A 115,343-nucleotide genomic window follows, 5' to 3' on the forward strand; every position below is an offset into this window, starting at 1 on the left:
CCGGCCTCAGACCTTGATCAGGCGCGCGGCAAAGAAGCCGTCCATGCCGCCAAGTTCGCTCCACAGGCCCGGATGGGTGCGGAACATCCCGTCCCATGTCCGGGCAACGGCCATATCGGCCAGTTCCGCTTCCGAAAACGGATCGAACTTCCAGCCACCACGCGCAATCGCTGCCTTGATCCGCTCCGGACCTTCCTCGTCCTGAAGCGAGCAGACTGCATAAAGCAGCACGCCACCCGGCTTGAGCATTTCATGCGCGGCATCAATCAGCGCATCCTGACCTTCCGCCAGCGCCGTCACGTCACGCGGGCGCTTGATCCACAACACGTCTGGATGACGGCGCAGCGTACCCGTCGCTGAACACGGCGCATCGAGCAGAACCATGTCCACCGGAACGTCCGGACGCCATGTGGCAGCATCCGCCACAACCGTCTTCGCCGACAGCTTCAGCCGTGCGATATTTTCTTCAAGCCGCTGCGCCCGCACTTCCTCACGCTCGACCGCCACGACCTGCGCGCCCGCCGTTGCAAGCTGGGCCGTCTTGCCGCCCGGTGCCGCACACAGATCCACAACGGTCTTGCCCGACACATCGCCCATCAGCTTCACCGGCATCGTGGCCGCCACGTCCTGCGCCCAAAACGCGCCGTCCTCGAAGCCTTCCAGCGTCGTGATGCGCGTCCCGGCCGGATAACGGACGGACCCTGTCGGCAGGACCTCGCCACCTTCCGGTGCGATTGCTCCTGGACGCAATGTCAGATCCAGCGGCGCCTCACGATGCAGGCCGCGCGAAATCGCCCGCGCCCGTTTACCCCACGCACTCCACAACCAGGGCGGCACATCCAGCCGGTCCACGTCCAGACCATCCAAAAGCTCCTGTCCCTCACGCGAAACACGTCGCAGCACGGCATTGGCCAGCCCCGCGAACGGCGCCAGACCGCGACGGCGCAACAGATCCACGATCGTCCCGACCGCCGCATGGGGCGGCGTTTCGAGATGCAGCAACTGCGCCACGCCCATCAGCAGCGCACAACGCACCGGCTCGGGCGGTTCGCGGCGCAATAGCGGCTGAAGCAGTTCGGTCATACTGCCCAGATGACGCAATGTCGTCGCCGCCAGACGATGGGCCGAGGCGCGATCCCGCGGGTCCAGTCCTTGTCCCGCACGATCCAGCGTTGTCTCCAGCATCCGGCGATGCTCGACCACCCCACAGACAATATCGAAGGCAAGATCGCGCGTCGGGTCCGGCGCAGGACGACGCTGCGGCGTACGGCCACCCTGTGACGACCCTTGCGGGCGGCGGGGCGCACCATTCCGGGTTCCGGAAGCCGGATTGCGGGGAGGCTTGTTGGATGGGGGCTGGGTCATGACAGGCTATCGATCTCTCGCATCCTGCCGAAATCGCATCTTGCGGCCACGGACGCAATGGCGTCTTCTCCCGACATGTCCGATCTTATTGCCCAAAACCTCGCCGCCATCCGTCATCGTATCGCTCAGGCCTGCGAAAAAGCCGGGCGCGCAGAGGCGGACGTGTCTCTCGTGGCCGTCAGCAAGTTCCACCCGATCGAGAGCGTCGAAGCCGCACTGAAAGCCGGTCAGCGCCTGTTCGGGGAAAACCGTGTGCAGGAAGCCGCCTCCAAATTTCCGCAGCTTCGCGAATATTTCCCGGATCTGCGCCTGCACATCATCGGCGGCCTTCAGACCAACAAGGCCCTCGAAGCCTGCCAGATCGCGGACGTGATCGAGAGCCTCGACCGTCCGTCCCTGTCGGACGCCATTGAAAAGGCCGCGCAGAAAGCCGGGCGTCTCCCCGACCTTCTCGTTCAGGTCAATACGGGCAACGAACCGCAGAAATCCGGCATTCCGCGCAACGAAGCCGATGCGTTCATCGAAGCCTCCCTTGAAAAATTCGGCCCGAAAATCCGGGGGCTGATGTGCATCCCCCCCGAGGATGAAGACCCTGCGCCCCATTTCCACTTCCTGCGCAGAACCGCCAAACGGCATGGACTGCCGGTGCTCTCGATGGGGATGTCCGCGGATTTTGAAACCGCCATTGCCGAAAACGCAACGCTCGTCCGGGTAGGAACCGCCATTTTCGGAAGCCGTCCCGCGCCACAATCCTGACGCACGGCTTGCGTCCGTCGCAGAAATCTTGTCATGAGGGGAAGTTGCCGTGATGTGGAGCACGCTTGACGAGTGCTGCGACAGGAGATGACGGCACTCTACTGACGCCCGTAAATGGAACCAGCAATGCCTGAACATGACGGTGACCGCGCCTCCAACTCTCCTCATGGCGTAGGGACTCCCAACGACTCCGGCGACGTCGTCCAGACGATCGAGCAGGCCCGTTCGGAAGGCCATACCCACGAGATCGGTGGCGAAGATGACGGTTCCAGCCACAAGCGCCCCGCCGGCATGGGCGCGCTGCTTACGGTTCTGGGCGTGGTTTACGGCGATATCGGCACAAGCCCACTCTATGCGCTGCAATCCTCCGTCAGCATTGTCAGTTCCCCCAAGATGCCCGCCCAACCTTGGGAAATCATGGGGCTTGCGAGCCTGACGTTCTGGGCGCTGATGCTCATCGTCACCATCAAATACGTCATCCTCATCATGCGGGCCGACCATGACGGCGAAGGCGGCATCATCGCCCTCATGTCCCTCGCCCAGCGCGTCTGCAAGTCGCAGCATTTCCGATGGCTGTTCGGCCTTGTGGGCATTGCTGGCACCTGCCTGTTCTTCGGCGACAGTATCATCACCCCGGCTATTTCAGTGCTTTCGGCCGTGGAAGGCATCGAAACCTCCGTGCCCTCGGCGAGTCACATCATCATTCCACTGGCCATCATCGTGCTGATCGGACTGTTCTCGGTTCAGGTTCTGGGAACGGGCAAAATCGGCAAAGCTTTCGGCCCGATCATGGTGATCTGGTTTGCGGTTCTCGCCATTCTCGGCATCAAGGGGATCTTTCTCTACCCCCATATTCTGCTCGCCCTGTCGCCGACCTTCGCGCTCGAATTCATCATTATGCACGGCTATCTGTCGTTCATCGCTCTCGGTTCGGTCGTGCTGTCCGTCACGGGTGCAGAGGCGCTGTACGCCGATATGGGCCATTTCGGACGCGCCCCGATCCGCAAGGCGTGGCTGTTCTTCGTCCTGCCATCGCTGACGCTGAACTATTTCGGACAGGCCGCCCTGCTGATCCATAATCCGCATGCCCTGTCCAACCCGTTCTATCTTCTGGTGCCGCACTGGGCGCAGATCCCGATGCTGATCCTTGCGACCTTCGCAACCGTGATCGCCTCGCAGGCCGGTATCTCGGGCAGCTTCTCGCTATGCCGTCAGCTCATTCAGCTCGGCTACCTGCCCCGCACCCGCATCATGCACACCAATGCATCGGAAGAAGCGCAGATCTATCTGCCGTCGCTGAACTGGATTCTGGCCTTTGGCGCGCTGGTTCTGGTGCTGTCGTTCCGCACGTCCTCGGCCCTCGCCGCCGCTTACGGCATTGCTGTGACAGGGACGTTCCTGTGCACCTGCGTGCTGGCAATGGTGGTGTTCCGCCGCGTCTTCAAATGGAAGACCGCCACGGTCGCGATCGTTTTCGGCTTCTTCTTCATCGTGGACAGCATTTTCTTCTCGGCAAACGTGCTCAAGATCCCCGATGGCGGCTGGGTCCCGCTGGCGATCGGCATCATCAGCACCATCATCATGACCACCTGGAAGCGCGGACGCAGCCTCATCGCCGCCCGTCAACAGGCGGATTCCATGCCGATGGGCTCTTTCCTCGCGCGTCTGCCGCAGTCCCGCACGATCCGTGTTCCCGGTCTGGCCGTCTTCCTGACTGCCAATCCCGATATCGTGCCGAACTCGCTGCTGCATAACCTCAAGCACAACAAGGTCCTGCACGATCACATCCTGTTCGTGACGGTCCAGAACCTCGACCAGCCGGAAGCCGAGCGCGGCCACCGCGCCATTGTTCAGGAACTGGCCCCCAACATTCACCGCGTCATCGTCCGCTACGGCTTCATGGAGATGCCCAATCTCCCCCGCGCCCTGCTGGAACTGAACGCGCTCGGCGTGGCGTTCGACGCCATTCAGGCCTCCTATTTCACATCGCATGAACTCGTCGTCCGCTCCCGCGTGCCGAAGATGCAACTCTGGCGCATGTGGATCTTCCTCCTGCTCCAGCGCAATGCGGCCTCCACGACCGAGTTCCTGCGCATCCCGCCTGACCGCGTGGTGGAATTCGGCGTCCGGATCGCCATTTGACCTCCCGTCCTTTGGCCGAGCCGCTTTCCCTCTACATCCACTGGCCGTTCTGTCTGGCGAAGTGCCCCTACTGCGATTTCAACTCCCATGTCCGGGAGGTGATCCCGCAGCAGCGCTTCGCCACAGCCCTGCGCCGCGAACTCGCCCATGATGCCGCTCGCCTGACCCGCGATGGCGTCAAACGCCCCCTGCGTTCGATCTTTTTCGGCGGTGGCACGCCCTCGCTGATGGCCCCCGAGACCGTTGCAGCCCTGATTGAAGACGCACACCGCCTGTTCGACGCCGAAAACGATCTGGAAATCACGCTCGAAGCCAATCCGACCAGCGTCGAGGCCGGAAAATTCGCGGCATTCCGCCAGGCCGGGGTCAACCGCGTCTCGCTCGGCGTGCAAAGCCTGCGGGACGATGCGCTGCACAAGCTCGGCCGCGAACATTCCGCCACACAGGCCATCCGCGCGCTCGAAACCGCCCGAACCCTGTTCCCGCGCATTTCCTTCGACCTGATCTACGCCCGCCCCGGCCAGAGCGACGCCGACTGGACGGACGAACTGACCACAGCGCTCGACCTCGTGGCCGATCACCTGTCGCTGTACCAGCTCACCATCGAACCCGGCACCAAGTTCGAAGCCATGCACCGGCGCGGCGAACTCACCCTGCCCGATGAAGACACTGCCGCACGCCTTTATGACCTGACGGGCGACATCGCTGCCCGTCACGGCCTGCTGCCCTATGAAGTTTCGAACTATGCCCGCCCCGGTGCCGAGAGCCGCCATAACCTGACCTACTGGCGCTATGCGGACTATATCGGCATCGGCCCCGGCGCTCATGGGCGCCTGACGCTGGACGGCGAATTGTATGCCACCCGCCGTCACCGCGCGCCCGAACCCTGGGCCGAACGGGTTGAAAAGACCGGCTCCGGCAGTACCGAAGAAACCCTTCTCACGCCGGAAGAAAAAGGCCGCGAAGCCCTGTTGATGAGCCTGCGCCTGTCTGAAGGCATCGACGAGGCGGCCTTCGCCGCCCGCACGGGCCGCGCCCTTCTGGGTTGCGTGGACCCTGCCCTGCTTGACGCCTGCATCGAGGAAAACTACCTCGAACGGGACAGCGGTATCCTGCGCGCGACGGGCGAAGGACGGCTTCGTCTTGAAGCGATACTGGCGCGCCTCGTCACTTGAGGGCATGATCCGGTCTTAATCTATCTGGAAGAGACCATGCGCCGATCCATTCTCTCTGCCCTTCTGGCTACCTGCACCATACTCGCCCCGCTTTCTGCTGCGACGGCCGCTCCCGCTCCGAATTACGTCGTACTCGACAACGACTTCCTCGGTCCGGGCGGCTCCAACATCCAGTCCATCATTCCCTTGCTCAACCGCCCCGGCGTGACACTGCTCGGCCTGACGTCCGTCGTCGGCGATGACTGGGAAAACGCGGGCACGGCGCATGCCCTGCGCTTTCTGGAAATCGCCCGCCAGACACAGATCCCTGTCGCCGATGGCGCGACCACACCACTGGTCAACACCGTCGCTGAGACGAAACTGCGTGAACAGCAGTTCGGCATTATTCCGTGGAAGGGCGCATGGGGTGGCCTTGGCTCCATCGAACACGTCCCGGCCACACAGCCGCCCGTCCGCAAGCTGACTGAAGGCGCCCCCCATACCACCGCCGACGCGCTTCCGGCCGCCATATTCCTGATCCGTGAGGTCCACGCCCATCCGCATCAAGTTACGATCATCGCCGCAGGTCCGCTGACGAACCTCGCCCTCGCCATCCGGATCGACCCGACTTTCGCCGAAACCGCCAAACAGCTCGTCTTCATGGGCGGCCTGCTCGATGCCAGCATGATGTCCGTCACCGGCAACGCCGATTTCGCCTCCGACTTCAACCTGATCATGGACCCCGAAGCCGCCCAGATCGCCCTGACGGCGCCATGGCCCGCCATCACCTGCGTCGGCAACGTCTCGAACGACATCATGATGACGCCCGAACTGGCAAACCGCATCGACGCAAAGCACAACGCCGTCACGGATTATCTGAAAAAGTATCAGGCGCCCTTGCCGCTGTGGGATGAACTGACCTCCGCCGTCGCCGTTGATCCGACACTGATCACGAAATCCGTCACGGCCATCATGAACGTCAATATCGACCACGGGATGGATTACGGACACGCCCATATCTGGCCGGATTCAACCGCTCCGAAAGGTATGGGTCTGCGGAAGGTGAAGATCGTGCAGTCGATCGACAAGACGCGCTTCATCAACGAGTTCGTCTCGCAGTCCCAGAACGCCCCCGGTACACACTGACCAAGCACGCACTAAGAGCTTGAAGGAGGGCATCCGACACCTATGCTGAACATCATCAAACTGGCCGTCGGCTGCCCGAGCATCGAAGTCCTGCGCGAGCGGCTGAACCACTACCGCCTCAACGGCCACGCCACCGTCCAGACCCGCACCATGCCCAAACGGGCCGAGGAGGTTCTGGACGGCGGCTCCCTGTATCGCGTGATGGATGGCATGGTCCTGTGCCGCCAGCCCATCATCGGTCTGGAAAGCGCCCAGCACGCGGACGGCAGCACAGGCACGCTGATCGTCGTGTCCGACGAAATCATCCCGGTCCAGCCACGTCCGATGCGGCCCTTTCAGGGCTGGCGCTATCTGGACCCCAAGGACGCGCCCCCCGATCTGGGCAGCAGCCTTGGTCATGACGGTATTGCCGATCTCCCGCCACAGCTTCGGAAGGAGCTGGCCGAACTCGCCCTGATCTGACCCTCCAAGATCTGGCCCTCAGGGCCTCGCCACATTTTTGCTGCATTCCGGGAACGGAATGGGACGTGAAACGTCATGCCTTTATTGCAGGGAGCCACAGGATGCTCCCCTCCGGCCTGCCGATCGTCCCGAAGACGCACCGTGCAGATCAGAACAGAAGGAGTGCCGCCTTTGCCGCCCTTTTCCCGCCTTTCCCGAACAGGCACGGTCGCCGTCACGCTGTCAGCAGCCCTCACTCTCAGTATCAGCCTGACAGCTTTCGCTTCCGATGCGCTTGCACAGACAGCCAACACTGCTGAAACGCCAGCCGCGCTCTCAAAAACCCTGCCCGGCAAGATCGTCTACACACAGCTCACAACGCCCGATCTGCCCAAAGCCAAGGCCTTTTATGGCGCGCTTCTGGGTTGGAATTTTCAGGACCGCCCCGTCTCGCGCGGCCATTATGCCGAGGCGTTGGTCAATGGCCATGTCGTAGCCGGACTGGTCGAACGTCCCCTCCCCGATACGAATAACCCGCCCCAGCCGCTCTGGCTTCCGTTCATTTCGGCACTCGACGTCCCGACAGTGGCCAAGGAATCGCTCCAGTGGGGCGGAAAAATCCTGTACCGCCCGACCGTTGTTCCGGGCCGTGGCGAGCAGGCCATCATCGCCGACCCGCAAGGCGCGCTTTTCGCCGCTCTGCACACCCCTCACGGCGACCGTGACGATACGGACGACACGGTTCAGGGCGACTGGATCTGGCATGCAATTCTGACCCCAGCTCCCGCAGCCAGCGCAGGATTCTACCAGAAACTCTTCGGCTATCAGGTTGAAGACGCGCCTCCGCCCGACACGCACCAGCACTATATTCTGGACTCACAGTCCATCGCCCGTGCGACCGTCAATCCCCTCCCGGCGCGCCTGCCTGCGGATGCGAGTGCGCGCTGGATCGGCTTCGTTCAGGTGGACAGCGTCGGAAGTGCCGCCGAAAAAGCCGTGCAGCTTGGAGGGCGTGTTCTCGTGCAACCCCATCCCGATCATCAGAACAGCATGATCGCCGTCCTCGCCGACCCGAGCGGCGCCGTTTTTGGCGTCATGGAATGGCATGATCCCAGCGCGGCAGGAGATGCGAAATGACCCGTTGGACAACAAAAACCTTCCTGCGCCTTGGCAGTACGCTCTGCCTTCTGGGAATGCTGTCGGGCTGCGGTGACTATGAATATGGCGGCCCCGGCCAATACGGTTCCTATTATGGCGGCGGGGGCTATTACAGCAGCACCTATAATCGCGGCTGGGGCAGCACATGGGGCCCAGGATGGGGCTGGGGACCGGGTTATTACGTTGGCCCCTATCCCGGACGCGGTCCGGGGCGGCCTCCCGGCGTACGTCCCGGCCCCCGGCCTGGAGGACCCGGCCATGGTCCGGGTGGACAGGGTAGACCCAACGGCAGGCCCGAAGGTGCCCCCGGACAGGGACCTGGTGGCGGAAGACCCGGAGGCGGTCAGGGACCGGGAAGGCCAGGCGGCGGAGGAATGGGCGTTGGTAACCATGGCGGTGGCCAGGGCGGTCGTGGACCCGGTGGCGGTCATGGCCCCGGTGGGCGCCGCTGAACCCTATCATATCTGCTCATGAAAACCGGAGGCGCTGATCCGCCTCCGGGATCAGACATCTTACGTCCCGCACGCTCCAGAGCGGCGATCTCGGCCATGACGTCTCCATTCTCGATCTTCTGGGCAATGTCTGCGAAGGGTGCGCCCGCCTCAAGCGCCGCAGCCGTAGCACTCCAGTGCTCCCCGGCCTGCGCATCGCCCTCACATAACCCAGCCGAAATATCGAACCGCAGCAACGTCGCCTCCCCGCTCAGACGACGTAGCGCCCGCAACAGGGCATGAGCCTGCGTCGCGCGTTCTCCCACTGCCGAAACCCCGCCCAGAACGGGAAGTGAGCCACGAGCAAACTCGGCCCGTGTGGTATCGATCCCGGCCTGACGTTGGACGCGATCTGTTGTCACGGGATCTTCCCGCTTCAACACAGCCGAAACATACCGTAGATTGCCGATCACTGCCGCCTGCAACAGGCCATCCATGTCCTGCCCCCGTCGCTGCGGGCAGACCATGAACGCACACAGCAGTCCGATGACACTGCCGAGCGTATTATCCAGCACCCGCATCCACGCAATGCCTTGCGACGGCATGAGCATTTCTGTCACGACAATGAACTGCGCGCTGATGAACACGACCAGCATCGTATAATTGACAGCGCGCATCGCGATCGCCCCGATCACGAAGAGCGCCACCGCCGCCAGCATCTGCGCAGAACCCGGTAGAAACGGCGTCAGCAACAGCGCAAGTACGCCTCCACCCAGCGTCCCCAGAACACGCTCCAACGCCCGCACCAGCGTTGTCTGACCGGAAGGCTGGATCACCAGAAGCACTGCGACCAGCGCCCAGAAACCATAATCCAGATTCAGCCACCAGCTCGTCAGATAGGTCGCCAGCAGACCCACCACGAGACGCAGCGCATGTTGCCAGATCGTCGGAGTCAGCCGCGCCGCATGGCGTGGCAACTCCCCATCGAACGGTAGTCGCGCCTTCTGCGCCAGTCCTTCGGCCAGTGTTCCCAATGTCCGCGCACTGGTCGCCACAAGCTCGCCAACCGGTCCCGCCGTGGCAGGAATAGTCCCCGCCAGCGCCAGCCCTTCAGCGGCCAGATGTTCAAGATCAGGCGAAGGTTCGAGCGCCGCGTCGCTCGCGTGCTGACACAGGGCCGAAAAAGCCGCCAGCGTACCCCGCGCTTCAAAGTCCAGCCCACGGGTCTCGACAAGATGTTCGACGGCCAACATGGCGGTAAACAGACGCTCAGCCCCGGCCAGCGAAGCCATCAGCCGCCCGCGCATACCGTAACTCGCATGTCCGGCATCGATCTGAAGCGCCAGCCCCCGGGCCCGCTCGATGGCCGTACGCACATTCTGCCGGTGTACGGTTTCCTGAAGTCGCCCCGCTGCGATCTCGCCCGCCATGACCGACAGCAGCCGGTAACAGGCTCCAACAGCCCGCCGCGCAGGGGCGTAAGGATGCTGAGGCCAGACCACGAGGCACAGAAATGCCGCCCAGAGTCCCCCGCTCCCAAACGCAAGAGCAACGACGAGAGCGTCCTGAAATCTATGTGCCGGAAACCCGGTGCCCGCCAGCATGACGCAACTCAGCAGCGCACAGAGCAACGCAATAGACGGCGACAGCGCCCTGGCCAGACCCGCCATCAGGCCGGTCAGCACAAGCCAGGGCAGCACACCCCAGAGCGGATACACCGCAATTAGCGACGTCACGCCCCCAAGGATCGTGCCGCACGCCGTAAAAAGTCCAAGAATACGAAACTGCTCGCGCGCCGTGCCCCCCGGCTCGATCAGACAGCTCCAGAAGGCGGCAAAGCCAGCCCAGGCCAGAACGGCCTGATGTTCATAAATCGCAGGAAGCAGCGCCACGACCGTCGCCACCGCCGCCCGGGTTCCTTCTGCCGGAGCAATCTGCTCCGGGCTTACGGGAACCGAATGACGCGCCAGAAACTGCTTCAGAAAATCAAACGGTCTCTCCCGCCCCTGTGAGGCGCGGGAGGAAGGCGTCTGGCGGAGAAGCGGCGGGTCAGAGGCCATCAGAGACCGGTCAGAATACGCTCCACGAGCTGGCTGACCGTCGGGACAAAGCCGTTCGCGTAGAACGGGTCAGTTCCGAAACGCCACGCATTCGTGCCGCCGAACATAAGGTTATGGTCGACCACATTATCCTCATCCGCGCCGGGCGGAATATGGGAAATGGTCTGGAGCGTCTTCTGAATGCAGAAAGAGCGCGGATCCGCCTTCTGGCCGTTGGTATACGGCTCGCGCTGCATCCAGTTGGAGAAGCGGCACTGCGAAAGGCATCCCATGCAGGCCGTCTGGTCGGCAAGGATTTCGCGCGCGCTTTCGGGCGTCACGAAGATCAGCGTATCGTCCGGCGTCCGCAGAGCCTCGGTGAAGCCCGCGGCTTCCCACTCTGCAATCCGCGGACGATCGGCGGCAGGAACGAAAACCTCACGCTTGCGGGCTCCAACGCCGTAGGACGCGTCATAGCCGTCGCCAGCTTCCTGACTGTACGGCACCTGACGCTCCGAGCGGTCGCACAGATCCTGCATGAAGCTGTTGCGAACGGCCGAAGAATAGAAACCGGTCGGGGAGAAGCGGTTGAGATACACATCCCCCTTCTTCAACGTCAGCAGACGGCGCTTCCAGCCTTCGGGAATCGGGCTTTCCTGCGTCAGAAGCGGTCGGGTTCCGAACTGGAATACAATCGGCCCCAGCTCTGGGTTTCCGATCCAGTCCTGCCAGTCTTCAAGATGCCAGACGCCACCGGCCATGATGATCGGCGTCTCGCCCAGACCATAATTCCGCATGACACGGCGCAGTTCGAGAACGCGCGGATACGGATCTTCCGGCGAAAAGGGATTTTCCGTGTTGGACAGACCATTATGGCCACCCGCACGCCACGGATCTTCGTAAACAACGCCACCCAGCAGTTCGGGCGCCTTGCTGTACGCACGCCGCCACAGAGCGTTGAACGCCCGTCCCGAAGAGACGATCGGATAATAGGGAATGCCGAAGCGAACCGCGATGTCGGACAAACGATACGGCATGCCCGCACCACAGGTCACGCCATGCACCAGCCCCGGAGCGCCTTCGAGAATCCCGGTGATGACCTCTTCAGCCCCGCCCATTTCCCAAAGGATATTGACGTTGATCCGGCCTCTGCCGCCCGAAATCTCGTGAGCGATCTTCGCCTGCGCGATACCGCCATCAATCGCGTAGCGGATCAGTTCCTGCTGGCGCTCGCGGCGCGTGCGACCATGATAGACCTGCGGAACCGGATGACCGTCCTGATCGTAGCTGTCCGCATTGACAGCCGAAATGGTGCCAATCCCGCCCGCAGCGGCCCAGTGTCCGGCCGAGACGCCCGTAGAGACGGAGACACCTTTGCCCCCTTCGATCAGAGGCAGCACGTCCTGACCACCAAAACGGAGGGTATCAATAGATTTCATGGGGACTGGCTGTCTCCGAAACTCAGAAAAAAAAGGGCGGGGCCTTGTGAGCCCCGCCCCAACACTCACTCGGCGTCGCGACGGGGCGGACGGGCCGGTCGGGCCCCCACGCTCTCCGTGATATCGGCACCCGTGGCCTGATCGACAACCCTCATGGAGAGCTTGACCTTGCCACGATCATCGAACCCGATAACCTTGACCTTTACGGCATCGCCCTGCTTGACGACATCGGACGTCTTCGCAACGCGGCCTTCAGCCAGTTCGGAAATGTGAACCAGACCGTCACGCGGGCCAAGGAAGTTCACGAACGCACCGAAATCGGCGGTCTTGACGACCTTACCGTCATAGATGCGGCCGATTTCCGGCTCGGCGACAATGCCTTCGATCCGGGAGATGGCCTTCTGGGCCTGCTCGTCGTTCGCAGCGGCGATCGTCACGGTGCCATCGTCGCCGATATCGACCTTTGCACCCGAATATTCGACGATCTCGCGGATCACCTTGCCACCGGAACCGATCACGTCGCGGATCTTTTCCTTCGGCACGGAAATCGTCGTGATCTTCGGGGCATTTCCCGAAACATCCGAACGGCCTTCCGTCAGCGCCTTGGACATTTCGCCAAGGATATGGATCCGGCCTTCACGGGCCTGCTCCAGCGCGATCTTCATGATTTCAGGCGTGATGGACGTGATCTTGATGTCCATCTGAAGCGCGGTCACGCCGTCAGCCGTACCGGCCACCTTGAAGTCCATGTCGCCGAGGTGATCTTCGTCACCAAGGATGTCGGACAGAACGGCGTAGCCACGGTCTTCCTTGATCAGACCCATGGCAATGCCAGCCACCGGACGCGGCAGCGGAACGCCCGCATCCATCAGCGCAAGCGAAGAGCCGCAAACAGTCGCCATGGAGGACGAACCGTTGCTTTCCGTGATCTCGGAGACAACGCGCATCGTGTACGGGAAGGCTTCCTTGGTCGGCAGCAGCGGATGAATCGCGCGCCATGCCAGCTTGCCGTGACCGATCTCACGACGCCCCGGGGAGCCCATGCGACCGCACTCACCAACCGAATACGGCGGGAAGTTGTAGTGCAGCATGAAGTTGGAACGGTATTCCCCTTCCAGCGCGTCGATGATCTGCTCGTCCTGACCCGTGCCGAGCGTTGCAACCACAAGGGCCTGCGTCTCACCACGCGTGAACAGGGACGATCCATGAGCGCGCGGCAGGATGCCGACTTCGGCAAGGATCGGACGGACCGTCTTCAGGTCACGGCCATCAATGCGGATGCCCGTCTTAAGGATGGAGCCGCGAACGACCTGCGCCTCAAGCTCCTTGAGCATCGGCTTGGCGAGTTCGACGTCCAGACCTTCCTCGGTCAGGATCTCGTTGATCCGGTCCTTGGCTTCGGCAACCTTCTTGTAACGGGCCTGCTTCTGACGCTCCTTGTAAGCGTCCGCCATCAGCTTGTTGCCGACCTTCTCGACGCGCTTGCGAAGAGCGATTTCTTCCTTCGTCAGCGACGGCAGATCCCACGGAGCTTTTGCAGCGTGCTCGGCCAGCGCGATGATGGCATCGATGACCGGCTGGAAGGACGTGTGTCCCAGCGTGACGGCTTCAAGCATCGTCTCTTCCGAAAGCTCGCTGGCTTCGGATTCGACCATCAGCACGCCTTCGGCCGTACCGGCGACCATCAGGTCGAGCGTGCTGTCCTTGAGTTCGTCATGAACCGGGTTCACGACCAGCTTGCCATCGATGCGGCCGATACGGGCGCAGGCAACCGGGCCGAAGAACGGAATACCGGAAAGCGTCAGAGCAGCCGAGCAACCGATCAGCGACACGAGAGCCGGATCGTTCTCGTTGTCGTAGCTCAGAACCGTTGCGGTGATCTGGACTTCGTTGCGGAAGTTTTCCGGGAACAGCGGACGGATCGGACGATCGATCAGACGGGCGTTCAGGACTTCAGCTTCGGACGGACGGCCTTCACGCTTGAAGAACCCACCCGGGATCTTGCCGGCAGCGTAAGCCTTTTCCTGATAGTTGACCGTCAGCGGGAAGAAGTCCTGTCCCGGCTTGACGCTCTTGGCGCCAACGGCGGTGCAGAGCACAACCGTATCGCCATAAGTGATCATGACGGCGCCGTCTGCCTGGCGTGCGACCTTGCCGGTCTCCAGGATCAGGGGGCGTCCGGCCCATTCGATTTCCTTGCGGAAATAATCAAACATGCATGTTTTCCCAAATTAAGGGTGAAACCATCTCCGGGTATCCGGCAGGTGGCGGAGCAGCGTTTCGGACGGCATGGCGGTGATGGCGGGAAGTCCCCGGCACGACACCATGTGGCCTGAAACGCCGGTCGCGCACCCGCACCGCCGGACAGGCGATGGCGGGAGTGTCCGGGAGCGTGCTCCCGGACAGATCAACTCAGCGACGCAGGCCGAGACGCTCGATCAGGCTCTGGTAACGGGCCTGGTCCTTGCGCTTCAGATAGTCCAGCAGGCTACGACGCTGGCCGACCATCATCAGAAGACCACGACGGGAGTGGAAGTCCTTCTTGTGGGTCTTGAGGTGCTCGGTCAGGTTGACGATACGCTCGGACAGGATGGCAACCTGTACTTCCGGCGAACCCGTATCCGTCTCGCTCTGCTTGTACTCAGAAATCAGTGCCGTGCGGCGTTCTGCGGTAATCGACATCGTGTTCTCCAAAAAACTCGTGGTTTTCCAGCATCCGCGCTGCCCTGAGCCGCCCATGACGGACATGACACAGACCCAGCACGTGCTCTCCGATCATCGCGCGCCACAGATGGTCTTCCCCCTGTGACGATGCCGGCAGAGGATGCACGAGGTCCGAAGGGTCTATCGACTGCCCCCAGACAAGCATCCTTCCCTCCGCATCGGTGACGGCCAGCGCCGGGATGTCGACCAGCGCGGTCGCCGCATCCAGCAGAGGAGCCGGAAGAGCATCGGCGTTGTCCACAGTTTGAGTCGATTTGTCCAGTGATATCTGATCGATCGTCAGGGCGTGGCTCAGATCGAACGGTCCGCACTTCGTCCGCCGCAGCACCGAAATATGCCCGACCGTTCCACAGGCCAGCGCAATGTCCCGCGCCAGCGAGCGCATATAGACGCCTTTGCCCGACTGCACGTCAAAAACGGCCGTATCCGCATCCGGACGTTCCACCAGCGTTATCGAATCGATCCGCGCCGGACGGGGCGGAAGCTCGGGCGGACGACCTGCGCGCGCCATATCATAGGCCCGCTCTCCCCCGACCCGAAGCGCCGAAAACACGGGAGGCACCTGCATGACATTACCTGTCAACGCGGGCAGAACGGCAAGAATCTGCTCATCGGTCGGACGGTTCGGCGACGTCGCCAGAACCTCGCCCTCAAGATCGTCCGTCGTGCGGCTTTCCCCAAAGGTCAGCGTGAAACGATAACGCTTTGTCGCATCCATGATGTAAGGAATGGTCCGCGTCGCCTTGCCGAACGCAATCGGCAGGACACCGGAGGCTAGTGGATCGAGAGTCCCGCCATGCCCGGCTTTTTTTGCATCAAACGCCCAACGGAGTTTATTGACCATATCCGTGGAGGTCGGACCCAGCGGCTTGTCCAGAATCAGCCACCCGTCGATATCGCGTCCACGTTTCCTGCCCATACATCCCGTCCTTGCTCGTGAAGGCCGCTGATAGACCAGCAAGGGGGCAGAATGCAAAAAACGCCCCTCACCGGACGGGAGGAGCGTTTTTAAAAAATTATTCCGGATCTTTTTCCAGATCCCGCCGGACTTCCGGAGACCGCATGATCTCGTCGAGTTCCATGGCGTTATCAAGCGCCGTATCGGGCTGGAAGTGGATTTCCGGAACCGTCCGGAGATTGAGGGCTTTGGACAGCCCCGTTCTCAGGAACGGTGCTACCCGCTTCAGGGCAGGCAGCAAAACCTCCACATCGCTCCGCCCCAGACGCGTCACGAAAGCCGTGGCGTGTCTGAAATCCGGAGAGATACGGACTTCCGTAACCGTGATCCGCACGTCCAGAAGTTCCGGATCACGGAACTCCGTCCGGGCGAACAGCTCCGCCAGAACACGGCGAACCTCTTCGGCGACCCGGAGCTGGCGGGTGCTGGGCCCCTGAGCAGTGACGCCAGCGGGGCCCTTCAGGTCATGTTTGGAACGCGAACTCAAGCTGGGATCACTTCCATTTCGTAGCACTCGACGACGTCGCCTTCGCGCAGGTCATTGTAACCCGCAAACGACAGGCCACACTCGTAACCGCGCGCCACTTCCTTGACGTCATCCTTGAAGCGCTTGAGCTGGCTCAGCTCGCCTTCATGAATAACCACGTTGTCACGCAGCAGACGCACGCCACAGCCGCGCTTGACGAGGCCTTCCGTGACATAGCAACCCGCGACCTTGCCGGTCTTGGTGATGTTGAAGACCTGGCGGATCTCGGCGTATCCTAGGAACTTCTCGCGATGCTTGGGTGCAACCTTGCCCTTGACCAGCTGCTCCACATCGTCCGCCACCTGATAGATGATCGAGTAGTAGCGGATATCCACGCCCTCACGCTGGGCCAGTTCACGGGCCTGCGTGGTAGCACGGACATTGAACGCCACGATGATGGCGTCCGAAGCCTTGGCAAGCTGGATGTCGCTTTCCGTGATCTGACCGACACTGGCGTTCAGAACGCGAATCGCAACTTCCTCATGGGCCAGCTTCTGTACCGTCGCGGAAATCGCTTCCGCAGAACCCTGAACGTCTGCCTTGACGAGGAGAGCAACCTCCTTCTGCACACCAGCCTGAATTCGGGCCAGCATCTGATCGAGGGTACCACGGGCGGCAACCTGCGAAGCTGCTTCCTTGTCCTTGATCTTCCGCTGACGGAACTCGCTGATCTCACGGGCCCGGGCATCGTTTTCGACAACGACGAACGGCTCACCCGCACCCGGAACACCCGTCAGGCCGAGAACTTCGACCGGCATGGACGGACCGGCATCCTTGAGCTGACGCCCACGGTCATCAAGCACCGCACGGACACGACCCCATTCAGAGCCAGCCACTAGAATGTCGCCCCGACGCAGCGTGCCCTTCTGGACGAGAACGGAAGCCACAGGGCCACGTCCACGATCCAGACGGCTTTCGATCACCACACCTTCGGCAACGCGGTCCGGATTGGCTCGCAGATCCAGCATCTCGGACTGAAGCAGAATGCACTCTTCCAGCTTGTCCAATCCGGTCCGCTTGAGAGCCGAAACCTCGACGTCCTGGGTGTCGCCGCCCATTTCCTCGACCACGATCTCGTGGCTCAGCAGTTCCTGACGGACACGGTTCGGATTGGCACCCGGCTTGTCGATCTTGTTGATCGCCACGATGATCGGAGCATTAGCCGCCTTGGCATGCTTGATGGCTTCGATCGTCTGCGGCATCACACCATCATCGGCTGCCACGACCAGCACCACGATATCGGTGACGGACGCACCGCGGGCACGCATGGAGGTGAAGGCCTCATGACCCGGCGTGTCGATGAAGGTGATTTTCTTCCCCGACGGAGCCGTGATCTGATACGCGCCGATATGCTGCGTGATGCCACCGGCCTCGCTCGCCGCCACATCCGTGGTGCGGAGCGCATCGAGCAGGGAGGTCTTGCCGTGATCGACATGACCCATGACCGTCACGACCGGAGCGCGCGGCAGCAGTTCGTCGGCGCTGTCTTCCACGCCTTCGATACCGATTTCGACGTCGCTCTCGGAAACACGCTTGATGCGATGGCCGAATTCCTCAACCACCAGCTCCGCCGTGTCGCCATCGATGCTCTGCGCAGCCGTCGCCATGACGCCCATTTTCATGAGTGCCTTAATGACTTCACCTTGACGGGACGCCATGCGGTTGGCCAGTTCTGCCACCGTGATGGTTTCCGGCACGATGACATCACGCACGACGCGGACCTGATCGGAACGCAGACGCTCCAGTTCGGCCTGACGACGCTCGCGATCGCGCTGACGGCGGACCGAAGCCAGCGAACGCGTCTTGTCGTCATCACCTTCGATCGCAGCGCGGACGTCGATACGTCCCGAGCGACGATCGCTGCCACCGGCCTTGCGGGACGGTGCCGACGGACGACGTGCCGGTGCAGGAGGCGCCCCCGGACCCGTACGACGGGGTGCAGGACGACGCTCGTCCTCACCACCAGCGGCGGCTGCGCCGGAACGCAGATGAAGTGTCTCGTTATTGCGGGCAGCAGGCGCAGCAGAGGGTGCAGGACGCGACGGCTGAACCGGACGCGGCGGCATGATGGCGCGCTCGGCCAGCGGACGCAGACGCTGAACCGGAGCGGCAAGCTGCACACCACCGGTCGAATGCGTACGAGGGTCCAGCGGAGCCGAACGCTCGGCTTCCTCTGCTTCGCGCGCGGCAGCTTCAGCAGCAGCCTGTTCCGCAGCACGTGCAGCAGCTTCGGCAGCAGCCTGTTCCCGCGCAGCCTGCTGTTCGCTTTCCTTCAGAGCAGCGATTTCCGCCGCTTTCTGTTCGGCAATCAGACGCTCTTCCTCAGCGGCGCGACGCGCAGCCTCGGCGGCAGACATGATCTGAATCTTCTCTTCTTCGCGCCGTGCCGCTTCTTCAGCCGCAGCCTGACGCTGCCCTTCCAGAGCGCGCTGGCGCGTTGCCAGTTCGGCTGCCGTTAGGGCGCGGCCACCTGCGCGACCACCACGGGCTGCTGCACCGGCACCTGGGCCAGTAGCATTGCGCTTGGGTTTACGCACCTCAACCTGCACGACCTTAGAACGGCCATGACTGAAGCTCTGACGCACAGAGCCAGCATCCACCGTACGCCCGACCTCCGGTCGTCCAGCGGGGCGAAGCGACAGGCGGCTGCTTCTGGTCTGTTCGCCGCCCTGCGATGGGGTGTTGTTTCCGTCCTGGTTGCGCTCGTTGCCGTCGCTCATAGTTCCGCCTGTTCCTTACTGACCCCTTCAGGGTCTGGGAGCGGACGTCCTGCCACTCCCGAAAATCTCTCATGTTCGGCGATCAGGCGCTGTGCCAGCGCACCGGGCGCCATCACCGCATAGACCGCCCGGTCCCGGCTGAACGCCGATTCCAGGACCCGATCGGGAACTGTCACAACCGGCAGAGAACGCCGGCCCGACACCAGTCTGGAAAATTCGTCCGGACTTGCACTTTCCGAACGGATCACCACCCCTACCCTGCCGGAGGTAAGCCACTCCCGGCATTTCTGAAACCCACAGACCGTCTGACCGGCTCTCCGGGCCAGACTGACTGCATCCAGCATCCGCTGCACCAGAGCCCCGCCAACAAGATCGGCAAGGTTTTCCGGTACGGACACCTGAGCCTTTGCCGCTCTGGCGAAAGCCTGTCGTGTTCGGGCGCTATCTAACACATCCCGGCTGGCACTCAACCACATTCCCCGGCCCGGAAGTTTTCCGGCGAGGTCGGGGACAACCCGGTTATCGGGGCTGACCACGAAGCGGATCATGCTTTCGGGCGGCTTCAGCTCTCGCGTTACGAGGCATCGCCGCTCCGAGCCGCGACGCCCTAGAGCACCACGAACGGGACCATTATCAGTATCAGAAAGATCAGACGTCGGTCGACTCCCCGTCATCGTTTTCCGTTTTTACCGAGTCGGCTTCTTCGCCATCGAACCAGTGCGCACGGGCTGCCATGATGATCTCATTGGCGGCATCCTCGTCGATAGCCTCGTCACCGAGGATCTCCACCAGTTCGTCACCTGCGAGATCCGCCAGATCGTCGAGCGTCTTCACGCCTTTCTCACCCAGCGTCACCAGCATCTGGTTCGTAAAGGTGCCCAGCTCGGCCACGTCGTCCGTAACGCCCAGCGCCTTGCGCTGATCGTCCAGAGCCTGCTCCTTGCTGGCAAGATAGTCATTGGCGCGATGCATGAGCTCTTCAGCCACGCTCTCGTCAAAGCCTTCGATATCGTTCAACTCACCTGGATCCGTGTAGGCCAGCTCCTCGATGGAGTGGAAGCCTTCTGTCACCAGCAGACCCGCAATCACGTCATCGACATCCAGCGCCTCGACGAACTGCGAGGAGCGCTTGCGGAATTCTTCCTGACGACGCTCCGATTCCTCGGCCTCCGTCAGAATGTCGATGTCCCAGCGGGTCAGCTGACTGGCCAGACGCACGTTTTGTCCACGACGACCGATGGCCAGCGAAAGCTGCTCATCCGGCACCACGACTTCAACGCGGCCAGCTTCCTCATCCATCACCACCTTGCTGACTTCAGCAGGCGCCAGCGCATTAACGACGAACGTCGCGGCCTGCGGGCTCCAGGGAATGATGTCGATTTTCTCGCCCTGCAGTTCGGCCACGACGGCCTGAACGCGGGAGCCACGCATACCCACGCAGGCACCCACCGGATCAATCGCGGCATCGCGCGAAATCACGGCCATCTTGGCGCGCGACCCCGGATCACGGGACACAGCCTTGATTTCGATGATCCCGTCATAGATTTCCGGAACTTCCTGCGCAAACAGCTTAGCAAGGAAGGCCGGATGCGTCCGGGACAGGAAAATCTGCGGGCCACGCGGCTCGTCACGCACGTCATAAATATAGGCGCGGATGCGATCAGAGTTGCGGAAGGATTCGCGGGGGATCAGCTCATCACGACGCAGCAGGGCTTCGGTATGACCGATTTCCACCATGAGATTGCCGTACTCGGTCCGCTTGACGGTCCCGTTGACGATCTCGCCTACGCGGTCCTTGAACTCATTATACTGGCGCTTGCGCTCATATTCGCGCACGCGCTGTACGATGACCTGCTTGGCCGTCTGTGCGGCAATACGCCCAAAATCAATCGGCGGCAGCGGATCGACCAGATGTTCGCCAGCCTTGATTTCCGGCTGGAACTTCCGGGCGATATGCAGCGGGATCTGCGTGTCTTCGTTCTCGACCTGCTCGACCGCCTCGGTCCAGCGGCTCAGACGGACTTCACCGCTCTTGCGATCAATCGTCGCGCGGATGTCCTTTTCATGCCCGTACTTTGCGCGGCCAGCCTTCTGGATGGCCTGCTCCATCGCTTCGAGCACTTCCTCCCGGTCGATATTCTTCTCGCGGGAGACTGCATCAGCAACCAGCAGCAGTTCGGGACGTGTAACAGACGTGTCCATCAGATCGGACCTCCAGCCAGCATGAGACGGGTCATCACTTCTTTCCCGGCTTTTTCGGATTCAGTTTGGGCGCCTGGCGCGCTTCGCCGCCATCTTCCCCTTCAGGATTGAGCCCTGCAAGAGCAGCGCTCGCCTCGATCAACGCATCGGTCAGGACCAGACGGGCCTTGCGGATATCCGTCAGCGGCAGAACCGCCTCGGTTCCGTCATCCAGACGGATGAGGGCATTGCCATCCCGCGCGCCCATAACAGTCCCCGAGAAGCGGCGACGGCCATTGAGCGGCACGTCCAGTTCCGCCTTCGCCAGATGCCCTGCGAATCGTTCCCAGTCCTTGGCGCGCGTCAGCGGACGATCGATCCCGGAGGACGACACTTCCAGCATCCATGCACCGGGGATCGGATCGTCAACGTCCAGAATGGCGCCGACGGCGTGACTGATCTGTTCGCAGTCTTCCACCGAAATCAGGGAGCCGTTCGCACGGTCCGCCATGATCTGGATCGTCGGAGTATCGCGCCCCAGCACCGAAAGACGCACGAGTTCGTAGCCCAGATCGGCCAGGGTCGGCGCGATCCGTTCCGCGATACGGGCTTCCAGCCCCGTAAGGTGAGGCAGTTCGATGTCGGAAGAGGCGTGCTGCTGAGACAAGACAAAAAAGGCGGCCCGTCAGGGCCACCCCCCAAATGAGCGGAAGATGAATGGAATGTGCCTTATGTAAGTCACCTCCCCTCAAGACGCAAGAGGAAGGCAAATCCCTTTATTCCTGAACAGCTTGTCCATTCGGCGAGTCGAAAGATTTGTTTACATTCCGATGCCTCGAAAGCCCTTGTCTTCGGACGCTGTCAGGAGTGAGATAGTTTCGAAATGACCGTCCAGCCCGATCCCCGTCCAGAACCGCGCCCGCAGCCTCTGCCCGCAGATCCCGCTTCCCGGAGCCGGGCTCTGTGGGGTGGAGGTGGCCTGATCGCGGCCCTGACAGTCGGGGCCGGCGCTTTTTTCTACACGCATAATACGGCCACACCCCTTGCCCCCGCTGTGGCCCCACCGTCCCAGAACGTGCCAGCCGTCCCCGCGGCCCAGACCGCCGCGGTTCAGCTCTCGATGTTACCGCCCGCAAAGGCCCCTGCCGCGCTGGCCAAGAGCGGTTTCAGCCCGGCTGACCGCGCCCGTATCCTGGCAGCCGTAAAAGATGGCAAGATGCGCCTCGTAGAAATGCCGGTTCTGGACGCTTCCGGTGCTGTCGGTCAGACCATTGACGTCACCGTTTCAGGCCTGACACAACGCGTGATCCTGAACGGCAGGTTCCAGCGTCTCATTATTCCGATTGTCGAAGCCGGACAGATCCTCATCGCCCCGGTCAGTATCCCGCATGCGCCTGCCCTGATCGTTGGCGCCCTCACAGCCCTTGGCCCCGAAGCCCTGCCTGCCCTGACGACGCTCGACCAGCGCGTCCTGCTCAATGTGATCGTCCAGTAAGGAACTGCCCGGTGTTCAAGTCTCTCGTGCCCATGCTCAACCGGGCCATGCCGCTGATGATGGCCGCCTTCCTTATTCTGGCGGTGATTCAGGTCGCGGTCATGCTACACCTGTCGCTGAACGGGCTGTGGGCCGCCATCGAATGGGGACGGCGTTTTTATCTTCCGCTGGCAGGCGTCAGCGCCCTTCTGGCAGTCACGGGGCTGGCGTATGAAACATCAGCCGAAAAACTGGCGCGTCGCGGACTGCGCCGCAGGAAAGGTCTCATCATGGATGTTCTCAGCCGTCTGACGAACCGCGGAGCCCTTGAAGAGCTCATGGCCCGCGAACAGCGCGAAACCGTTCTCGACGCCGACGAACTGGCCGCGTCCCTTCGCGCCCGCGTCATCGGACAGGATCAGGTCTGCGAGGATATCGCCCAGCAGATGCGCCGCCGTCTGGCCCTTCAGGTCCGTGGCAAGCCCGTGGGGATTTTCCTGCTCGCCGGCCCTCCGGGTACCGGCAAGACCTATCTCGCCAAACAGATGGCGAAACAGATGGAACGCCCCCTGCTGCATTTCGACATGACGCAGATGTCCAGCGCCCATGCCGCAACGCAGCTTTTCGGCTCGCCCAAGGGCTATGTCGGCTCCGACACGTTCGGCAAACTCACCGGCGGCCTCAAAGACCATCCGGACGCCGTGGTCCTGCTCGACGAAATCGAAAAGGCCCATCCAGACGTCTTCAAGAAGTTCCTGACCGCATGGAATGATGGCCACGTCACGGAGGCCTCCACCGGCGAGCAGGTCTCGACCACGCGCGCGATCTTCATGCTGACATCCAATATCGCCACCGAAGCCCTGACCGAAATCTCTGATCGCCTCGCCAACGAGCCTGAGAAAATGCGCGCCGAATCGGTCGAAGCTCTGCGCAAATCCGGCTTCGCGCCCGAGGTTCTCAACCGTCTGGACCGGATTTTTATTTTCCGTGCCCTGCGTGGTCTGGATCTCGCCCGCGTCGCCGCACTGGAAATCGAAGCCATGATCGAGGGTTACGGTCTGCATGTAGAAACCGGCGGTATCGACGCTGGTGTCCTGTTCCAGGTCATGATGAAACAGAAGAACCTCGGCACCGGCGCCAGTGCGCGCGATCTTGTCCGCTCCATCGAGGACATGGTCAGCGAGAGCCTGATCGTCGCGCGTCAGCAGGGCGCCAAGCGCGTCCGCCTCGTCACGCAGGACGACGGCACCGTCATTACGGAAATCGCCAGTGATACCGAAGTCCAGCTTGGTCGGGTGAGTCACTGATCCATGACGGCATTCGGACGGCTCTGGCGGCGCGCGCCACTCTGGCGCACCAGCGTGATCGTAACGGTCGGCGCGCTTGGCATGGCGGCCTTCTACCCCACCCCGGCGCTCAAGAAAGCCATGCCGTGGCTTCCGGGCCATCTGCCGGGCGCGGCACCCGATAACGTCGCTTCCGGCGCATCACAGCCGGACGCGCAGGGGACGCAGCCCAATGGCGCGCCCGGCCTCGGTGACCAGATCGGCGTTCCCGATCCGGGCATCACCGAACACGGCAGCCTCACCATCGCCGGACGTATCGTCCCGCTCCCGGCCGGAGACTGGCATCCAATCCTGACCGCACGAAGCGGCGCACATGGTGAGCTTTCCCAGCAGGTTCTGGCACGAACCGATCGGGGCGTCGTCTCAGGCGTCATCGTCGTGCGCGCCACGCAGCAGCCCGTCCCGGCCGATCTGGCCGAACAGCTCGAAACCCCCTGCCATGACGACCGTGACTACGCCGCGCATATTTCAGACAAACCCGGCGTCTCGCAGGAATGCAGCTACACCAGCAACGCCGTCCTCGAGAACCAGAGTGTCAGCAGTGACCCATTCATCACGGCTGCGTTTAACCGGATGCACACACTCGGCTTTCCGGTTCCGAGTCTGATGATCAATGTCGGCTGGTATTATGCCGCAGCCGCAGGCAAGGGCACCGCTCACATCGAAACAGTCGAGACGCTCGTTGCCCCCATCGAACGCGGGTCACGTCAGCTTCTGGCGCCCCCGCAATACTGGAACAAAGCCTCGGTTCACAAAAACCCAGAGGCTTCCCAGTTCATTGACGCGCTGGACCGATGGATGATCGGCTGGTCACGGGTTCTGCGTCAGGGCTTTGACGGAACGCTGAATACGGCGACGCTTGTGCCGCCCCTCATCAACGATCCATCCGCGCCCCAGCCGTCCTGAACAGAGCCGGGCACCCGACTTTAGTGGTGCCCGGCTCCCGAGAAGCCCCGACCCAACCGCCGCTCCGCCATACGCGCCAGCCGCACGAACGGCAGTCCGAGCAGCAGATACGCCATGCCGACCATGATCCCCGTTCCGAAATAATCGTAATAGGTCGAGGACAGCCGCACATAGGTTTGGCTCAGCTCCGTCAATGTAATAACGGAGACGAGCGAACTGTCTTTAAGCAGCGAAATGAAGTCGTTGGTCATGACCGGCACGACAGTGCGGAACGCCTGCGGCACGATCACGAGCCGCAGCGCCTGCCAGTGGGTCATGTTCAGCGCAATCGCTGCTTCCATCTGCCCCCGCGGGACGGATAGAAGCCCAGCGCGATAGTTTTCCGCTTCATAGGCTGCATAGTTCAGACCCAGCGAAATCACACCCGCCACGAAAGGCGACAGCCGGATCCCGAATGCCGGCAGCCCATAGAAAATGAACAGCACCTGAATCAGAAGCGGCGTCCCGCGCACGACCTCGACATAAATGCCCGCAACAAAACGCAGCGGAGCCGCGCCATAATGCCGCGCCAGCGCGAGCAGAAGGCCGAGCGCCACAGCCAGAACCATGGCCAGCGCCGAAACCGCGAGCGTCATCAGCGCCGCCTGCCCGATCAGCGGCAGGAAACTGACATAGCGCCGCATCAGAACACGCCAGCCGCTGCCGGTCGTGTTCGCCATGGCCTCCTGATAACGGTTCCACTCCGTCGGTGCGATATCAGGCTGGCTGTTGTCGCCCGTGTAGTTCGCCATCAGCGGCGTCCACAGGTTCCAGCGCGCCAGAATGCGATGCAGCGTCCCGTCCTTGATGATCTCGCCGAGCGCCGCATCCACCTGGTCGCGCAACTCCCGGTTTTCGGGCGAGAACGCAATCCCGTATTCCATGCTGCCGATCGGCTCGCCCACCAGCTTCATGTCCGGCGAGATACTGCCATAATACAGCGCGATCGGCGCATCGAGCAGGATCGCATCCAGGCGCCCGTTCCGCAGATCCGAGAACGCATTCGTCTCTTCTTCATAGGACCGGACGTTTGAGCCACCCTGCCGGCGCAACATCCGCTCTGCCGTCGTGTCCTTGATCGTCCCGACCGTATGACCCTTGAGGGCCTCCATCGTGTCCAGCCCGGTCTGGTCATGCCGGACGATAATCCGCTCGCTCGTCACATAATACGGACGTGAGAACAGGACGGCCGCCTTGTGCTCCGGCGTCATTTCGATGCCGTCCAGCACCATGCCGTACAGCCCGCGCGACAGGCCGGGGATCAGACCGTCCCAGTCGTTCTGAACAAACTTGGCCTTGCGATGCAGACGCTCGGCAATCGCGTCGGCCAGTTCATATTCAAAGCCGGTCATCCGCGATTCATGGGCCGGATCGTGGAAAACGTAAGGCACATTCGCCTCACCGTCCGACGCCCAGAGCAGATTCTGCGACGCGGCAGCAGGCGCATCGGCCAGCGCGGCAGAAACGGGGCTGACCGCAAGAGCCAGCACAAGCGCAAGAATTTTCTTCATCACAGCAGCGTCCGCAGGAACTGGCGCGTGCGTCCCTCTCTGGGGTTGGCAAACATCAGGTCCGGATCACCGCTCTCAACGATTTCCCCGCCTTCGACAAACAGAACACGGTCCGAAGCCGCACGCGCAAAACGCATGTCGTGCGTTACGACAAGCTGCGTCATGCCATCATCATCCAGCGCCCGCATCACGGACAGGACTTCCTCTGAAAGCTCGGGGTCCAGCGCAGAGGTCGGCTCGTCATACAGCATGACGGAGGGCTTCATCGCGAGCGCGCGCGCAATGGCCGCGCGCTGTTTCTGACCACCCGAAAGACTGTCCGGATAGCGGTCCTTGGTCGCGGCAAGACCGACCTTTTCCAGCAGTTCGCACGCAATGGACTGCGCCTCGTCCCGGGACATTTTCTTGACCTGGATCGGCGCCATCATGACGTTATCGAGCACCGTGCGATGGGGAAACAGGTTGAAGGCCTGAAACACCATGCCGACATGCGCGCGCAGCTTATGGGCCTCGGCCTCGTTGGCGCGGCTCCAGTGCTTGCCCGTACATGCAACCGTCACATCCTCGATGCGGACAGAGCCCGCATCCGGATGTTCCAGAAAGTTGAGGCAGCGCAGAAACGTGGACTTGCCACATCCCGAAGGCCCGATCATCGAGATCAGTTCGCCGCGCTCCACATCGAGCGACAGGCCCTTCAGAACCTCGTTCCCACCAAAAGATTTGGCGATACCACTCGCCTGCAGCACCAGATCAGCCAGTTCCGGAAACCCTTGAAAAAAGACGCACGATCACACGACCGTGCAGCCCTCATAACGGACCTGAGCACGGGTATCGAGACCTTAATGCAGCGCGCGGCACAATTCATGCGATCATCACATTCCGCCCTCCCCACGCACTGACGCCACACCAGCCCTTGCGAAGGACGCCCGCAGGGTCTCTAAAACAGAAAGACACACACCGGGACAGAACCGAACCCCGCGCATGAGACCTTCCGATGACCACCCCGTCTGATTTTCCGCCACCTCCTACGCCCGGACGCCTACTCGATGTCGAGGACGTCACGGTATTCCGTGGGGACCGGCTGGTGCTAGACGGCGTGTCCCTGACGCTGGACGCCGGGGACGCCATGATCCTCACAGGGCCGAACGGGGCCGGGAAATCCACTCTTCTGCGTACGATCTCCGGCCTGCGCCGTCCCGATTCAGGCGAGGTTATCCGTTATGGCGCCCTTGCCTGGCTCGGCCATCAGGATGCCCTTAAGCCGGGCCTGACGCTGGCGCAGAACCTTGCTCTGGCTGAAAAGCTCGGAACAACCCGTCTGCCCGACGCGCTTGACGCCCTTGATCTTACCCATCTGACCGATCTTCCCGCGCGCCTGCTGTCCTCCGGGCAGAAGCGCCGCGCCGCTTTCGCCCGCGTCATGCTGTCCGGCGCCCCGCTCTGGCTGCTCGACGAGCCAACGGTCGGGCTGGATGTCGCCAGCATCGAACGCCTCGGCGCCGTCATGGCCGCCCATCGCGCTAGAGGCGGTGCGATGATCGTCACGACGCATGTGCCCCTTCCCCTCGACAACACCCGCTCGCACGAACTGCCCTCGCTCGCGCATGCGGACTCCTTCTGGCTGTCATGACCGCTTTTCTCGCCCTGATCGACCGTGACCTACGCCTGGCGTTCCGCTTCGGCGCCGACACGCTGGCCTCGCTGCTCTTCTTTATATTATGTGGCAGCCTGTTTCCCCTTGCCCTCGGCCCCTCGCCCGACCTTCTGCGACATATGGGGCCGGGTATCATCTGGGTCTGCGCGCTGCTGGCCTGCCTTCTGCCGCTGGACCGCCTGTTCGGAGCCGAACTCGAAGACGGCTCTCTCGATCTGCTGATGCTGACCGGTCCGGCCCCTGCCGCTGTGGCCTTCGCCAAAATGGCCGCGCACTGGCTGACGACGGGCCTGCCTCTGCTGATCGCGAGCATCCCGCTCGGTATCATGCTGGGCGTCAAAGGCTCCGAACTGCCGCTCCTGCTGGCCGGTCTTGCGATGGGCACGATGTCCCTCTCACTTCTCGGCGGCATGGCAGCCTCAATCGTACTTGGCGCGCGGCGTGGTGGCGTTCTGCTCCCGCTGCTCGTTCTGCCGCTGGCAACGCCCGTTCTGATTTTTGGCGCGGCCTCGTCCTATGCAGGACAGTTGGCCACATCCCCCGCCGCCAGTCTGGATCTGCTGGGAGCATGCCTTTTCGCCTGCCTGCCGCTGTGCCCCCTCGCCGCCGGGCAGGGCCTCAAGGCCGCCGTAGGTTGAGAGAAATGTTATATCTTAACAGGATGTCATCGGAGGGCCTTTGACGCGATGACACCTTTATGAAACGACTGGACCATATTCGTTTCATATCGAGATCATCGCCATGCCCCAACGTCCCTCGCTCAGAAACTCCCTCCTGTCCTGCGCAGCCCTGATGGGGCTGGGGTTCAGCGTCGCGCAGGCCGAGCCGGGCTATCTGCGTGAACCCTCGATTTCCGGCCAGACTGTCCTGTTCAACGCCGAGCAGTCCGTCTGGAGCGTTCCCCTCGCGGGCGGGCAGGCCCAGCGCCTGACGACCGTGCCGCAGGGTGCGAACGCCATCGACCCGCATCCCGTCATTTCCCCGGACGGCACCCAGATCGCCTTCGCCGCCAATTTCGACGGCCCGACCGAAATCTACATCATGCCCCGCAGCGGCGGCACGCCGCATCGCCTGACCTTCGAGAACGTCGCGCGTCTGAAGATCATCGGCTGGGACGCGCATGCCGGGGTGCTCTATGCCAGCCCTGCCGCAACCGGCCCCTATTACAGCCAGACCGTCTCGGCCATTGATCCGAAAACCGGCGCAACGCGCGTCTTCCCGCTTTCCGGCGCGAACGATGCCGCGCTCAGCCCGGACGGACGCTGGCTTTATGCTGTCCGCTTCGGCCTCGCCACGACCGGCGATCACATGCGCGCCTATCGCGGCGGCGCCCTGTCCCAGCTCTGGCGCTTCGACCTTCAGAACGGCAAGGAAGCCGAGCGCATCGGCACGCGTGACGCTAACCTGATCCGCCCGATGCCTTGGCGCGACCGCCTGATCGTCATTTCCGACGAAAACGGCCGCTACAATCTGTGGAGCCTCGCCACCGACGGCTCGGACGCGAAACAGCTCACCCATTTCACGGATTACAGCGTCCTCGAGGCCGCCATTTCCGGCGATCATATCGTCTTCCGTAAAGGCGCGGACCTGTTCGATTTCAATCTGGCCAGCGGTGAGACCACGCCCGTCAAGGTGGACCTGACCTCCGACAACCTGCCCCGCAGCCCGTACTGGCTGGAAAAGCCAACGCGCTTCATGACGTCCTCGACCATCTCCCCCAAGGGCGATGCCGCTGCTTTCACCATGCGCGGTCATGTCGTGGTCGCCGGCGCTTCACCCCGCCGCGTCGTCGTTCTCGCCACACCCGATAACGTCCGCCTGCGTCTCGCCCAGATCACGCCGGACGGCCAATCCGTCCTTGCCTTCAGCGATGCAGGCGGCGATTCTGCCCTGTGGCGCTTTGCAGCCGACGGCAGCGGCAAGGGCGAGGCCATCACCCAGCCCTCCTCCACCGAGCCCGTGGCGCTGTCTCTTTCCCCGGATGGCAAATACGCCGCCCATACCGACCTTCTGGGCCACCTCTGGCTGACGGACCTGTCCACCAAGGCCGACAAACTGGTCGATAACGCCACGCTGGACGGCACCAACGTTTTTGATTCCGTATCCTGGTCCCCGGATGGACATGTTCTGGCCTATGTCCGCACACGCGGCACGAACCTGCGTCGCCAGATCGCCCTTTACGTCCCCGCCACGGGCCAGTCGAACTGGGTGACGGACGGGCGCTATGAATCCTATACGCCCAGCTTCTCCCCGGACGGCAAATGGCTGTGGTTCCTGTCGGACCGCACGTTCTCGCTCGCCAACGGCTCGCCCTGGGGAGACCGCAATATCGGACCGGCCTTCCCGAAGCGGACCGGACTTTATGCCCTCGCCCTCCAGTCCGGCGAACGCTTCCCGTTCCAGCCCGCAACCGAACTGGACCCGACGGACAAGAAGCCCGACGCTGATAAAAAGGACGACAAGAAGAAAGACGGCGACAAGAAAAAATCCCTTCCCGCCATCGAATGGGCCGGGATCGCCACACGTCTCTATCAGGCCCCGGTTCCGGCCGGAGACTATGAAGGCCTCGGCGTTTCGGACGACTATCTGTTCACGATCGACAATTCCGGCTCAGGCGACGGTCCGGGCGATCTGAAGTCGATCCACATCGACAATAACGAACACAAGATTGAAACCTACGCGGCCAAGATTTCGGATTTCGACATCACCCCGGACGGCAAGACCCTTCTGACCCTCAGCCGTCGCGGCAAAAACGCGCCGGAACTGCTCCTGACGCCCGCTGGCGAGAAGCAGCCCAAAGAACTGGACGGCAAGAAGATCGACCTCGACCATCTGCGTCTGCGGATCGACCCCGGACAGGAATGGGCGGACGAATTCGTGGACGCCTGGCGCCTGCACCGCGACCACTATTATGACCGCGACCTGCACGGCGTGGACTGGAAAGCCGTACGCGCCCATTTCGCCCCGCTCGTGGACCGTCTCGGCGATCGTGCGGATCTCGATGATCTGCTCGGCCAGATGGTGGCGGAAATCGGCGCCATGCACTCCCAGCTCCACGCGCCCACGACCTTCGACCAACCCGCTTCCAGCCTCATTGCCGGCCTCGGCGCGCATCTGACGCATGAGGACAAGGGCTTCCGGATCGACCACATCTATCAGGGCGACCGCGACCTGCCCGACCAGCAGTCCCCGCTGGCCGCGCCCGGCGTGGACGCCCGGAACGGCGATCTCATCATCGCAATCAACGGTCAGCCGACCGCAGGCCAGCCCGATCTCGGCTCGTTGCTTGCCGATCAGGCCGGAAAGCAGGTTCTGCTGACGCTCTCGCGCGGCGGAAAGGACCACAAGATCATCGTGACGCCCGTGTCTTATATGAAAGAGCGTGACCTGCGCGCACGCGACTGGGAAGTCAGCCGTGCTGATGTTGTCGACCGGGCCAGCCATGGTCGCATCGGCTATCTGCACCTGCAATCCATGGTCAGCGACGACATGGAAGCGTTTGCCCGCGAGTTCTATGCCAATATCGATAAGGACGGCCTGATCGTGGACGTCCGTGGCAACACGGGCGGCAATATCGACAGCTGGGTTCTCACACAGCTCATGCGTCGCCCGTGGATGTTCTGGGGCCGCTACGGCAACGCGCCGTCGGTGGATATGCAGCAGTCCTTTCAGGGGCGTCTGATCGTCCTGTCCGATGAAATGACCTATTCGGACGGCGAGACCTTCTCGCAGGGCATCAAGTCCCTGCATATCGCCCCGCTGTTGGGCGAGCGGACCGCAGGCGCGGGCGTCTGGCTCTCGGACGGAGACCGCCTTATCGACAACGGCAATGCCCGTACAGCCGAAAATCCTTATTTCGACCTGAACGGACAATGGCTGGTCGAGAACAAGGGCGTCTCTCCGGACATTGAAGTCGAGAACATGCCGGTTGCCACCTTCAATGGACAGGACCAGCAGCTCGACGCAGCCCTCACATGGCTGCGCAAGGATATGGCCGACCATCCGCGTCCAACCCTGAAACCCGCTCCCTTCCCGGCCCAGCAGCCCGCCGCCCCGAAATAAACCGGAGCGTCTCTCCACAAAAAAAAACCTGTCCGATCACTCGGACAGGGGCTTTTTCATGACATGCCGGTCTTCAGAGCATCCGGTCCATAACCGTATCCCTGCGACCATAACGATGCAGCAGAGCTGCAATGCCATGCCCGGCAATCAATACCCCCAGAATCCATGACGAAAACTGGTGCAACACATTCACCAGCGGCACAAACACAGGCGCCTTGTGGGCCAATGGCGGCAGATCGACGATCCACATCATAGGGATCGGCAACCCATGGACAGAACTCCGAAACCATCCCGTCAGCGGCACCACCAGCATCATCGCGTAAAGCGCAAAATGCCCGACCTGCACCGCCAGACGCTCTTCTTCAGGAATATCCGATGACATCGCAGGCGGCCGATGCGTTACCCGCCAGACGAGCCGCAGAACCGTCAGGATGATGATGAACGGCCCGATTTCCTTATGGATCAGCAGAAGAAGCGCCTTCTGGGGCGTTGCCGCATGCGGCATGATCCGCCCCACATAAAACCCCAGCAGCCACAGCGGAATAATGATGGCCGCCATGCCCCAGTGAAACAGTCTGGCGACAAGGGAATAACGCTGAAACGGCGCAGGGGTGTTGTCCATGAAACGGCACTACTCCGGAAGAACGGTTCCACGTCCTATAGCCGTTCGTTTGCCGAAACACATGTTGCACAGAGTTACGGATTTGCAAGCTCCCGCAGGCCGGGTAGGACAGTACGGACGTTCTTACAGGAAGATCAGACCACCATGCTGACACTGCTCTACACCCGCATCACCGAACTGGCCGCCTCGCCGCGTGCCGTCTGGTGGCTGATTGTTGTCGCCGTGGCGGAATCTTCCGTGTTTCCACTGCCCGTGGACCTGATGCTCGTGCCTATGCTGCTCGCCAATCGTGAGCGGGCGTGGTTTCTGGCTTTTGTCTGCACGACCGCCAGCGTCGTGGGTGGACTGATCGGCTGGGTCCTCGGGGCGTTCCTGATGAAACATATCGGCATGCCGATCGCGCATTTCTATCACGCGGATCAGCGCATCCTGAACCTGGAAGCCCTGTTCCGCCGCTATGGCGTCTGGATCATCCTCGCCAAGGGCCTGACCCCACTGCCCTACAAATTCGTCACGCTGGCGGCAGGGGCGGCGCATTTCCCACTGCTCCCGTTCATTGCCGCAAGCGTCGTCACCCGGGGCGCACGCTTCTTCCTCGAAGCCGCCCTGCTCCGCGCTTTCGGAGAGCCCATCCGCGATTTCATCGAAAAACGTCTGGCGCTCGTTCTGTTCGGCGCCCTGATCCTGATCGCAGGCGGCATCGCCCTGATCGAATTTCTTTAAGGACCTTAGTTCAGGGCCATGCGCTCATGCGCCATGGCCTGCTCTTCACCAAAAGACGGCCATTCCGAACGCGTCAATGCCTTCAGGGACGGAGACGGCAGACCCATGCGGTGCGCATACAGCCACGTATAGGTCAGGGCGCGATGAACATAATCGCGCGTCTCGTTATTCGGCAGCGTTTCCATGAAGAACAGCGGGTCATGCATGTCCGCCTTCTGCGCGCCTTCCCAGCGCGCAATCGCTCCCGGCCCGGCGTTATAGGACGCCAGAACCCGAACCAGATCGCCACCTTCAGGCGGCGTCACCGTCGCAACACGGCTCGACTGGTTCGCGAGATACAGCACATAAAGCTGTCCGATCTCCAGATTGGAAGACGGATTGTGCAGACGGCTGACCATATCGGGGGCCACCGGAATCACCGCCACGCCATGCGAATCATACGTCATATGCGACGTGGTAACGAAACTCGCCGTCACCGGGCGGATCTGCATCAGACCATGCGCCCCGGCCCCTGACGTCGCCGACGGATCGAAGTTGGATTCCACCCGCGTCAGCGCATAGACCAGCGCTGGATTCATCCGAAAACCATGGCTGGGCTTCAGGGCGGGCAGAGGCAGCGGCGTCGGTGGCGTCACCTCAGATTCCCGATGCATGACCAGAGAGGCAAGCTGCTCGGACAGATCCTCATAGCCCGCCGCCTGAGCGACCAGCTGAAGTGACCGCGACCGCGCGCTGTCGGAGGCGACATCAACCCACATACGCCGGATCAGGTTTTCGGCCCGCATCCGTTCGCCGATCTGAAGCAGTGCGAAAAGCTGACGCCCCTGCGGCAGAGCGCCCACAGCCTCGACGTCAATTTCGGCAAGCACAGGCACCGGATCATGCAGCGTGACCTCAATCCGCCCACCGGGCAGGCGCGCATGGCCATGACGCCCAAGTTCCAGCGTCTGGGAAGCCAGCATGCCATAGAAGGTTTCGTGATGCGTGGCAGCGCGATGCAGCCACTTCACATAACCCGCCATGTCATGACGCCGTCCCTCAGCCCGTGCTGCCCAGAACGCAGCAGCCGCGCGGATTTCCAGTGCCGTGACAGGCGCATTGGCCGCAGATTGGAACAGGTCATAGGCCGCCTCGACATGCCCTTCGCGCCACGCAGCAAGCCCGGCAACATAAGCGGGCAGCCCAACCTGATGATCCCCACGGCCAAATCCAGCACTCGCATTCCGCAACGCCGCAAGGGTTTCCCCCTGTGACAGCAGACCCAGTGCAATCTCGCCGTAAAGCTGCGCCGCGTAAGAGGCGCTCATCCCCGGCGTGATGTCCACGAGATGCAACGCACTTTCCGCACCCCGCACACCCGTCAGAACCCGTTCCTGAACCGTCCGGTCCAGCAGCGGATTGCGGGCGAATGCATGCATCAGCGGATCGACGGGAGAGGCCGTGCCCTTCATATCGTCAGCCCGCGCATCAGCAGCAAGCGGACGGACGAAAGACTGCATCTGCACCGTTCCCGGCAACGCGATTTTCAAAAGAAGAGCCTGAATGTTCGATGCATCGGGCTGGGACGCATAGTCATGCAGCCATTCCCGAAGCTGTTCGGCCGCAGGATGCGCGCCCGGTGCGAGATAACGCTCAGCCAGCACATCAGGCAGCAGGACATGGTCAGTCAGCAGACGCATCTGCTCCTGAACAACGCGGAAATTGCCTTGGCGCTGCGCCTGAAAGATCAATCGATACCGGCTAGCCATGGCCGCCGTCAGCGGATGGGGCAGCGAAACAACGCCATCCCCGCCCAGAGACGGCCGGGCTTCGGCAAACGCAGTCTCGTCCCCGGCCGGTTCCGGCTGGGGAGTGAGGTTGCGTGTGCTGTCCGCACGCGCCGGAGACAGTGAGCCACCGGCCAGAATCAGTACGCTGACGAGCAAAGCCCGGGCACTACTGCCTGAAATGAAAGGGGGTGTCCTTCGCATAGCAGCGGGTTGCTACCCGCTTTGCAGGGCCTTGGCAAGAACTTGTTAAGTTCTACACACCCTTGGACTGGGCAATGATATAACCCAACCCTAAAACAATCCAGTGGCAAACACCTGTCATCGCGCGTTTTTTTACGTTTTTCCGAAGTTTTTTAATGGTAGCATTTGTACCCATTTAGTCCTCATTCTTCTGGAGAGAGTTTCTCCATCAGAATCAGCAGATCCTGCCAGGCATTCCGCCGCGCAGCCGCACTTGCACGCAGTTGCAGAGGGTGCCGCATCGGCAGAAGTGGCACCGGAGTCGCAAGCCCCGGAACCGATACGTCCGTCCACCGCCCCCGCATCCGCCCGACAGCAGCATCCGGCCCCACCAGCATCTTGAGCGGCGTCACCCCCATCGTCACCAGAAACCCCGGTCGACACAGGGCAATGGTCCGCAACAGAAGCGGAAGACAGGCCTGCATTTCCGCATCGCTCGGCGTTCGCCCGCCGGGCGGCCGCCAAGGCAAGGCGGGCGCCATCGAAATCCCTCCGCGCTCCAGTCCCGCAGACCGCAGCATTTTCTCCAACAATGCCCCACCCTCGCCCGCAAACAACGTGCCGGAACGGTCCTCATCCGCATCAGGCGCCTCGCCGATCAGCATGAACGGCGCCCCCTCGACGAAAACCGGCTCCAACCGATGCGTGGCAGTTCGGGCCAGAAACAGGTCGCCCGGCGCTTCGGTCAGGCGCATCAGTGTCGGCAGATCCGGCGCTTCTTCCACCGCCCGCGCGGACAGCCCGCTCGCCGACGCACCAGCCGCCCTCGCAGGTATCCGGCGCGCTCCGTCGCCTCCCGAAAGAGCCTCGGGCAAATGTTGCGCAAAATCCTGCCGCTCCGTCCCGACACGCGGCGGCAGTTGCGGTGTCGCCTCGGCCAGACGATCCACCGGCATTTCACACAGGGCCTCGTCCACACCCCAGTCATACTGGAGTTGAAGCGCGGCCAGCAGATCGGCACGGCTCAGAACTGCCGACACATCACTGACTGGGGGCGTCATGGTTGATCCGTCCTGATGGCCTCTCACTCCGTCGCCACACAGACCCTAAAGGGATGCCGGTTGGCGTGGAGCCTCAAGAGGGCTAGAGTTTCTTCCATTATGCAGATCACACGCGGCTGGCCCAGATCATTCGAGGAATTTTCCCGCCCGCTCCGTCTGGTGCTTCCCGCTCTCGCGCTGGGCAGCAGCCTGACAGGGAGCGCGCTGGCCGCCCTGCCTCCGGCCATCAAGCCGACCGTTAATCCGGAAAATTCCCTGACCGGCTGGATGCTGGCAGCAACAGTCATGATGGAGCGCGGAGACGTTCCCGCCGCCAATCTGGCTCTCTCCCACGCCCTGCCGCTCGCCCCGCATAATCTCCAGCTACAACACGACGCCCTGCGTTATGCCGCTATGGCCGGTCATCAGACCGAAGCCGTCAAACTTGCCAATGCCCTGCCCGATCAGGCCGCCGGCAGCGATATCGGCACACTCATTCTCGCGCAGGACGCCTTCGCCCGGCAGGACTGGGCCGCGATGCGCCGCATCCTCACCCGCAGCTCCCATCACGGTCCGCTCGTCACAATCGCAGCGCCCGTTCTCATGGGCTGGAGCCTCGCCGCCGAGGGCCATCCCGACAAGGCTCTGAACCTGCTGGCGGAAGCCGCAGGCCAGCCCGCGACCCGGAGACTCTATCTTCTGCACGCGGCCATGGTGGCGGAATACCTCCCGACACCCCTGCTCGCCGGACAGCTCTATCACCGCACAGGAAACGCGTCCGGAGATCCGCTGACGCTCCAGATCCTCTATGCGCAGCTCTATGGCGGCTGGCTCGAACGACATGGTCACCACAAGGAGGCCAGCGACGCTGTCGCCGCTCTGGGCGTAACCTCTCCGCTGGCCGCCCTCGTCATCGGCCCGTTCCAGCAGGATCTTCCAAACCTTAAAAAACCGACGCCAGTACTCGGCGGGGCCATCCTCAATCTCCAAATGGCCCTCATGATTACGGACGCCATCCAACAAGATGGTATTCCACGCGATCCCGCCATCATCGCCCTGCAACAGGCCATTTTCCTTGATCCCGGCCTGACACTCGCGCGAATCTTTCTGGCTGATACCTTCCGCGAGGCCAACCAGATCTCCAGCGGCCTCGCCGAACTAAACAGCATTTCGCCGTCCGATCCGCTTGCCGCCCTGGCCGCACAGGAACGCATCAACCTTGCCCTGCGCTCAGGAGACCTCGAACAGGAAGCCGATGCCCTGCACCGCGCTCTCGCCCTGCGCCCCGAGAACCCGGAATTCCTGATCCAGCTTGCCGAAGTCGAAGACCAGCGCGGTCATCATACAAACGCCATCGCACTCTATACCCGCGCGCTCAAGGCTTCCCCGCCCCGAAAAGAAATCCTCTGGCCCATCCTGCTGGGCCGCGCGATGGCCGCTCAGGAAAGCGGCAACTGGCCGATGGTGCAGGATGACATGAAACATGCGCTGGAACTCGCCCCGGACCAGCCCGAAGCCCTGAACTTCGTCGGCTATGCCAATATCGAGCATAACACCGATCAGGCGCAGTCTCTCGCCATGCTGAAAAAAGCCGTTGATCTCCAACCCGCGGATGCGTCCATTCAGGACAGCTACGCCTGGGCCCTTCTCAAATATCGCGCAGACCTCAAAACCGCGCTTCCCATGCTGGTTCAGGCCGCCGAGCACGCGCCCGGCGATGCCGAAATCGGCTATCATCTCGGCGTCGCCTACTGGTATCTCGGACGGCACACCGAGGCGCAGGACCAGTGGAACCAGTCCCTCGACGACAACCCCCAGCCGCAGGATCGCGCCCTTCTCCTTCAGGCGCTCCAGAACGGCGGACCCCATCTCGCAGCCTTCGAACAGAAACAATGACCTTCCCAGACGCCCCCCAAGCTACCGCACACGCCAAAATCAACCTGTTCCTGCACATCACCGGCCGACGCGACGACGGGTACCACCTGCTCGACAGTCTCGCGGTTTTTGCCGGCGCCGCAGACCGCATCACGCTTGAAGGCCCCGGCGATACGATGTCGCTGACGATCGACGGCCCCTTCGGCCAAGGGCTGGAAGCGGACGACCAGAACCTCGTGCTGCGCGCGGCCCGTGCCCTTCAGACCAAGGCTGGCACAGCGTTTAATGGCCTGACCGAGTCCTTTCGCCTGAAACTGGAAAAGAACCTTCCTGTTGCTTCGGGGATCGGTGGCGGTTCCGCCGATGCCGCAGCAACGTTGCGCCTGCTGGCCCGTGAATGGGACGCGGATCAGGCCATACTCTTTCCGATCGCCGAGAAACTGGGCGCAGACGTTCCCGTCTGTATCGCGCAGCGGCCGGCTCGGATGCAGGGGATTGGAGAAATCCTCGCCCCAGCCCCGGTCCTGCCCGATGCGGGCCTCTTGCTCGTCAATCCCGGCGTCGGCGTTTCGACACCGGAAGTCTTCCGGGCCTTTGCCGCAGGCGGCGGCATTACGGAGCGGCCTGAAGCCTTCCTCCCCACCCGCTGGGACAGCGCAGAAGCCATGGTCGCCGATCTGAACGCCACAACCAACGACCTTCAGGCCCCGGCCCTATCACAATGCCCGGTGATCGGCACTGTTCTGGCGTCCATCGGCAGCCTTCCCGAGTGTCTTCTCGCGCGTATGAGCGGTTCAGGTGCCACATGCTTCGGCATTTTCCCCAATCCCGACAGCGCTAAGAATGCCGCCCAGGTGCTGAACGAACAAAGCGCACGTCTGGGTTGGTGGACATGGGCCGGAGGCTTCCACCACACTGGCTCTTCAATCTGATCACACCACAACCGGGTAGGGAGCCGAACATCATGACAGCCCCACGCATGCAGGTCACACGTTCAGAAGATGGCACAACGGCCGTCCTGTCCTTTCTCGAAGGCAGCGGCGTTTCAGGTAGCCTTTCTCTCGACGAGACCCAGTTGTCCCAATTGATCACAAGCCTTGGTCTGGCCCATGCGGCCCTGATTGAAAAACGCCCACCGGCACCGATTGCAGGCGCGCGCTTCACGCCCGTCTACACCACGAACTGGGCTCTTCAGATCGACGCCCTGACCGAAGGATCAATGCTGGCGTTCCAGCATCCGGCTTACGGTCCAGTCGGTGTCGTTTTCGGCCCGCAGGACGTCGAACAAATCATTCGCGGCCTGCAAAAACAGCGCACCATGATCCGCTCCAACCCTCAGGATGCCACCAAACCAAGCTGATCTCTCAGAAAAGTTCGACATCTCCTGAACTCACTGACGTATGGGGGTTTTCTGCCAGCAAGCGCTGGCGGATTTCTCCCATCGTCAAACGATCTACAACACTCCGCTGGACCTGTACCGCCTCCACTCCAGGCTCCCGACTGAGCCCTTCACAGCAGCTCGCTACCTGATCCAGAACCTGCGCGATCCGGTCGAAATCCTGCAACTCCAGAGGATTTTCTCCCAGTAGAGCCTTCAAACAGACTGCCTCCAGTCTTCTCAGTTCCTGAAGACTGACAGCAAGCTGCTCTCCAAGCCCCTCGAGAACCTGCGGCAACGGAACCCCAACCACCTCACGCACCGCTGATTGGCCCGAATACAGCCTCAATGCGGGACTTAAGCGAACTGGCGGTAAAAGGCTTTGCCAGAAAATTATTCACACCTTCTGCAATAGCCTGCTGCACCAGTTCCTTGCTGGCCTGCCCGGTCAACATGATAAAACCCGTTTTCGCAGTCCGGGCATTGCTTCTGACGGCCTTGAGAAGCTCAAGCCCGTCCATATCAGGCATGTTAAAGTCCGAAATGATAAGATGAACCGAATTGCTCTTCAGATGCTCCAGAGCCTCAACCCCGTTGCGGACGCCGGCAATCTGCACAAAACCGATCTGGGCAAGCGTATTGCGCAGGATCGAACGGATAGAGGTCTGGTCGTCCACGAGGAGTACGGACATGGAAGAAGCGGAAATCATGGATACGTCTCCAGAGAACGGCGTTCACAAAGATTGAGAATAGCGGGGCCAATGGCGGACAGCGGAAGTTGCGTGTCCACCGCGCCCAGTTCATAAGCAGCACGTGGCATGCCATAAATGACAGAACTTGCCCGGTCCTGACCGATCGTACAGGCGCCGGCATGACGCATGGCCAGAAGACCCTGCGCGCCATCGCACTCCATTCCGGTCAGGATAACGCCCACAGCGTTTTTCCCCACTGTGGCGGCAAGAGAATAAAACAGCTCGTCCACGGATGGCCGATGCCCATTAACGGGGGGCGCCGTTACCAGTTGGCAGACATACTCACCAGTGCGCGCGCCTCCCCTGATACGAAGATGACGCTCTCCACCAGGCGCGACATACACAATACCCGGCTTCAGCACATCACCCTCTTCCGCCAGCCTGACGTCAGGTTTCACAACCCTGCCCAGACGGCGTGCAAAGCTCTCGGAAAACTGCTTCGGCATATGCTGAACAATGACCGTCGCCGGGCAATCCTTTGGAAAATGCTCAAGTACATCCGTCAAAGCTTCCACGCCGCCCGTCGATGCACCGATGCCGACGACAGTGCCAGTTTTCGTGGTAGCCATCACTCTGGCTCTCAAACTCCCCCCTTCCGATACGAGAGGTTTATTTTTTGTTGCAGCGGCCCGAACGATCGCGTCTCCCAGACCGACAAAAGGCTCCTCCCCGCTGCCAAGCACCATTTTCGAATACCACTCGGCAGCCCCCATCCGGAGCGCCTGCTCTACCAGCCCTTGATGACTGGAGAGACGACCCGACACCATCACCACAGGCATTGGACGCAACCGCATGATCTTCTCAAGAAACTGCAATCCATTCATGGATGGCATTTCAAAATCCAGCGTCAGCACATCCGGGTTCAGCCGCACGATCAGATCACGCGCTTCGAAGGGCGTTCCAGCAGTACCAACGACCTTGATCCGGGGGTCACGCTTCAGCGCCGCCGCAATCAACGCCCGCGTCGTCAAGGAATCATCAACAACAACGGTCGTCAAAGGTTTTAAATAGCTCACGGAGAATTCTCCCCAGACGAGACCTTGCGATACGCATTATACCCAATGCTTTCCATTCCAAAGCGTTCGGGATGAGCAATACGTTCCGAATGTCCTAGGTAAAGCTCGCCACCTGGAAAAATGCGCGCCGAGAGATTGCCCCAAAGCCTGTCCTGAGTTTCCCGGTCAAAATAAATCGCAACATTCCTGCAGAAAATGGCGTGAAACCGTGATGAAAAAGGCCACGGCTCCACCAAATTGAGGCGACGAAACCGGATCATGTCCCGAATTTTTTCAGACATGACGACCCGATTTCTTTCGAGCCGACAGAACGATAGCACGCCGGCCTCAAACAAGGCTTCCGCTTCCACGGAATTATAACTACCCAACTTGGCCTGACCGAGGATGTCAGCATCAATATCTGTTGCCAAAATCTTTGACTTCAGTCCCGAAACAGCGGACAGACACTTCATAACTGTCATAGCGATGGAATAGGCTTCTTCACCGCTCGAACACGCCGCCGACCAGATCCTGAGTTCCTCGCCACGTTCAACACGTGAGTATAATTTCTGGCGCAATAAATGCTCCAGATACGCAAAATGATGCTTTTCCCGATAAAAACTAGTGACATTTGTCGTCAGCGCCGAAACAAGGTGATTTCTTTCATCAACTCCAGCACCGCTTACTAGGAAATCACAATACTCATCAAAAGAGCCAAACCCTTCCTGCCGGACACGGCGTGAAATTCTCGAATAAACAAGGCTTTTCTTCTTGTCAGATAAAGAAATTCCAGCAGACGTTTTGGCAATCCCTGCAATAATCCGAAAATTTTCGTCCGATATCTCCTGTTGATCCTGAAGCTCCATCACTGTCATTGCAAACTTCCTTCAAACAGCGAGGACACATTCACAGAAAAAACCAGACGCCCTCCCAAGGACAGAATGCCGTTTGAATAGTATTTGAGATTATCGCTGGAAAGCTCTGGAAGGGGTCGGAAGTCTTCTTCGTCAATATCCGAGATATCCGTCACATTCGAAACCGAAAAACCAATAATCTTCTTGTCGTCTTTCAGAAAAATAATGGCCTTTTTTTCATCGTTATCATCAGAAAGCCCCATCATCTGGGCCATGTTCACAAGCGGGATCACGGAACCGCGGACATTGACCGCTCCCTCCACAAAAGCCGGAGCTGCCGGAAAAGGCGTCGCTTTCGCCCATTCCTTGATTTCCTTCACGGCAGAAATCTGAACAGAAAATTCCTGGCTCCCCAAGGAAAAGACCAGAGCTTTTTCCATGATCATACCCTTTCCTCCAACGAACCTTCCCGTTTTTTCAGAAGCTCACCAAAGAGAAATTCAACGTCCAGAATAAATGCCACGTTCCCATCCCCAAGAATGGTCGCCGTCGAAAAACAGGCGATTTTTCTGTAGTTATCTTCAAGATTTTTGACTACGAATCTTGAATGATCAATGATTTTATCAACAATAAATGCAAGTTTTTCTTCGTTTTCATTTTCTACAACAAAGCATATTTTCTGATTTACTCCATCAGAAGACGTTCCAATAATATCAGAGGCATAAATAACGGATAAATAACCGTCTCGATAAGGATATCCGTATTTCCCTTCTCCAACATGAAACGCTTTTTTTGCATCGAATATGATTGTCTCAAGGACATTATTGACCGGAATTACAAAATCCTGCCCTTCAGCCTTGAAAATAATTCCTTCAATCACTGATAACGTAAACGGCAGTGAAATCGAAAACGTCGTCCCCTTTCCTTTAGCTGAACTAATAAAAATCCTCCCGTTGATCTGCTGAAGACTCTGCTTAACCACGTCCATTCCCACGCCGCGCCCCGAAACATCGGTGACTTCCGCGACAGTGGAGAAACCCGGCTCAAAAATCAGGGAATAAATTTCTTCCAGATCCAGTCTTTGACCTCTTTCAATAATCTTTTTTTCAACCGCTTTTTCGTAAATCCTGTCGGCATCCAGACCAGCGCCATCATCCTGAATTTCCACAATGATCCGCCCCGATCGCTGAAACGCCCGAAGTCTGAGCAGCCCTTCCGGATCCTTGCCAGCCAGCGATCTGGCCTGGGGACTTTCGATACCATGATCAATCGCATTACGGAGCATATGCGTCAGAGGGTCGGACAGCTTTTCGAGAATGGAACGATCCACCTCGGTGTCTTCTCCCTCCAGCACAAGCCGAACCTGCTTTTCCGTAAGCCTTGCCGTCTCTCGGACAACCCGGCCCAGCTTCTGGAAAACGGTTTTGATCGGATAGGCCCGCATGGTGATGACGTTTTCCTGAAGCTCGTGAATAAGCTGCTCTTGTGCCGTCACGACATTTCCCAGAACAGAATCTCCATGAACCTTGTTACGCCTCATCTGTGATTGAATGGCGCCCTGATTGATCACCAGCTCCCCAATCAGATCGACCAGCTTGTCGATCCGCTGTATGTCGACACGGACAGTCGCAGACTCCTTGCGCTCAGTAGGCTTCTTGATTTGAAGGTCTATTTTTTCTTCGACCGCCACAGGCAGAGACGCGGGACCGTCAGTAACATTGTCAGCTATGAGCGTAACCGTCGCTTGAAGATCGTCTCCGGACCATTCGAAAATTTCCTCGACGTCACCACGCGACTTCTGCGTTGCCAGCAGGAGATTCCACGTCAGATAACTCCGTTCAGGTGAAATATCGCCAATCAGTGGAACCGCGTCAGTATTCACCTCAATCTGAAGCGTCCCCAGTTCCTTCAATGCGATCAGAATATTCCGGACATCATCGCCGCGTTCGTAAAACTCAGTCGTTACTCTCAGGGAAATTGAAAACTGCTGGTCGACCAGTGCCTCGATTTTAATTTGGACTGGCGCAAATGCCATCCCGAAGATGTCATCCATCTCCACATCCTTGGGGGACGGCTCCGGTTCGGGCGCCCCTGAATGAGGATATCGCTCCAGTTCAGCCACTATATCGGGGCCAACCTCACAGGCCGCCCCTTCATTTTTAAAAGCTGCAACGATATCGCACAGAACATCCTTACACTTTAAAAACGTCGCGATGCTCTCAGTTGTGACGGACAAGGCCCCTGACCGAAACAGGTCAAGCACACTCTCAAAAAGATGGGAGAATTTTACCAGTTCCTCCATCCCAAAGGCCGCTGCTCCGCCTTTGATGGAATGAACGCACCGGAAGATCGTGTTGATCTTTTCTTTGTCTTCCGGTTCATCACTCAGCGTCGTCAGTTCTTCTTCAAGCAGAGCGAGCTGTTCGTCGCACTCGTCAAAGAAAATCTGTCGGATGGCATCCATATCATCCGTAAACTCTGTCGCACTCATGCGCTGACCCGCCTGACTGCTGCAAGCAGTTTAGAACCGTCAAACGGTTTGACGATCCATCCTGTCGCTCCGGCCTCGCGTGCAGCGCGCCGGAGCTCGTCACCGGATTCCGTCGTCAGAAAAATGATCGGAACAAACTTCGTTTCATCCTGAGTACGCAGGGTCTGGGTCAATTCCAGCCCGTTCATACGCGGCATGTTCAGATCCGTGATGATAACGGCAGGTGAAAATCCCTTGATCTTTTCCAGAGCATTCACGCCGTCTTCGGCCGTTTCGACGTCGTATCCGCCTCCGCGAAGCTCACGACTGACCAGATCCCGCATGGTTCTGGAATCATCGACAACCAGAATATTCATGCTGTGCCTTCCCCTTTGAGAAGAAAATCTCCGCCAAGCAGGGCGAGGTTTTCTTTCATTTCATCGGAGACGTTTCTGATTTCAAAAGACGTGCCCAGCGTCTGCGCAGTCGCAAACGCGGAGACCAGCAATTGAAAGCAGAGTCCCCCAACACGCTGCACACTCTCTCCATCCAAAAGAAAAGCACCCTCCTGTTTTTTCAGAAGTTCTGAAAACGGAACCGCATATCTGGTATCCAATATTTCAGGAAGAATGAGGGCTTCCATTACCGGAATTCCTCCCAGCCTTCGTCAGACGTCTGAAAAGGACTTTCTCCCCACTGCGTGGTGGCAGATGGCAGAATGGAGTCTTCTTTTGCCAAGCCAAACGGATCATCACCATAATCCTGCAAGTGAAACCGCTGGAGGCTTCCTACGAGCTCCTTGGCTTCCGCGCTCAGATTATGACTGGCAGCCGTGGCTTCTTCGACCATGGCCGCATTCTGTTGGGTATTCTGATCCATCTGACTGACAGCAACGCTGATTTCAGAAAGATCATTCGCCTGACTCCGTGCCGCCGTAGCAATTTCCCCGATCAGAACACTGATCTCACTGACATTTTCCACAATGGATTTCATCGCGACACCCGTCTCCTCCACCAGAGAACTGCCGCGACTGACCTGCTGTGTGCTGGAGGTAATCAGCCCTTTGATTTCCTTGGCCGCATCCGCTGATCGTTGCGCCAACGCACGAACCTCAGCCGCGACGACCGCAAATCCCTTGCCCGCATCCCCCGCTCTGGCAGCCTCGACGCCAGCATTCAGAGCCAGAAGGTTTGTCTGAAAAGCAATATCGTCGATCAACCCGAGAATCTGTGCGATGTGGATGGATGATTTCTGGATGTCCTGCATGGCAGCCGTAGCCGCCATCATCACTTCTCCCGACCTTTCTGCACGATCACGCGTCTGACTGGCGACTTCGCTCGCATGAATCGAGGCCGCAGCCGTCTTGCGAACGGTTTCCGTTACGTTTCCAACAGAAATTGTCGTTTCTTCAAGACGCGCAACCTGAAGTTCCGTACGACGCGCCAGATCATCTGCCGCTGATGCAATTTCGGCAGACCCCGATGAAATCGTCGAAATGCTGTCGTTCAGCGAAACCATCACTTTCTGAAGGCTTAACGCCGTTTCGTTAAAGTCCTGTCGCAGCCGGTCGTAACGGGCAGGCAATGCCTCTTCGAGGCGAAATCCCAGTTCGCCATCACGCAGATTCGCCATGGCGTTTCCAAGAACCTCAATCACCCGCTCATGCTCGGCAGCCTCCTGCTTGGCTGACTGACGTGCGTCTTCAGCTTCGATCCGAACGGCTGCAAGAGCAGACTGCGCCTGCGATGCCAGAACCTCACTTTTCTCAGAATTCGTGCGCGCCTCACCCAGCATGACCTGCAACCGGACCAAACTGCCCTCACTCGCATCTTGAGGCAGAGTTCCTTGTGCGGCCAGTTGCCGGATAGCCTCAGTCAGGGCATCGCCGCGCGCACCAACCCAAAAGAACGCAACCATTCCTGAGACGGCAAACAGTCCAAGAAGCGCAATTTCAGGAAAAACCAACTGCCTGACAGAAACAGTGTTCGCCTGCAGTTCCCAAATCAGCCCGCAGATCCCGACGGCCACCGGAATGGCAAATGCCAGAAGCAACCGCCGACGAAGCAGGAAACTTCCTTGCATGGGAAAAGAGCGTATGTCGGACATGCGAGGCTGCCTCCAGAAACACAGATCACACCACATCGACCACAAGCAGCCGACCAGATGCTCTCCTTCCTAGAGAACAGTTGATTGAAACTCCGTTAATGCCTCTTCAGACAATCTCATTGAGGGGAAGCAGGAATGTCGACATCGTGCTGCACGAACATCCTGTTGCCATACCGAGGAATCCAGATCCGGTAATGCTTCAGAACATCCGCACCAAGAAGTGCATCCGTATCGGACAGTCCTTCCCCCACCTTTAGAGAAACATCCCGAAAAATGATATCGCCCACCTTAAGGCTGTCAAAATGATGAAGATAATTTTTCACCGGGTCCCGTGTCAGCCCATATCCAACTGAAACAGGGTCTTTTTCCAGCATGGCACGCGTCACACCCGCCGCCCGGGCCGCATCCAGACTGACGAAGGTTGTTGCGGCTCCTGTATCCAGTGTCGCATCGGTTGGGTGACCGTTCAGGTTGATTTCCAGAGTGGCCTTATGCCCCTCATTGTAGATGTGACTGATCGGAACGCTATGGACACGCCCCTCCCATCCAGGCGTGGGGGTATCACAGTCTTGGGTTTCGACCAGCCGCACCCGGTGTGAAGGCATATCTACGATCGTATCGTAACGCCCGAGGAAATCACGTCCGAACAGCCCCACGACTGGAAGCCCCGCAACCTTTCCGACAAACTTTCCCGCACCAGCGACCGCGATGTTGGTCGCTTTGGAACTCCCCATGTCCAGCGTGTCGATCATCACAACGCGCCCATAGTCCTGGCCTCCGACACCACGAACCACTATCGTTGTTCCTGTCTCGTTCAGACCGAGGGGTTCGACAAAACTCTGTCCAACCGTCGTAGAGAAAGCCCCCGTATCAACGATAAGAGCGACGGGATGCCCATTGATCGCCGCGCGTACGACAGGGCTACCCCACTCATTCAGAACCAACATATCCCCGCTCGTAATCAGCTTGCATTGTCGCGGTCCTGTTTCGCAACCAGCCAGAGCGCCCGCCAATAGCAGCAATGCACCCAGTCGTCCCAACGCCATGAGGCCCTCCCGCCTGTATCGTTCCGTTACACAGGACACGTCCCCTCATTGCCCGGCAAGGCAGTTTTTTGATCCAAAAGGCTTTTTTTTGAAAAAACCCTCTTGTCACCCCACAGGCAGGCTGATACATCACCGCCACCGACCAAGAGGAAGCCAAACAGCTTCCAGACGGAAGGTCCCAAGACACTGAAAAGTGTCTCTGCGGGTGTAGCTCAGTTGGTTAGAGCGCCGGCCTGTCACGCCGGAGGTCGCGGGTTCGAGCCCCGTCACTCGCGCCACTCCTCTTATGGAGTTGGCCGCATTCTCCAAAAAAACTCTGAAGAAGCCACTGCCCGATTTTAGGGAAGACTATGCTGTTCTTCATTCTGAAATGCCTGATTTCAGGGCTCCTGATCGCCGCCGCCTCCAGCATTGCGCGGCGCTATCCCGGCTTTGGTGCGCTGATTGCGTCCCTGCCGCTCGTATCGGTCCTGGGCATGATCTGGCTCTGGCTGGAAAAGCCGGACCGCATCGTCATGAGCCGTCATGCGGAAGCGACATTCTGGTATGTACTTCCCTCGCTACCCATGTTTCTGCTGATTCCGCGACTGCTCCGGGCAGGGCTGCCGTTCTGGTTCGCCCTATTGGCAGGATGCGCGCTGACGATCGTTCTGTATCTCTGTACGACATGGGCGCTCACCCGGTTCGGTACAGGCGGCTGAGACGGGTCCTCAGCCCGCCTCTTCCAGATAAACGTCCAGAACCTCGTCTGGTGTGCCGTCCATGCGGATATGTCCGTTCTCAAGCCAGATGACGCGCGTACACCATTGCCGCATGATCTTGGGCTGGTGCGTGGACAACACAAGGATTTCTGCCTGTTGGACGAGTTCCTCAAGGCGCGCCTTGGCCTTGTTCATGAACACCCCGTCTCCCGCGAGAAACCATTCATCCATCAGCAGGATCTGCGGAGAAGACGCTGTTGCCAGACCAAAGGCCAGCCGGACACTCATGCCCGCACTATAAACCTTCATCGGCATATCCATATAAGGGCCGAGTTCGGCAAAATCCTGCACGTCCTGCTCGATCCGCTCAATCTGCTGGCGTGAGAGCCCCTCATAGCGTCCCTTGAGGCGAATGTTTTCACGCCCCGTCAGTTCGGGATTCATGCCCAGACTGCTGTCCAGCAGCGTCCGCATCGTTCCATCAAGCTGTACGCGTCCCGCAACAGGTTCGTAAATGCCCGCAAGCGCACGCAACAATGTGGTTTTTCCGGCACCGTTACTGCCGATCAACCCCAGCCGCTCGCCAGAATTCAGCGTGAAACTGATCTCCCGCAGCACGCTCACGATCGTGCGCTCCCGCAGATCATGCATCAGATGAGCCGAGGGGGATGATGGCGCAAACCGGGCCAGCGTTTTGCCGACCTGCCGCTTCAGGGAGCGGCTCTGCCCATGATACAGCGGAAAATCGATACAGAGGCGATCAACAACAATCCCGGGCATCAGATCAGATCCAGTAAGGAATGCGCGAGCGCATCCGGCAGAACAGAATGGCCGCCAGAAGCCACAGAAGCACACTGTGCCCGAGAGCCGCTTCCCAGACGATGGACTCCACCGTCTGGCCCAGAAGCGGCGCACGCACGATTTCAAGCAGCGGATAAAACGGATCAAGCAACAGATAGTGCCGTCCGGTCGTGATCAGTTCCGGCTTCCAGATCACCGGCGTCACGAAAAAGAAAATCTGCATCAGAGACGCCACGATGGGCGCAATGTCCCGAAACCGCGCGCCCAACATCCCGATCAACAGAATGACGCAGAAACTGTCCACGATCCAGAGCGGCAGACTGAACAGCAGGCTCCAGATCTGCTGCGGCCAGACACGGAAGGCCGCAAACACGATGACGACGACGACCATGTTGTGAAGCAGGATCAGAAAATTCCTGACAATCACCTGCATCACCGGCAGACTGGCCGGAATCCGCATCGCATGAAACAGGGACGTGTTTTGCGTAAAGACAGTCCCTGCGTCGTTGACAACAGTCCCGCCATATCCCCACAGCACGATCGAAAGTGACAAAAACGGCAGATAGGCTTTCAGATCCATATGAAAGAGATAGCCGTACACCACGCCCATCGCGCCGATCATGACAGCCGTAGACAGCGTCAGCCACAGCGGCCCCAGAATGGAGCCGCGATATCGCATCTTGATATCCAGCCAGCCGAGCGTCACGGCCAGCGGCAACAGCCGCAGGCCCGCCTGCAGATCGCTCCACGCGGCGCGGACGAGCCCCCAGCCCCGCAGGGGCTCAAGGGTCAGAACAGGAGAACGGGCATTCATGTCTTCCATGCGCCTTCCCTACCATGAAAGCAGGCGCTGCCCATCCCCCTTGCCCGCGAAACATCCCACTTCGCAGAACACCTTCAGCCCGACATGATGATTTCCCTTGCATCCTGCGCCATCCTCGCCGACATGCTGCGGTCATGTCTTATGCTGTGAAGGAAATGTTCGTGACCCTCCAGGGCGAGGGTGCACAGACAGGCCGTGCCTCGGTGTTCTGCCGGTTCGCGGGCTGCAACCTGTGGTCGGGCCGCGAACAGGATCGCGCCACGGCCGCCTGTACGTTCTGCGATACCGATTTCATCGGGACGAATGGCGAAGGCGGTGGCCGCTTCGACACCGCCGAGGCTCTGGCCGCCACCATCGCGGCCTGCTGGACCGGCACAGCCGATGACAGCGGTCGCCGCTATGTCGTTTTCACCGGCGGCGAACCTCTGCTCCAGCTTGATGATTCGCTGATCGCCGCCGTGAAGGCTCAGGGTTTTGAAATCGCCGTGGAAACCAACGGCACGATCGCAGCCCCTGCCGGAATCGACTGGGTCTGCGTCAGCCCCAAGCCGAACAGCACGCTCATCCAGACCGAAGGCGCGGAACTCAAGCTGATCTACCCCCAGCCGGAGCTGCCGCCCGAACTGTTCGAACATCTCTCCTTTCGCCATTTCTGGCTTCAGCCCATGGACGGCCCCGACCGCATCGCCAACACACAGGCCGCCGTCGCCTACTGTCTGCGCCACCCGCGCTGGCGCCTGTCGCTCCAGACACACAAGCTGATCGGAATCCCCTGACCATGAGCACGAACACGGCTATCAGCAGCAACACCGCGCTCGTCCTGTTCTCCGGCGGGCAGGATTCCGCAACCTGCCTCGCCTGGGCCCTCTCCCGTTTCGACCGCGTCGAGACGGTCGGATACGCCTACGGACAGCGCCACGCCATCGAACTCGAATGCCGCGACACCCTGCGCGAGCAAATGGCCGCGTTTTCGCCGGAATGGAAAGCACGCCTCGGCGACGATCACACGATCGACCTCGCCTCCCTCGGTGCGCTGTCCGAAACGGCCCTGACCCGTGAAGCCGAGATCGGACTGAGCGAAAACGGTCTGCCCAACACGTTCGTGCCGGGCCGCAACATCATTTTCCTGACCTTCGCCGCCGCCCTCGCCGTCCGCCGCAATGCGCGCCACATCGTCACCGGCGTCTGCGAAACCGACTATTCCGGCTACCCAGACTGCCGCGACGACACAATCAAGGCCCTTCAGGTCGCCCTGAACCTCGGCATGGACCAGCGTTTCGTGCTGCACACGCCGCTGATGTGGATCGACAAAGCCCAGACATGGGACCTGACCGAGCAACTCGGCGGCCAGCCCCTCGTGGACCTGATCAACCGGGACAGCCATTCCTGCTACATGGGCGACCGCACCCATCAGCATGACTGGGGCTATGGCTGCGGCACCTGCCCGGCCTGCAATCTGCGGGCCGACGGATGGCGCCGCTACCAGCAGAGCCGCCACGGAGGCGCCGTATGACCGCCGAACTCGTCTTCACCCGACGTTTCTGTATGGGACACCGGCTCATTGCCGGATCAAGCGAACGCTGCGCCATCCCGCATGGCCATAACGAATATGTCCGCGTCACGCTCCGCCCGGCCAAACAGACCCGGCTGGACGGCCACGCGAACATGATCCTGCCCTTCGCCGAAGCCAAGACACGCTGGCACCATTTCGTGGACAACAACCTTGATCACGCGCTCCAGCTTTCGGAAACAGACCCGCTGCTCGCATGGTTCCGCGCCAATGAACCCGAACGCGCCAGCCGGATCGTCGTCACGCCCGGCGACCCGACAACGGAACTGATGGCAGCCCTCATGCTCGCCAAGCTGACCGCCATTCTCGCGGATCAGGGCGACATCCTGCGCGTTCATGAAATCGAACTGGAAGAAACTCCCACCAACACCGTACGCCTCGGCGGCAACCCACAGCATTACCTGCCCGCCGTCTCAAGGCCCCCGGAACAGTGCTGGTGGAATAAAGCGGACGCCAGCATTTCCTGACGTCCGAACCAAGCTTCAGGCCTTATGGACCGAAGCGTCATAAATTTCCCCGATCACCTCTCCGAGCGCCACATCGAACTGTGCATCATCCATCTGATGCCGCAGATCACCGATCAGCGCGCGGGAGAAGCTCGCAATCATCCGGTGATTGTGCCGCAGCTTCTCGCAGGCCTGATCCAGCGGATAGCCCCCTGACAGCGCCACAACCCGCACCATCCGCGGATCACGCGCAATATCGTCATAGAGATCCGCAATTTCCGGGATCGTGACCTTCAGCATGATCCGGGCGTCTTCGGGCAGCTTTTGCAGCTCTTCGAGGACGTAATCATGCAAAAGCTGCTCACAAGCTGCCTTGTCCGGGCTCTTGATGAGCACTTCCGGCTCCAGAATGGGCACCAGCCCATGTTTACGAACCTGCTCCGCCACCGCGAACTGCTGGCGGACAATGGCCCGGATGCCGCTTTCGGAGGGCAGGCGAATCGTTGAACGTTCTTTCGTTCCATAAACGCCCAGCTTGGCCGCACGCGCCAGCAGGGCGTCCAGATCGGGCATCGGCTTCATAAGCTGAACGCCGTCCGCTTCCGCCTCCAGCCCCTTGTCGATCTTCACAAACGGCACAACGCCCCGTTCGCGCCACAGATAGGCCGGAACAGGTTCACCGTTCACGTCGCCGTCCATCGTGCGCTCGAACAGAATGGCCCCGATCACCTTGTCGCCCGTAAAGGAAGGCGCCGTGATGATCCGGACCCGCATGTCGTGCATAAGCGCGAACATCTGGCTTTCGTCCGAATATTCGCTCTCGGCAATGCCATACTGCTTCAGCGCGCCCGGCGTGGAACCGCCACTCTGATCCAGAGCGGCAATAAACCCGCCTTTGTCGGCCATCTGTGACATCATCTTGTCTGCGGTGCTCATCAAGATCCCCTTCGATACAGGAAAACCGTCACCGCTCCCGAAGGACCCCACGGATCACCCCGCCTCGCAGTACGTTTCCCGACACAGTCCAATCGCGCCGATGCCCGGAATGGTTCCTGCCCGACAGCTGCGGAAAGTCATAGCGCACCCCCGACACCCGATGAAGCGGCCCGCCGCTCACCAAATCAGGATCAGCCGTCTTCAGAGCCGTTCTGACCATTTTCATAAAGCGCCAAAAACGCCTCGATATCGTCGCTCATCAGCGCTCCGCAGCGCTCTTTCACCAGAGTTTCCGGCCATTCCCACCAGGCCAGCGCCAGAAGCCGCGCAATGATGCTTTCGGGAAACCGGTATCGGATCACTTTTGCCGGATTACCCCCCACAATCGCATAAGGCGGCACCGATTTCGTCACGAGCGCTTGCGCGGCAATCACGGCACCGTCACCAATCGTCACGCCAGACATGACCGTAGCCTGCGCTCCAATCCAGACGTCATTGCCGATCGCGACCTCTCCCTTGCTGGAGTGATCGTATTGCCCCTCTTCGGCAGCAGGCCAGAAATGCGAGAGCGTTTTGAACGGATAGGTGCTGACCAGATCGGCCCGGTGATTCCCCAGAATGATCGTGACACCGGGGCCGATCGAACAGTAGTCGCCAATCCGCAGCCCGGCCTCTCCGGCTTCCAGAACAGTGGGGACGCCATAAGTGTGTGGGCCGATCTCCCAGCCCCACTCATCCTGCTGATACGCCAGCGCATAACGTGTCAGGGCCTGAAAGGCACGATTTCCAAACGACATGGGCTCATTCCTTCATGCTGATGCCTGTGGAAAAGCCGAAGCAATGCACAAAGAGCCACGGCCGGGAGACCAGCATGCCTCTGCCGCACCGGAAGTCCATGCGCCTCGAGAAAACGTGATGTCAGACGTTCAACCAAGGCACTCTCGCTGGCTCAAGTCCGAGAAGCGCCTTCGCCTTACGATTACAGGCCCCGCTCAGACTGTTCTGATAATAGACGCTCTCTTCTCCGCCATGCCTGACAGTATCGGCCTCATCCACATGCGGCGGAGCATCGGCCCCAACCCACGCCGCATAGGCTGGCAACCATCGAGACAGCGCGGTCGGCTGATTATCAACCACGTTATAGACCCCGGCAGGTGCCTTCAGAGCCGCAACCGTCGCCTGCGCCGCATCGTCCACATGGATAAACGAAAACACGCCCCGCCCGACTCCAATCACAGGCACCTCACCCTTGCGGACATGCAGGCTGAACGCACCATCCGGCCAGTACCAGGTGCGTGGCCCATAGAAAAACCCGTATCTAAGCGCGACACCTTCCATGACGCCATCGCCCAGAACGCGCTGTTCCAGCGCTTCATACATCCGCGCACTCTCCCCGATCCCGCCGGGAGCATCCGTTCTCAACCGCGAATCTTCAGTCGCAAGCGCTCCCTCACCATTCAGGTAAAACCCGCAGGACTGCTGCACATAACGTCGTACACCCACAGCCCGGGCAGCATCATGAAGATTGCCCCCGCCCTCCAGACGCAGCACCCGATCCGCAGGCAACCTCTGCGCCAGATCGAACGGGCTGGACGGCAGGGACGTCAACTGATCGATCACAGCCTCCGGCCGTACCCGCTCCAGAAGAGCGAACATCTCCGCCCGATCCAGCGCATTCCCCACCACCGGCCGTGCGCCAAGCTCCTGAAGGACAGGAGCATTTTCAGCCCGACGCACCATCCCCCAGACCTCATGCCCCGCTTTCACCAGACGCGCGATCAGAGGACACCCCACAGCACCGCTTGCCCCAGCTAGCAGAATTTTCATGATCCGTTTCCTTCAGACATTACTTCGCGGGCAAGACGAACGGCGCAGCCTTGTCCTTGACGAAAAACGCAAGAAAACGGGCAGGCTCGGTCTGGCTGGCATTGCGTCCGACGAGATGCACATCATCCGGTCCCTCAAAGAACGTCTGCCCCGGATGCAGGGTCACAGGCTTCCCGCCCCTGACCTGCATAACGACACTGCCCTGCAACACATAAACGAACACCGAAGCGCCATGCCGGTGAATCGGGTCGGACCCGCCGGGCGGATAATCGACGGTCAGCATGGCCCCTTCTTTTCCCGGTATGCCCGGCAGATCATGCGCCAGAAGCGGCGTGACCTTCGTCGCGGCATGAAGGGAAGACGTGCAGACGCACAAAGCCAAGGCTCCAAGCGCAATAAAACGACGCATCATTCTGTATCCGCAGACCGTCGCTGCCGGACTTTACTGGTCCGGCGTGTCTGGGAGCGGTTCTCAAGCCATCCCTGCGCCTTTCCCAGAAACGCAGAGGGCGCCTTGTCCCGAACAGAGGACGCCAGATCGGCCAGAGACGTCCGCGCCAGTTCCTCACGCATGATCTGCTCGGCCCGCAGCATGGCCGCATGAATGCTGCACACGCCCTTCGTGGCCCATTGCGGCGGCGTGGCGTCGAAGAGGACGCAACGCCCGCGAATTTCCTGACAGTTAAAAAGGCTCTTCCGGCCCTCAGCCGCGTCCACAACGTCCAGCACGCTGATCTGCGTCGGAGGGCGGGCCAGCCTGTAGCCACCCCTCAGCCCTTCGGAGGCCGCAAGAATCCCGGCTTTCTCCAGCTTCGGAAGCTGCTTGGCGACAAATGCCGCCGGAATGTCCTGAAGTTCCGCCAGATCCAGACTGCTGACTGGTTCGGGATGCTCCACGAGCCACAACAGACTGTGCAGGACGTATTCGGTGCTTGCGCCATAAAGTGACATACGCAGACCATATAAGTCCGCGTTTTGATTCGCAAGCCATCCACGCGCAGAAACGCAGGCTTCAAAAGCCCTGAAGAATCATCCGTTTTTCAGATTGCCCCGAAACGCCCGGCGCGGATTACCCGCGCAGAAGCGACATAATCTCCATCCGGGCCGCATTGTCGTGCTGCCAGCTTCCGCGTGCGATGGACGTCACGGTCGTGGAACCGGGCGAACGCACACCGCGCATGCTCATGCACATATGCTCGGCTTCAATCACGACCAGCACGGCTTCCGGCGCCAGAACATCTTCCATGCCCTGCGCGATCTGATCCGTCAGACGCTCCTGAAGCTGCGGCCGACGCGCAAACCCTTCCACCAGCCGCGCAATCTTGCTCAGGCCCGTCAGACGGCCACCTGCCGGGAGGTAAGCCACATGCGCCTTGCCATAAACCGGCAGAAGATGATGCTCACACATCGAATGGAAGCGGATATCCTTGACGATCACCGCACCATGATGCCGGTCCGCCGAGAACTGCGTCTTCAGATGATCCCGCGGGTCCTGATGCAGCCCGCTGAACACTTCCAGATACATCTTCGCAACACGCTGTGGCGTATCGAGCAGCCCCTCGCGATCCGGGTTTTCACCCAGCGCCTCAAGAATTTCCCGCACAGCCCCCGCAATCCGCACTTCCGCATCCGCAGGCAGCGGCAACGCTCCCATCGGACGACGCTCCTCGGACGAGAGGCTCTCCTGATTGTCCGACAGATAGGCCGATGCAGTGGCTACGGTCGTGGCGTTCAGGTTGGTCATGCGGGTTCAGGCTCCTCTATGCCCCGACGGCCCGTGCCATCAGGGACGCGCCGGGTCACATCCCCCGGGCTCCGCGGCAGGACTGCTAGCGCGTCGCGCACGCGACGTCCACTAATGACATGATCTGGATCAATTTCCGCCAGCGGTTCCAGCACGAAAGCCCGCTCGAACAGACAGGCATGCGGCAGCCTCAGAACCCGGTCCCGAACATCCCGCGCGCCATAATAAAGAACATCAATATCCACGGCCCGCGCGCCCCAGCGCACGCCCGGCACACGTCCCAGCTCCGTCTCGATCGCCTTGCACTCCCGCAGAAGCGCATGAGGCGCCAGAGTCGTCCGTCCGGTCACACAGAGATTCACAAACGTCGGCTGCTCTACCCCGCCCCAAGGCGCACTGTCATACAGCGACGACACCTTCACGATCTCCAGCCCGTCCACAAGCGACAGCCGATCCACTGCCGCCGCTAGAACAGCCTCCCTCTCTCCAAGATTACTGCCCAGCGAGAGCGCAACCTCGTGAACCCGGGCTTGTTCCACTAGCACAGCCGTCCCCGACACCACATACGGCACCGGCGCGGACGGTTTACGGACTTCAACCCGAACCCACTCCACACGCTCAAGCCGTGCCAAGACCGCTTCCGCAATCCGCCCGGCGACCGTCTCGATGAGCTGAAGCGGCTTTCCAGTCACGATGTCCGACGCGATATCGCATAGCGTCCCGTAACAGACGGCCTGTTCGTAATCATCGCCCGCAATCGCATCCGACAGGTCCGCACGGATCTCGATATCCACCACGAAACGCTGCCCAATCCGCGTCTCTTCAGGCAGCACGCCATGATAGCCAAACAGACACAGATCCCGCACGAAAACGGACGTCAGGGCAGGCACAATCATCGGACATCCTTCAGAATCTGGCGAATTTTCAACGCATCCACATGCTCGCGCACGTCATGCACCCTCAGGATCGCAGCGCCCTGCTCCACCCCATACAAATGGGTCGCCAGCGTTCCCGCCAACCGCTCGGACGCCACACACCCCAGAAAATGCCCGAACATGGATTTGCGCGACACCCCTAGCAGAACCGGCAGCCCATACTCGGCCCGCAGATCGCCCAGTCGCGCCACGGCCTCCACATTCTGCGCCTGCGTCTTGCCGAACCCTACACCCGGGTCCAGCACGATCCGGTCGCGCATAATCCCGGCCTTTTCCGCCAGTTCCAGCGACCGATCGAAGAAACGCCGCCAGTCCGCGCGCAGATCCAGCGCCTCGTCCACGTCATGACGGTTATGCATCACAACCACCGTCGCGTCCGAATCCGCCACCACCGAGGCCATGTCCGGGTCCGCCTGCAATCCCCAGACATCGTTGATGACCGCGACACCGACTTCGAGCGCCCTTTTCGCGACAAACGCCTTGGTCGTATCCACCGAAACGGTCACCCCGTCCTCGACCAACTGCCCCACGACCGGTGCAAGACGCGCCCATTCTTCTTCCGCCGCAACCGGCACGAAACCCGGCCGCGTGGACTCAGCCCCCACATCCAGCAGGTCCGCCCCGTCCGCCACGAGCGTCCGACCATGGGCCAGAGCTGCTTCAGGCCGAAAAAAGCGTCCCCCGTCAGAAAAAGAATCCGGCGTGACGTTCACAATCCCCATGACCGCCACCTGCCCATTTCCAAACCGGTTCATGCTGCCGTTCCCATCCACAGTCTCCACATATCTTTCAGGACAGGTCCGCCACCCGACGCCCCCAGAAGAGCGGCACGTCTTCCTCCGGAACCGGGCGCCCCAGATAGAACCCCTGAACTTCCGTACAGCCCTGCTCCTGCAAATGGCGGCAATGCTCCGGCGATGACACGCCCTCTGCCGTCACCGCGACGCCTAGATCCCGCCCCAGCGCAATCACATTCCGCACCACCGCCGCACTGCGCGCATCCTGCAACATGTCCTGAATAAAGGCCGCATCCAGCTTGATCTTGGAAAACGGAAACTGCCGCAGATACATCAGCGTCGAAAATCCCTTGCCGAAATCATCCAGCGCAATGCGTACGCCCCAGGCCTCCAGTTCGCGAAAAGCATGGTGCACACGGGGTCCGACCTCAAGCGCCTGCGTCTCCGTCACTTCGATCTGCAACCGGTGCGCCTCCAGCCCTGTATTCGCCAAAACCTGGAAAATACGCCCTGCAATATCGGGAAGGGAAAAATGCGTCGCCGTCATATTGACCGAAATCCATAATGGAACCGGCCAGCGCCGCGCTACCCGACATGCTGTCTCCAGAACCCAGAAATCGAACTCCAGCCCGCTCCCAGTCTCGACAATCGTATCGATAACCTTTTCGATCGACAGATGTTTGTGCGCTGCCCCCTTCCATCGGGACAGCGCCTCAAACCCGATCACCAATCCGGTCTGGGCATTCACGATCGGCTGATACACCAACACAAACGCTTTTTGCTCCAAAGCCTGTCGCACATCCCGAAACAGTCGTTGCTGACGACTGCCCGCCATTTCCTCGCACGGATCGAAAATGCTGTAGCGTCCGACACGCTCGCCCCGCGCATCCCGCAGAGCCGTCTCGACGGCCTCCACCAAAACCTCACCGTCACCGGTCGTCGAGACCGCCATGCCAATCGCAGGCTCCACATCGATGACATCCCCGGCCACATCTTCAGCCACACTCACAGGCCCACTCAACGCTGACAGGATCTCCAGAGCCAGAGTCTCCATGAAATGACGCTTCCGTTCGACCGGAATTCCCGTCACAACCGCCAGATCCATCACGCCGTACCGCGCCACAAAACAGCCATCCGTTCCGTTCAGATCTTTGGGCACATTTCGGGCAAGACAGGCATTCAGACGCGGCAGACTCTTCTGAAGAATCTCCGCTCCCTCGTCCGTCGTCACCACACGCCGCCGCCCGAGACTGGAGACATCCAGCGAGATAAGAACGACCACGAACGCCTGTGCGCCACGCATCGTCTCCAGAAGGCTTTTCTGAAGATGCTCCTGACAGGCCAGCCGGTTCGGCAGCCGGGTCAGTGCATCATGCCGCACGCGATGAAAATGCCGCTCCCGCACACGCTGGAGAGCCGTTACATCCGCGCCCACCCCCAGATATCCCCGAAACACTCCCTCCCGAAAGACCGGTTCTCCTGTCAACATCCACCATCGTGCGTCTGGCACGGCCACAGCTCGAACAACCAGTTCCCGAAACGCCAGTCGATGCGTCAGGCAATGCGCCAGATGCCGTTCTGGAGAAATCGCCCCCGATGGCTCGGCGCCCGACACTGGAATCTCCAAAAGACTACCCAAAGTCCGGCCCGCAATCTGCGTTTCATCCCGTCCCAGGATACGACAAAGCCCAGCCGAGGGGTTGCGCAGAACGCCCGCTTCATCTGTCTCCCACAGCCAGCGTCCAGTCGGCGCCGCAGACTGACGCGTGAGCAGAGACAGGATATCCGCCTGTTCACGCTGCTTCAGACACGCCATCTGCATCCGCCACAGCAGAATACCCACCAGTCGGCTGATCCCCAGAACAAATAGTCCGCAGACCGTAGCCATGAGAAAAAACGATGCCGTAAACAGAAGAGACCAATCAAAGCACCCTTCAAGCAGCGCCCCGTAAACCCCTGCAATGATCGGCACCATCATGGCTTCGACTGCTCCGCTCACCGGCGCACAGAGCAGAAGTGGCGCCATCAGCCCGAAGCCCACACCAAGCGTCAGCAGATGGATGTCTTCACAACGCAGTCGAAAAACCAGAATGATGAAAACGAACCAGACAAGCCCCAGAACCCCGTTCAACACCCGCAACGCTCGTCGGATCGACACGTAGTCCGCAAAGCTCCTCATGCCTCTGACGTTTGGCTGAACCCGGGAAAACCAAAGCAGCAGGGTGCCTTCAATCCCCACAAGCAGCAGGAGAGCCAACCAGCGGCTCGACGACCAGACACCGAGCGCCACCACTGGCGCACTGATCGCCTGCGCCAGAAGATGAAGCGGAAGAAGCAGTCTCAGGGCTCGCAACTGTCCCCGGTTGAACGAAGTCTGAAAATACGCCGGAACCTGCGTCGCCTGGAAAAACAGAAATTTCCTCACATCGGAGGTGCGACTGCGATTGAAAACACGAAAGACGGCCCATCGCATGAACAGCGATCGCCGGAACCACCCTTTCAGGTGCATTCTCCCAGCGCCCTGCCCGTCAGGCTCTTCAGCATGGGCTCCATCCTGACACTCAGCCGTGTCAGAAGCCCCGGATCCTCGTCCACCGCCAGTGCTGCTCCCCGCACTGGGTTGTCTGTCGTCTGTCATACACCATCATACCAGTGGAGCACGTCAAAGGTCCGAAACGACATCTCTGGATCAGAAGAACGCCGTCTCATGAAAACCGGAAAACCATAACGGCAAACACGCGCATGCCAAGCCCCGGGAAACCGGTTCCACGCGAGTTCCTTTAACGTTCACGAAATCTTCCTCCGCGAACCCCGACAATACCAGCCGTTTTCAGTTTTTCAGAACGCTCTCTAACACCCCGATCCTCAGGCTTTACGCGCACGCTCCAGAAAAGCATCCATCTGATCTGCTTCAAGCGCTCCCGGCGCGACAGCCGCCGTGCCAAAAATGAAGGTCGGCGTCCCATCCAGACCAACCGCGCGTCCCTGATCCAGATTGGTCGTGATCAGCGCCACGGTTTGGGGCGAGCTCATATCCGCCGTCAGCTTCTTCGCATCCAGACCATTGGCCTGCGCCAGAGCAACGATCCGCTCCATGCTGGGCTTGCTGGTATCTTCCATCAGCGCCTTGCGCATGACGTCATATTTGCCCTGCGCACTGGCCGCGAAAATGGCCCGCGTGTCCAGAACGCTGTTGCTTCCCAGAACCGGCACGACTTTCTCAACAAGCCGCACGTCTGGATGACGGCTCAGGAAACGGTCCACCTCGCCCATCATGGAGCGGCAGTACGAACAGCGCGGATCGTAGAACTCCACAACCGTGACCTTCCCATGCGGATTGCCACGAATGGCAAAGTCAGGTGCGCTCTGAAGCTCGGACTGATGCGCCTTCACAGCTGCAAGCGTCGAATCCTGCTTCTGCTCCTCAGCCTTTTCACGGATCGAGCGAATAGCATCCGTCAGGATGCTTGGGTCATTCTGCAATGCGTCGCGCATGATGCCGACAATCTCGGCGCGCTGGGCTGGCGTGAAAGACGTGGCCGGAGCCGCCAGAGCCTGTCCGCCCACAAGAAAGGCCATTCCGGCAACAACAGCAGACGCCGTGGCAAGCAGATGGTGTTTCAATGGAAAGCTCCGGATCAGCTGAAAGAAAAACAGGACGTCTGATCCATACGCCATAAAGAACGTCCACCGCAAAGAGAAGACACCAACTCGCCCCTCCCACAAACAGCAGATAACCGTTATGAGGGAACAAGAGCCGGAACCGGACCCACGGCGCAGACCCGTCTGCCCGCGCCCGTCCTCCGCAAAGGCCACGAGGCCGGACAGTCGTGACCAGACATTGGAGAAACGCCAGGTGGCGCATCGTCAGCACCAGATTTCCACCCCGGACGCCACACAGACCCGTCGCATCGCGTCCCGTCTCCCGGCCTCACTGATGGCCTCGGTGGCCTCGGGCCTCCTTCTGGGCGCCTGCTCGTGGATCCCGGGCTCCCACCTCGTGGGCATCAACGAAACAGCCGCCCCCGCAGGCGGCAGCATCGGCACGGTCGTCGCCGACGAGCCCCAGGCCGCGCTGGTCGGCCATGACGTGCTGGCCCGCGGCGGCAACGCCGCCGATGCCGCAACCGCCACGGCCCTCGCCCTCGGCGTTACCCTGCCCTCCCGCGCTTCCTATGGCGGCGGCGGAGCGTGCCTGATCAGCCGCCCCGGCGAAGCGGCGCAGTCCATTTCCTTCCTGCCCCGCCCCGGCACCAGCAAAGGCGCCGACCGCCCGGCCGGCACACCTGCCAGCTTCCGTGGCCTGTATCTGATGCAGCTCCATTACGGGACGGTGGAGTTCAACGATCTGATCGCCCCGGCCCTGAATCTCGCCAGCAGCGGCATCACCGTTAGCCGCGCTCTGGCGACCGATCTGGCTGCTGTCCGCACGGCCCTTCTCGCGGATGAAAGTGCGCGCACGATTTTCGGACGCGGCGAAGCCAACACGCTCGCCGCCGGCGACAGTCTAGCCCAGCCCCGCCTCGCAGGCTTCTTAGAGCGCATCCGCGTCGCAGGCGTCGGCGACCTCTATAACGGCGCCCTCGCCGACGTTTACGTCACTGCCGCCCAGAAAGCGGGCGGCGGCCTGAACGACGACGACATGCGACAGACCCTCCCCGTCCAGACGGACGCCCTGACGACCCATCAGGGCGGCATAAACGCCGCGTTCCTCGCCCCGCCCGCCGATGGCGGCCTCGGCGCGGCAATCCGATACACGACGGGCGCCTCCGCACAGGGCGCTGTCGCCGCATGGCGCGCCTCGGGTAACACGACCCTCGCCGCCGCTCAGGCAGCCCTCGACAGCGGCCGTTCCGGCAACGGCAGCCTGCCGTCCCTTCCGGCTTCGACGTCCTTCGTCGTGACGGACCATTCGGGCATGGCGGTCGCCTGCGCCCTGAGTGAAAATAACCTGTTCGGAACAGGTCGTATCGCTGGCAGCACCGGCGTTGTCCTCAGCGCTTCCCCGGCTCGCACACCACAGCCCCTGCTCTCCGCTGCAATCCTGCGTGACCAGCGCAGTCTGCGTGCCGTCATCGCCGCTTCGGGGCAGAATGAAGCCGCGGATGCCGTCGGAGACGCAGCCCGCGCCGCCGCCCATGACGCCCCGATCCCCCATGAAGGCGCCGGTCGCATCAACGCGATTGTCTGCCACGGCGACGATTCGTGCCGCGGCGTCACCGATCCCCGCGCCGCAGGCCTTGCGGCAGGCACGACAAACGACAGCACCCACTAACAAAAAAGCCCCGCCGTTTTGTGAAACGGCGGGGCTTTTTCATCTCTGGACCCTATCCGGTAAAACTTCGCACCAGACTTCCCGCCACCAGTGACCATCCGTCAACAACCACGAAAAAGATCAGCTTGAACGGAAGCGACACGGTACTCGGCGGCAGCATCATCATGCCAAGGCTCATCAACACGCTGGACACCACCAGATCGATGACCAGAAACGGCAGATAGAGCAGAAATCCCATCTCAAAACCGCGCCGCAACTCCCCGATCATGAAGGCCGGCACCAACACACGCCAAGGCGTATCGCCAATCTTCGCAGGCGGCTTTTCATGCGCAATATTGAGGAACGTCGCCACATCCGCAGGCCGCGCCGTCACCGCCATGAAGTCATGAAACGGCTGGGCCGCAGCCGTCAGCCCCTCCATTTCCCCAACACGCCCCGCCATCATCGGCTCGATCCCGGCATCCCACGACTTCTGAAGCGTCGGCTGCATCACGAACAGCGTCAGAAACAGCGACAGCCCGATCAAAACCGTATTGGGCGGCGTTCCCTGCGCGCCAAGCGCACTGCGCAACAGCGACAGAACAATCACGATCCGTGTAAACGCCGTAATCATCACCAGCAGGCTCGGCGCCAGAGAGAGAACCGTAATCAGCGCCGTAAGCTGCACCAGACGACTGGTCGTCCCAGCCCCCCCGTTCGCTCCGTTCTGCCCCAGATCAATGCTCACGGCCTGCGCATGCGCCAGAGACGGCACACACACACACGTCAGCAGCATCACAAACGGCAAAAAGGCTCCAAACCGCATCAGAGCCTGCCTCATGCCACGTCCTCCACAGCGGAGTCATCCAGCGCCGAGGCAAACGTCTCCCGCTCCGTCCAGTCCATCAGGATGTCCTGATTGCCCCCCGTCAGAACCAGAATTTCCCGCGTGCCATACCGCACAACCGAAAGACGCCGCGTCCGGTCGAGCGCCATCTGCCCCACCAGCGACAACCCAGCCTGCCCACCCCGCGCACCGCTCTTTTTCTGCTCCAGAAACCGCAACAGGGGCCGGCTACAGAAAATCAGCACAACAATGAAAATCAACGCGGCAATCGCGTTCGCACATTCATGCAGGGTCATAGGTCAGTCATCCTCATTCCCCAGCATGATGCCCAAGATCGGTTAATGACCGCTTAATTGACGACGAATTTCACGCAGGCGGCGGACGGCACTCCCCAAAACAGGCGATGCATATCGGTCGCCCACTCCCGAATCTGCGGCTCAGGCAACCATTTATTAAAGATTTCACGCCATCATGCCCCTCGCCGGCATTTTCCCGGTTCCTGCATGACGGAGACTGTCGCGATGCGTAACATCGACTCAACAAGCGCAGGCGGCACCGATCTCTTTTCTCTGGGCCGTGACCGCATGAACTGGCTTCAGGCCCGTCAGCAGGTGCTGGCTGGCAACATCGCCAATTCTGACACACCGGACTATCAGGCCAAAGACGTCTCCCCGTTCGAAGCCGCTCTGGGCGAATTCGACATCACACCCACCGTCACGCAGCCCAATCATATCGGATACACCGCCTCCGGCGCGCACGTCATTGAAACGTCGTCGGAACAGTCTCTGGACGGAAACCAGATCTCTCTGGACCAGCAGATGGAACAGGTCGCGGATGTGAACGACCAGCAGCACCTCGCTGTAAACGTCTATTCCAAATATCTGAGCATGTTCCAGACAGCGCTCGGCAAATAAAGGACGCTGACGGATGAACCTGTCCACCACCATTGGTATTTCCGCAAGCGGCATGGACGCACAGTCCCAGCGCCTGCGTATTGTTGCGGAAAACCTCGCTAACCAGGATACGACCGGCTCCCAGCCGGGCGCTGATCCCTATCGTCGCAAAACCATCACCTTTGCCGAACAGGTGGACAACGAAAGCGGTGCCTCGACCGTCGGCATCCAGAATGTCGGTCAGGACATGTCGGATTTCGACACCCGTTACGACCCGTCCCATCCCGCCGCCGACGAGCGCGGCTACGTCAAGGTTTCCAACGTGGATTCCATGACCGAGATGATGGACATGCGCGAAGCCGAGCGCTCTTACGAAGCCAACCTGAACGCCATGCAGAGCAGCCGGACCATGCTGTCCCGCACGCTCGACCTGCTGAAGTAACCCAGATGCTCACCTCCCTTTCCCACGCCCATAACGCCTACGCCGTCCAGAGCCTCCAGAGCCGCCTCGAAAGCGTTACGGACGATATCGCAGACGGCATTCAGAGTGCCTCCGCAACAGGCAGCAGCAGTTCGGGCACAGATTTTGGGTCTGTCCTGTCCCAGTCCGTCAACAGCGTGATCGACAGCGGTCATGATGCTGAAGCCAAGGCCGCTCAGGGCCTCACAGGCGGTGGCGACATGACCCAGATCGTCACCGCCATTTCAAACGCGCAGCTTGCCCTGCAGACCACGACTGTGATCCGTGACCGCATGGTGCAGGCGTATCAGGACGTGATGAAAATGACGATCTGACCATGCAAGCCATCGATCTCGGTGCCATTCTTGAGCAGACGTTCATTGTTGCTCTCAAACTGAGCGCCCCTGCCCTGCTGACCGCACTCGGCGTTGGTCTTCTGGTCTCCCTCATACAGGCCGTGACCCAACTCAACGAAGCCACGCTGTCCTTTGTTCCAAAGGTTCTCGCCATCGGGGCCGTCATGGTGATGGCAGGGTCCTTCATGACCGCGACCCTCATCGGCTTTGCCCGGCACCTTTTCGATCAGCTCATTCTTGTCGGCACGACCTGAGCTTGCCGCCCTTCAGACCCGGATTTGACTGACATGCGTGCGCTCAAAGAAACCGTCCTGTGAACATGGGTCTTGTCGATACAGCAGCCCCTATAGCGCTTCAGGGTCTTGATCTCAGCGGCCCGGTTCTGAGCGTCTGGGCCCTCGCCTTCGTACTGGTTCTCTCCCGTACTGGCGGGGTCGTCATGCTCATGCCGGGCGTTGGCGAACAGTCCATGCCGATGATGGTCCGCGCCGGATGCGCCATCACGCTGACGGTCCTGCTCCTTCCGCTCGTCGCCCCCTTACTCATGCAGACACATCTGGACGCCCTCGCGCCCATCGGCCTGTGCGGTATGATTGCCGTCGAACTTTTCGCGGGGGTTCTGATCGGCTGGATGGCCCGACTGATCTGCATGGCCCTGCCAATTGCCGGTCAGATCATCGCAGTCTGCATGGGAATTTCCAGCGTCCTTCAGCCCGATCCGGATCTGGGCTCCGGCAGTTCCGCTCCCGCCCGTTTCCTCAACCTGCTGGCGCCGCTCGTACTGCTCGTAACGGGGGCCTATATTCTGCCCATCCGCGCCATCCTCGGCAGCTATACCCTCATTCCTCCCGGTGGCACGCTTCTCCTTGCCAATACACATGCACACGGGAACCTGCTGGACGACTCCGCACAGGGCATCATCCAGCTCACAGAGCACAGCTTCGCTCTGGGACTAGAACTCAGCGCCCCTTTCCTGATCCTGTCCCTCGTCTGGCAGGGCATGCTGGGCATCATGACGCGCCTGCTGCCGACGCTACAGATCTACAACGCCGCCAGCCCCCTGCAACTTCTGGGCGGCATCGCCCTTCTCGGCCTCACCCTCCGCACCATGATCGCCATCTGGCAGGGACAGGCCTTCGACGTCCTCCGGGCTCTTCCGGGTCTCTGAACCATGGCTGATTCCGACGACAAAACAGAAGCCCCGTCAGCCCAGCGCCTTCAGAAAGCGCGCGAGGACGGCCAGATCGTCATGTCCCGCGAGGCCATGAGTTTTATGGCTCTTCTGGGAGGATTTGCGGGGATCTTCATGATCCTGCCCCATCTCGTGACGGATTTCGTCCACAGCATGAAGGCCCTCATGGCCAATGCAGGCACCGTCCCGATGGCGCAGGGCGGTTTGCTGAACAGTACAGATCACGCCATTGAAGCGGGCCTGTCTCTGGCCGTGCCAATGGCTGCCACCGTTGCTGCCCTCTGCCTCGCTGCCGGATTTCTGCAAACAGGTTTCCTCATCCACCCCGGTTCATTGTTACCAAAATTCGAACGGGTCTCTCCCCTCGCTGGCTTCAAGCGCATCGCGGGCGGCGGAACCCTGCCGGACACGTTCAAGGCTCTCGCAAAATTCGCCATCTTCGCCGCGGTTCTTTGGCACATTAGTAAAAACGCCATTCCAACCGCGTCACGAATGGTCGGGCTGGAACCCGGCCCCCTCCTGAAAATGATGACGGATCTCGGTTTCAGTGCTGCCGCCTCCATGATCGGCGCACAACTGCTGATCGCGGGCTTCGATATTTTCTGGATGCGCTTTCGCCATATGTCCAAACTGAAAATGAGCCGCGAGGACCTCAAGGACGAGTATCGGAACACGGAAGGCGACCCCCATGTCAAAGGCCGCCAGAAGGCCCTGCGCGCCAAAGCCGCCAGACAACGCATGATGGCAGCCGTCAAGACAGCTACCGTCGTCGTTACCAATCCAACGCATTACGCAGTCGCTCTCGTTTACGAAAAAGGCATAGGCGGGGCACCAAAAATCGTTGCCAAAGGCATGGATGACGTCGCCGCCAAAATCAGGGAAATCGCACAGAAGAACCGTGTGCCGATTGTGCCCAACCCGCCACTGGCCCGCGCCCTCTTCACCCTCCCGCTTGAAAGCGAAATTCCGGCCGAACATTTTAAAGTCGTCGCGACCATCATCGCCTATGTGTGGAAACTAAAGCGCCCCGGAGGTCTCTCCCTCCCTCCGAAATAAATCAGACCATCTGTTTTGAAAAAATCTTCCTCCAAAGCCCCTCGTCCCCTTGGCGTTTGAGACCATAAACATGATATGCCTCTCAGAAGAACGTTTTGAGAACACAGGAAGGCGGTTGTCGTAACTGAGACGACACTTTGCGAGAATGGCTACCCGGTCTATCGTGGTTTCCAAACGCCAGCCCGAACCTATTGCGAGGATTGAATGGACAAGACCAAGGCGCTTGAAGGCGCACTCAGCCAGATTGAGCGTGCTTTCGGCAAGGGCTCGATCATGCGCATGGGCCAGCGGCCAAAAGTGGAAACGAATGTGATTTCCACCGGCTCCATCGGGCTGGATATCGCGCTTGGGATCGGCGGCATGCCCCGGGGCCGCATTGTTGAGATCTATGGCCCGGAAAGCTCGGGCAAGACCACACTTGCCCTGCATGTTCTGGCCGAAGCCCAGAAGAAGGGCGGCACCGTCGCCTTCATCGATGCTGAACATGCTCTTGACCCCAGCTACGCCCGCAAACTCGGCGTCAATATCGACGATCTTCTCCTGAGCCAGCCGGATGCCGGCGAACAGGCTCTGGAAATTGCCGATACGCTCGTCCGTTCCGGCGCCGTGGACGTTCTCGTCGTGGATTCCGTTGCGGCCCTCGTCCCGCGCGCCGAGCTTGAGGGCGACATGGGCGACAGCCATGTGGGTCTGCACGCGCGCCTCATGAGTCAGGCTCTCCGCAAGCTGACAGGAACGGTCTCGCGCTCCAACACGCTCGTGATCTTCCTCAACCAGATCCGCATGAAGATCGGCGTGATGTTCGGCAATCCGGAGACGACCACGGGCGGCAACGCTCTGAAGTTCTACTCCTCTATCCGCCTCGACATCCGCCGCATCGGGTCCATCAAGGACAAGGACGAGGTTGTCGGCAACCAGACCCGCGTCAAGGTCGTCAAGAACAAGATGGCCCCCCCGTTCCGTCAGGTTGAATTCGACATCATGTATGGCGAAGGCATCAGCAAGATGGGCGAACTGCTCGATCTGGGTGTGAAGGGCAACATCGTCGAGAAATCGGGCGCATGGTTCTCCTTCGACAGCCAGCGGATCGGTCAGGGACGTGAGAACGCCAAGCAGTTCCTTCGCGATCATCCGGAAATGTCGTCCGAAATCGAACGACGTATCCGGGCCGAAGCCGGTGTTCTCGCCGACGCCCTGATGACGGACCCCGAACCCGACGCAGACGGCGCTTCGGAAGACTGAAACGAAAAAGGGCTCCCGTAACGGAGCCCTTTTTTATGATCTGTCCTTCTGAGGAAGAGAAGCGTTCAGGCCGCAACCCGGTTACGAACCCGATCCCAGAGCTTCGCACCCTTGATAACGACGCGTGCAATCGCCGGGGTTGTCGTCGGCCGCAGCAGCCGCGGATCATAGCCTGCAAAACGACGGTCATTCTCATCCAGACAGAGCTGCATGAGGTCCGGAATCTTGACGTCCATGGCCGTCATGTCCTTGGCACCCGTGACGGTAAAATTGTTGTCCTGAGTGTGTTCTTCGCCATTGTCGTCAATCGAGCGAGCCAGCCCCATGCGCTCATAGGCGAGGAACAGCCACACCCCGATCACACGCATCTCGAACCAAGGCCGCTTCCACACCGGCATGGTCGCCCGATGCCAGGCCAGCCAGTTCGCAAACAACAGAATATGACGGCATTCTTCCTGCATTACCGGCTCGAACGTCTCGATCAGTTCCTGTGGAAACAGACCGGCCCGCTCGGCGAGGGCAAAGAGTCCGAACGCAAAGAAGCTGTCCACACATTCCGAAAAACCCGTGACCAGATAGGCCCATTCCGTGTCTTTCGGCGTGATGTACGGAGGCTCCGGCGCCATCGGAATCTTGTAGGCCTCGACCAGCTTGGACAGGACTTCCTTGTGCCGGTTCTCTTCCCATGCATTCCGAGAAAGAGCGTCCTTCATGTCCGGATCGGTGATCATGTCCGCATAGGCGGCCATACGCAGGCGCGCCTTGCCCTCGGTCTGGACCGCAATATCCCAGATCGGCAGGGACGTGATGCGATGCAGCGTCTCCGGGTCCAGTTCAGGCCAGTCGATGACGGAGGGCTTGTACGGATTGAACGTATCGCGGAACATCGCAGCGACAGCCCGCTTGTGTTCTTCCGTACCGGGCTTGAGCGGGCCCTGGATCGGGCTGCTCCAATGGCGCGCTTCGTAATCAACGCGCTCTAGCGTCTTCTCCGACGGTGCGTCGGGAAGATGGGAATAGATTTCGGCCAGACTTTTCATGATGGTCTTCGCGGCGTGCCCGAAGACACGCCGTGCCCCTTGGAGCTTGTAGTTTTACTTCAGATCGGTCGCGGAGTGGATGATACGGTTCACAAGCCCGTATTCAATCGCTTCCTGCGCCGACATCCAGTAGTTGCGGTCCGTATCCTTGGCGATCTTTTCGTAGGTCTGCCCGGTTTCTCTGGCGAAAAGACGGTTCAGACGCTCGCGCATCTTGATGATCTCGCGCGCCTCGATGTCGATATCCGTGGCCGGACCGCGCACCCCGCCCATCGGCTGATGCAGCAGAAAGCGCGTGTTCGGCAGGCAGACGCGCCGCTCAGGACGGCCAGCCGCATAGATCAGCGCGCCAGCGGAGGCGACCCAGCCGGTCCCGATCATGTTGATCGGCGCAATCGAATCCACGAAGCGGATCATGTCATGGATGGTGTCGCCACTCTCCACATGACCGCCCGGCGAGTTCACATAGACGTCGATCGGCTTGTCGGACGTTCCGGCCAGCGCCAGCAGACGACCGGTCACATCACGCGCGATCTTGTCGTTGATACCGCCGAAAATCAGAACTTTCCGCTGATCGAACAGACGGCCTTCAAGCTCGCTGATCGGGCTGTTCAGCGTCTTGTTGTCTTCCTCGCGGGTTTCGCGCTCCGGAGCATCCGGCTCGTCATCCAGGCGGGTCGGGTTCATTCTGGTGATATCCATATCGTTTCCAGATCCAGCATGCATCTTCATAGCCCCTATCCTGCGCTTCGTTTTCGTCGGTGCCAAGTCCTCCTTCCACTTGGAGCGGACAGCACCACTCGCCTTCCCGGTTCCGAACCGCTAGTGTCCGCCATATTTCGATATTCCAAAGACGGCAGGAACGGCACAGTGGCCTCAGGAAAAAGCAGAGGGAACAGCAGGCAGCCCATGACAGCGGCAACACGCAGAACTGCGGGAAAAATCCCGTTTCTTCTGCTGATGACCGCGCCACTTCTCTCGGCCTGCCAGCATCAGGACATGACCGACACCGTAACCGGCTGGTGGCACGGCTTTCAGGGCGGCGAAATCGCAAAACTGCGCGCCCCGCCACCGGGTGAAAATCTGGCCTACCCCCATGTCGGCCGGACCCCCACAGAAGCGCCGAACCTGCCGACCCCGGAGGCGCGCCTGTCGCTGACGACCCGCCTTGAAGCGCAGCGCAACCTCGCCCAGCGCGAAAGTGCTGCTCAGGGCGCTCTGCCGACCATCCCGCCGCCACCCAAACCCACACCGGCCGCCGTAACGACCGCCAACGCCGAACAGAGCGGCATGACCATGACAACCGTTGGCCAGCCGGAGCCCGAAAGCCCGTCGGCCATCAATCCGCCCCCCGACACCCCCTCCACGGCCTCTCCTGCGCCAGTTCAGGCACCGGCAAAGAAGCCCCCTGTTCAGGCACAGCCCCCCGCCCCAGAAGCCGAACTTCCTCCCGTGGTGGCCAAATCCATCCCGCCGACCCCTCCGGGCCAGTTTCCAAAAATCGGAGACCTCCCGCCCCCGCCGCCGCAGTTTCCGGGGTTCGACCTCCCGCGTGACGCCATGCTGAGCGATCCTGTCCAGCCGGATATCGACACCTCAACACCAGAAGGCACCCTGATCCGCTTTCAGCCCGCCACCGACCACGTCATGGGCAACCCTCAGGGCGATTACCAGCATATCGTCTCACAGCGCGGCAACCGTCCCCTGACCATCCGGGGCTTCGGCGCTTTCATGAGCGCGGATGCCGCTCTTGCCCCTGCGGATCAGAACCGCGAAATCGCCCTTGGCCTGCTTCGCGCCCGCGTGGTTGCGCGCGCGCTGATTGAACGTGGTGTTCCTGCCTCCTCCATCATCCTCAAGGCGGAAGCCATCGGCGACGGCGTGCGCGTCACGATCGGAGGCTAACAGGGGGCTGAACCGAGAGGCCGAAAGACACATTGTGAGATCTGTCACAGTCAGACTGTTCCACTCCTGAAAAAACCTGTCTATCGTCGCCTCTCCCTTTCACCCTCTGCCCCAGAGCTGGTCATGACCGAAGAGTTCCACCGCATCCGCCGCCTGCCGCCCTACGTGTTCGCTGAAGTGAACAAGGCCAAGGCCGCCGCGCGAGCCGCCGGTGACGACATCATCGATCTGGGCATGGGCAACCCCGACAGCGCACCGCCCGCGCATGTCGTGCAGAAGCTGATCGAAACGGTCGGCAATCCGCGCGCGCACGGCTATTCCGTCAGCCGCGGCATTCCGGGCTTACGCAAAGCCATGGCGAACTATTACGAGCGCCGCTTCAACGTCTCGCTGGACCCGGAAACCGAGGTCATCGCAACGCTCGGCTCCAAAGAAGGGCTGGCGAACCTCTCCGCCGCCATCACGAGCCCCGGCGATACGATCCTCGTCCCGAACCCGTCCTACCCGATCCACCAGTTCGGCTTCATCATCGCCGGAGCCTCCGTCCGCTCGATCCCGGCCACACCGGACGAGGACATGCTCCGCGCTCTGGACCGCGCCGTCCGCCATTCCGTGCCCAAGCCCACGGCACTGATCGTCAACTTCCCGTCCAATCCGACGGCTTTCGTCGCGAACCTTGATTTCTACAAGGAACTCGTGGCCTTCGCGCGTCGGGAAAACATCTGGATCCTGTCCGATCTGGCTTACGCGGAAATCTATTTCAACGAGAACGAACCGCCGCCGTCCCTTCTCGCCGTTCCGGGCGCCAAGGACGTGGCCGTCGAGTTCACGTCCATGTCCAAGACCTACTCCATGGCGGGCTGGCGCATGGGCTTTGCGGTCGGTAATCCGAAGCTGATCCAGGCCCTGACACGCATCAAGTCCTACTTGGATTACGGCGCCTTCACGCCCATTCAGGTCGCCTCCGTCGCCGCGCTGAACGGCCCGCAGGACTACGTTTCGGAAATCCGTGCCATGTACAAAGACCGCCGGGATGTTCTCCTGCGTGGTCTTCAGAGTGCCGGATGGGACGTGCCCGTTCCCGCAGGCTCAATGTTCGCCTGGGCCCCTATCCCCCCTGCCTTCGCCGAAATGGGCAGCGTCGCCTTCTCCAAACTCCTACTCAAGGAAGCCGGGGTTGCGGTTGCACCCGGCCTTGGATTCGGGGAATACGGCGAGGGCTTTGTCCGGATCGGACTTGTCGAAAACACCCAGCGGCTGCGTCAGGCGACGCGGGCCATCAAGAGCTTCATGACCCGGCACGGCGCCGGGGCCGGAACCGCTGATCTTCTTGGAGCTGCATCATCGTGAAACCACTGCGGATCGGACTGGCTGGACTCGGAACTGTCGGGATCGGTGTCATTCGTCTCCTGCGTGAGAACGCTGACCTGATTACCGCCCGGGCCGGTCGGCCGATCGAAGTCGTGGCCATCACGGCCCGAGACCGCACGCGCGACCGTGGCACCGACCTGTCCGCCATGCGCTGGCATGACAGCGCCACCGCCGTGGCGCAGGACCCGGAGATCGACGTGGCCGTCGAACTCATCGGCGGCTCCGAAGGTTCGGCGCATGACATGGTCCGCACCGCGCTCGAACGCGGCCTGCCGGTCGTGACCGCCAACAAGGCGCTCGTAGCCCTGCATGGCGACAGCCTCAGCCGCCTGTCCGCGGAAAAGAACGCCCCCCTCCTGTTCGAGGCAGCTGTGGCAGGCGGCATCCCCGCCATCAAACTCGTGCGCGAAGGTCTGGCCGCAGATCGCCTCCTCAGCGTGGGTGGCATCCTGAACGGGACCTGCAACTACATCCTGACCGAAATGCGCGCCACAGGCCGGGATTTCACGGACGTCCTGACCGAAGCACAGGCCAAGGGTTATGCTGAAGCCGAACCCTCCACGGACGTGGATGGCTGGGACACCGCCCACAAGCTCGCCATTCTGGCTGGTCTGGCCTTCCGGCCCATCGCGTTCAAGACGCTCTCCGTTCAGGGCATCCGCGACATCACCGCGACAGATCTGAAATTCGCCGACGAACTCGGATACCGCATCAAGCTTCTCGGCATGGCCAGGCAGGCTGAAAACGGCAGTGTCGCAGCATGGGTCCGCCCCTGCCTCGTTCCCGCCAAAGCCCCCATCGCCGCCGTCGATGGTGTGTTCAACGCCGTCTCCACACAGGGAGTCTTCAGCGGTCCGATGACCATCTCCGGTCGTGGCGCGGGCGAAGGCCCGACCGCCAGCGCCGTCGTCGCCGATCTGATCGATCTGGCGCGGGGAACCGCCATTCCGGTGTGGGGCACAACCTCCGTTTCACCCGCTGCCGACTGCGCCAGTCTCGCTGATTTGAACAGCGCTTTCTATTTACGTCTAAACGTTCAGGACCGTCCGGGCGTAATGGCAGAGCTGACATCGGTTCTCCGGGACCACGATGTCTCCGTTCACTTTGTTTCCCAGCATGATGCTGCAACCGGATGCGCCGACCTGACAATCATCACCCATCAGGTTCCTGAAAAAGCCATTCATGCAGCCGCAACAGCACTCGCCGTCCTTCCTGTCGTGACCGGAAAGCCGCTTGTGCTCAAAATCGAGGATCCCCTTGCGTGATCGACCCTCAGAACATCCCCCCCTATCGCGTCACTGACCGCAACCTTGCCCTTGAGCTCGTCCGCGTGACGGAAGCTGCCGCAATCGCTTCCGCACACTGGACCGGTCGCGGCCAGAAAAACGAGGCGGACGGCGCAGCCGTACAGGCCATGCGCGCCGCCTTCGACACCGTGGCCATCGACGGCATCGTCACCATCGGCGAAGGCGAGATGGACGAAGCCCCGATGCTTTATATCGGCGAGAAAGTCGGCTCCGGCGGACCGGCGATGGACATCGCGGTCGATCCGCTCGAAGGCACGAATCTCTGCGCCAAGAGCCTGCCCAACGCCCTGACAGTCGTGGCGCTGGCCGAACGCGGCAAGTTCCTCCACGCGCCTGACATCTACATGGAAAAGATCGTCGTCGGCCCGGACCTTCCGGAAGGCGTGGTGGATCTGGACGCCTCGATCGGCAACAATCTCCGCTCGCTGGCCAAGGCCAAGAAGCGCAACGTGTCGGACATGGTCCTGTGCGCGCTTGACCGTGAAAGACATGAAGAACTGATCGCCTACGCCCGCGAAGCTGGTGCCCGCGTCATGCTCCTCAGCGACGGCGACGTCGCAGCCGCCATCGCAACCTGCGTAGACGGCGGCGGTGTGGATCTGTACGCCGGTTCCGGTGGCGCTCCCGAAGGCGTTCTGGCCGCCGCAGCCATCCGCTGTATGGAAGGCCAGATGCAAGGTCGCCTCCTGTTCGAAGACGACACACAGCGTCAGCGCGCCCGCGAAATGGCGAACGGCCTCGACCCGGCCCGCAAGCTCTACCTGCACGATATGGCCGCCGGCAACGTCCTGTTCTCCGCAACAGGCGTCACATCCGGCCCGCTCCTGAAGGGCGTGGAACGTCCGAGCGCAACCCGTGCCCGCACGCATTCCATCGTGATGCGTTCAAAATCCCGCACGGTGCGCTATATAGAGAGCCATCACAGCTTCACACCACAGGCAGAACCCGCGTCCTGAACGGAGAACCATGCTCGCAGACGATACGGGCGCCGTCCTCGGCGTAACCCGAAGTGCAGGAAACCGCCGCTGGATCTGGCGCGATCCCAGACTGGCGGAAGCAGACAACCGGCTGGCTCTTGCTCTCGCCCAGCAGGCCAATATTCCTGAGCTTCTGGCCCGTATCCTCTCGGCACGAGGCGTCGCACCCCACGACGCCTCTTCGTTTCTCAATCCCCGCCTGCGCGACGCCATGCCCGACCCCTCCTGCCTGCAGGACATGGACCGGGCCGCCGAACGCCTCGCACAGGCCGTCCGCAACCGCGAGCATGTTGGCCTGTTTGGCGACTACGACGTAGACGGCGCCTGCGGCACAGCCCTCGTCTGCGACACGCTGCGCGAACTCGGCTGCACCGTCAGCACCCATATCCCCGACCGCCTGACCGAAGGCTACGGCCCCAACACCGCAGCTCTCGAAAACCTGCTGTCACAAGGTGCGACCCTGCTTGTCTGCATCGACTGCGGCACGGCTGCGATCGATATCCTCAACGGCCTGACAGACCGTGCCGACATCATCGTTCTCGATCACCACAAACCCGACGGAGCCGCCCTGCCGAAAGGCATCGTGGTCAACCCAAACCGGCTGGACTGTGCGTCGGGCCTGAACAACATCTGCGCCACGGCCGTCGCATTCCTCACCATGGTCGCCACAATCCGCCTCCTACGCCGCACCAACTGGTTCGACGACGGGCAGGCCATCCCCGACCTGCTCCAGCGCCTCGACCTCACGGCCCTTGCCACCATCTGCGATGTCATGCCCTTGACCGGCCTGAACCGCGCTCTTGTCATGCAGGGCCTGCGCGTCATGTCGCGTGGAGAGCGCCTCGGACTGGCCACACTCTCCTCCGTCGCAGGCGTGAAGGAAGAAGCCAGCGCCATGGCTTGCGGCTTTGCCCTCGGCCCTCGCATCAATGCCGGAGGCCGCATCGCACAGGCGGATCTTGGTCTGAAACTTCTGTTATCCGAAGATGTCGTCGAAGCCCGCGCCCTCGCCGAACAACTCGACCGCGTCAACCGCCAGCGCCAGACCGTCGAATCCACAATCCTCGACTCCGCCATGGAACAGGCCCAGCAGCAGCTTGATGCAGGCCATGCCGTCATCTTCCTGCATGGTGAAAACTGGCACCCCGGTGTCGTCGGCATCGTCGCTGGGCGCCTGAAAGAACGCTACAACCGCCCAGCTCTGGTCGCCGCCCTGACCGATGGCGTCATCAAAGGTTCGGCCCGCTCGGTTCCCGGACTGGACCTCGGAACCGCCATCATCGCCGCCCGACAGAACGGTCTCCTCCTCACAGGCGGCGGACACGCCATGGCCGCCGGGTTCTCCCTTGCCGCAGAGCGGGCCGAGGAGTTTCACGCCGCCCTGAACGCACAGCTCTCCACCGCGCTGGCGTTGCCCAAACAGGACGCGCTGAAACTCGACGGCATCATGACACTGGCCGGAGCGTCCATTGCCGTGGCCGATCAGCTCGCGCGACTGGAACCTTTTGGCCCCGGCAATGAAGAACCGGTCCTCGCCATCAGCAATGTCCGCTGCGTCAAAAGCGAACGGATCGGCAAGGATGGCAACACGCTCCGCGTCATCCTTCAGGGCGAGGACGGAAACACCCGCCTGCGGGGTCTGGTCTTCCGTGCAGGCGACAAACCCTTCGCCCCCCTGCTGGAAGACCGCTCCATGCCACTGCTCCACATCGCGGGCACATTACGCGCTGAAACATGGCAGGAGCGAAAAAATCTATCTTTTTTCATTTCCGACGCAACAGCCGCTTGACGCCCTCCAAAACCCCTTCTATACACCCGCTCACGCCTCCAGTCCCGTTCGTCTAGAGGCCTAGGACACTGCCCTTTCACGGCGGCAACACGGGTTCGAATCCCGTACGGGACACCAATGGCCATAAGCCATTAATTTATGAGGTACGCTTCTCATATTATTACTTTTGTCACGCATAAGCGTTTCAGATTACGATATGGGCACAGATAGTTTCTTCAAAAACTAAACGATTATAGATCACTCAACTGATCTATCCTTGATGGCAACGCCAGATCCGGGCCGCGGCTTCGTCCAAAATGACTGTCACATCGTCATGAAGACGGATCGCCGTGGCACTGACAGCCTCGTTAATCGGACCGTTCAGCGCCTCGTCAACGATCGCCGCCTTGCCCTCACCAACAGCCACCAGCAGAAGACGGCGCGCTTCCAAGATCGTCCCCACACCCATCGTCAGAGCGCGTTCCGGCACACGCTCCGGATCATCGCCAAACATGCCGCTGTTCTGACGTCGCGTCACATCATCCAGATGGACAACCCGCGTCCGGCTGTCGAACGCGGAGGGCGGCTCGTTGAAACCGATATGCCCCGTCTCGCCAATGCCCAGAAGCTGCAACCCGAGGCCGCCAGCCGCGCGAATGGCGGCCTCATAGCGCGCGCACTCAGCCTCCAGATCCACAGCAACACCATTCGGAACATGCCCCTGCCCTGCGGGCATGTTCACATGCGAAAACAGATGCTCCTGCATGTAATGGCTGTAGGAATTCGGGTCCGTCGGCGGCAGGCCAACATATTCGTCCAGATTGAACGACGTCGTGCCGGAAAAATCCAGCGTCCCCGCGTCATGTTGCTGCACCAGAAGCTGGTAAATGCTCTCCATCGTGCGGCCCGTCGCCAATCCCAAAACGGGCGCCCCAAATCCGCGGATTTCCTCCGCAATCATGTCTGCCGCGGGCTGAAACGCCTGACCGGGCGTGTCCGTAACGATGATTTTCATACCCTGCGCTCTCCATTGACCCAGACTTCGCTGACCTGAAACCTGTCATCCAGAACCGTGAAATCCGCCAGAAGATCCGGCGCAATCGTCCCCCGGTCCTGCAATCCGAGATAAGCGGCGGCATTTGTACTGACAAGACGCGCCGCCTTCGGGAGCGACATTCCGGCATCAAGGGCATTCCGCAACGCCTGATCCAGCGTCAGAATGCTCCCCGCAAGCGTGCCATCCGGCAGCCGAACCACGCCATTACGGATCATCACGTCCTGCCCGCCAAGCTGGCTCGGACCATCAGCCTCACCCGTACCCCGCATGGCGTCCGTCACGAACAGCAGCCGCTGCCCCATCATCCGCTCCGCCAGCCGGAAACTGGCAGGATGAACATGATGCGTATCGAAGATCATTTCCCCATACGCCACATCACTGCACATCAGCGCCGTCACCGGACCGGGACGCCGCCCCTCAATCGCCGACATGGCATTGAACAGATGCGTCCCTCCGACGGTTCCCCCGGCCGCACAAACCAGACAGATCGCCCGTTCGGCACCCTCAAAATCCGTGGTGGTATGCCCCAGACTGACCCGGACACCCGCCTGCGCAAAAGCCTTCATGGCCGTCGGCGCGTGTTCCAGCTCCGGCGCGATCGTCACGACACGCACACACCCGGTCGCAACAGCTTCCACCACCCGCTCGGCGGTCGGCTCGATATTGAACGGCGGCTGGGCCCCCAGCTTGTGCGGACTGACAAAAGGCCCTTCCAGATGCGCGCCATGAATGCGCGGCCCACCCTCTACACCCCGATCACAGACTTCCGCCACCGCCCGCAACGCGTCCATAACCTCCGCCCAGGGCGCGGTGATCGTCGTCGGCAGGATCGTCGTGGTTCCGTGGCCCAGATGAAAGCGCGAGAGCGTCTCAATGGCCGCAACCCCGTCCATCGTATCGGCCCCGCCGCCACCATGAACATGACCATCAATAAAGCCCGGCAGAATATAGCGCTCCGGCACTCCGGACTGAGGCACAATCTCGCGGATATGGCTGTCAAAATCCACCCGCCCCGAAACAATGCGATCGCGCAGGACGATCCTGCCCTCAAGATGCGCCATCATGGCTCCTGATCCAGTGGTAAAAGCCCAGTCCGACCATAACGCCGGGCATAGAGCAGCAAGGCCAGATAAGACGGCAGAACCAGCAGCGCAAACATGCCCTGAAAGCCCACGAACGGCTTGAGAATGACGTAAATCTGCGGAATGATTGCCCCGCCACTATACGCCATGACCAACAGGGCGGATGCGAGCGGCGTCCACGCCCCGCCCCCCCGAATGGCGATGGGGAAAATCGAGGGCATCAGCATGGCATTGGCCGCCCCCAGCAACGCCACACACAGAACCGAAACATAGCCCTGCGTCAGAAACGCCGCGACCGTCAGCCCCGCGCCCAGAAAACAGGCTAGTTCCATGAGCCGCTCCTGCGTCACAATCCGCGGCACGACCAGAAACCCGAGGATATATCCCCCCAGCATTCCGGCCAGCGTCAGGGACGTGAAAAAGCGTGTCTGGCTCAGCGGCAGGCCAAAACCCTGCCCATAGGTCCCAATGGCGTCCCCGGCCATGACTTCCACGCCGACATACAGGAACATCACGACAATCCCGAACACCAGATGCGGCCGGAAAATACGCCGGCTCCCCTCCAGAGGCCCCGGCAGCGCAGGCGCCTGCAAATCCGGCAGCGGACAGAGCGCCACGCCGATGGCCGTCAGCAACAGAACAACAGCCATCGTCATGTAAGGCGCATAAATCGCCTGCACGAACCCCGACAGAAGTGCATTGCGCGCCACAGGGTCCGTCGTCTCCTGCGCCCGCTGGGACAGCGTCCCAATATCCCCCATCACCACAGTCGCCAGAACGATCGGGGCCAGAATTCCCGCGCATTTGTTACACACGCCCATAATGGCAATGCGCTGCGAGGCCCGTTCGGACGGCCCCAGCAGACTGACCAGCGGGTTAATCACCACCTGCATCAGAGACAGCCCGGCCCCCATCACCAGCAACCCGGTCAGGGCACCCCCGTAAAGACGCATGGCAATAAACTGTCCAAACAGCGCCACGCCCGCCGCACACAACACGAGCGAAACAGCCAGCCCCCGCCGCAGACCAAGCCTCCGGGCCACGAAAGACGCAGGCAGGGAAAACAGGAAATACGAAAAATAGAACACCATCGGCACGAGAAAGGCGCTCGTATCGCTCAAATCAAACGCCACACGCACGAACGAAATCAGCGGACCGTTCATCTAGGTCACAAAACCCATGATGAAGAAAATCGCCGCAGCCACACCCAGAGGCGCCAGTCCATAATCCCCGGTCAGCCCCCTGCCGGACTGGACAGGCGCCGTCACGACGTCAGCCCCGCATCGCGGAGTGCAACGGACACGCGCTCAATCCACGCATCATCCACGTCCCACCCGGCCAGACGCGCAGCATTGAGCAGCCCCCCTCCGACCGGCGGAAGGCGCGGCGGCACAGGCGCACCATAGCGCAGGGCAATGCTTTCCCGAAGAAACCGGCTCTGGAACGTTCCCCCCGCATAACTCCACGGCAGCGATGTTTCGGGAAAATGGCGCTGGGCGGCCTCGATATGGGCGCAGAGATGATCCGCCGCCTCACGCATCAGCCGCCGGGCCGGTTCCAGTCCGCCCTCGGCCAGATCCGAAACAATCCGCGCCAGAGCCGCAACACTGGCCCTCGGATGACGCAGCGTCCCATACCATTCCAGAAGCGCCGTCCCACACGCCGCTTTTTCAGTCGGAAGGCCCATCGCCGCCACGAACGGCGCGAAAAACGCATGATCCGCCTGATTGCGTCCATCCAGAAGCGCCGTCAGCAGCGCCAGCGCCTGACGCCCGATCCAGAACCCACTGCCCTCGTCCCCGAACAATCCGCCCCAGCCGCCAATCTTGACCTGGCCGTCCCGGCCATCCGTAGCCCATGCCACCGACCCCGTGCCTGACAAAACCAGAACCCCCGCCTCCCCCGCGAAAGCCCCGGTACAGGCCATTTCCACATCGCTGCAGATGTTGAAGGGCCCCGCAAAGGCGTTTTCCACAACCTCGCTCTGTTCACGCCCCAGAACCCGCGTCTCCTCATACCCTGCAAGCCCCAGAGACAGCGCAGCCGTCGTGGAGGGAAGTTGCCCCAGCAAAGACTGCAACACATCCTGCCATCCGGCCTGATCAAACGGATTGGATCCTGCCCCCCGAAGCACAGGCCCCAGCGATCCGTCCCTGCCCACAACAGCCAGAAGCGTCTTGGTCCCCCCGCCGTCTATGGCGGCAATGCGGGGCTGATGAAGGGGCGTTAGGACCGGAGAAGAGACTGTCATGTGGGACGCTTCGCTTGAGAAAACAGAGGCAGAGAGAAAGACGAGCAACCATGTCCGATGAATGATCGCATATCCAGCGTCTCAATAATTTTTACCGCTTTTCAGGCTGCCCTGACAGATGGCTTTCGGTACCGGACTCTCCTGATCATCCGATCCACTCTCTTGCGGCAGACCTTATGCTGATTGATATAGCATATTGCATATCATAACGCTGATGCTTTAAGTCTGACACTGCCCCCCTGATTCCGGGTGGCTGAACCCCACTCCTCAGGCCGCCCGCATGCACCCCAGCAGATATAGCAAATACTATACCATGATCAGTTTACTATCGTGCCGGAAATGCTTCCGGACCTGCGGTTTGATGGCCGTCAGCCTGACCCTCATCGGCACAGGTTTCGCCAACGACACCCCATCCAGACACAAATCCCGGACCGTCAAAAAAGCCGATCCTGCGAAAAAAACCGCCCCTTCCGAACACATCAGCGTCGTCGGGCATCTCAACAACGAACGCGCGCGCATTTTTCCCGGTCTCGGCGCCGTGGACTACACCATCGACCAGCGCCAGATCACCACCACCCCTGGCGGCCAGAACGCGGCCTTCAGCCAGATCCTCCTCCGCGTCCCCGGCGTCGTTCTCGACAGCTATGGGGAAGTCCATGTCCGCGGCGAACATGGCGGCCTGACCTATCGCGTCAACGGCGTTCTGCTGCCGGAAGGGCTGAACGGTTTCGGACAGGAACTCGACACCCGCATCATCCAGTCCGTAGACCTGCTGACCGGCACGCTGCCCGCCCAGTTCGGCTTCCGCACCGCAGGCGTGGTGGACGTCACAACCAAGACCGGCGACAGCCTCAAACACAACCAGGTCTCGCTGTATGGCGGGAGCTACAACACCTTCGTCCCGTCCATGCAGTTTGGCGGCCAGCACGGCAAGCTGGACTATTTCACCACCCTGTCCTTCACTCGCAACAATATCGGCATCGAAAACCCGAGCAACACGTTCCGCGCCATCCATGACGTGACCGAACAGGAAAAAGCCTTCGCGTATCTGTCCTACCATCTCGACGACGCAAGCCGGATCACGCTGCTGACGAGCGCCTCCTACGCGGATTTCGAAATCCCCAACTCGTTCAAGACATTCGACACAACCAGCCCGGACTACACGACCCTGTACAACGTCGCGGGCGTCAATTCGCATGACCCGTCCCTGAACTGGGCCAATCTGAACGACAGCCAGACCGAACAAAACTACTACGCCGTGCTGTCCTATCAGCGCACGACCGAAAAGCTGAACCTTCAGGTCTCACCCTATTTCCGCTACGGCCGGATCGACTACACCCCCGACCGTGACCGCGACCTGATCTATCAGGGCGTCTCGGAACATGAAGTCAACGACTTCACGACCGGCGGCATGCAGGCCGATCTGTCCTACGACATCGCCCCTCATCACACGCTGCGGGCCGGTCTTCTGGGGCAGTACACGTCCGAACGGCTGGACACCGATACGCTGGCTTTCCCCGTGGACGACGCCGGAAACCAGACATCCGACATCGCAAAACGCATGATCGACAATACCGGAAACTGGTCCGTCGAAGCGGGCGCCTATATTCAGGATGAGTACAAGATCACCCATAACCTAACCTTCAATTACGGCATCCGCTACGACCGTTTCGCCTCGTCTTTCGACACTGAAGGACAATTAAGCCCACGCGCGAACATGGTCTGGAAACCCACCCGCACCACAACGCTGCATCTTGGCTATTCGCGCTATTTCGCCCCGCCGTCCCCGCAATATGTCTACCCGTCCACGCTCGCGCGCTTTGCGGGCACCACCAACGCGGCCGCGAACACGATCAACAACGCCACGAAAGTCGAGAAATCGAATTACGTCGATGGCGGGATCCTCCAGCGCATCACACCCGAATTCCAGATCACGCTCGACGCCTACGCCAAATGGGCGCATGACCTCACCGATCTCGGACAGTTCGGCCGCGCGGTCATCCTCGCCCCCTTCAGCTACAAACGCGGCCGTGTCTATGGCGCGGAATTCGGCAGTTCATGGCGGCACGGACCCTGGTCGATGTACGGCAATTTTTCCTACGTCAAAACTTCGGCCCAGGACATCAATTCGGCGCAGTACCAGTTCGATCTGGTTGAACTCGCCTATATCCGCAACCACGCGATCCAGCTCGACCATCAGGGCGAATTCACCGCCACCGCAGGCGCATCCTGGACCACGAAACACGACATGGCCTATGTCGATTTCGTCTATGGCTACGGCCTGCGCAGCGGCTTCGCCAATCTGGAAAAAGAGCCGCAATACGACGTCTTCAACATCGGCTACCAGCATACCTTCACGAAGGTCCCGTTCGGACATGACATCAAAATTCGCGCGGACGTCATGAACCTGTTCGACAAACGCTACCAGCTCCGCAACGGCAGCGGCGTCGGCATCTATCAGGCCCAATACGGCCAGCGGCGCGGCACGTTTTTCTCAGTCGTTTCGGAGTTCTGAACGGATGTAAAAACCCGGTCTCACACTGGAACAACCAGCCCCCGGGCAGGCTCCACAGCCGACCCCGGGAAGACCGTCCCCACCGCATGCTGCGGCAGATGCAGATGATCGCACAGCACCCCCGCCACGACCGACCGCAGATCGGTCGTAGGCGCAAGGTCGCGGTTCTCGAACAACTGCCCGGACCGCAGGCCGGGCCAGGTTCCCCCGACCTTCCCGCCCGCAACCGCGCCACCTGCCAGAAACGCGACCGTCCCCGTCCCGTGATCCGTCCCGCCCGTGCCATTGATCCGCACGGTCCGTCCGAATTCCGTCAAAGCCAGAACCACGGTGCGGTTCCAGCTCTCGCCCAGCCCCTGACGCAGCGCCCCGATCCCGCGGTCAAGCTGCGCCAGCGGTCCGCCCAACCGCCCGAGCTGCCCGGCATGCGTGTCCCACCCCCCGATTTCGAGCGCCGCCACACGCGGGCCATGCGCTGTCGCCAGCATCTCTCCCGCTGCCGTGGAAAGCTGCGTAAACGCGTCGATTTTCCGCGGCTTGCCCGCAGCATCCACACCCGGCGCACCTGCCATGCCCCCTTGCGTCATGGCGGCATCCGAAAATCCCCGCGCTTTCAGAGCATTCCGCAACGCCGGTCCCGTCACCGGATCGGACGCATTCAGCGCCAGAATCTGACCATACAGATCCGCATCCGGATGCTGGCTTCCCGCAGGCGCATAACTTCCAACCCGCGCCGAACCGCGCAGCAGAAGCGGCACCGTCAGCCCCATCGCCAGACCATACCCATCCGGCCGGTTCGCCTTGCCCTGAAGCACGGAAACAGCCCGGTTCAGCCATCCGCTCCCCAGACGCTCATCCGCCCCGCTCTCCAGATAATCCTGCGCCTCGAAATGCGACCGGCTGCGATAATGCCCCGCAACGGCATGGATCGGCAGCATCTGCCCCTGACCGTAAAGCCCATGCAGCGCCACAAGCGACGGATGCAGCCCGTAAAACCCACCCAGATCGAGCAGCCCGCCCTCCTGCCCCGGCTCGGGCAGAACCAGCGCCCGGCGATACGACGCCAGATCCGGATCTCCATACGGCGTCACAGCCGACAGTCCGTCGAGCGCACCCCGAAGCAGGATCACCACCAGACGCGGATCATCCGGCCCACCGGAAGAGCCCGCAAAAGCAAGGGAAGAACGCCCGAGCGTCCAGGCAGACGTCAGACCCAGCAGAGCGTTACGACGAGACATCATCATGGCTCAGCGCCTCTGAAATTCAGGGGAGGAAAACAGCAGGGCCAGCGCATCCTGACGCGACCCGGCATGATGCATGGCCGTGCGGGTCTGCGGTCGCAGGGCCGGACCAAGAGCAGTATCGGCAACATCCATCGGATCGCCGGTCCGGACATGCGCCGCCACGCGCCAAGCCCAGTCCGTCCGTGCCAGCATGTCCGCAGGCGCGGACCAGTCCGCCGCATCGTCGCTCCACCCGTTGGGCAGCGGTGCGGTCCACAGAGGCTGCCCAAGCGACGCAAAACCCGAGACCAACTGATGCGCCGGAGAATGCGGATCGCCCGGCTGGCTGGGCGCCCCCCCTACGGACAACGCCCGCAAAACCGCCGTGACATAATCCATGGGGGAACGGAATTTGCCCCCGCCCAAAGCCGGTTCCGGCAATGCCCCCAGCGCCAGAGACGCGGCCCGCAGATCCCCGCCACTGGCCTGCAAAACACCCTCGACATGCCGCACGGAGGCCGGCGCTGGCGTATCCGAAACGAAATGCCGGACCATCTGCGTCGCAATATGACGGTACGTCGCCGGATGCGTGCCCAGAAACTGCAACGCCTGCACGCCGCCGTCCTCGCCTTCGGGGAAAGCCTGTCCCATGAGCGTTTTCACACCCGGCTCATGCGCCTTTTCGCGGAACACAAACCCCGGTTCGTCAGCTTTCAGATCCACGCCCCATCCCGTCAGGATCGCGGCAAAAGACGTCACATCCGCCTGACTGTACCCGGACGCAGGCGAGACGGTATGCAACTCCAGACATTCGCGGGCCAGATTTTCATTCAGTCCGCGATGGCTCCTGCGCCCCGCCACGCTGTCCGGCCCGATGGAGGACGCGTTGTCCAGATACATCAACATCGCCGGATGCCGCATGACCGCCAGCAGCATGTCCGAAAACCGCCCCGTCACATGCGGGCGGATCGCCTCGCGCATATAGGCGCCCACAACGGCGCGCGTACTGCCCTGCCGCAGACTGACCGTGAAATGATTGAACCAGAACCAGACGAGCCGCTCCCGGAACGGCTGCTCCGTCAGCAGCAGCGTGTCCATCTGCGTTGCGACTTCAGCCTGAAAGATCGGTTTGACCAGCGGATCGCCCTGCATCTTGGCCTTCCGCTGTTCCCGCAGCGCCACCAGCCCGTCCGCACACGACCCCACACCCGCAAAAACGGCCCTGTCCGGCCCGGTCAACTGACCCGCCAGCCAGTCCTGAACGGACAGACCAGAACTGGAGCCATCCCGCTGGCCCCACCCAAACCTGTTGATTGCGCTGACTGATCGCATGGCATCCTCGCGAAACGGGGCGATAACGGGAGTCGATACCCTACAGAACGCTGATCCCTCGATATGGCGAAAGATGGGCCGTCAGATGTGAAATTTTTTAGACTTTCCCCGAGACGATTATCGGAGGTTTCCCCCCGACAGAAACCAGAAAAACACCTTAGCGGTCAGCCAGAACCGGGTCAGCGAAGCGGCGGTTTTCCAAAACAGGGAGTACGCGCCGCGCATGAGCAACCCGCTCGCGATCCAGTGTAGCAAAACCCAGAGCGGGCGATTCACCCAGCGCGAGCGCAATCACGCCCAGCGGATCGACCACCATGCTGGCGCCGCAATTGCGCGCACCGCATTCCCCAACCGCCACGACATAACAGGTGTTCTCCAGAGCCCGCGCCACGGCCATGATTTCCCAGTGCCGTTCCTTCATCGGGCCTCTGACCCAAGCCGCGGGCAACAATATGGCCTCGGCCCCGGCCAGAGCGAGATGGCGCGCCAGTTCCGGGAAGCGCACATCATAGCAGGTCATCAGACCGACCTTCATGTCACCGATCTGCACCACCGGCGGCAGCTCCAGACCCGGCGATGTCCGCTGGGATTCCTTCATGCTGAACGCATCATAAAGATGCAGCTTGCGATACTGCGCGATGAACGCCCCGTCACGCAAAACAAACTGCGTGTTGTAGAAGCGTCCGTGCCCGTCCGGCACATTCACACATCCCGCTATGGCAATCCCGTGACTGGCGGCGCGCAGTCCTTCCATGAACGGTCCGTCCAGCGGCTGTGCCGTCTGGGGCAGAAGCTCAGGATTGTTGATGTCCTGCGCCAGAATACCTTCGGGCAGAAGCAGCAGTTCAGCGCCGCCCGCCTTTGCCTGCGCGATCAGATCCAGACATTGCCGCTGGTTGGTTTCCCAGTCCGGCGCAACTGCAAACTGTCCCAGAGCAACTTTCATCATCGCATTCCATTTTCCAAAAGAGTGGACACACGCCCACATCCAGTCTCCCAGCATGCCCGACCCATACGTCACGGTGAAGATGCGAAAGGTTGATACTTTTTATTATAGGAACAGAATCTTCAAACAGAAATCATGAAAAAATAAACTATAAGGAAAATCCAGAAATATGAAACATAAATTCCAAATAACACAATGCATTAATAATATTAATCAGCTTATTTCCGTAGATTTTTAGACGAATTTTATCGAAATTCATCCTGATTTTTTCTTCCCTCAACTCGGATCAACATTCCCACCTTTAAAAAAGACTTCACGATTCCGTGATATTTTCAGACTCCCTCCGAAAATATTGTCATTTTTCCGCGCATCTCTGCGGTTTCCGGGCTTCTACCATTCCTCTGAAAATATTTTTAAGAGCTATCGGGCCCGTGTTCATGCACATGTTCGTGACATCTTTTGACACGGGGGATTACTTGATTCTGCTCACCTTTCACATGCTGCGGTCCCTGCGTTATTCGGGACGCACATCCCTGTTTCTTGGAACGGCTCTAGGCGCACTCGCACTGAGCACACAGGCGCGGGCCGACGACGATATCGTTTCAAAAATGGAACAGGAAATGAGCCGCCTTCAGGCCGCTCAGGCTCATGTGCAGGAAGAGCAGCGCGCCATCAATCACGACATGGCCATCCTGAAAGCAGAAATCGCCCGACACCACGCCTCAGGCACATCCCCGATCCACGCGAACTCTCCTCATGCCGAACAGATCGCTACACAGGAAAACCATTCCGAAAACATAACCACCGCATCCATCCGTCGTCACGGAAACAAAACGACTGAATCCCCTGAAACCATCAGTGCTGAGCGTGGAATGACAACAACGTCTGCTTCGGCACCGCTGCATGGTGCTCACACACGACGCGATAGGGTGTCTCTCTCACCAACCGGACGCGACCTGATCGACACCGACAAGGGATCGGAACTCGCCGTCGTGGGCCATCGCGCCGAAGACGTTCTGGTTCATTTCGCATAAAACGACGTTGGGCCCCATCCGCGTGAAACGCTTGGCGCACAGGCCGCAGGTGCGATTGGCGATCACGGGGTTTTCCATCTCGGTCCCGTCACGCTCATCCTGGGTGGCTTCGTCGATACCGCCGCCGTACTCGAAAACCGCCATATCGCCTCGGACACGTTCAATTACTGGCAGGACATGCCGTATCCGAACGAGCCGCGCTATCACACCAACAATTTCACGGGCGGCGCGCGTTACAGCCGCCTGTCACTGCTGGCACGCGGCAATATTGATTCGGAATCAACAATTTCCGGCTTCTTTGAATCCGATTTCGGCGCAGGTGCGGTCACGACCGATCCTTACGAAAGCAACAGCTATTCCTTCCGGCTGCGTCAGGCCTATCTCGCCTATGACAACAACACGGAAGGCTGGCATTTTCTCGGCGGTCAGGCCTGGAGCCTCCTGACGCCGGGCCGTGCGGGCATCGTCGCGCGGCAGGAAAGTCTTCCGGAAACCATTGAGGCGTCCATGCTCGCAGGCTAGACATGGTCCCGGCAATGGCAGGTCCGCATCGTGAAGGATTTCTTCCATCACCGCCTCTGGACCGGCCTTTCCATCGAAAACCCCGCTACGCTGTATGATACGACAGGCTTTTCAAACACGAACGGCGCTGTCGCGATGCCCAATGGCTCGACCATCACGATCGGCGAGAACGGCGTCGGTCTGACCAATGATACGACCAATTTTTCCAACGAAATCGCCCCGGATGTCATTGGCAAGGTCGCTTACGATCCCGTTTGGGGCCACTACGAAATGGAAGGCATCCTGCACTTCCCCCATGACCGCGTAACCATGGGCCATACCGGCCATAACAACACCGCTGTCGGCGGAGGTGCTGGTGGTTCCATGATCCTGCCCCTCATCCCCGGCAAACTAGAACTGCGTATGGCTGGCCTTGCGGGCTGGGGCATCAACCGCTACGGCTCTGTTATGCTCCCCGACGCCACGCTCAAGGCCAATGGCAGCCCTGATCCACTCTTCGGCGTTCAGGCGCAGGCGGGCATCATCGCGCACCCCAATCCGCGCATTGATGTGTACGGATACTTCGGCACTCAGCGCGTCGGCCATTCCTATTTCAACGAAAACGGCGGGTCTTACGGCTACGGTAACCCCGCCTACTCCAACGCTGGCTGTCTTCAGGAACTCTCCACCCTGTCCTGCACGGCCAACACGCGCGGCGTGTCCGAAGTCACAATTGGCGGCTGGTGGCGCTTCTTCAAGGGCAAGTTCGGAACTGTCGAGGCGGGCACACAGCTTGCCTATTCCCGACGTCAGATCTGGTCCGGCATCGGTGGCGATCCGCATACCAGCATGAGCCAGATCTTCTTCGACTTCCGCTACCTGCCCTTCCAGTAAGAGCCCCCTGCACCGGACAGATTTAGGTCTGCTCCGGTGCTTCCTGATCGTCGCGGCCAAAGAAACGGGCATAAAGCGTCGGCAGGACAAACAGCGTCAGGAGCGTGGAGGATATCAGCCCTCCGATTACGACAGACGCCAGAGGCCGTTCCACTTCCGCGCCCGACCCGCCTGAAAACGCCATCGGGAAAAAGCCCAGACTGGCTACGGATGCCGTCGCCAGAACAGGCCGCAACCGGCTCCGGGCCGCCTGAAACGCCGCATCCGCCGCTGCCAGCCCCTGTTCCCGGAACACGCGGATCTGGCTGACCAGCACCACACCGTTCAGGATCGCCACACCGAACAGTGCGATGAACCCGATCCCTGCCGCAATACTGAAAGGCAGCCCACGCAGCGCCAGCATGAAAATGCCGCCCGTCGCCGCCATCGGCAGGTTGGCAAACACGAGCGACGCCGCGCCGAACGATCCCAGAGCCGCCACGAGCAGCAGGAAAATCAGCGCCAGCGCGATCGGCACAACAATGAACAGACGGTGCAACGCCGATTGCAGATTGCGGAACTGCCCGGCCCAGACCATCCGGTAGCCCTGTGGCAGCTTCACAGTCTGCGCCACCGCTTTCTGCGCGGCCGCCACGAACGAACTGACGTCCCGCCCGCGGATATTGGCCTGCACGATCACCCGGCGATGGATATTGTCCCGATCAATGCGCGGCACACCATCCGACAGCACAATGTCCGCGACCTGTGACAGCAGAACCCAGCCTTTTCCATCCGCCCGGCGCACCTGTAGATGCCCGATCCTGTCCGGCGAACTAACCGCATCCGCCCGCAGACGCACCTGCGTCGGAATGATCGCGCCTTGCACCGTCACAGGCTTGCCCACATGACCGCCCACGGCCTCCACCACCGCCAGAATATCCGGCACAGCGACCCCGAGCCGTGCTGCCGCATCGCGGTTCACGTCGATATGCAGAAACGGCACGGTCCCGCTTCCCTGCAACGCCACATCCGCCGCGCCCCGCACGGTTTGCAGCGTCGTGACAACCTGTCCGGCAATCCGGTTCAGCTCTGACAGGTCATCACCATAGATCGAAATCGCAAGCTGTGTCCTGACCCCGGCGAGCAGGTCGTCCATCCGCATCTGAATCGGCTGCGACCACGAATATGCCGCATCCGGCAGGGTTTTCTGCAGGGCGTCATTGATTTTCGTGACCAGTTCCGTCTGTGTAGACGCCGTTTTCCATTCGTCATGGGGACGCAGGAAAACGAACGTATCGGTCTCGTTCGTCCCCATCGGATCGGTCGGGATTGCCGCCGTTCCCGTGCTGCTCACAACCGTCCGAACTTCGGGGAAGGAGCGCAGGATCTTTTCCTCCGCCGTCACGCTGGCCAGCACCGTCTCCAGCGAAGCCCCCGGCAGGCGCGTCGAGGTCACGACCAGCGAGCCTTCTTCAAGCTGCGGCACGAATTCGCCCCCCAGCCGTCCGCCGATCAATACCGCCGTGATAAATGCCACACCCGTGACGATCAGCAGCCGCCCACTATGATGCTCGGTCCAGCGCAGAGCGGGTTCGTAATACCGACGCACGGTCCGGACGAACACGGTTTCCCGGTCCGCCTGAACCTTGCGCATCAGCATTGCCGCAAGAACCGGCACGCAGACGAAGCAGTAAACCAGCGACGCCAACAGGGCCATAATGACCGTCTGCGCCATCGGCCGGAACATCTTGCCCTCGATGCCCTGAAGCGTGAGCACCGGCAGATAGACCATGATGATGACGAAAATCGCAAAACTCACCGGTCGCACCACGGCGCGCGCCGCATCCGCAGTCAGCGCGGCAAAGGGCTTCCCTTCCCGGTTCTCACCGCGCTCGACCATGATGTGTTCCACCACGACGAGCGAACTGTCCACGATCATCCCGAAATCAATCGCACCCAGACTCAGCAGATTGGCCGACACGCCAAACAGCCGCATCCCCGCCATCGCCGCGACCAGCGACGCCGGAATGACGGACACGATCACCAGCGCCGCCCGCCAGTCGCCCAGAACGACCACCAGCACGACTAGTACCAGAACCGCACCGATCAGCAGGTTTTCTTTGACCGTGTGGATGGTCTGCCCCGTCAGATCCGCCCGGCTGTAAAACGGCTCCAGCGTGACACCCGGCGGCAGGGACTGACGGATCGTCGGCAGGACATGCCGGATCGCATCCAGCGTCGCATTCGAACTTGCGCCGGTCTGCATCATCACAACGCCAATGACCGCCTCGCCCTGCCCGTCCCGCGTCACGGCCCCAAGCCGCGTGCGGGGCCCTGCGGACACAACGCCCATGTCGCGCAGCCGGATCACATGCCCATTCGTGCCGAACTTCACGGGGATGGCGCCGAAATCAGCCAGACTGCCCACGAGCGCACGCCCGACCACGACATTCTGTTCGGCATGATGTGCGATCCAGCCCCCACCCGACGAGGCATTATTTGTGTCCACGGCCTGAACGATGTCGCCAATCGATACGCCAAACGCCCGCATCCGCGCCGGATCGACCGCCACCTGATATGTCTCGACCGCCCCGCCATTGACGTTGACATCAACCACACCCGGCACCAGCCGAAGCTGCGGCACGACCGTCCAGGTCATGAGCCGATTCAGTTCCATCAGCGACAGGCCACCGCCCCGGATTTGGAGCTGCATGATCTCGCCCATGCCCGTCGCAAGTGGTCCCATCGACACACTCACACCCGGTAGCGTGATGCTGTCCCGCGCCGCCTGTAGCCGTTCCGACACCCGCGCCCGGTCCAGATCAATATCCGTAGCATCATCGAACTGGAGATAGACCGCCGACACACCCGTCCGCGACACGGACCGCAGATCCGTCACGCCCGGAATTCCGGTCAGGCTGGCCTCGACGGGGAAGGTGATAAGTTTTTCGACTTCTTCCGTCGCCAGCCCCGGCGCCGTAACGGAGACCATGACCTGTTTGGGCGAAATATCCGGTACCGGCTCGACCGGCAGTCCCGGCACGGTCATGATCCCGCCGATCATCAGCGCGACGAGCAGCCCCAGCAAGACAAAACGGTTGGACTGGAAAAAACACAGCATGAAACCCGCTCAGTCCGTATCCAGCCCGCTGACGAGCGACATGGATTTCAGGGCAAAACTGCCTTCCGTCACCACGGTGTCCCCCACTTTCAGAGGGCCCTGCACGACGGCGCTTTCATCGGTAACCAGCCTGACCCGGACCTCGCGCGGCGCATACTGACCTTCCGACGTCTGGACATAGACAAGGTCATGCCCCTCGATCGTCTGCACTGCATCGGCCGGGACGATCATGCCCTCAACAGCCTTGCTGGTTTCAAGGGTCGCATCCAGCATGACGCCCGGTCTCAGGAACGCCACAGGCCGGTCCACGACACAGACGACCTTGACCAGCCCCGTCACCGGGTCTGCAACGCCATCAATCGTCGTAATCTTCGCACGGAACGGCTCGGCCCGCGCATTTCCTGAAGGCCGGACCGTCACGACGCTTCCCACGCCCAGTCGGGACACTTCATCGGGCCGCAGATCCGCGACGATCCACACGCCCGACAGATCTACAACCGTCGCCACGGCCTGCCCCGGCGTCACATCCGACGCTACGGAGGTCTGGATGGACTGCACCACACCCCGCACCGGCGAAATAAGCGTGGAGGCTTCGTCCTGCACGATCTTTTCCGTCACGGAAGTGAACTCTTCCGTCAGCCTGTGCTCGATCAGCCCGATATCCGCTTCCCGCGCCACAACCATGCTGCGGGCCTGCTGTACCGCCGCCTGACGCCGCCGCACTTCCCCGACCGACACCGTACTGCCCACAAGCGACTGCCCCCGCCGGTAGGCCAGTTCGGCCTCCCCCAGCGTCGCTTTCGCCGAAGCCAGAGCCGCCTGATCCTGCTCCATCTGAAGATGCAGCACATGCAGCGAATGGTCGGTGTAATCAATCAGTGCCTGCCCCGGCTCCACGGTCTGCCCCGGTGTCACCCGAACCGCCGTGACCTTGCCGTCTCCGCTCGAACGGATCACGACCGTCCGTGACAGATCCGCGCTCACCTGAGCCAGCGCCGAGACCGTGTCATGCAAGGTTCCCTGCCGGACGGTCGCGGTCCGCAGGTGCTCCGCATCCCGCGCCTGCGTTCCCAGTGTCAGGGGCTGCATCCAGCCCGGTGTTTCAGCCGCATGTGCGCAACCCACAGCACATGCAGCCACCCCGACAAACAGAAAACGTGAAAAGCGGCTCATGGAATGGTCCCCGTCGCTATGCCCATCCGGATGACAGCCGCATGCCAGGCTATTTCTGCACGGTTCAGATCCAGAAGCGCGCGATATGCATCCGTCCGGGCGCGAAGCGCTTCAATGAGCGGCGTCTCACCGACCCGCCAGGAGCGCTCCATCCCTTCCGCCCGGTGCAACATGGAACTGGCTTCGATGCGGGCGTTGGAGCGCGCGCCGGTCGCCGCCACGAGCCGCGCCCGGACCTGCGCCATCTCGTTCCGCACGGCCCGGCGCGCCTCGACCTCCTGTCGTGTCGCAGCCGCCATGCGGTCCCGGGCGGCGGATTCCTGCGGCGTATTCGTCACCGCACTCGGCAGCGGCACCCGCAAATTAACGCCCACCTGCGTATCCCACGGACTACCATACTGCCCTTGATCGATCGCATCGACACCCACTTCGGGGTTGGGCATGAAGCTCCTGCGGACCAGCTTCATCTGGTTCTGCGCTGCAATCACGGCCTGATGCGTCGCCCGCACCCGTGGGTCAATATCCTCGATCCACCGCCCATCGTTGGCCCGCGTCAGTGCCAACCAGTGCTCATCCGCCTGAGTAATGTCCGGCACCCCCGGCAGACCGGTCAGGGTTCGCAACTGGCTCGTGGTAGTTTCGATTTCCTCAGCGGCCATGTCGGCTTCAGTCCGGGCCTGAGCAAGCTGTGCTTCTACGGCCTGCTGGTCGGACATTGCGGTTTCGCCCGAACGCTCGGCCCGCTGCACATCGGCTTCAATCCGGCGCAAGGCAGACACCGTTGCGAGTGCGGCGGTCTGGCGACGCATCGCCATGATCGCAGCCCCGGTCGCATCCACGACCCGTACCGCAACAGACATGCGCTCCACATCCAGACGAACGGTCGCAGTTTTGGCTTCGGCCTTCGCAACATTCTCGGTCGCCGTACCCTGACCCGGCAGCCAGAGCGGCACCGAGACCCCCCCCTGCCAGGTGATGTAGCCGTGATTGTCCCCGCTGATACGGTCATCATAATATTCACCGCTCAGCGTCGGGCCGCCCGCAAACCAGGACTGCGCCGCCTTCGCCCGCGCATCCGCGGACTCCTGATTGGTCTCAAGCTCGATCCGGACGGGATCGTTTTTCCAGGCCGCAGCAATCGCATCATGCATCGAAAGGGGTGCGGCCATACTCCCTTCGGCACGGCCGCAATCTGCGCCCGCGACGCAGACCGCAGCCAGAAGCGCAACGCTGGCCAACAGCCTGCGCGACGCCCCCGTACACTGCGCAACGCAAAGGGAATGAAATGCCATTCCGGTCTCATCCCTCGCCCCGCCAGACGTGTCAACGGACGGAAATGCGACTCTTTCCTTCCGTCCCGGATGCGGCACACGGCCCCCGCACCAATTGCTCCCCTTCCCAAACGACCTTATGACTTCAAGCTAAGAGTTATTCTCATTTAAGGCCCGACACTTATGCTGATCCATATTCCGAACGTCCTTACTACTGAACAGATCCGCCATTTCCGCGAGAGACTGGAAGCGGCCGAATGGACAGATGGTCGCATCACCGCTGGAGAACAGTCCGCACAGGCCAAACTGAACCTCCAGATCCCGCAGGACTCTGCGGAATGCCGCGAACTTGGGGAAATCATCCTGCGCGCTTTGGGCCGTAACCCGACCTTCAACAGTGCAGCCCTGCCGTTGCGCGTCTACCCGCCGCTTTTCAACCGCTATGACACCGGCATGCATTTCGATGCCCATGTGGACAATGCCATCCGCCCTGTTCCCGGCACGGGCATGCGCATCCGGACCGACGTGTCCTCCACGCTCTTCCTTACCGGCCCGGACGAGTATGAAGGCGGCGAGCTCGTCATACAGGACACTTACGGCACCCAGAGTGTGAAACTTCCTGCCGGGGATATGGTGCTCTATCCCTCGACCAGCCTGCACAGTGTCAACCGCATCACCAGCGGCAGTCGCTGGGCCTCGTTCTTCTGGTCCCAGTCCATGGTACGTGACGACACAAAGCGCAGACTGCTCTACGACTTCGACTGCTCCATCATCGAGACCCGCAAGACCCTGCCCGACAGCCACCCCGCCGTCCTTGGCCTGACCTCGACCTATCACAATCTTCTACGACAGTGGGCGGAACTCTGAACCCACAGAAATTTTTAGTGGGAAAAAACATTCCGATAGAGGCGTTTCAATCAAAATAAACGCCTCTGCGGACACATATAAAAACAGAAAAGCGGGTTCTCAACCCTGTGTCAGAGGCACTATGAAAGACCAAATTTCCTCACAGAAATGATGAAAAATATTCCCCTCAGAATAGGTTAAATAAAAACTGACACTACCCACAAAAATATCAGACAACATGTTTGGAGAAGATTGATACAAAAGACTCAGACAGCCTTTTAACGAACGTTTAATTATTGTAGGATAGTAGTCAGTTCTCCTATCGAGAGAGTCAATCCAGGTGATGGAAAAGCAAAAGGATGATTTCAGGAAAAGCCTGAATTCTGTCCAGAACTGGCCTCAAGGAGCCCGTGATGACTTTGTCCTTCACGCTCTGGACTGCTCCGCAATTGTTGCCATTACCGATACACGTGGCCGCATTCTTTCAGTCAACAGCCGCTTCGAGGAAATCAGTGGCTACACTCGTCAAGAGCTGATCGGAAACGACCACCGCATGCTGCGATCAAAGCAGCACGACAAGAAATTCTTCCGCCAGATGTACCGTACAATCGCCTCAGGTAATGTCTGGCATGGCGAGATCTGCAATCGTCGTCAGGACGGCAGCCTTTACTGGGTCGACACCACAATTGTACCCCATGTTTCAGAAACTGGAAAAGTCACGAGCTACGTGGCTATTCGGTTCGACATAACAGCCCGGAAACAAGCCGAAAATCACCTGAAATCAAGCCGACAAAAACTTCAGAAAGTCGTCAATACAGACTTTCTTACCAAAATTTCAAACCGACTCCATTTCTCACATATCCTCCGCAGGACACTGCGCGCGAGCACGGCAAGCCATATCTGTCTGGCTCTGCTCGACGTGGACACCTTCAAAACGATCAACGATACCTCAGGCCATGATTCAGGTGATCGTCTGCTGCGTAAGATTGCCGAAAAACTTCAAGCCTTCGAGAATGAAAACTGTTTCATCGCCCGCATTGGAGGAGACGAATTTGCGGTTCTTATGACAGGCGAAACACCAAGCCTGTTTGAAACAGTTCTTTTGAACATCCTGAAGCAGATGCGGTTCAGCCTCCGTCACAGAACCGTGACACATGCCTGTACTGTCAGTATCGGTTATGTCTGCGTCCCCCTTTCCGGCGCTCGGGAGAAAGTCCTTCTGAAATGCGCCGATCTGGCCCTTTATGCAGCCAAAACCGGTGGTCGGAACCGTGTCCGGGAATACCACCCCGCCATGGAAGAGAAACTGGACCTCGCGGCGCGTTTGCGTCGTCGTGTCCAGACCGGACTGCGCGACCAGAGCATAAAGGTCTTCTATCAGCCCATTTTTTCCCTGAGTGTCCCCGGACGCATTTCATTCGAAGCTCTGCTGCACTGGGACCACCCACAACATAAAGTTCTCTCTCCGCAGTATTTCCCGGAGGTTTTTGAAGATCACAGTCTGACCATGACTCTGAATACTTTCATGACACACAAAGTCATGGAAGATATGAGCAAACTTCGTGAACAGAACGTCCGTTTTGAACGCATCGCCATCAACATCACGTCCTGCGATTTCGAGAATACCGACTTTTTCCGAAAGCTCGACAGCCTCGCAGAGGGCATGAATGTTCCGCTCACTTCTCTGGCCCTCGAAATCACCGAAAACGTCTTTTCCCGGCCGCACCATCAGCAGGTTGAACGCGAACTCGATACCCTGCATCGCAAGGGCGTTCAGATTTCACTGGACGATTTCGGCACGGGGTTTGCATCCCTGACCCACCTCAAAACCATCACATTCGACTACGTCAAAATCAACCGCGCGTTTGTAGCCGGACTGGAGCGTCACGGAACCGACGCGGCAATTATCAGGGGTGTGATCGACATCGTCCACAGCCTCGGACGTAAAGTGGTCGCCGAAGGAATCAGGAGCGCCTCGCAGGTCCGCGCGCTTCTGGAAATGGAATGTGATTTCGTGCAGGGAGATTTTCTGTGCGAAGCGGTGCCTGTGATGGACATTCCGGCCGCGCTGGAAAAAATCCGGTACAAGGCGCTTCTGTAAAGGGGCTTGTACCGGAGACATCTGACGGGAGTTTCAGCCCGTCAGATCGTGTTACTCAGAAACGCTGATCAATACCGGTCAGGATCGTGCGGCGCAGACCATATTGCGGTGCCCCGACGCCGATGCCGCTGCCGTCACGCAGCAGATAGGTCCGGTCAAACAGATTGGTCACATCCAGACGAAGCTGCGTCCGCTTGAGGAACGGAACCTGAAACAGATCCTTAAAGGACTGGACCAGCGACAGGTTGAATGTGGCATATTGCGGAACCGAAGCACCGTTGGGTGTCGCACCATCCGCTCGCAGACCGCTGCCATAGACCATCGTAGCCGACAAACGCAGCGGATGACCGGTCCTGTGGAAGAAGGAATAGCTTCCACCCGCCGAAGCAGTCCAGCGCTGATCATGATCCAGATGGATCCAGCGCTTGCTGGTATAGGCCAGATCGTCCGGATCGAAGTTCCACTGGGCGGTCGTGATGTCCTTTCCGATCGCGCGGGACCAGGAGAAATTGCCGTAAACGCTGAATGCGCCGCGGGTATAATCCGTGGCGAATTCATAACCATGAACCTGACCACGACGATAGTTGAACGCCGACAGGATGACCGGAGAGCCGAACTGGCCTTCATCGATCATGTTCTTGGCCAGCTTCACATACGCATCAAAAGAAGCATGCCAACCCGGCAGAATGGTCTGTGCGAAACCCGCATCGAAATAATGGTCACGTTCGGCCTTGACGTTACTGTTCAGGAACGTTCCTGGAGCCGCAGACGTATTGGCGAACTTGTTAAGCGACGTACCACCCACCAGTTCGAACGGCGGCGGCGTGAAGTAACGGGAATATCCCGCATGGAACGTGCCGCCATGCCAGGGCTTGTAAACAATGTTCAGACGCGGGCTGACCTGCTTGGCGTGCGTGTATTCATCCACGCCATCAAAACGCAGACCGTAATTGACTGTCAGGTTCTTGAGCGGACGCCATTCGTCCTGCGCATAGAGCCCGTACATCCAGCCCGTACGGCCCGTGCCGTCATGAATGGTGAGGGGATTGTCGGAATAAATCGCTCCTCCGTCGGCGTCTTCGCCCGTCTGCGGATAGACGGTTGAATCCGATTTGGAAACGTTTCGCTCCACATAGATCTGGTAGCCGAAGCGGACGGTATGATCCTTCGCGGCCTGCCATGTGGCATCCGACTGCGTTCCCGTCGAAAAGACCGAACGGGCTGCACGCTGTGCAATGCCGTTATAAACCAGATCGCCCAGCGGATCGGGCGAATAGCGCAGGGAACTGTAGCGCATCACGGCGGAAGTCTGGAAGCTCAGCTTGCCCATGTCCTTTTGCAGGGACAGGATGCCGAAATCCGTGATTTCCTTCTGATGCTCATTCAGGCTTGAGCTGTCGCCATTCCCGTAAAGCTGCTGCGACAGGTCACTGTTGGCAAAGGACGGATTGGCGAACTGGCGCTGCTGCCCGGGGTTGTTGGGAAGCTGATATTCAGCGTTGGACACACCGGCCGTAAAGCTGATCCGGGTGTTCTCATCAACCGTGTAACGGCCGTGACCGAGGAAATGATACTGGTTGGTCAGATCGTGCAGAGCATTGAAGCTCGGCGTCGTGTTTTCGATACCAACGCGGTTATGCACGAAGTCACCCGTCGCAAACCAGTCCCACTTACCGTGATGACCACCGAACTGCACGGACGGGAAGAAGTAATCGCGCGCACCACCATAAATCGAAACGTCGCCGCCAGCATCCGAATAGCCGTTCTTGGTGGTGATATCGATCACACCGGCCTGAAGAAATCCGTATTCGCTGGGAAGCGCGCCAGTCGTCAGGGACATGGAGTGGGCAAAACGCGTCATGAGCGTCTGTCCGAACACGCTCATGCCCTCGGGAAGCGCCACGCCATCCAGACGGAACTGCACTTCATTATGGTCACCGCGAATATGGATCTGCCCGTAACTATCCTGCGCCACGCCCGGAGCCTGAAGCAACAGCGCGTTCAGCGGCGCATTGTCGCCGCCCGGATTGGTCTCGATCGCCTGACGCGAGAAATTATAGACCGTGGCCCCCGTTGACGGCTGAAGCGCAGCGCGGGCGCGTTCGAGATGGGCGTTGACCGTCACCGCATCCTCACCTGCCCGGCTTGTCTCCGTCGTTGTCGCTCCATGCTGGTCGTCAGCATGGCCGAAGCTGGAACGGGCGGCGGAAGCCTCATCGTCCGTCTGGGCATCGGCGGGAGCCGCAGTTGTCTGGGAAGAGGTTGCGGACGGCGTGACCGACTGGGCAAACGCGGAATCGGCAAGGGCGGTAGTGCAACCCAGCAGCAGCAGAAAGGAACGGGCAGACACGAAAGACGGCATGAAACCTCCGGACGGGGATGCAGGCAAAGACGAAGGATTGTCAGAGCGGCCCTCTTATTATGTTATATCATAACGGTTCAAGCGAAATCTGCCCTACCAGCCCGCCACAAGGCGTTGCGCGTTGGCGCTGTTGCACAAGTACAATATAAGCACCGTGAATTGCCGGGTTTGCCTGCGCTCTCAGGCAGACTGCCCCCACGACTGACGCCGTCCTTTTCAGGAGCTCCGACCTTTCCATGACGCTTCGCAAGGCCCTTCTCCTGAGCGCCAGCCTCCTCGGTCCGTCCCTCGCTCTCGCCGCCCCGACGGAGAAAGCGAAGCCGCTGCACGGAAAAACCGGAGCCCCCCATCACGCGAATGCCCATCCGTCAGGGACAAAGCCAGCCCCGCGCAAAACCACTCCACAATCCGTTCAGGCCCGTAATACCGAAACGATCGCCGTCACCGCGCGCCGCACGGATTTCGCCTTTGTTGCAGCACAACACCTACCGGATGCTGACACCCGCCTGAGCGCAGAACGCCTGATCCAGCGCGGCGTCGTCACCCTGCGCGGTCTGGAGCGCGTGGCCCCCAACCTGACGATCCAGTCAGTCAACGGCACGGCCTCCAACAATTTCTACCTGCGCGGCGTCGGCTTCAACGACTTCACCCAGAACAATATTCCTACCGTCATGACCTATTTCGATGACGTGCCGTTCGCGTTCTCGACGCTGTCGAGCGGGTTGATGTTCGATCTGGCGGACGTCACAGTTGCTCCGGGCCCGGTCGGGACCACGCATGGGCAGTCCGATACCGGCGGCGAAATCCGCTTCCGCACCGCCGACCCAACCAGCACATGGCACTACGGCGCCAGTCAGGACATCGCGTCTTACGCCCGAAGCCGGAGCGAGGCCTATATTTCAGGTCCGATCGCCAAGGGGCTCGATTTCCGTCTGGCCGGACAGATCCGGCAGGGTGGTGGCTGGCAGACCGATCCGCAAAACGGTGCCCATCTGGGCGATGCAGACTCCTACGCCCTGCGTGGCAAGCTGCGCTGGCATTCAGACGACAACCGCACCACGATCCTGCTATCCGGGCATTTCGTGCAGGACAACAGTCAGGTCGTCACCAGTCAGGCCGTCCATCGCCTGATCGGTTCGGCCGCGCTGCCGCATCTCGGCCAGCAACAGGCCGAATGGTCGATGCGACCGCAATTCGCGAACCTGATCGGACGTCCGGAAGGTCTCAAACCCAGCGAACACAACCAGTTCTGGGGCTGGGACCTGCATATGGACCATGATTTCGGAGTTGCGAAACTCACATCCGTCACGGCCTTCGAAACCGGACGACAGGGCGAATACACCGATCAGGACGGCACATCACGGGCCGAAGCCGACACCTACCGCACCATCAGTGCCAACGCCTTCACGCAGGAGCTGCGTCTGGGCTCCAGCAATCCCGACAGCCGCCTGCAATGGGTAGTAGGCGCATTCTATCAGCGCAGCCGGATGAAACAGCGTTTCTTCTTCGATTATACCGACTATGCGGCGCGCGGTTACATGATGGCGACGTCCTTTTCCATGAATCAGGAAAGCACGTCCGAATTTGGCCATGTCAGCTATCGCCTGCCTCATAATGTGACACTTTTCGCGGGTCTGCTGCACGAAATCGACGACCGCAGCCTGCCGGGCCTGACGTCTGAAATTTTCGGCGGAAAGACGACGGCTTTCCACGGCGAGAGCACGGCTGCGGCCCAGTTCGCCGGACAGGTCGGCGTTTCATGGCAGGCGACAAAAACCACGCTCGTCTATTACAAGATGAGCAAAGGCTTCAAACCCGGCGGTTTCAGCGCCAACAACACCCAGATCCAGGCCCAGCTTGATCCGTTCGGCCCCGAGACGGTTCTGACCTACGAATTCGGTTTCAAAAGCGATCCGATCCCCAATGTCCTGCGTCTGAATGGTGCGGCATTCTATAACGACTTCCACGGCCAGCAGGTTGTCGGCACGGTCCTGATCCCGAATTACGGCCCGCTCAGCGAAATCACGAATGTCCCGAAGTCCGAAAGCTGGGGTTTCGAAGGCACGGTCGAATTCCACCCCATACGCCATGTTTTCGTGACGCAGAATATTGGCTGGCAGCGTGGCAATTATCAGGACTTTCTGAACGTCAACCGCGCCGCCACGAATGCGGCCTACGCCAAAACGGGCGTCTGGCGGGCCGTCAACAGCAACTTTGCAGGCGTGGATAACGGCCAGCCCAAGCTGACCCTGAACGGTCAGGCGGAATGGCGACAGCCTCTGACATCGGCTCTCGGGCTCGATGTCGGGCCAGACTGGTCCTATCGCGGCAGTCAGGCCATCGCGGTCGGCGGCACGGGCTTCTATCGCCTGCCACCGTATTTTCTGCTCGGCGCCCATGCGACCCTGCGCCCCTCGTCAGGGAAGTGGGAGGCCACGATTTACGCCTCCAACCTGCTCAACCGCAGCTTTTTCGAAAGCGGCGGTATGGCGACGACGACCTATTTCTACATCCCCGGGCCACCGCGCTTTATCGGCGGCCGGATCTCATACGGCTTCTGAAAAACACCCGTTCCTTCAGCAGGAAATCAGACACCGCGCGAGCGACTGGATTTCCCGCAGATTGCTCTGCGCGTCCATGGGCTCGCGCCCCAGCATGTTCATGGCGCGGAAATGGATCGTGCTGAGAAGCATGTCCAGAACTGTATCGGCATGCTGGCAGAAGACTTTCTCGCCACGCTGACTTGCGCGCTCAAGGAACAGCGCCATCTGAGCGCGCGCCGGCACCACACTGACTTCCCACAGAACCTGACCGAACTCCGGATCATGCACGGCCTCACCCAGCAGAGTGCCGTAAGTCCGGCCCAGCGGGGTGGCGAGGAAGCGGATGCGCGCGGCAATGAGTTCGTCTACATCCCCGGCAAAGCTTCCCGTATCAATCTGCGGCGTCAGATCATCGCGCCACAAACGGATCGCATCGAAGAACATCGCCTGTTTCGTGGGCCAGCGCCGATAGACCGTAGCGGTTGAAACGCCTGCGGCCTTGGCCACGCGACTGATGGTGAGGCCCTGATAGCCTTCTTCCGCCAGAACCTGCGCGATTGCCGCGAGGATATTGTCTTTCAGGCCAAGATTGATCGGCCGTCCCGGCGCACGGATCAACGCACGGTCCCGGACGGGAACATGAACAGGCTTTAGCGGTAAAGTATGCGTCACTGCGGTCTGCGACATGAGTATTTCCCTTCCTGACCATTTGATCGGTCGACATCATCTTTTGAGTTAACGCAGCTAGTCAGAGATAGACGCTTCGTTACAACACGCAATTGCGTTTATTTGATATCAAAAGATGTCCATTTTCCATCAGGGAATAACGTGACTCGCCTGAAGCGCCGTTCTTTTGGCCTGAACTGCCGCTGCATCCATCGGGACCGATCGGACGGATGCGACCTCCTGAGCGGAAATCCCGGACGACGATCCGCCTCCCAGCGTCGCTGCATAGCTCAGAACAGCGGCAATATCGTCATCGGAGAGCGCCTTAAACGACGGCATAAATCCCTTGTAGGACTGCCCTTCCACAAGAATCGGCCCATGCAGCCCATTCACCAGAACCGCCGCAAGATATGCCTTCCCCTCGGGTGAAGAAGCGATGGCACCAACCCGCCCCGCAAGGGCCGGAAAAGTGCCGGGCCGCCCTGCGCCCGCAGGGCCGTGACACATCGCGCATTTTCCCGCGTAGAGCGCCGCACCATCCGCCGCCATCGCCGCAGACGCCACCAACGGTCCCATGCCAAGAAGCCCCGCCAGCATGATCCTGAACCCGTGTCTCATCATCATGGCCCGAAGCCCTCCGGCATATGCGTTGTCGTAGCAGTTTGAAACACACTACCCCCCGCTTCGTCTGAAAGCTACCGCTCCCGGCGAAGCAGCGTGTCTTTCTCGAAAACGCAAATCCGCCTATCCTGCGCGCATCTTTCCTGCCGGAACTCCGGCACAGTCGACAGAGGTTCCGCATGACCCAGAGCGAGACGTCCCCTTCCTCGGGCGGCACGAAACGGCGCGACCTGCTGACGACCGCAACCGTAACACTGGGCTGCGCGGGTGCCTGCGCCCTTGCCGTCCCTTTTCTCACCAGCCTGAAAAATCCGGCCGCCACGACGCTGTCCGACAAAACGCTGGAGGTCGATCTGTCTTCCCTTGCTCCCGGACAGGACATGACCGTGCAATGGCAGGACTGGCCCATTTTCATCCAGCGCCGCACACCACAGATGCTGGCCGCACTCCAGACCCCCGCGCACATCGCCACCCTGCGCGACGCAGACTCGAAAATGCTTCAGCAACCGAAAGATGCCACGAACTGGCACCGCTCGGTCCGCCCCGATTACGGGGTTCTGGTCGGGATCTGCACCCATCTGGGCTGTGTCCCGTCTTTCGAGAAACCCGGCTCTGCGCCCGAGGCAGAAGGCGGATATTTCTGCCCCTGTCATGGCTCGCATTTCGATGCCGCAGGCCGTGTCGCACAACGCGCGCCCGCGCCGTACAATCTGCCGGTCCCGCCGGTGACGTTCCTCTCCGACACGAAAATCCGCATCGGCCACAGTGCGGGCGATCCGGGCTTCAGCATGTCCGACATCCAGCAGATCTGAGGACCGGACCCCATGCCCGCACCTGAGAAAACTCCCGGATGGCTTGAACGACGTCTGCCCGTCATGAGCGTCCTGCGCCGCGAATACATCGCGTTTCCGATGCCCCGGAATCTCAATGCCCTCTGGAGCTTCGGCGCCTTCCTGATGGTCACGATGGCCATCATGATTGCCAGCGGCCTGTTCCTCGCCATCAACTACACCCCCGACATCACACAGGCCTTCGCCAGCGTCGAAGCGATCGACCGTCAGATCCCCTCAGGCTGGTTCCTGCGCAGCCTGCATATGGGCGGCGTGACGATGCTGTTCGCCTGCCTCTACATCCATATTGCGCGCAGCCTCTGGTACGGCTCCTACAAGGCTCCGCGCGAGTTACTCTGGCTGACAGGGCTCGGCCTGATGCTGATGGTGATGGTCACAGCGTTCGCCGGTTATGTCCTACCCTGGGGGCAAATGTCCTACTGGGGCGCCACGGTGGTCCTGAATGCCGCCCACACCATTCCCCTGATCGGCAAGCCGGTTTCCGAACTGCTTCTGGGTGGCGAAACGCTGGGGAATACGGCCCTGCACCGCCTGTTCGTGCTGCATTTCACAATGGCCTTTGCGATCGTCGCCGTCATTGCCCTGCATGTTACGGCCCTGCATGTGGTCAAGCCGAACAATCCTTCCGGCATCGACCCCGTCAGCCCGAAACAGACCCTCCCGTTCCATCCGTATTACACCAGCCGGGACGGCTTCGCGCTCTGTCTGTTCCTGATGGTCTATGCCGGACTGGTCTTTTTCCTGCCCGATCTGCTGACGCTCGCGGACAATTATGTTCAGGCCAATCCCCTCGTGACACCGCGTGACATCCGGCCGGAATGGTATTTCGCACCGTTCTACGCGATCCTCCGTGCAGTGCCGTCCCGCCTTGGCGGGCTGCTCCTCGCTGTCGGCAGCCTCGCCGTTCTGTTCGCCCTGCCCTCGCTGGACCGTTCCCCCACCCGTTCGGCCACACGCCGCCCACTGGTACGACTGTCCCTGCCAGTGGCTTTCCTGTCTTTTATTCTGCTGGGCGTCGCGGGGATGCATCCGCCGACCGAAACATGGCTGATCGTCAGCCGTCTGGCGATGGCATGGTGGTTTATCCACTTTCTGGTGGTCATGCCGCTCGTTTCGGAACGGGAGATCACATCATGAACCGCCTGATCCGAGATCTCATACTTGTCGCCAGCCTCCCCCCCCTGCTCGCAACCCTCCCTGCCTGCGCCAGCACACCCGCCCAGCGTGGCCTGATGGTCTTCCAGCAGGTTTGCGCCGCCTGCCACGGCATGGATCATGTCGACTACGGCGATATGGCCGCCTTCGGACTCTCTCCAGACGCCATCCGAAGCTGGGCTGCCGATCAGCAGATCCCGAACGGAACGGACGACAATGGCGATCCGAAAACCCGTCCCGCCACACCCGCCGATCCCATCCTCTCGCCCTATCCCAACGAGGCTGTAGGGCGTCTGGCCAATCACGGGCTGCTTCCGCCGGATCTCTCCCGTCTGGCCATGACATTACCGGGGGGCGCAGAACAGATCCGGCGCATCCTCCTGTCCTATGCCCCCACACCTGCAGGTGTGAAACTCGATGACGGCCGTTATTACAACACTGCGCTGAAATGGAAGCATATCGGCATGCCGCCGCCCCTTCAGGACGGAATGCTGACCTACCCGGACGGTACAAAAGCCACCACCCAACAGATGGCAACCGACGTTTCGGCCTTTCTCAACGACGTCGCGCATCCGCACGCAGCAGAACGCAGACGGATCGGCCTCTACGCTCTGGCGTACCTCGCCCTGATGGCGCTCCTGACCTTCGTGCTGCAACGCCGGATCTGGAAATCGCGCCCCCAATAACTGGAACAACACTTACAGATGCGAGGCATGATCCCTGCGATGCGCCTCGCGATAGGTCAGCGGCATGACCGCCAGCCCCTGAACCGTCTCGATCACGTCCAGTTCCGCATTGCCCAGCAGCCGCACCAGCGCACCCCGTGGTGTATACAGCCCCCTGACGGTCACGCTTCTTCCGTCCTGCAAAAGCGCATCATCCATCAACACCGGGCATCGCGTCTTGCGCTCCAGCTCTGCGACAGCCGCTGCAAGCGCCTTCGTGTCGATCTGCAAAACGGCTTTGCGAACCGGGCAGATGTCAGGTGTCCGCGTGACGGTTTCTCCCCATACCGTCCCCTCCAGAACGCACACGCACATCAACACGCGTAGCCCCGTCCGCACAAATCCGGATACGAGACGTCGCCAGTTGATACGTTCAGGATACGGACGGTCTCGCATGCCCGCGGCTCCCCCCTGAGCACACCCATCTCACATGTCTGACAGGCCCACCAGACGATAGAACGCAGCAACCGGGAGACGGCCACACCCCTCCCGTTCTTTTGAAGATCAGAACAAAAAGCTCAGAATGTCGGTGGCGTACAGGCGCTGATGATCTCACAGCCTTCGGAACTCAGACATCGGAACCGGTGTGGCTGGCGACTGTCAAAATGATAGGCATCCCCCGGTTCCAGGATCTCCTGCCGCTCCCCGACCGTAATCTCTATACGTCCTTGCAGAACGAAACCGCCTTCTTCACCTTCATGGGCATAAACCGCAGCCCCGGTATCGGCACCAAACGCATAGTTCTCCCGCAAAATCTGGAGTGTCCGCCTACAGGATGGCGCCCCCACTTGCCGGAACACCACACCGTCCTGCTCAAACGTCAGCAGTTCATTCGCCCGGTAGAAGATTTTCTCATCACCCTCCGGGACAAGGCTGAAAAACTCGCCAAGCGTTACGGGAATCCCGTCCAGAACCCGCTTGAGCGTTCCAACCGAAGGATTCATATCCCCGGATTCAATCAGGGAAATGGTGGAATTGGTGACGCCGGTCCGCTTGGCCAGTTCACGCTGGGACAGATTTCTGGCTGTCCGGACAAACCGCAGGCGCGCTCCCAGATCCATCCTGTCCCATGCCCCCTCTCCTGTTTCGTTTCATGAGTATGTCATATCGAAACAGAAAGGAAACCTTGAAAATCATCATACCTCTGGGTGGTATCGATTTTTATATACCTGCTCTGACAAGGGCGCGATGGTCCGGAACATATGGCCCGCAAAACCGTTCTGGAGTAAACAAACCACCAGAACGGCATGTGCGGACTTCCGACTGCTCCAGTCACGGCTCCGCGATTTTGCGCAGAGACAGGATGGACGACTGATGCTGTATGCTTCGACGGGGTGCTTCACTCTCACGGTGATCATGGGCGTCTGGCTCGCTATCTTCGCGGCCCGCTACAAGCGCCCTTTCAGCTTCCTCACGCCCGTCCATGTCGGATCGGCCATTGTTGGCGCGGTCTTTCTCGTCATTGCGATCAGCAATGGTGACAATCGCCTCATGCTAAACGTGGCGCTCGCCGTCGCCATTGCGACCTTTGGTGTCCTGATGGCGTTTTTCCGCAGACGCGGCGCCATGATTGCACCGCTTTATATGTGTCACATCCTGCTGGCGGTCATGTTCTATTTCTCAATGGTGTGCTTCACGATTTTTCCGAATTTCGGCCTCGACTGACGCCTCTTACAGCGCGGCGAGGCTCTTCCAGATCATGTACGCCGCAACCATAAAGATGACGCAAGCAAAGAACGTCGTCAGCGCAGGACCGGAGCCTGAAAGGCGCTTTGCCGCACGGGTCCCGAGAAAGCTGCCGATGACGCCCCCCGCCACAAACAGCAAACCCATCACCCAGTCCACATAGCCCGAAAGCATGTAACTCAGCGCCGTACTGGCACCCAGCGCCGCCACCGCGACCAGCGATGTGCCGACCGCATTGAGAATGGGCATCCGTGTGCAGGCAATCAGCGCCGGGACGATCAGAAACCCGCCGCCAATCCCGAAAAACCCGGACAGCACGCCCGTCCCGGCCCCGGCCATCATGACGCGCGGCATGTTCTGACGGTTACACGCCGCCCCGGCCTCCCCCTTGTTGCGGCGCCCCCGCAGCATGAGCACACCGACCACGACCATCAGCAGCGCAAAACACAGCAACAGCTTTTCGCCATTCACCGCCTTACCAAACGCTGCCCCGATCAACGCCCCAGCTACGCCGCACGGTGCGAAAATGCCCGCGCATTTCCATTTGACCGTCCCCGCGCGGGCATGGCTGACCAACCCAGCCAGAGCGTTGACCGCTACCGCCATGGCGCTCGTTCCGATGGCGACATGGGCGTTTTTCACACCCACGACATAGACCATCAGGGGAACGGCCAGAATGGACCCGCCGCCCCCGATCAGTCCCAGCGTAAACCCGATCAGAACACCGCAGGCCAGCTCAAGGGCAATATGCACGATCCGCTCAGCCGCCCTTTTTCACATTCAGGGGCTTGGGCGCGACCATCAGCTCACGCCCTTTCAACATCCCGTCCCAATACATCAGCGGCATGATGTATTTCTTGAGCCACCAGGCAAGGCGCGTCGGCTTCTGTCCGTTGAGCAGCCATTTCGGCAACGTCGGAGCCAGTTTGCCGCCATAGCTGAACTCGGCCAGCACGATCCGTCCGTTCTCCACCGTCAGCGGACAGGCGCCATAGCCCTCATATTCCGAAACCGGGCCCTGATGCTTCAGAAACGCGAGCACATTGGTCGCCACCACAGGCGCCTGCACGCGGACCGCCGCTGCGGTCTTGGCGCAGGACGTGCCGATCACATCCCCAAGAGCGAACACATCCGGGAAACGCACATGCTGCAACGTCGCCGGATTGACCTCAACAAACCCGTCCGATCCCGAGAGCGCACTGTCGCGGATCACCTGCGGCGCGCTCTGCGGCGGCACGACATGCAGCATGTCGAACGTCCGCTCGACCCGCTCCGCATTCTCCCCGACCTTGCGCTCGAAAACGGCCTTGCGGTTCGGTCCGTCCACTTCCACGAGCTTCGATCCGGTGCGCAACCCGACGTGATAGCGCTTGATGTACTCCATCAGCGGCGGCACGAAATCCTTCACACCGAACAGCCCCGGTGTCGCGGTATCGAACTCGACCGAAATGTTGTCCAGAACGCCCCGGCGCTTCCACGCATCGCACGACAGATACACGGCTTTCTGCGGCGCGCCCGCGCATTTGATCGGCATAGGCGGCTGGGTAAAGATCGCCGTTCCACCCTTGAGCTGCTGCACAAGCTGCCAAGTGTAAGGGGCCAGATCGAAACGGTAGTTCGACGTCACGCCATTCTTGCCCAGCGTCTCCGCCAGACCGGGAATAGCGTCCCAGTTCAGCGTAATCCCCGTCGCCACGACCAGCGCGTCATAGGACACGACCGTGCCGTCCGTCAGAACCACTTCGCGCACATCCGGCCGGAACAGCTTTGCCGCCTGCTTCACCCAGACAACGTCTTTCGGCATGACATCCGCTTCCTTGCGGCGCGTTTGTGCGGCCTGAAAAACACCGCCGCCCACAAGCGTCCAGCCCGGCTGGTAGAAATGCTCGTTGGACGGCTCCACCACACCAATCGACAGATTCCGGTTCCGCTTGAGCAGGCTTCCCGCAGTCGACAAACCACCCGCGCCACCGCCGATGATCAGAACCTGAAAATGAGCTGCGTCCTTGCGCGGGGCCGCCGCAGGAGCGGCAACCTGTTCGATCCGTGTCCGCAGACGGCTGATATCCACACCAGCCCGCTCCGTTGCCGCAAAGATTTCCGCGGCGGGGCGTTTGCCAGCCTCGGCCAAGGCCCAGATCTGCCCCGCCCGCGTGCCGGAGCGGCAATAGCCCACGACTGGCGCGGGCAGCGTTGCCAGAATCTGTCGCGTTTCGGCGATCTGTGCGTCGCTCGGCACAGTCCCGGATTTCACCGGGATTGCAGCGAACGCCAGCCCTGCTTCCTTCGCGGCAGCCTCGATTACTTTCATTTCCGGCTGGTCCGGCGCTTCCCCATCAGGACGGAAGCAGAGGATTGTGTGAAATCCCTCAGCCTTCAGATCGGCAATATCCTGCACGGCAATCTGGGGGGAAATGGCATAGCTGTCGGTCAGATGACGGGTTGGCATGGAAATTCACTCCAGAAACAATAAAGACGGCACAACCGTGCCGGATTGTTGGAATTCAAACGCGATTGACGGGGATCTTGATGTAGCTCACGCCGTCCGCTTCAGGTTCGGGGAGGTGCCCACCGCGCATATTGACCTGCACGGACGGCATCAGCAGACGGGGCATGGCCAGCGTCGCGTCGCGGGCGGTGCGCATCTGTACGAACTCTTCTTCGCTCACACCGTCATGAACATGAATGTTGTAGCCGCGCTCATGCCCGACCGTCGTCAGCCAGACATACTCATCCCGTCCCGGTGCCTTGTAGTCATGACACAGGAACAGCCGCGTCTCGACGGGCAGTGACAGGAGTCGACGGATGGAGCGGAACAACTGGCGTGGATCACCACCCGGAAAATCCGCCCGCGCCGTGCCGAAATCCGGCATGAAGATCGTATCGCCCACAAACGCCGCATCCCCGATCACGAACGCCATATCCGCAGGTGTGTGGCCCGGAACATGCAGCACCGTCACGGGAAGTTCTCCGATCCGGAAGGTCTCTCCATCGCGGAACAGGTGGTCAAACTGCGACCCATCCCGCGCAAACCGGGTTCCCGCATTAAAGATCTTGCCGAACACAGCCTGAACCAGCGTGATATCCGCGCCGATCCCCAATTTGCCGCCAATTTTTTCCTGCAACCAGGGCGCGGCGGAGAGATGATCCGCATGGGCATGCGTCTCAAGCTGCCAGTCCACAGTCAGACCTTCGCGCTCCACATAATCGACAATCGCCTGTGCCGAACCATGCGACGTGCGCCCCGCCGCGGCGTCATAATCAAGCACACTGTCAATGACGGCAGCGCGCTTCGTGACGGGGCAATGGACCACATGCGTCGCGGTGTTCGTGGCTTCATCGAAAAACGTACAGACGACGGGAACGGGCGTCGCACCTTGCTCGGTTCGCCGGATCTGGCCGGTCGCGGCCTGAATTGCTGCATCGTGCATGGCGTCCACCTTCTGGCTACGGAGTGTCTTTACGACACTTTCATTAACTGTTAAGTTAATATTGTAAGTATTGCATGTCAAGCGCCCTGATGCTTTTGGAACCGGACCATGATCGTATCCCCTCCCGCTGAATCGTCTTTTCCGTCCCTTCGCATCGGCGACCGCGCTCCAGATTTCAGCGCCCGGACCACGCATGGCGAGTTCATCATGAGCGCCCTGCGCGGGCATTGGGTGCTGTTGTTCGCCCACCCGGCCGATTTCACCCCCGTCTGCACCAGCGAATTCATTGCTCTCGCCCGCAGCGCGGAAGAGTTCCAGCAGCGGGACTGCGCACTTCTCGGAATCTCGGCTGACAGTCTTCCCGCCCATCTGGCCTGGGTGAACGCCATCCGGACGCAGTTCGACGTTCACGTCCCCTTTCCCATTATCGAAGACCCGTCCCTTGCCGTCGCCAAGGCTTACGGCATGCTCGACAGCACAGCTCAGGACAGCGCGACCGTCCGCTCCGTTTTCATGATCGATCCCACGGGCATCGTCCGAGCAATCCTGAACTACCCCGCCACGGTCGGGCGCTCCGTTCCCGAACTTCTGCGCCTACTCTGCGCGCTACAGGAAGTAGACCGCGCAGGAGCCCTCACGCCCGAAAGCTGGCAACCCGGACAGCGCACCATCGCGCCTCCGCTCCAGACGCAGGCCGCCGTGGAAAAAGCCGGTGCCAAATGGTTCTTCCAGCCCATGCCCCGGGAGCGTTCATGACCGTCCTGCTTCCCCTTGAGAAAAGCCGCGAGCTGGCGGAATGGTTGCGTATTCTCGCCCAGCCACAGCGGCTCATGATCCTCTCAGCCCTGCTCGACAGCACCCATGCCGTCAGCAAGATCGAGACCATGACCGGCATCGGACAGCCAACACTGAGCCAGCATCTGGGCGCACTCAGACGCGCGGGGCTGATCGAATCCCAGCGCGAATCCCGCGCCATCCATTACTGCTGGGCCGACACGCCCGACGCCCGACGCGCGCGCGTCCTTTTGATGAGCCTCCAACCCGGAGCGCTCCCGCCTGAACTTCCTGCCCCTGTCACCGAAACTGCACCCGGCCCGGCGGCTTCGGCGCGATTTGCCCGTATTCTTCACTCCTGACAGTCACCAATAAAGTTTCTTCAGACTGAAACCGTAAAAAGCCCCACACGCTTACTTCAGTAATCAGGAGAACACACATGATCCGTTATTGTATCGCGTTGGCCGGACTGTCCCTTGCACTCACGCACGGGGCTTCCGCCGCAACACGCGAAGAACAGACGAAAGCCTGCAGAGGCGATGCGTTGCGCCTGTGCGCGCTGGCTATTCCCAACGAAGCCAAGATCACAGCCTGCATGCAGAAAAAGATCGACAAGCTCTCCCCGCAATGCCGCGCGATGTTCGCACCTGTCCCTCAGGCGAAAAAAGCCCCCGCTCCCAAGCCGAAACAGGCCTGAGGTCCCAGCGAAAACACGGGTCAGCGGGTTTGTGATTACGAAATCTGTCATTTTCGCGGCGCCTCCCGCGTCCGTGACTGGTTTCAGCCCGGCAGACTGGATATGGTGCCACCAGTGATTTTAAGAGAAAACTGACACCATGCCGCCACCGTCAGGATCAACCCTGACAGGTCTGGTGTCTTTTGCTGGACAGACCGAAAGCATGACCCGACAGTACGACCGCCGCAAAGTAACCCTCAAGGATGTGGCAGCACAGGTCGGGGTCTCTCACACAACGGTCTCCAATGCCTATATCCGCCCCGGCCAGCTTTCGGCCGCCCTGCGCGAAAAGATCCT

The 115,343-nt window shown here is 60.6% G+C and carries 105 protein-coding genes, 2 tRNA genes and 2 pseudogenes (1 of these 109 running past the window's edge); 49 read left to right on the forward strand and 60 right to left on the reverse strand.

The window, feature by feature from the left end; all coding sequences use genetic code 11:
- Positions 1-6 precede the first annotated feature (6 nt).
- A complete protein-coding gene (locus GKO01_RS05400) occupies positions 7-1,365 on the reverse strand; it encodes an RsmB/NOP family class I SAM-dependent RNA methyltransferase (protein WP_099286138.1) in 1,359 nt (452 codons plus the stop codon).
- A gap of 57 nt (positions 1,366-1,422) precedes the next feature.
- Between GKO01_RS05400 and GKO01_RS05405 the strand changes: the two genes are divergently transcribed.
- The 7 genes from GKO01_RS05405 to GKO01_RS15925 all read left to right on the forward strand — a co-directional run bounded on the left by GKO01_RS05405 (position 1,423) and on the right by GKO01_RS15925 (position 8,614).
- On the forward strand, positions 1,423-2,121 hold the full coding sequence (locus tag GKO01_RS05405; protein WP_099286139.1) for a YggS family pyridoxal phosphate-dependent enzyme: 699 nt from the start codon (positions 1,423-1,425) through the stop codon (positions 2,119-2,121).
- Positions 2,122-2,235: 114 nt separating this feature from the next.
- Complete coding sequence (locus tag GKO01_RS05410; protein ID WP_099286140.1) at positions 2,236-4,263, forward strand: potassium transporter Kup; 2,028 nt, start codon at positions 2,236-2,238, stop codon at positions 4,261-4,263.
- An 11-nt stretch (positions 4,264-4,274) separates the two neighbouring features.
- Positions 4,275-5,438, forward strand: coding sequence for a radical SAM family heme chaperone HemW (gene hemW, locus GKO01_RS05415; protein ID WP_099286322.1), 1,164 nt, complete (start codon positions 4,275-4,277; stop codon positions 5,436-5,438).
- A gap of 36 nt (positions 5,439-5,474) precedes the next feature.
- Positions 5,475-6,563 carry a nucleoside hydrolase gene (locus GKO01_RS05420; RefSeq protein WP_099286141.1) on the forward strand — a complete coding sequence of 363 codons (1,089 nt, stop codon included), beginning with the start codon at positions 5,475-5,477 and terminating at the stop codon, positions 6,561-6,563.
- A gap of 42 nt (positions 6,564-6,605) precedes the next feature.
- Positions 6,606-7,025: a DUF1489 family protein gene (locus GKO01_RS05425; protein WP_099286142.1), complete on the forward strand. Its 420-nt coding sequence runs from the start codon at positions 6,606-6,608 to the stop codon at positions 7,023-7,025.
- A 141-nt stretch (positions 7,026-7,166) separates the two neighbouring features.
- On the forward strand, positions 7,167-8,141 hold the full coding sequence (locus tag GKO01_RS05430) for a VOC family protein (RefSeq protein WP_244901341.1): 975 nt from the start codon (positions 7,167-7,169) through the stop codon (positions 8,139-8,141).
- A complete protein-coding gene (locus GKO01_RS15925; RefSeq protein WP_167383435.1) occupies positions 8,138-8,614 on the forward strand; it encodes a hypothetical protein in 477 nt (158 codons plus the stop codon). Before GKO01_RS05430 ends, GKO01_RS15925 begins: the two co-directional genes overlap by 4 nt.
- Here GKO01_RS15925 and GKO01_RS05435 read toward each other — a convergent pair.
- From GKO01_RS05435 to rimP, 10 genes are all read right to left on the reverse strand, one after another.
- The gene (locus GKO01_RS05435; protein WP_099286143.1) at positions 8,590-10,653 is read right to left on the reverse strand and encodes an FUSC family protein; all 2,064 of its coding nucleotides are present in this window, start codon (positions 10,651-10,653) and stop codon (positions 8,590-8,592) included. The genes GKO01_RS15925 and GKO01_RS05435 overlap by 25 nt on opposite strands.
- The gene (locus GKO01_RS05440; protein ID WP_099286144.1) at positions 10,653-12,071 is read right to left on the reverse strand and encodes an NAD(P)H-dependent flavin oxidoreductase; all 1,419 of its coding nucleotides are present in this window, start codon (positions 12,069-12,071) and stop codon (positions 10,653-10,655) included. The genes GKO01_RS05435 and GKO01_RS05440 overlap by 1 nt, the downstream gene beginning before the upstream one ends.
- A 65-nt stretch (positions 12,072-12,136) precedes the next feature.
- Positions 12,137-14,287, reverse strand: coding sequence for a polyribonucleotide nucleotidyltransferase (gene pnp / locus GKO01_RS05445; RefSeq protein ID WP_099286145.1), 2,151 nt, complete (start codon positions 14,285-14,287; stop codon positions 12,137-12,139).
- A gap of 196 nt (positions 14,288-14,483) precedes the next feature.
- A complete protein-coding gene (gene rpsO / locus GKO01_RS05450; RefSeq protein ID WP_011253110.1) occupies positions 14,484-14,753 on the reverse strand; it encodes a 30S ribosomal protein S15 in 270 nt (89 codons plus the stop codon).
- Positions 14,713-15,714: a tRNA pseudouridine(55) synthase TruB gene (gene truB / locus GKO01_RS05455; protein ID WP_099286146.1), complete on the reverse strand. Its 1,002-nt coding sequence runs from the start codon at positions 15,712-15,714 to the stop codon at positions 14,713-14,715. The genes rpsO and truB overlap by 41 nt, the downstream gene beginning before the upstream one ends.
- A gap of 97 nt (positions 15,715-15,811) precedes the next feature.
- The gene (rbfA, locus tag GKO01_RS05460; RefSeq protein WP_174694247.1) at positions 15,812-16,240 is read right to left on the reverse strand and encodes a 30S ribosome-binding factor RbfA; all 429 of its coding nucleotides are present in this window, start codon (positions 16,238-16,240) and stop codon (positions 15,812-15,814) included.
- Positions 16,237-18,999, reverse strand: coding sequence for a translation initiation factor IF-2 (gene infB, locus GKO01_RS05465; RefSeq protein WP_099286147.1), 2,763 nt, complete (start codon positions 18,997-18,999; stop codon positions 16,237-16,239). Before infB ends, rbfA begins: the two co-directional genes overlap by 4 nt.
- Positions 18,996-19,673, reverse strand: a complete 678-nt coding sequence (locus GKO01_RS05470; protein ID WP_099286148.1) for an RNA-binding protein — start codon at positions 19,671-19,673, stop codon at positions 18,996-18,998. Before GKO01_RS05470 ends, infB begins: the two co-directional genes overlap by 4 nt.
- Positions 19,648-21,201: a transcription termination factor NusA gene (gene nusA, locus GKO01_RS05475; protein ID WP_099286149.1), complete on the reverse strand. Its 1,554-nt coding sequence runs from the start codon at positions 21,199-21,201 to the stop codon at positions 19,648-19,650. The genes GKO01_RS05470 and nusA overlap by 26 nt, the downstream gene beginning before the upstream one ends.
- A 34-nt stretch (positions 21,202-21,235) precedes the next feature.
- Positions 21,236-21,847: a ribosome maturation factor RimP gene (gene rimP, locus GKO01_RS05480; RefSeq protein WP_099286150.1), complete on the reverse strand. Its 612-nt coding sequence runs from the start codon at positions 21,845-21,847 to the stop codon at positions 21,236-21,238.
- A gap of 216 nt (positions 21,848-22,063) precedes the next feature.
- Between rimP and GKO01_RS05485 the strand changes: the two genes are divergently transcribed.
- Genes GKO01_RS05485 through GKO01_RS05495 form a run of 3 tightly spaced genes read left to right on the forward strand, consistent with a single transcriptional unit; the run spans position 22,064 to position 24,906 of the window.
- On the forward strand, positions 22,064-22,675 hold the full coding sequence (locus GKO01_RS05485; protein ID WP_099286151.1) for a hypothetical protein: 612 nt from the start codon (positions 22,064-22,066) through the stop codon (positions 22,673-22,675).
- 32 nt (positions 22,676-22,707) lie between these two features.
- The gene (locus tag GKO01_RS05490) at positions 22,708-23,961 is read left to right on the forward strand and encodes an AAA family ATPase (protein ID WP_099286325.1); all 1,254 of its coding nucleotides are present in this window, start codon (positions 22,708-22,710) and stop codon (positions 23,959-23,961) included.
- Positions 23,962-23,964: 3 nt separating this feature from the next.
- A complete protein-coding gene (locus tag GKO01_RS05495; RefSeq protein ID WP_099286152.1) occupies positions 23,965-24,906 on the forward strand; it encodes a hypothetical protein in 942 nt (313 codons plus the stop codon).
- A gap of 20 nt (positions 24,907-24,926) precedes the next feature.
- On the opposite strand, the gene GKO01_RS05500 is transcribed toward GKO01_RS05495, so the two are convergent.
- Both GKO01_RS05500 and GKO01_RS05505 read right to left on the reverse strand, forming a co-directional pair.
- Complete coding sequence (locus GKO01_RS05500; protein WP_099286153.1) at positions 24,927-26,456, reverse strand: ABC transporter substrate-binding protein/permease; 1,530 nt, start codon at positions 26,454-26,456, stop codon at positions 24,927-24,929.
- On the reverse strand, positions 26,456-27,202 hold the full coding sequence (locus tag GKO01_RS05505; RefSeq protein WP_062030364.1) for an amino acid ABC transporter ATP-binding protein: 747 nt from the start codon (positions 27,200-27,202) through the stop codon (positions 26,456-26,458). The genes GKO01_RS05500 and GKO01_RS05505 overlap by 1 nt, the downstream gene beginning before the upstream one ends.
- Before the next feature lie 248 nt (positions 27,203-27,450).
- Between GKO01_RS05505 and ccmA the strand changes: the two genes are divergently transcribed.
- The 3 genes from ccmA (at position 27,451) to GKO01_RS05520 (ending at position 32,172) form a co-directional block, all read left to right on the forward strand.
- The gene (gene ccmA / locus GKO01_RS05510) at positions 27,451-28,086 is read left to right on the forward strand and encodes a heme ABC exporter ATP-binding protein CcmA (RefSeq protein ID WP_099286154.1); all 636 of its coding nucleotides are present in this window, start codon (positions 27,451-27,453) and stop codon (positions 28,084-28,086) included.
- A complete protein-coding gene (gene ccmB, locus GKO01_RS05515; protein WP_062030368.1) occupies positions 28,083-28,748 on the forward strand; it encodes a heme exporter protein CcmB in 666 nt (221 codons plus the stop codon). The genes ccmA and ccmB overlap by 4 nt, the downstream gene beginning before the upstream one ends.
- 103 nt (positions 28,749-28,851) lie before the next feature.
- A complete protein-coding gene (locus GKO01_RS05520) occupies positions 28,852-32,172 on the forward strand; it encodes a S41 family peptidase (protein ID WP_099286155.1) in 3,321 nt (1,106 codons plus the stop codon).
- A gap of 73 nt (positions 32,173-32,245) precedes the next feature.
- On the opposite strand, the gene GKO01_RS05525 is transcribed toward GKO01_RS05520, so the two are convergent.
- Positions 32,246-32,794 carry a cytochrome b gene (locus GKO01_RS05525; protein WP_099286156.1) on the reverse strand — a complete coding sequence of 183 codons (549 nt, stop codon included), beginning with the start codon at positions 32,792-32,794 and terminating at the stop codon, positions 32,246-32,248.
- 144 nt (positions 32,795-32,938) lie between these two features.
- Here GKO01_RS05525 and GKO01_RS05530 point away from each other — a divergent pair, with 144 nt between their 5' ends.
- Entirely contained in the window at positions 32,939-33,517 is a 579-nt protein-coding gene (locus GKO01_RS05530; protein WP_099286157.1) for a YqaA family protein, read from the forward strand.
- A gap of 5 nt (positions 33,518-33,522) precedes the next feature.
- On the opposite strand, the gene GKO01_RS05535 is transcribed toward GKO01_RS05530, so the two are convergent.
- On the reverse strand, positions 33,523-35,487 hold the full coding sequence (locus tag GKO01_RS05535; protein WP_174694248.1) for a transglycosylase SLT domain-containing protein: 1,965 nt from the start codon (positions 35,485-35,487) through the stop codon (positions 33,523-33,525).
- Between the two features lie 182 nt (positions 35,488-35,669).
- Positions 35,670-36,527 carry a uracil-DNA glycosylase gene (locus GKO01_RS05540; RefSeq protein ID WP_099286159.1) on the reverse strand — a complete coding sequence of 286 codons (858 nt, stop codon included), beginning with the start codon at positions 36,525-36,527 and terminating at the stop codon, positions 35,670-35,672.
- A 99-nt stretch (positions 36,528-36,626) separates the two neighbouring features.
- Here GKO01_RS05540 and GKO01_RS05545 point away from each other — a divergent pair, with 99 nt between their 5' ends.
- Genes GKO01_RS05545 through GKO01_RS05555 form a run of 3 tightly spaced genes read left to right on the forward strand, consistent with a single transcriptional unit; the run spans position 36,627 to position 39,741 of the window.
- Entirely contained in the window at positions 36,627-38,402 is a 1,776-nt protein-coding gene (locus GKO01_RS05545; protein WP_099286160.1) for a tetratricopeptide repeat protein, read from the forward strand.
- Positions 38,399-39,313: a 4-(cytidine 5'-diphospho)-2-C-methyl-D-erythritol kinase gene (locus tag GKO01_RS05550; RefSeq protein ID WP_099286161.1), complete on the forward strand. Its 915-nt coding sequence runs from the start codon at positions 38,399-38,401 to the stop codon at positions 39,311-39,313. The genes GKO01_RS05545 and GKO01_RS05550 overlap by 4 nt, the downstream gene beginning before the upstream one ends.
- A 47-nt stretch (positions 39,314-39,360) precedes the next feature.
- A complete protein-coding gene (locus tag GKO01_RS05555; RefSeq protein ID WP_099286162.1) occupies positions 39,361-39,741 on the forward strand; it encodes a hypothetical protein in 381 nt (126 codons plus the stop codon).
- Positions 39,742-39,745: 4 nt separating this feature from the next.
- Here the strand turns inward: GKO01_RS05555 and GKO01_RS15760 are convergent, their stop codons facing one another.
- The 10 genes from GKO01_RS15760 to GKO01_RS05605 all read right to left on the reverse strand — a co-directional run bounded on the left by GKO01_RS15760 (position 39,746) and on the right by GKO01_RS05605 (position 47,982).
- On the reverse strand, positions 39,746-40,057 hold the full coding sequence (locus GKO01_RS15760) for a hypothetical protein (protein ID WP_145994735.1): 312 nt from the start codon (positions 40,055-40,057) through the stop codon (positions 39,746-39,748).
- A gap of 16 nt (positions 40,058-40,073) precedes the next feature.
- Positions 40,074-40,469 carry a response regulator gene (locus GKO01_RS05565; protein ID WP_099286164.1) on the reverse strand — a complete coding sequence of 132 codons (396 nt, stop codon included), beginning with the start codon at positions 40,467-40,469 and terminating at the stop codon, positions 40,074-40,076.
- Complete coding sequence (locus GKO01_RS05570) at positions 40,466-41,527, reverse strand: protein-glutamate methylesterase/protein-glutamine glutaminase (RefSeq protein ID WP_099286165.1); 1,062 nt, start codon at positions 41,525-41,527, stop codon at positions 40,466-40,468. Before GKO01_RS05570 ends, GKO01_RS05565 begins: the two co-directional genes overlap by 4 nt.
- Entirely contained in the window at positions 41,524-42,381 is an 858-nt protein-coding gene (locus GKO01_RS05575) for a CheR family methyltransferase (protein WP_099286166.1), read from the reverse strand. Before GKO01_RS05575 ends, GKO01_RS05570 begins: the two co-directional genes overlap by 4 nt.
- Positions 42,378-42,800, reverse strand: a complete 423-nt coding sequence (locus GKO01_RS05580; RefSeq protein WP_167383436.1) for a chemotaxis protein CheW — start codon at positions 42,798-42,800, stop codon at positions 42,378-42,380. Before GKO01_RS05580 ends, GKO01_RS05575 begins: the two co-directional genes overlap by 4 nt.
- Positions 42,801-42,802: 2 nt before the next feature.
- Positions 42,803-44,851, reverse strand: coding sequence for a chemotaxis protein CheA (locus GKO01_RS05585; RefSeq protein ID WP_099286168.1), 2,049 nt, complete (start codon positions 44,849-44,851; stop codon positions 42,803-42,805).
- Entirely contained in the window at positions 44,848-45,207 is a 360-nt protein-coding gene (locus tag GKO01_RS05590; RefSeq protein WP_099286169.1) for a response regulator, read from the reverse strand. The genes GKO01_RS05585 and GKO01_RS05590 overlap by 4 nt, the downstream gene beginning before the upstream one ends.
- A complete protein-coding gene (locus GKO01_RS05595; protein WP_099286170.1) occupies positions 45,204-45,473 on the reverse strand; it encodes an STAS domain-containing protein in 270 nt (89 codons plus the stop codon). Before GKO01_RS05595 ends, GKO01_RS05590 begins: the two co-directional genes overlap by 4 nt.
- The gene (locus GKO01_RS05600; protein ID WP_099286171.1) at positions 45,473-46,936 is read right to left on the reverse strand and encodes a methyl-accepting chemotaxis protein; all 1,464 of its coding nucleotides are present in this window, start codon (positions 46,934-46,936) and stop codon (positions 45,473-45,475) included. Before GKO01_RS05600 ends, GKO01_RS05595 begins: the two co-directional genes overlap by 1 nt.
- Positions 46,937-47,052: 116 nt before the next feature.
- On the reverse strand, positions 47,053-47,982 hold the full coding sequence (locus GKO01_RS05605; protein WP_099286172.1) for a retroviral-like aspartic protease family protein: 930 nt from the start codon (positions 47,980-47,982) through the stop codon (positions 47,053-47,055).
- Positions 47,983-48,183: 201 nt separating this feature from the next.
- On the opposite strand from GKO01_RS05605, the gene GKO01_RS05610 reads away from it, so the two are divergent.
- Together GKO01_RS05610 and GKO01_RS05615 are read left to right on the forward strand one after the other, a co-directional pair.
- A tRNA-Asp gene (locus tag GKO01_RS05610) sits at positions 48,184-48,260 on the forward strand.
- A 72-nt stretch (positions 48,261-48,332) separates the two neighbouring features.
- Complete coding sequence (locus GKO01_RS05615; protein WP_099286173.1) at positions 48,333-48,683, forward strand: DUF3147 family protein; 351 nt, start codon at positions 48,333-48,335, stop codon at positions 48,681-48,683.
- Positions 48,684-48,692: 9 nt separating this feature from the next.
- Here GKO01_RS05615 and GKO01_RS05620 read toward each other — a convergent pair whose 3' ends face one another.
- On the reverse strand, positions 48,693-49,463 hold the full coding sequence (locus GKO01_RS05620) for an ABC transporter ATP-binding protein (RefSeq protein ID WP_099286174.1): 771 nt from the start codon (positions 49,461-49,463) through the stop codon (positions 48,693-48,695).
- 4 nt (positions 49,464-49,467) lie between these two features.
- The gene (locus tag GKO01_RS05625; protein WP_099286175.1) at positions 49,468-50,307 is read right to left on the reverse strand and encodes an ABC transporter permease; all 840 of its coding nucleotides are present in this window, start codon (positions 50,305-50,307) and stop codon (positions 49,468-49,470) included.
- A gap of 134 nt (positions 50,308-50,441) precedes the next feature.
- Between GKO01_RS05625 and queE the strand changes: the two genes are divergently transcribed.
- From queE to GKO01_RS05640, 3 genes are read left to right on the forward strand one after another with little or no spacing between them, the layout of a single operon-like run.
- Entirely contained in the window at positions 50,442-51,083 is a 642-nt protein-coding gene (gene queE, locus GKO01_RS05630) for a 7-carboxy-7-deazaguanine synthase (protein ID WP_099286176.1), read from the forward strand.
- A 2-nt stretch (positions 51,084-51,085) separates the two neighbouring features.
- Entirely contained in the window at positions 51,086-51,820 is a 735-nt protein-coding gene (gene queC / locus GKO01_RS05635; protein ID WP_099286177.1) for a 7-cyano-7-deazaguanine synthase QueC, read from the forward strand.
- A complete protein-coding gene (locus GKO01_RS05640) occupies positions 51,817-52,344 on the forward strand; it encodes a 6-carboxytetrahydropterin synthase (protein ID WP_099286178.1) in 528 nt (175 codons plus the stop codon). Before queC ends, GKO01_RS05640 begins: the two co-directional genes overlap by 4 nt.
- A 15-nt stretch (positions 52,345-52,359) precedes the next feature.
- Here the strand turns inward: GKO01_RS05640 and GKO01_RS05645 are convergent, their stop codons facing one another.
- From GKO01_RS05645 to GKO01_RS05690, 10 genes are all read right to left on the reverse strand, one after another.
- Positions 52,360-53,259, reverse strand: coding sequence for a fructose bisphosphate aldolase (locus GKO01_RS05645; RefSeq protein WP_099286179.1), 900 nt, complete (start codon positions 53,257-53,259; stop codon positions 52,360-52,362).
- Between the two features lie 191 nt (positions 53,260-53,450).
- Entirely contained in the window at positions 53,451-54,056 is a 606-nt protein-coding gene (locus GKO01_RS05650) for a CatB-related O-acetyltransferase (protein WP_099286180.1), read from the reverse strand.
- Positions 54,057-54,177: 121 nt separating this feature from the next.
- The gene (locus tag GKO01_RS05655) at positions 54,178-55,086 is read right to left on the reverse strand and encodes an NAD-dependent epimerase/dehydratase family protein (RefSeq protein ID WP_099286181.1); all 909 of its coding nucleotides are present in this window, start codon (positions 55,084-55,086) and stop codon (positions 54,178-54,180) included.
- 19 nt (positions 55,087-55,105) lie between these two features.
- The gene (locus GKO01_RS05660) at positions 55,106-55,498 is read right to left on the reverse strand and encodes a cupin domain-containing protein (protein ID WP_228125397.1); all 393 of its coding nucleotides are present in this window, start codon (positions 55,496-55,498) and stop codon (positions 55,106-55,108) included.
- Complete coding sequence (locus GKO01_RS05665) at positions 55,495-56,037, reverse strand: RrF2 family transcriptional regulator (RefSeq protein ID WP_099286182.1); 543 nt, start codon at positions 56,035-56,037, stop codon at positions 55,495-55,497. The genes GKO01_RS05660 and GKO01_RS05665 overlap by 4 nt, the downstream gene beginning before the upstream one ends.
- A gap of 118 nt (positions 56,038-56,155) precedes the next feature.
- On the reverse strand, positions 56,156-56,830 hold the full coding sequence (folE, locus tag GKO01_RS05670; RefSeq protein ID WP_244901342.1) for a GTP cyclohydrolase I FolE: 675 nt from the start codon (positions 56,828-56,830) through the stop codon (positions 56,156-56,158).
- A complete protein-coding gene (folK, locus tag GKO01_RS05675) occupies positions 56,827-57,726 on the reverse strand; it encodes a 2-amino-4-hydroxy-6-hydroxymethyldihydropteridine diphosphokinase (RefSeq protein WP_099286183.1) in 900 nt (299 codons plus the stop codon). The genes folE and folK overlap by 4 nt, the downstream gene beginning before the upstream one ends.
- Positions 57,723-58,520: a dihydropteroate synthase gene (gene folP / locus GKO01_RS05680; protein ID WP_099286328.1), complete on the reverse strand. Its 798-nt coding sequence runs from the start codon at positions 58,518-58,520 to the stop codon at positions 57,723-57,725. Before folP ends, folK begins: the two co-directional genes overlap by 4 nt.
- A 34-nt stretch (positions 58,521-58,554) precedes the next feature.
- On the reverse strand, positions 58,555-60,855 hold the full coding sequence (locus GKO01_RS05685; protein WP_167383437.1) for a putative bifunctional diguanylate cyclase/phosphodiesterase: 2,301 nt from the start codon (positions 60,853-60,855) through the stop codon (positions 58,555-58,557).
- A 512-nt stretch (positions 60,856-61,367) separates the two neighbouring features.
- The gene (locus tag GKO01_RS05690; RefSeq protein WP_244901343.1) at positions 61,368-62,126 is read right to left on the reverse strand and encodes a DsbA family protein; all 759 of its coding nucleotides are present in this window, start codon (positions 62,124-62,126) and stop codon (positions 61,368-61,370) included.
- Positions 62,127-62,358: 232 nt separating this feature from the next.
- On the opposite strand from GKO01_RS05690, the gene GKO01_RS05695 reads away from it, so the two are divergent.
- Positions 62,359-63,777, forward strand: a complete 1,419-nt coding sequence (locus GKO01_RS05695; RefSeq protein ID WP_099286329.1) for a gamma-glutamyltransferase — start codon at positions 62,359-62,361, stop codon at positions 63,775-63,777.
- A 52-nt stretch (positions 63,778-63,829) separates the two neighbouring features.
- Here GKO01_RS05695 and fliP read toward each other — a convergent pair whose 3' ends face one another.
- Positions 63,830-64,552 (reverse strand): flagellar type III secretion system pore protein FliP, encoded by a 723-nt coding sequence (gene fliP / locus GKO01_RS05700; RefSeq protein ID WP_373319086.1) that lies wholly within the window; start codon positions 64,550-64,552, stop codon positions 63,830-63,832.
- A 41-nt stretch (positions 64,553-64,593) separates the two neighbouring features.
- Positions 64,594-64,899 (reverse strand): flagellar biosynthetic protein FliO, encoded by a 306-nt coding sequence (locus tag GKO01_RS05705; RefSeq protein WP_099286186.1) that lies wholly within the window; start codon positions 64,897-64,899, stop codon positions 64,594-64,596.
- Positions 64,900-65,124: 225 nt separating this feature from the next.
- On the opposite strand from GKO01_RS05705, the gene GKO01_RS05710 reads away from it, so the two are divergent.
- The 7 genes from GKO01_RS05710 to recA all read left to right on the forward strand — a co-directional run bounded on the left by GKO01_RS05710 (position 65,125) and on the right by recA (position 69,802).
- A complete protein-coding gene (locus tag GKO01_RS05710) occupies positions 65,125-65,517 on the forward strand; it encodes a flagellar basal body rod protein FlgB (RefSeq protein ID WP_099286187.1) in 393 nt (130 codons plus the stop codon).
- Between the two features lie 13 nt (positions 65,518-65,530).
- A complete protein-coding gene (gene flgC / locus GKO01_RS05715; protein ID WP_099286188.1) occupies positions 65,531-65,938 on the forward strand; it encodes a flagellar basal body rod protein FlgC in 408 nt (135 codons plus the stop codon).
- A gap of 5 nt (positions 65,939-65,943) precedes the next feature.
- Positions 65,944-66,291: a flagellar hook-basal body complex protein FliE gene (gene fliE / locus GKO01_RS05720; RefSeq protein WP_099286189.1), complete on the forward strand. Its 348-nt coding sequence runs from the start codon at positions 65,944-65,946 to the stop codon at positions 66,289-66,291.
- A gap of 2 nt (positions 66,292-66,293) precedes the next feature.
- On the forward strand, positions 66,294-66,566 hold the full coding sequence (locus tag GKO01_RS05725) for a flagellar biosynthetic protein FliQ (RefSeq protein ID WP_099286190.1): 273 nt from the start codon (positions 66,294-66,296) through the stop codon (positions 66,564-66,566).
- A gap of 65 nt (positions 66,567-66,631) precedes the next feature.
- Complete coding sequence (locus GKO01_RS05730; RefSeq protein ID WP_099286191.1) at positions 66,632-67,480, forward strand: flagellar biosynthetic protein FliR; 849 nt, start codon at positions 66,632-66,634, stop codon at positions 67,478-67,480.
- A gap of 3 nt (positions 67,481-67,483) precedes the next feature.
- On the forward strand, positions 67,484-68,560 hold the full coding sequence (locus GKO01_RS05735) for an EscU/YscU/HrcU family type III secretion system export apparatus switch protein (RefSeq protein ID WP_099286192.1): 1,077 nt from the start codon (positions 67,484-67,486) through the stop codon (positions 68,558-68,560).
- Between the two features lie 204 nt (positions 68,561-68,764).
- Positions 68,765-69,802 carry a recombinase RecA gene (recA, locus tag GKO01_RS05740; RefSeq protein ID WP_099286193.1) on the forward strand — a complete coding sequence of 346 codons (1,038 nt, stop codon included), beginning with the start codon at positions 68,765-68,767 and terminating at the stop codon, positions 69,800-69,802.
- A 65-nt stretch (positions 69,803-69,867) separates the two neighbouring features.
- On the opposite strand, the gene GKO01_RS05745 is transcribed toward recA, so the two are convergent.
- Positions 69,868-70,842 (reverse strand): ferritin family protein, encoded by a 975-nt coding sequence (locus GKO01_RS05745; protein ID WP_099286194.1) that lies wholly within the window; start codon positions 70,840-70,842, stop codon positions 69,868-69,870.
- A 54-nt stretch (positions 70,843-70,896) separates the two neighbouring features.
- A complete protein-coding gene (locus GKO01_RS05750) occupies positions 70,897-71,574 on the reverse strand; it encodes an ATP-dependent Clp protease proteolytic subunit (RefSeq protein WP_099286195.1) in 678 nt (225 codons plus the stop codon).
- Positions 71,575-71,751: 177 nt separating this feature from the next.
- On the opposite strand from GKO01_RS05750, the gene GKO01_RS05755 reads away from it, so the two are divergent.
- The 6 genes from GKO01_RS05755 to GKO01_RS05780 all read left to right on the forward strand — a co-directional run bounded on the left by GKO01_RS05755 (position 71,752) and on the right by GKO01_RS05780 (position 78,308).
- Positions 71,752-72,747, forward strand: a complete 996-nt coding sequence (locus GKO01_RS05755) for an OmpA family protein (RefSeq protein ID WP_099286196.1) — start codon at positions 71,752-71,754, stop codon at positions 72,745-72,747.
- Between the two features lie 123 nt (positions 72,748-72,870).
- A complete protein-coding gene (locus tag GKO01_RS05760) occupies positions 72,871-74,097 on the forward strand; it encodes an LL-diaminopimelate aminotransferase (RefSeq protein ID WP_099286197.1) in 1,227 nt (408 codons plus the stop codon).
- Positions 74,094-75,383 (forward strand): homoserine dehydrogenase, encoded by a 1,290-nt coding sequence (locus GKO01_RS05765; protein ID WP_099286198.1) that lies wholly within the window; start codon positions 74,094-74,096, stop codon positions 75,381-75,383. The genes GKO01_RS05760 and GKO01_RS05765 overlap by 4 nt, the downstream gene beginning before the upstream one ends.
- A complete protein-coding gene (glpX, locus tag GKO01_RS05770) occupies positions 75,380-76,381 on the forward strand; it encodes a class II fructose-bisphosphatase (protein ID WP_099286199.1) in 1,002 nt (333 codons plus the stop codon). The genes GKO01_RS05765 and glpX overlap by 4 nt, the downstream gene beginning before the upstream one ends.
- Before the next feature lie 10 nt (positions 76,382-76,391).
- Positions 76,392-78,191 carry a single-stranded-DNA-specific exonuclease RecJ gene (recJ, locus tag GKO01_RS05775; RefSeq protein WP_099286200.1) on the forward strand — a complete coding sequence of 600 codons (1,800 nt, stop codon included), beginning with the start codon at positions 76,392-76,394 and terminating at the stop codon, positions 78,189-78,191.
- Between the two features lie 41 nt (positions 78,192-78,232).
- Positions 78,233-78,308 (forward strand) — tRNA-Glu (locus GKO01_RS05780).
- Positions 78,309-78,441: 133 nt separating this feature from the next.
- Here GKO01_RS05780 and nagB read toward each other — a convergent pair.
- The 4 genes and pseudogenes from nagB to GKO01_RS05800 form a co-directional block, all read right to left on the reverse strand.
- Positions 78,442-79,185, reverse strand: a complete 744-nt coding sequence (gene nagB, locus GKO01_RS05785; protein WP_099286201.1) for a glucosamine-6-phosphate deaminase — start codon at positions 79,183-79,185, stop codon at positions 78,442-78,444.
- Positions 79,182-80,291 carry an N-acetylglucosamine-6-phosphate deacetylase gene (nagA, locus tag GKO01_RS05790; protein WP_099286202.1) on the reverse strand — a complete coding sequence of 370 codons (1,110 nt, stop codon included), beginning with the start codon at positions 80,289-80,291 and terminating at the stop codon, positions 79,182-79,184. Before nagA ends, nagB begins: the two co-directional genes overlap by 4 nt.
- Positions 80,288-81,577: pseudogene (gene gluP, locus GKO01_RS05795) on the reverse strand (glucose/galactose MFS transporter). The gene nagA and the pseudogene gluP overlap by 4 nt, the downstream one beginning before the upstream one ends.
- Positions 81,574-82,560: an N-acetylglucosamine kinase gene (locus GKO01_RS05800; RefSeq protein ID WP_099286331.1), complete on the reverse strand. Its 987-nt coding sequence runs from the start codon at positions 82,558-82,560 to the stop codon at positions 81,574-81,576. Before GKO01_RS05800 ends, gluP begins: the two are co-directional and overlap by 4 nt.
- 361 nt (positions 82,561-82,921) lie before the next feature.
- Between GKO01_RS05800 and GKO01_RS05805 the strand changes: the two genes are divergently transcribed.
- A complete protein-coding gene (locus GKO01_RS05805) occupies positions 82,922-85,075 on the forward strand; it encodes a TonB-dependent receptor (RefSeq protein ID WP_244901346.1) in 2,154 nt (717 codons plus the stop codon).
- A 20-nt stretch (positions 85,076-85,095) separates the two neighbouring features.
- Here the strand turns inward: GKO01_RS05805 and GKO01_RS05810 are convergent, their stop codons facing one another.
- The 3 genes from GKO01_RS05810 to GKO01_RS05820 form a co-directional block, all read right to left on the reverse strand.
- Positions 85,096-86,319, reverse strand: a complete 1,224-nt coding sequence (locus tag GKO01_RS05810; protein ID WP_099286204.1) for a DUF1501 domain-containing protein — start codon at positions 86,317-86,319, stop codon at positions 85,096-85,098.
- A 3-nt stretch (positions 86,320-86,322) separates the two neighbouring features.
- Complete coding sequence (locus GKO01_RS05815; RefSeq protein ID WP_099286205.1) at positions 86,323-87,630, reverse strand: DUF1800 domain-containing protein; 1,308 nt, start codon at positions 87,628-87,630, stop codon at positions 86,323-86,325.
- A gap of 157 nt (positions 87,631-87,787) precedes the next feature.
- Positions 87,788-88,579, reverse strand: coding sequence for a deaminated glutathione amidase (locus GKO01_RS05820; RefSeq protein ID WP_099286206.1), 792 nt, complete (start codon positions 88,577-88,579; stop codon positions 87,788-87,790).
- Positions 88,580-89,052: 473 nt separating this feature from the next.
- On the opposite strand from GKO01_RS05820, the pseudogene GKO01_RS05825 reads away from it, so the two are divergent.
- A pseudogene (locus tag GKO01_RS05825) lies at positions 89,053-91,005 on the forward strand (hypothetical protein).
- Positions 91,006-91,027: 22 nt separating this feature from the next.
- On the opposite strand, the gene GKO01_RS05830 reads toward GKO01_RS05825, so the two are convergent.
- The 3 genes from GKO01_RS05830 to GKO01_RS05840 are packed head-to-tail and all read right to left on the reverse strand — an operon-like array spanning position 91,028 to position 96,447.
- Positions 91,028-94,105, reverse strand: a complete 3,078-nt coding sequence (locus GKO01_RS05830) for an efflux RND transporter permease subunit (RefSeq protein ID WP_099286207.1) — start codon at positions 94,103-94,105, stop codon at positions 91,028-91,030.
- Between the two features lie 9 nt (positions 94,106-94,114).
- Positions 94,115-95,278 (reverse strand): efflux RND transporter periplasmic adaptor subunit, encoded by a 1,164-nt coding sequence (locus GKO01_RS05835; protein WP_099286208.1) that lies wholly within the window; start codon positions 95,276-95,278, stop codon positions 94,115-94,117.
- The gene (locus tag GKO01_RS05840) at positions 95,275-96,447 is read right to left on the reverse strand and encodes a TolC family protein (protein ID WP_174694258.1); all 1,173 of its coding nucleotides are present in this window, start codon (positions 96,445-96,447) and stop codon (positions 95,275-95,277) included. The genes GKO01_RS05835 and GKO01_RS05840 overlap by 4 nt, the downstream gene beginning before the upstream one ends.
- 285 nt (positions 96,448-96,732) lie before the next feature.
- Between GKO01_RS05840 and GKO01_RS05845 the strand changes: the two genes are divergently transcribed.
- Positions 96,733-97,416, forward strand: coding sequence for a Fe2+-dependent dioxygenase (locus GKO01_RS05845; protein WP_099286209.1), 684 nt, complete (start codon positions 96,733-96,735; stop codon positions 97,414-97,416).
- Positions 97,417-97,738: 322 nt separating this feature from the next.
- Positions 97,739-99,496 (forward strand): putative bifunctional diguanylate cyclase/phosphodiesterase, encoded by a 1,758-nt coding sequence (locus tag GKO01_RS05850; RefSeq protein ID WP_099286210.1) that lies wholly within the window; start codon positions 97,739-97,741, stop codon positions 99,494-99,496.
- A 55-nt stretch (positions 99,497-99,551) separates the two neighbouring features.
- On the opposite strand, the gene GKO01_RS05855 is transcribed toward GKO01_RS05850, so the two are convergent.
- Entirely contained in the window at positions 99,552-101,858 is a 2,307-nt protein-coding gene (locus GKO01_RS05855) for a TonB-dependent receptor (RefSeq protein ID WP_099286211.1), read from the reverse strand.
- Between the two features lie 236 nt (positions 101,859-102,094).
- Between GKO01_RS05855 and GKO01_RS05860 the strand changes: the two genes are divergently transcribed.
- Positions 102,095-104,419 carry a TonB-dependent receptor gene (locus tag GKO01_RS05860; RefSeq protein WP_099286212.1) on the forward strand — a complete coding sequence of 775 codons (2,325 nt, stop codon included), beginning with the start codon at positions 102,095-102,097 and terminating at the stop codon, positions 104,417-104,419.
- Between the two features lie 15 nt (positions 104,420-104,434).
- Here GKO01_RS05860 and GKO01_RS05865 read toward each other — a convergent pair whose 3' ends face one another.
- Both GKO01_RS05865 and GKO01_RS05870 read right to left on the reverse strand, forming a co-directional pair.
- On the reverse strand, positions 104,435-105,088 hold the full coding sequence (locus GKO01_RS05865; protein ID WP_099286213.1) for a TetR/AcrR family transcriptional regulator: 654 nt from the start codon (positions 105,086-105,088) through the stop codon (positions 104,435-104,437).
- 129 nt (positions 105,089-105,217) lie between these two features.
- Positions 105,218-105,691 carry a c-type cytochrome gene (locus GKO01_RS05870; protein WP_228120635.1) on the reverse strand — a complete coding sequence of 158 codons (474 nt, stop codon included), beginning with the start codon at positions 105,689-105,691 and terminating at the stop codon, positions 105,218-105,220.
- A gap of 176 nt (positions 105,692-105,867) precedes the next feature.
- Between GKO01_RS05870 and petA the strand changes: the two genes are divergently transcribed.
- Genes petA through GKO01_RS05885 form a run of 3 tightly spaced genes read left to right on the forward strand, consistent with a single transcriptional unit; the run spans position 105,868 to position 108,380 of the window.
- Positions 105,868-106,500 (forward strand): ubiquinol-cytochrome c reductase iron-sulfur subunit, encoded by a 633-nt coding sequence (gene petA, locus GKO01_RS05875; RefSeq protein WP_099286214.1) that lies wholly within the window; start codon positions 105,868-105,870, stop codon positions 106,498-106,500.
- A 12-nt stretch (positions 106,501-106,512) separates the two neighbouring features.
- Positions 106,513-107,676: a cytochrome b gene (locus GKO01_RS05880; protein WP_099286215.1), complete on the forward strand. Its 1,164-nt coding sequence runs from the start codon at positions 106,513-106,515 to the stop codon at positions 107,674-107,676.
- Positions 107,673-108,380, forward strand: coding sequence for a cytochrome c1 (locus GKO01_RS05885; RefSeq protein ID WP_099286216.1), 708 nt, complete (start codon positions 107,673-107,675; stop codon positions 108,378-108,380). The genes GKO01_RS05880 and GKO01_RS05885 overlap by 4 nt, the downstream gene beginning before the upstream one ends.
- Before the next feature lie 12 nt (positions 108,381-108,392).
- Here GKO01_RS05885 and GKO01_RS05890 read toward each other — a convergent pair whose 3' ends face one another.
- Entirely contained in the window at positions 108,393-108,815 is a 423-nt protein-coding gene (locus GKO01_RS05890; protein WP_145994736.1) for a hypothetical protein, read from the reverse strand.
- A gap of 122 nt (positions 108,816-108,937) precedes the next feature.
- Positions 108,938-109,480 carry a cupin domain-containing protein gene (locus GKO01_RS05895; RefSeq protein WP_099286218.1) on the reverse strand — a complete coding sequence of 181 codons (543 nt, stop codon included), beginning with the start codon at positions 109,478-109,480 and terminating at the stop codon, positions 108,938-108,940.
- A gap of 253 nt (positions 109,481-109,733) precedes the next feature.
- Between GKO01_RS05895 and GKO01_RS05900 the strand changes: the two genes are divergently transcribed.
- Entirely contained in the window at positions 109,734-110,084 is a 351-nt protein-coding gene (locus GKO01_RS05900) for a hypothetical protein (RefSeq protein WP_099286219.1), read from the forward strand.
- 6 nt (positions 110,085-110,090) lie between these two features.
- Here GKO01_RS05900 and GKO01_RS05905 read toward each other — a convergent pair whose 3' ends face one another.
- The 3 genes from GKO01_RS05905 to GKO01_RS05915 are packed head-to-tail and all read right to left on the reverse strand — an operon-like array spanning position 110,091 to position 113,536.
- The gene (locus GKO01_RS05905) at positions 110,091-110,858 is read right to left on the reverse strand and encodes a sulfite exporter TauE/SafE family protein (protein WP_099286220.1); all 768 of its coding nucleotides are present in this window, start codon (positions 110,856-110,858) and stop codon (positions 110,091-110,093) included.
- 7 nt (positions 110,859-110,865) lie between these two features.
- On the reverse strand, positions 110,866-112,554 hold the full coding sequence (locus GKO01_RS05910; protein ID WP_099286221.1) for a bifunctional protein tyrosine phosphatase family protein/NAD(P)/FAD-dependent oxidoreductase: 1,689 nt from the start codon (positions 112,552-112,554) through the stop codon (positions 110,866-110,868).
- A gap of 55 nt (positions 112,555-112,609) precedes the next feature.
- Positions 112,610-113,536 (reverse strand): MBL fold metallo-hydrolase, encoded by a 927-nt coding sequence (locus tag GKO01_RS05915; RefSeq protein WP_099286222.1) that lies wholly within the window; start codon positions 113,534-113,536, stop codon positions 112,610-112,612.
- A gap of 108 nt (positions 113,537-113,644) precedes the next feature.
- Between GKO01_RS05915 and GKO01_RS05920 the strand changes: the two genes are divergently transcribed.
- The 4 genes from GKO01_RS05920 to GKO01_RS05935 form a co-directional block, all read left to right on the forward strand.
- Positions 113,645-114,292, forward strand: a complete 648-nt coding sequence (locus GKO01_RS05920) for a peroxiredoxin (protein WP_099286223.1) — start codon at positions 113,645-113,647, stop codon at positions 114,290-114,292.
- Positions 114,289-114,672, forward strand: a complete 384-nt coding sequence (locus GKO01_RS05925) for an ArsR/SmtB family transcription factor (protein WP_099286224.1) — start codon at positions 114,289-114,291, stop codon at positions 114,670-114,672. Before GKO01_RS05920 ends, GKO01_RS05925 begins: the two co-directional genes overlap by 4 nt.
- A 77-nt stretch (positions 114,673-114,749) precedes the next feature.
- Positions 114,750-115,007 (forward strand): hypothetical protein, encoded by a 258-nt coding sequence (locus GKO01_RS05930; RefSeq protein WP_099286225.1) that lies wholly within the window; start codon positions 114,750-114,752, stop codon positions 115,005-115,007.
- Positions 115,008-115,146: 139 nt separating this feature from the next.
- Positions 115,147-115,343, forward strand: the 5' end (the start) of a protein-coding gene (locus tag GKO01_RS05935; RefSeq protein WP_228125383.1) for a LacI family DNA-binding transcriptional regulator. Its footprint extends 940 nt past the window's final position; 197 of the gene's 1,137 nt are visible here — the first part of the coding sequence; the start codon lies at positions 115,147-115,149; its stop codon lies beyond the right edge, outside the window.

The organism is Gluconobacter kondonii (assembly GCF_002723995.1).
Lineage (GTDB): Bacteria > Pseudomonadota > Alphaproteobacteria > Acetobacterales > Acetobacteraceae > Gluconobacter > Gluconobacter kondonii.

Excerpts from the sequence above, each read along its gene's own strand:
- GKO01_RS05400 (WP_099286138.1), bottom strand. The coding sequence starts at position 1,365 with ATGACCCAGCCCCCATCCAACAAGCCTCCCCGCAATCCGGCTTCCGGA.
- GKO01_RS05405 (WP_099286139.1), top strand. The coding sequence starts at position 1,423 with ATGGCGTCTTCTCCCGACATGTCCGATCTTATTGCCCAAAACCTCGCC.
- GKO01_RS05410 (WP_099286140.1), top strand. The coding sequence starts at position 2,236 with ATGGAACCAGCAATGCCTGAACATGACGGTGACCGCGCCTCCAACTCT.
- GKO01_RS05420 (WP_099286141.1), top strand. The coding sequence starts at position 5,475 with ATGCGCCGATCCATTCTCTCTGCCCTTCTGGCTACCTGCACCATACTC.
- GKO01_RS05425 (WP_099286142.1), top strand. The coding sequence starts at position 6,606 with ATGCTGAACATCATCAAACTGGCCGTCGGCTGCCCGAGCATCGAAGTC.
- GKO01_RS15925 (WP_167383435.1), top strand. The coding sequence starts at position 8,138 with ATGACCCGTTGGACAACAAAAACCTTCCTGCGCCTTGGCAGTACGCTC.
- GKO01_RS05435 (WP_099286143.1), bottom strand. The coding sequence starts at position 10,653 with ATGGCCTCTGACCCGCCGCTTCTCCGCCAGACGCCTTCCTCCCGCGCC.
- GKO01_RS05440 (WP_099286144.1), bottom strand. The coding sequence starts at position 12,071 with ATGAAATCTATTGATACCCTCCGTTTTGGTGGTCAGGACGTGCTGCCT.
- pnp (WP_099286145.1), bottom strand. The coding sequence starts at position 14,287 with ATGTTTGATTATTTCCGCAAGGAAATCGAATGGGCCGGACGCCCCCTG.
- rpsO (WP_011253110.1), bottom strand. The coding sequence starts at position 14,753 with ATGTCGATTACCGCAGAACGCCGCACGGCACTGATTTCTGAGTACAAG.
- truB (WP_099286146.1), bottom strand. The coding sequence starts at position 15,714 with ATGGGCAGGAAACGTGGACGCGATATCGACGGGTGGCTGATTCTGGAC.
- infB (WP_099286147.1), bottom strand. The coding sequence starts at position 18,999 with ATGAGCGACGGCAACGAGCGCAACCAGGACGGAAACAACACCCCATCG.
- GKO01_RS05470 (WP_099286148.1), bottom strand. The coding sequence starts at position 19,673 with ATGACGGGGAGTCGACCGACGTCTGATCTTTCTGATACTGATAATGGT.
- nusA (WP_099286149.1), bottom strand. The coding sequence starts at position 21,201 with ATGGACACGTCTGTTACACGTCCCGAACTGCTGCTGGTTGCTGATGCA.
- GKO01_RS05485 (WP_099286151.1), top strand. The coding sequence starts at position 22,064 with ATGACCGTCCAGCCCGATCCCCGTCCAGAACCGCGCCCGCAGCCTCTG.
- GKO01_RS05490 (WP_099286325.1), top strand. The coding sequence starts at position 22,708 with ATGCTCAACCGGGCCATGCCGCTGATGATGGCCGCCTTCCTTATTCTG.
- GKO01_RS05495 (WP_099286152.1), top strand. The coding sequence starts at position 23,965 with ATGACGGCATTCGGACGGCTCTGGCGGCGCGCGCCACTCTGGCGCACC.
- GKO01_RS05500 (WP_099286153.1), bottom strand. The coding sequence starts at position 26,456 with ATGAAGAAAATTCTTGCGCTTGTGCTGGCTCTTGCGGTCAGCCCCGTT.
- ccmA (WP_099286154.1), top strand. The coding sequence starts at position 27,451 with ATGACCACCCCGTCTGATTTTCCGCCACCTCCTACGCCCGGACGCCTA.
- ccmB (WP_062030368.1), top strand. The coding sequence starts at position 28,083 with ATGACCGCTTTTCTCGCCCTGATCGACCGTGACCTACGCCTGGCGTTC.
- GKO01_RS05520 (WP_099286155.1), top strand. The coding sequence starts at position 28,852 with ATGCCCCAACGTCCCTCGCTCAGAAACTCCCTCCTGTCCTGCGCAGCC.
- GKO01_RS05525 (WP_099286156.1), bottom strand. The coding sequence starts at position 32,794 with ATGGACAACACCCCTGCGCCGTTTCAGCGTTATTCCCTTGTCGCCAGA.
- GKO01_RS05530 (WP_099286157.1), top strand. The coding sequence starts at position 32,939 with ATGCTGACACTGCTCTACACCCGCATCACCGAACTGGCCGCCTCGCCG.
- GKO01_RS05535 (WP_174694248.1), bottom strand. The coding sequence starts at position 35,487 with ATGCGAAGGACACCCCCTTTCATTTCAGGCAGTAGTGCCCGGGCTTTG.
- GKO01_RS05540 (WP_099286159.1), bottom strand. The coding sequence starts at position 36,527 with ATGACGCCCCCAGTCAGTGATGTGTCGGCAGTTCTGAGCCGTGCCGAT.
- GKO01_RS05545 (WP_099286160.1), top strand. The coding sequence starts at position 36,627 with ATGCAGATCACACGCGGCTGGCCCAGATCATTCGAGGAATTTTCCCGC.
- GKO01_RS05550 (WP_099286161.1), top strand. The coding sequence starts at position 38,399 with ATGACCTTCCCAGACGCCCCCCAAGCTACCGCACACGCCAAAATCAAC.
- GKO01_RS05555 (WP_099286162.1), top strand. The coding sequence starts at position 39,361 with ATGCAGGTCACACGTTCAGAAGATGGCACAACGGCCGTCCTGTCCTTT.
- GKO01_RS05565 (WP_099286164.1), bottom strand. The coding sequence starts at position 40,469 with ATGATTTCCGCTTCTTCCATGTCCGTACTCCTCGTGGACGACCAGACC.
- GKO01_RS05575 (WP_099286166.1), bottom strand. The coding sequence starts at position 42,381 with ATGACAGTGATGGAGCTTCAGGATCAACAGGAGATATCGGACGAAAAT.
- GKO01_RS05580 (WP_167383436.1), bottom strand. The coding sequence starts at position 42,800 with ATGGAAAAAGCTCTGGTCTTTTCCTTGGGGAGCCAGGAATTTTCTGTT.
- GKO01_RS05585 (WP_099286168.1), bottom strand. The coding sequence starts at position 44,851 with ATGAGTGCGACAGAGTTTACGGATGATATGGATGCCATCCGACAGATT.
- GKO01_RS05590 (WP_099286169.1), bottom strand. The coding sequence starts at position 45,207 with ATGAATATTCTGGTTGTCGATGATTCCAGAACCATGCGGGATCTGGTC.
- GKO01_RS05595 (WP_099286170.1), bottom strand. The coding sequence starts at position 45,473 with ATGGAAGCCCTCATTCTTCCTGAAATATTGGATACCAGATATGCGGTT.
- GKO01_RS05600 (WP_099286171.1), bottom strand. The coding sequence starts at position 46,936 with ATGTCCGACATACGCTCTTTTCCCATGCAAGGAAGTTTCCTGCTTCGT.
- GKO01_RS05605 (WP_099286172.1), bottom strand. The coding sequence starts at position 47,982 with ATGGCGTTGGGACGACTGGGTGCATTGCTGCTATTGGCGGGCGCTCTG.
- GKO01_RS05615 (WP_099286173.1), top strand. The coding sequence starts at position 48,333 with ATGCTGTTCTTCATTCTGAAATGCCTGATTTCAGGGCTCCTGATCGCC.
- GKO01_RS05620 (WP_099286174.1), bottom strand. The coding sequence starts at position 49,463 with ATGCCCGGGATTGTTGTTGATCGCCTCTGTATCGATTTTCCGCTGTAT.
- GKO01_RS05625 (WP_099286175.1), bottom strand. The coding sequence starts at position 50,307 with ATGGAAGACATGAATGCCCGTTCTCCTGTTCTGACCCTTGAGCCCCTG.
- queE (WP_099286176.1), top strand. The coding sequence starts at position 50,442 with ATGTCTTATGCTGTGAAGGAAATGTTCGTGACCCTCCAGGGCGAGGGT.
- queC (WP_099286177.1), top strand. The coding sequence starts at position 51,086 with ATGAGCACGAACACGGCTATCAGCAGCAACACCGCGCTCGTCCTGTTC.
- GKO01_RS05640 (WP_099286178.1), top strand. The coding sequence starts at position 51,817 with ATGACCGCCGAACTCGTCTTCACCCGACGTTTCTGTATGGGACACCGG.
- GKO01_RS05645 (WP_099286179.1), bottom strand. The coding sequence starts at position 53,259 with ATGAGCACCGCAGACAAGATGATGTCACAGATGGCCGACAAAGGCGGG.
- GKO01_RS05650 (WP_099286180.1), bottom strand. The coding sequence starts at position 54,056 with ATGTCGTTTGGAAATCGTGCCTTTCAGGCCCTGACACGTTATGCGCTG.
- GKO01_RS05655 (WP_099286181.1), bottom strand. The coding sequence starts at position 55,086 with ATGAAAATTCTGCTAGCTGGGGCAAGCGGTGCTGTGGGGTGTCCTCTG.
- GKO01_RS05660 (WP_228125397.1), bottom strand. The coding sequence starts at position 55,498 with ATGATGCGTCGTTTTATTGCGCTTGGAGCCTTGGCTTTGTGCGTCTGC.
- GKO01_RS05665 (WP_099286182.1), bottom strand. The coding sequence starts at position 56,037 with ATGTCACTTTATGGCGCAAGCACCGAATACGTCCTGCACAGTCTGTTG.
- folE (WP_244901342.1), bottom strand. The coding sequence starts at position 56,830 with ATGACCAACCTGAACGCCACGACCGTAGCCACTGCATCGGCCTATCTG.
- folK (WP_099286183.1), bottom strand. The coding sequence starts at position 57,726 with ATGATTGTGCCTGCCCTGACGTCCGTTTTCGTGCGGGATCTGTGTCTG.
- folP (WP_099286328.1), bottom strand. The coding sequence starts at position 58,520 with ATGAACCGGTTTGGAAATGGGCAGGTGGCGGTCATGGGGATTGTGAAC.
- fliP (WP_373319086.1), bottom strand. The coding sequence starts at position 64,552 with ATGCTGCTGACGTGTGTGTGTGTGCCGTCTCTGGCGCATGCGCAGGCC.
- GKO01_RS05705 (WP_099286186.1), bottom strand. The coding sequence starts at position 64,899 with ATGACCCTGCATGAATGTGCGAACGCGATTGCCGCGTTGATTTTCATT.
- GKO01_RS05710 (WP_099286187.1), top strand. The coding sequence starts at position 65,125 with ATGCGTAACATCGACTCAACAAGCGCAGGCGGCACCGATCTCTTTTCT.
- flgC (WP_099286188.1), top strand. The coding sequence starts at position 65,531 with ATGAACCTGTCCACCACCATTGGTATTTCCGCAAGCGGCATGGACGCA.
- fliE (WP_099286189.1), top strand. The coding sequence starts at position 65,944 with ATGCTCACCTCCCTTTCCCACGCCCATAACGCCTACGCCGTCCAGAGC.
- GKO01_RS05725 (WP_099286190.1), top strand. The coding sequence starts at position 66,294 with ATGCAAGCCATCGATCTCGGTGCCATTCTTGAGCAGACGTTCATTGTT.
- GKO01_RS05730 (WP_099286191.1), top strand. The coding sequence starts at position 66,632 with ATGGGTCTTGTCGATACAGCAGCCCCTATAGCGCTTCAGGGTCTTGAT.
- GKO01_RS05735 (WP_099286192.1), top strand. The coding sequence starts at position 67,484 with ATGGCTGATTCCGACGACAAAACAGAAGCCCCGTCAGCCCAGCGCCTT.
- recA (WP_099286193.1), top strand. The coding sequence starts at position 68,765 with ATGGACAAGACCAAGGCGCTTGAAGGCGCACTCAGCCAGATTGAGCGT.
- GKO01_RS05745 (WP_099286194.1), bottom strand. The coding sequence starts at position 70,842 with ATGAAAAGTCTGGCCGAAATCTATTCCCATCTTCCCGACGCACCGTCG.
- GKO01_RS05750 (WP_099286195.1), bottom strand. The coding sequence starts at position 71,574 with ATGAAGATGCATGCTGGATCTGGAAACGATATGGATATCACCAGAATG.
- GKO01_RS05755 (WP_099286196.1), top strand. The coding sequence starts at position 71,752 with ATGACAGCGGCAACACGCAGAACTGCGGGAAAAATCCCGTTTCTTCTG.
- GKO01_RS05760 (WP_099286197.1), top strand. The coding sequence starts at position 72,871 with ATGACCGAAGAGTTCCACCGCATCCGCCGCCTGCCGCCCTACGTGTTC.
- recJ (WP_099286200.1), top strand. The coding sequence starts at position 76,392 with ATGCTCGCAGACGATACGGGCGCCGTCCTCGGCGTAACCCGAAGTGCA.
- nagB (WP_099286201.1), bottom strand. The coding sequence starts at position 79,185 with ATGAAAATCATCGTTACGGACACGCCCGGTCAGGCGTTTCAGCCCGCG.
- nagA (WP_099286202.1), bottom strand. The coding sequence starts at position 80,291 with ATGATGGCGCATCTTGAGGGCAGGATCGTCCTGCGCGATCGCATTGTT.
- GKO01_RS05800 (WP_099286331.1), bottom strand. The coding sequence starts at position 82,560 with ATGACAGTCTCTTCTCCGGTCCTAACGCCCCTTCATCAGCCCCGCATT.
- GKO01_RS05805 (WP_244901346.1), top strand. The coding sequence starts at position 82,922 with ATGGCCGTCAGCCTGACCCTCATCGGCACAGGTTTCGCCAACGACACC.
- GKO01_RS05810 (WP_099286204.1), bottom strand. The coding sequence starts at position 86,319 with ATGATGATGTCTCGTCGTAACGCTCTGCTGGGTCTGACGTCTGCCTGG.
- GKO01_RS05815 (WP_099286205.1), bottom strand. The coding sequence starts at position 87,630 with ATGCGATCAGTCAGCGCAATCAACAGGTTTGGGTGGGGCCAGCGGGAT.
- GKO01_RS05820 (WP_099286206.1), bottom strand. The coding sequence starts at position 88,579 with ATGATGAAAGTTGCTCTGGGACAGTTTGCAGTTGCGCCGGACTGGGAA.
- GKO01_RS05830 (WP_099286207.1), bottom strand. The coding sequence starts at position 94,105 with ATGCTGTGTTTTTTCCAGTCCAACCGTTTTGTCTTGCTGGGGCTGCTC.
- GKO01_RS05835 (WP_099286208.1), bottom strand. The coding sequence starts at position 95,278 with ATGAGCCGCTTTTCACGTTTTCTGTTTGTCGGGGTGGCTGCATGTGCT.
- GKO01_RS05840 (WP_174694258.1), bottom strand. The coding sequence starts at position 96,447 with ATGGCCGCACCCCTTTCGATGCATGATGCGATTGCTGCGGCCTGGAAA.
- GKO01_RS05845 (WP_099286209.1), top strand. The coding sequence starts at position 96,733 with ATGCTGATCCATATTCCGAACGTCCTTACTACTGAACAGATCCGCCAT.
- GKO01_RS05850 (WP_099286210.1), top strand. The coding sequence starts at position 97,739 with ATGGAAAAGCAAAAGGATGATTTCAGGAAAAGCCTGAATTCTGTCCAG.
- GKO01_RS05855 (WP_099286211.1), bottom strand. The coding sequence starts at position 101,858 with ATGCCGTCTTTCGTGTCTGCCCGTTCCTTTCTGCTGCTGCTGGGTTGC.
- GKO01_RS05860 (WP_099286212.1), top strand. The coding sequence starts at position 102,095 with ATGACGCTTCGCAAGGCCCTTCTCCTGAGCGCCAGCCTCCTCGGTCCG.
- GKO01_RS05865 (WP_099286213.1), bottom strand. The coding sequence starts at position 105,088 with ATGTCGCAGACCGCAGTGACGCATACTTTACCGCTAAAGCCTGTTCAT.
- GKO01_RS05870 (WP_228120635.1), bottom strand. The coding sequence starts at position 105,691 with ATGATGATGAGACACGGGTTCAGGATCATGCTGGCGGGGCTTCTTGGC.
- petA (WP_099286214.1), top strand. The coding sequence starts at position 105,868 with ATGACCCAGAGCGAGACGTCCCCTTCCTCGGGCGGCACGAAACGGCGC.
- GKO01_RS05880 (WP_099286215.1), top strand. The coding sequence starts at position 106,513 with ATGCCCGCACCTGAGAAAACTCCCGGATGGCTTGAACGACGTCTGCCC.
- GKO01_RS05885 (WP_099286216.1), top strand. The coding sequence starts at position 107,673 with ATGAACCGCCTGATCCGAGATCTCATACTTGTCGCCAGCCTCCCCCCC.
- GKO01_RS05890 (WP_145994736.1), bottom strand. The coding sequence starts at position 108,815 with ATGCGAGACCGTCCGTATCCTGAACGTATCAACTGGCGACGTCTCGTA.
- GKO01_RS05895 (WP_099286218.1), bottom strand. The coding sequence starts at position 109,480 with ATGGATCTGGGAGCGCGCCTGCGGTTTGTCCGGACAGCCAGAAATCTG.
- GKO01_RS05900 (WP_099286219.1), top strand. The coding sequence starts at position 109,734 with ATGCTGTATGCTTCGACGGGGTGCTTCACTCTCACGGTGATCATGGGC.
- GKO01_RS05910 (WP_099286221.1), bottom strand. The coding sequence starts at position 112,554 with ATGCCAACCCGTCATCTGACCGACAGCTATGCCATTTCCCCCCAGATT.
- GKO01_RS05915 (WP_099286222.1), bottom strand. The coding sequence starts at position 113,536 with ATGCACGATGCAGCAATTCAGGCCGCGACCGGCCAGATCCGGCGAACC.
- GKO01_RS05920 (WP_099286223.1), top strand. The coding sequence starts at position 113,645 with ATGATCGTATCCCCTCCCGCTGAATCGTCTTTTCCGTCCCTTCGCATC.
- GKO01_RS05925 (WP_099286224.1), top strand. The coding sequence starts at position 114,289 with ATGACCGTCCTGCTTCCCCTTGAGAAAAGCCGCGAGCTGGCGGAATGG.
- GKO01_RS05930 (WP_099286225.1), top strand. The coding sequence starts at position 114,750 with ATGATCCGTTATTGTATCGCGTTGGCCGGACTGTCCCTTGCACTCACG.